The 115,343-nt window shown below is 66.0% G+C and carries 85 protein-coding genes, 5 tRNA genes, 1 other RNA gene and 1 riboswitch (1 of these 92 running past the window's edge); of the genes, 47 read left to right on the top strand and 44 right to left on the bottom strand.

Annotation, left to right across the window (positions count from 1 at the left end; genetic code table 11):
* The 3 genes in view from DL240_RS12030 to DL240_RS12020 are tightly spaced (at most 49 nt apart) and all read left to right on the top strand, a layout consistent with a single transcriptional unit that may run on beyond the window.
* Nucleotides 1-675, top strand: the 3' portion of a protein-coding gene (locus DL240_RS12030) for a serine/threonine-protein kinase (protein ID WP_158542516.1). 978 nt of this gene lie to the left of the window's left edge; only the last 675 of its 1,653 coding nucleotides appear in the window; its start codon lies off the left edge, out of view; its stop codon occupies nt 673-675.
* Nucleotides 676-724: 49 nt separating this feature from the next.
* Nucleotides 725-2,245, top strand: a complete 1,521-nt coding sequence (locus tag DL240_RS12025) for a serine/threonine-protein kinase (protein ID WP_111730145.1) — start codon at nt 725-727, stop codon at nt 2,243-2,245.
* 30 nt (nt 2,246-2,275) lie between these two features.
* Entirely contained in the window at nt 2,276-4,651 is a 2,376-nt protein-coding gene (locus DL240_RS12020) for a BamA/OMP85 family outer membrane protein (RefSeq protein WP_111730144.1), read from the top strand.
* A gap of 125 nt (nt 4,652-4,776) precedes the next feature.
* On the opposite strand, the gene DL240_RS12015 is transcribed toward DL240_RS12020, so the two are convergent.
* Nucleotides 4,777-4,965: a hypothetical protein gene (locus DL240_RS12015; RefSeq protein WP_111730143.1), complete on the bottom strand. Its 189-nt coding sequence runs from the start codon at nt 4,963-4,965 to the stop codon at nt 4,777-4,779.
* 99 nt (nt 4,966-5,064) lie between these two features.
* Nucleotides 5,065-6,168, bottom strand: a complete 1,104-nt coding sequence (locus tag DL240_RS12010; protein WP_233497067.1) for a PEGA domain-containing protein — start codon at nt 6,166-6,168, stop codon at nt 5,065-5,067.
* 365 nt (nt 6,169-6,533) lie between these two features.
* Between DL240_RS12010 and DL240_RS12005 the strand changes: the two genes are divergently transcribed.
* Nucleotides 6,534-6,893, top strand: coding sequence for a rhodanese-like domain-containing protein (locus DL240_RS12005; RefSeq protein ID WP_111730141.1), 360 nt, complete (start codon nt 6,534-6,536; stop codon nt 6,891-6,893).
* A 114-nt stretch (nt 6,894-7,007) separates the two neighbouring features.
* On the opposite strand, the gene DL240_RS12000 is transcribed toward DL240_RS12005, so the two are convergent.
* On the bottom strand, nt 7,008-7,622 hold the full coding sequence (locus DL240_RS12000; RefSeq protein WP_146618266.1) for a hypothetical protein: 615 nt from the start codon (nt 7,620-7,622) through the stop codon (nt 7,008-7,010).
* 353 nt (nt 7,623-7,975) lie between these two features.
* On the opposite strand from DL240_RS12000, the gene DL240_RS11995 reads away from it, so the two are divergent.
* Nucleotides 7,976-13,753 carry a tetratricopeptide repeat protein gene (locus DL240_RS11995; RefSeq protein WP_111730139.1) on the top strand — a complete coding sequence of 1,926 codons (5,778 nt, stop codon included), beginning with the start codon at nt 7,976-7,978 and terminating at the stop codon, nt 13,751-13,753.
* 150 nt (nt 13,754-13,903) lie between these two features.
* Here the strand turns inward: DL240_RS11995 and DL240_RS11990 are convergent, their stop codons facing one another.
* Nucleotides 13,904-14,656 carry a hypothetical protein gene (locus DL240_RS11990; RefSeq protein WP_111730138.1) on the bottom strand — a complete coding sequence of 251 codons (753 nt, stop codon included), beginning with the start codon at nt 14,654-14,656 and terminating at the stop codon, nt 13,904-13,906.
* Nucleotides 14,653-15,765, bottom strand: a complete 1,113-nt coding sequence (locus tag DL240_RS11985; protein WP_111730137.1) for an ATP phosphoribosyltransferase regulatory subunit — start codon at nt 15,763-15,765, stop codon at nt 14,653-14,655. The genes DL240_RS11990 and DL240_RS11985 overlap by 4 nt, the downstream gene beginning before the upstream one ends.
* Before the next feature lie 838 nt (nt 15,766-16,603).
* Here DL240_RS11985 and DL240_RS11975 point away from each other — a divergent pair.
* From DL240_RS11975 to DL240_RS11925, 13 genes are all read left to right on the top strand, one after another.
* A complete protein-coding gene (locus tag DL240_RS11975; protein WP_146618265.1) occupies nt 16,604-17,629 on the top strand; it encodes a hypothetical protein in 1,026 nt (341 codons plus the stop codon).
* Nucleotides 17,626-17,814, top strand: coding sequence for a hypothetical protein (locus tag DL240_RS11970; RefSeq protein WP_111730134.1), 189 nt, complete (start codon nt 17,626-17,628; stop codon nt 17,812-17,814). Before DL240_RS11975 ends, DL240_RS11970 begins: the two co-directional genes overlap by 4 nt.
* A gap of 380 nt (nt 17,815-18,194) precedes the next feature.
* The gene (locus DL240_RS19650) at nt 18,195-20,963 is read left to right on the top strand and encodes a hypothetical protein (protein ID WP_146618264.1); all 2,769 of its coding nucleotides are present in this window, start codon (nt 18,195-18,197) and stop codon (nt 20,961-20,963) included.
* A gap of 149 nt (nt 20,964-21,112) precedes the next feature.
* Nucleotides 21,113-21,481: a hypothetical protein gene (locus DL240_RS19645; RefSeq protein WP_146618263.1), complete on the top strand. Its 369-nt coding sequence runs from the start codon at nt 21,113-21,115 to the stop codon at nt 21,479-21,481.
* A 694-nt stretch (nt 21,482-22,175) separates the two neighbouring features.
* Nucleotides 22,176-22,913 (top strand): M90 family metallopeptidase, encoded by a 738-nt coding sequence (locus DL240_RS11965; RefSeq protein WP_111730133.1) that lies wholly within the window; start codon nt 22,176-22,178, stop codon nt 22,911-22,913.
* 118 nt (nt 22,914-23,031) lie between these two features.
* Complete coding sequence (locus tag DL240_RS11960; RefSeq protein ID WP_111730132.1) at nt 23,032-25,224, top strand: caspase family protein; 2,193 nt, start codon at nt 23,032-23,034, stop codon at nt 25,222-25,224.
* Nucleotides 25,225-26,051: 827 nt separating this feature from the next.
* Nucleotides 26,052-26,804 carry a ribonuclease HI gene (locus DL240_RS11955; protein ID WP_111730131.1) on the top strand — a complete coding sequence of 251 codons (753 nt, stop codon included), beginning with the start codon at nt 26,052-26,054 and terminating at the stop codon, nt 26,802-26,804.
* A gap of 58 nt (nt 26,805-26,862) precedes the next feature.
* Nucleotides 26,863-27,888 carry an AAA family ATPase gene (locus DL240_RS11950; RefSeq protein ID WP_111730393.1) on the top strand — a complete coding sequence of 342 codons (1,026 nt, stop codon included), beginning with the start codon at nt 26,863-26,865 and terminating at the stop codon, nt 27,886-27,888.
* Nucleotides 27,889-27,949: 61 nt separating this feature from the next.
* Nucleotides 27,950-28,825, top strand: a complete 876-nt coding sequence (locus tag DL240_RS11945) for a DUF58 domain-containing protein (protein ID WP_111730130.1) — start codon at nt 27,950-27,952, stop codon at nt 28,823-28,825.
* Nucleotides 28,822-29,943, top strand: a complete 1,122-nt coding sequence (locus DL240_RS11940; protein ID WP_111730129.1) for a hypothetical protein — start codon at nt 28,822-28,824, stop codon at nt 29,941-29,943. The genes DL240_RS11945 and DL240_RS11940 overlap by 4 nt, the downstream gene beginning before the upstream one ends.
* Nucleotides 29,940-31,013: a VWA domain-containing protein gene (locus DL240_RS11935; protein ID WP_111730128.1), complete on the top strand. Its 1,074-nt coding sequence runs from the start codon at nt 29,940-29,942 to the stop codon at nt 31,011-31,013. Before DL240_RS11940 ends, DL240_RS11935 begins: the two co-directional genes overlap by 4 nt.
* Before the next feature lie 12 nt (nt 31,014-31,025).
* Nucleotides 31,026-34,214: a VWA domain-containing protein gene (locus DL240_RS11930; RefSeq protein WP_111730127.1), complete on the top strand. Its 3,189-nt coding sequence runs from the start codon at nt 31,026-31,028 to the stop codon at nt 34,212-34,214.
* A complete protein-coding gene (locus tag DL240_RS11925; protein WP_111730126.1) occupies nt 34,214-36,790 on the top strand; it encodes a BatD family protein in 2,577 nt (858 codons plus the stop codon). Before DL240_RS11930 ends, DL240_RS11925 begins: the two co-directional genes overlap by 1 nt.
* A gap of 309 nt (nt 36,791-37,099) precedes the next feature.
* On the opposite strand, the gene DL240_RS11920 is transcribed toward DL240_RS11925, so the two are convergent.
* The 3 genes from DL240_RS11920 to DL240_RS11910 all read right to left on the bottom strand — a co-directional run bounded on the left by DL240_RS11920 (nt 37,100) and on the right by DL240_RS11910 (nt 40,541).
* Nucleotides 37,100-38,338: a flotillin family protein gene (locus DL240_RS11920; protein ID WP_111730125.1), complete on the bottom strand. Its 1,239-nt coding sequence runs from the start codon at nt 38,336-38,338 to the stop codon at nt 37,100-37,102.
* A 56-nt stretch (nt 38,339-38,394) separates the two neighbouring features.
* Nucleotides 38,395-39,816, bottom strand: coding sequence for a flotillin family protein (locus DL240_RS11915; RefSeq protein ID WP_158542514.1), 1,422 nt, complete (start codon nt 39,814-39,816; stop codon nt 38,395-38,397).
* 83 nt (nt 39,817-39,899) lie between these two features.
* Nucleotides 39,900-40,541 (bottom strand): hypothetical protein, encoded by a 642-nt coding sequence (locus tag DL240_RS11910; protein WP_111730123.1) that lies wholly within the window; start codon nt 40,539-40,541, stop codon nt 39,900-39,902.
* 271 nt (nt 40,542-40,812) lie between these two features.
* On the opposite strand from DL240_RS11910, the gene DL240_RS11905 reads away from it, so the two are divergent.
* The 8 genes from DL240_RS11905 to DL240_RS11870 all read left to right on the top strand — a co-directional run bounded on the left by DL240_RS11905 (nt 40,813) and on the right by DL240_RS11870 (nt 48,724).
* Nucleotides 40,813-41,205, top strand: coding sequence for a hypothetical protein (locus DL240_RS11905; protein ID WP_111730122.1), 393 nt, complete (start codon nt 40,813-40,815; stop codon nt 41,203-41,205).
* Between the two features lie 61 nt (nt 41,206-41,266).
* Nucleotides 41,267-42,955, top strand: a complete 1,689-nt coding sequence (locus DL240_RS11900; protein ID WP_111730121.1) for a ribonuclease J — start codon at nt 41,267-41,269, stop codon at nt 42,953-42,955.
* Nucleotides 42,956-42,976: 21 nt separating this feature from the next.
* A complete protein-coding gene (locus DL240_RS11895; RefSeq protein WP_111730120.1) occupies nt 42,977-44,971 on the top strand; it encodes a TrkH family potassium uptake protein in 1,995 nt (664 codons plus the stop codon).
* A 28-nt stretch (nt 44,972-44,999) separates the two neighbouring features.
* Nucleotides 45,000-45,665 (top strand): potassium channel family protein, encoded by a 666-nt coding sequence (locus DL240_RS11890; protein ID WP_111730119.1) that lies wholly within the window; start codon nt 45,000-45,002, stop codon nt 45,663-45,665.
* A gap of 3 nt (nt 45,666-45,668) precedes the next feature.
* The gene (locus tag DL240_RS11885; RefSeq protein WP_111730118.1) at nt 45,669-46,604 is read left to right on the top strand and encodes a HAMP domain-containing protein; all 936 of its coding nucleotides are present in this window, start codon (nt 45,669-45,671) and stop codon (nt 46,602-46,604) included.
* A gap of 63 nt (nt 46,605-46,667) precedes the next feature.
* Nucleotides 46,668-47,195: a sugar phosphate nucleotidyltransferase gene (locus DL240_RS11880; RefSeq protein ID WP_111730117.1), complete on the top strand. Its 528-nt coding sequence runs from the start codon at nt 46,668-46,670 to the stop codon at nt 47,193-47,195.
* The gene (locus DL240_RS11875; protein ID WP_347342266.1) at nt 47,141-47,758 is read left to right on the top strand and encodes a sugar phosphate nucleotidyltransferase; all 618 of its coding nucleotides are present in this window, start codon (nt 47,141-47,143) and stop codon (nt 47,756-47,758) included. Before DL240_RS11880 ends, DL240_RS11875 begins: the two co-directional genes overlap by 55 nt.
* Nucleotides 47,759-47,806: 48 nt before the next feature.
* Complete coding sequence (locus DL240_RS11870) at nt 47,807-48,724, top strand: cation diffusion facilitator family transporter (protein ID WP_111730115.1); 918 nt, start codon at nt 47,807-47,809, stop codon at nt 48,722-48,724.
* 28 nt (nt 48,725-48,752) lie between these two features.
* Here the strand turns inward: DL240_RS11870 and DL240_RS11865 are convergent, their stop codons facing one another.
* Nucleotides 48,753-50,756 carry a hypothetical protein gene (locus tag DL240_RS11865; RefSeq protein ID WP_111730114.1) on the bottom strand — a complete coding sequence of 668 codons (2,004 nt, stop codon included), beginning with the start codon at nt 50,754-50,756 and terminating at the stop codon, nt 48,753-48,755.
* 206 nt (nt 50,757-50,962) lie between these two features.
* On the opposite strand from DL240_RS11865, the gene DL240_RS11860 reads away from it, so the two are divergent.
* The 5 genes from DL240_RS11860 to DL240_RS11840 all read left to right on the top strand — a co-directional run bounded on the left by DL240_RS11860 (nt 50,963) and on the right by DL240_RS11840 (nt 55,491).
* Entirely contained in the window at nt 50,963-51,913 is a 951-nt protein-coding gene (locus tag DL240_RS11860; protein WP_111730113.1) for a DUF3108 domain-containing protein, read from the top strand.
* Complete coding sequence (locus DL240_RS11855) at nt 51,910-52,854, top strand: S66 peptidase family protein (protein ID WP_158542513.1); 945 nt, start codon at nt 51,910-51,912, stop codon at nt 52,852-52,854. The genes DL240_RS11860 and DL240_RS11855 overlap by 4 nt, the downstream gene beginning before the upstream one ends.
* A 10-nt stretch (nt 52,855-52,864) precedes the next feature.
* Nucleotides 52,865-54,025, top strand: a complete 1,161-nt coding sequence (locus DL240_RS11850) for a serine hydrolase domain-containing protein (RefSeq protein WP_111730111.1) — start codon at nt 52,865-52,867, stop codon at nt 54,023-54,025.
* Nucleotides 54,026-54,068: 43 nt separating this feature from the next.
* Nucleotides 54,069-54,863 carry an inositol monophosphatase family protein gene (locus DL240_RS11845; RefSeq protein ID WP_111730110.1) on the top strand — a complete coding sequence of 265 codons (795 nt, stop codon included), beginning with the start codon at nt 54,069-54,071 and terminating at the stop codon, nt 54,861-54,863.
* A gap of 127 nt (nt 54,864-54,990) precedes the next feature.
* Nucleotides 54,991-55,491 carry a double zinc ribbon and FHA domain-containing protein gene (locus tag DL240_RS11840; protein WP_111730109.1) on the top strand — a complete coding sequence of 167 codons (501 nt, stop codon included), beginning with the start codon at nt 54,991-54,993 and terminating at the stop codon, nt 55,489-55,491.
* Between the two features lie 78 nt (nt 55,492-55,569).
* Here the strand turns inward: DL240_RS11840 and DL240_RS11835 are convergent, their stop codons facing one another.
* From DL240_RS11835 to DL240_RS11825, 3 genes are all read right to left on the bottom strand, one after another.
* Nucleotides 55,570-56,592 carry a DUF6483 family protein gene (locus DL240_RS11835; protein WP_111730108.1) on the bottom strand — a complete coding sequence of 341 codons (1,023 nt, stop codon included), beginning with the start codon at nt 56,590-56,592 and terminating at the stop codon, nt 55,570-55,572.
* Between the two features lie 115 nt (nt 56,593-56,707).
* Entirely contained in the window at nt 56,708-57,499 is a 792-nt protein-coding gene (locus DL240_RS11830) for a tetratricopeptide repeat protein (RefSeq protein ID WP_158542512.1), read from the bottom strand.
* Between the two features lie 121 nt (nt 57,500-57,620).
* Nucleotides 57,621-58,409, bottom strand: coding sequence for an OmpA family protein (locus tag DL240_RS11825; protein ID WP_158542511.1), 789 nt, complete (start codon nt 58,407-58,409; stop codon nt 57,621-57,623).
* A gap of 802 nt (nt 58,410-59,211) precedes the next feature.
* Here DL240_RS11825 and DL240_RS11820 point away from each other — a divergent pair.
* Nucleotides 59,212-60,021, top strand: a complete 810-nt coding sequence (locus DL240_RS11820; protein ID WP_146618262.1) for an Ig-like domain-containing domain — start codon at nt 59,212-59,214, stop codon at nt 60,019-60,021.
* Nucleotides 60,022-60,046: 25 nt separating this feature from the next.
* Here DL240_RS11820 and DL240_RS11815 read toward each other — a convergent pair whose 3' ends face one another.
* Complete coding sequence (locus tag DL240_RS11815) at nt 60,047-61,018, bottom strand: DsbA family protein (RefSeq protein WP_158542510.1); 972 nt, start codon at nt 61,016-61,018, stop codon at nt 60,047-60,049.
* Between the two features lie 296 nt (nt 61,019-61,314).
* Between DL240_RS11815 and thrS the strand changes: the two genes are divergently transcribed.
* Complete coding sequence (gene thrS / locus DL240_RS11810) at nt 61,315-63,129, top strand: threonine--tRNA ligase (protein WP_111730103.1); 1,815 nt, start codon at nt 61,315-61,317, stop codon at nt 63,127-63,129.
* 144 nt (nt 63,130-63,273) lie between these two features.
* On the opposite strand, the gene DL240_RS11805 is transcribed toward thrS, so the two are convergent.
* The 9 genes from DL240_RS11805 to DL240_RS11765 all read right to left on the bottom strand — a co-directional run bounded on the left by DL240_RS11805 (nt 63,274) and on the right by DL240_RS11765 (nt 66,263).
* Nucleotides 63,274-63,954 (bottom strand): cell surface protein, encoded by a 681-nt coding sequence (locus DL240_RS11805; RefSeq protein ID WP_111730102.1) that lies wholly within the window; start codon nt 63,952-63,954, stop codon nt 63,274-63,276.
* Nucleotides 63,951-64,424, bottom strand: coding sequence for a hypothetical protein (locus tag DL240_RS11800; protein WP_111730101.1), 474 nt, complete (start codon nt 64,422-64,424; stop codon nt 63,951-63,953). Before DL240_RS11800 ends, DL240_RS11805 begins: the two co-directional genes overlap by 4 nt.
* 167 nt (nt 64,425-64,591) lie before the next feature.
* Nucleotides 64,592-64,798, bottom strand: a riboswitch (cobalamin riboswitch).
* Between the two features lie 97 nt (nt 64,799-64,895).
* An RNA gene (ffs, locus tag DL240_RS11795) (signal recognition particle sRNA small type) lies at nt 64,896-64,986 on the bottom strand.
* A 63-nt stretch (nt 64,987-65,049) separates the two neighbouring features.
* Nucleotides 65,050-65,137 (bottom strand) — tRNA-Ser (locus DL240_RS11790).
* Nucleotides 65,138-65,172: 35 nt separating this feature from the next.
* A tRNA-Ser gene (locus DL240_RS11785) sits at nt 65,173-65,259 on the bottom strand.
* 4 nt (nt 65,260-65,263) lie between these two features.
* The gene (tadA, locus tag DL240_RS11780; RefSeq protein ID WP_233497062.1) at nt 65,264-65,800 is read right to left on the bottom strand and encodes a tRNA adenosine(34) deaminase TadA; all 537 of its coding nucleotides are present in this window, start codon (nt 65,798-65,800) and stop codon (nt 65,264-65,266) included.
* A gap of 34 nt (nt 65,801-65,834) precedes the next feature.
* Nucleotides 65,835-65,908 (bottom strand) — tRNA-Arg (locus DL240_RS11775).
* A 125-nt stretch (nt 65,909-66,033) separates the two neighbouring features.
* Nucleotides 66,034-66,122: transfer RNA gene (locus tag DL240_RS11770), tRNA-Ser, on the bottom strand.
* 58 nt (nt 66,123-66,180) lie between these two features.
* Nucleotides 66,181-66,263 (bottom strand) — tRNA-Ser (locus tag DL240_RS11765).
* Nucleotides 66,264-66,874: 611 nt separating this feature from the next.
* Between DL240_RS11765 and DL240_RS11760 the strand changes: the two genes are divergently transcribed.
* From DL240_RS11760 to DL240_RS11750, 3 genes are read left to right on the top strand one after another with little or no spacing between them, the layout of a single operon-like run.
* A complete protein-coding gene (locus tag DL240_RS11760) occupies nt 66,875-68,356 on the top strand; it encodes a porin (protein ID WP_111730099.1) in 1,482 nt (493 codons plus the stop codon).
* A 28-nt stretch (nt 68,357-68,384) separates the two neighbouring features.
* Nucleotides 68,385-72,011 carry a CehA/McbA family metallohydrolase domain-containing protein gene (locus tag DL240_RS11755; protein WP_111730098.1) on the top strand — a complete coding sequence of 1,209 codons (3,627 nt, stop codon included), beginning with the start codon at nt 68,385-68,387 and terminating at the stop codon, nt 72,009-72,011.
* Nucleotides 72,001-72,636, top strand: coding sequence for a hypothetical protein (locus DL240_RS11750; protein ID WP_146618261.1), 636 nt, complete (start codon nt 72,001-72,003; stop codon nt 72,634-72,636). The genes DL240_RS11755 and DL240_RS11750 overlap by 11 nt, the downstream gene beginning before the upstream one ends.
* 389 nt (nt 72,637-73,025) lie before the next feature.
* Here DL240_RS11750 and DL240_RS11745 read toward each other — a convergent pair whose 3' ends face one another.
* Entirely contained in the window at nt 73,026-74,783 is a 1,758-nt protein-coding gene (locus DL240_RS11745) for a collagen-like domain-containing protein (protein WP_111730096.1), read from the bottom strand.
* A 180-nt stretch (nt 74,784-74,963) separates the two neighbouring features.
* Between DL240_RS11745 and dinB the strand changes: the two genes are divergently transcribed.
* Complete coding sequence (gene dinB, locus DL240_RS11740) at nt 74,964-76,019, top strand: DNA polymerase IV (protein WP_111730095.1); 1,056 nt, start codon at nt 74,964-74,966, stop codon at nt 76,017-76,019.
* Nucleotides 76,020-76,022: 3 nt separating this feature from the next.
* Here dinB and DL240_RS11735 read toward each other — a convergent pair whose 3' ends face one another.
* Both DL240_RS11735 and DL240_RS11730 read right to left on the bottom strand, forming a co-directional pair.
* Complete coding sequence (locus DL240_RS11735) at nt 76,023-76,901, bottom strand: PHP domain-containing protein (protein WP_158542509.1); 879 nt, start codon at nt 76,899-76,901, stop codon at nt 76,023-76,025.
* 135 nt (nt 76,902-77,036) lie between these two features.
* Nucleotides 77,037-78,518, bottom strand: a complete 1,482-nt coding sequence (locus DL240_RS11730) for a vWA domain-containing protein (protein WP_111730093.1) — start codon at nt 78,516-78,518, stop codon at nt 77,037-77,039.
* 223 nt (nt 78,519-78,741) lie between these two features.
* Here DL240_RS11730 and DL240_RS11725 point away from each other — a divergent pair, with 223 nt between their 5' ends.
* Nucleotides 78,742-79,752: a SurA N-terminal domain-containing protein gene (locus DL240_RS11725; RefSeq protein ID WP_111730092.1), complete on the top strand. Its 1,011-nt coding sequence runs from the start codon at nt 78,742-78,744 to the stop codon at nt 79,750-79,752.
* Nucleotides 79,749-80,837, top strand: a complete 1,089-nt coding sequence (locus tag DL240_RS11720) for a matrixin family metalloprotease (protein ID WP_111730091.1) — start codon at nt 79,749-79,751, stop codon at nt 80,835-80,837. Before DL240_RS11725 ends, DL240_RS11720 begins: the two co-directional genes overlap by 4 nt.
* On the opposite strand, the gene DL240_RS11715 is transcribed toward DL240_RS11720, so the two are convergent.
* Both DL240_RS11715 and DL240_RS11710 read right to left on the bottom strand, forming a co-directional pair.
* A complete protein-coding gene (locus DL240_RS11715) occupies nt 80,767-81,414 on the bottom strand; it encodes a hypothetical protein (protein ID WP_146618260.1) in 648 nt (215 codons plus the stop codon). The genes DL240_RS11720 and DL240_RS11715 overlap by 71 nt on opposite strands.
* 2 nt (nt 81,415-81,416) lie before the next feature.
* Nucleotides 81,417-81,920: a hypothetical protein gene (locus DL240_RS11710; RefSeq protein ID WP_111730089.1), complete on the bottom strand. Its 504-nt coding sequence runs from the start codon at nt 81,918-81,920 to the stop codon at nt 81,417-81,419.
* Nucleotides 81,921-82,155: 235 nt separating this feature from the next.
* Between DL240_RS11710 and DL240_RS11705 the strand changes: the two genes are divergently transcribed.
* The gene (locus tag DL240_RS11705; RefSeq protein ID WP_146618259.1) at nt 82,156-84,435 is read left to right on the top strand and encodes a mechanosensitive ion channel family protein; all 2,280 of its coding nucleotides are present in this window, start codon (nt 82,156-82,158) and stop codon (nt 84,433-84,435) included.
* A 10-nt stretch (nt 84,436-84,445) separates the two neighbouring features.
* Here the strand turns inward: DL240_RS11705 and trpA are convergent, their stop codons facing one another.
* From trpA to DL240_RS11675, 6 genes are all read right to left on the bottom strand, one after another.
* Complete coding sequence (gene trpA, locus DL240_RS11700) at nt 84,446-85,249, bottom strand: tryptophan synthase subunit alpha (RefSeq protein WP_111730087.1); 804 nt, start codon at nt 85,247-85,249, stop codon at nt 84,446-84,448.
* Nucleotides 85,249-86,442, bottom strand: a complete 1,194-nt coding sequence (locus DL240_RS11695; protein ID WP_111730086.1) for a pyridoxal-phosphate dependent enzyme — start codon at nt 86,440-86,442, stop codon at nt 85,249-85,251. Before DL240_RS11695 ends, trpA begins: the two co-directional genes overlap by 1 nt.
* Nucleotides 86,442-86,921 (bottom strand): SRPBCC family protein, encoded by a 480-nt coding sequence (locus DL240_RS11690; protein WP_111730085.1) that lies wholly within the window; start codon nt 86,919-86,921, stop codon nt 86,442-86,444. Before DL240_RS11690 ends, DL240_RS11695 begins: the two co-directional genes overlap by 1 nt.
* A gap of 63 nt (nt 86,922-86,984) precedes the next feature.
* Entirely contained in the window at nt 86,985-88,013 is a 1,029-nt protein-coding gene (locus tag DL240_RS11685) for a penicillin-insensitive murein endopeptidase (RefSeq protein WP_111730084.1), read from the bottom strand.
* A 212-nt stretch (nt 88,014-88,225) separates the two neighbouring features.
* Nucleotides 88,226-89,173, bottom strand: a complete 948-nt coding sequence (locus DL240_RS11680) for a hypothetical protein (protein WP_146618258.1) — start codon at nt 89,171-89,173, stop codon at nt 88,226-88,228.
* 8 nt (nt 89,174-89,181) lie between these two features.
* Nucleotides 89,182-90,675 carry a carboxypeptidase M32 gene (locus DL240_RS11675; protein ID WP_111730082.1) on the bottom strand — a complete coding sequence of 498 codons (1,494 nt, stop codon included), beginning with the start codon at nt 90,673-90,675 and terminating at the stop codon, nt 89,182-89,184.
* A gap of 461 nt (nt 90,676-91,136) precedes the next feature.
* On the opposite strand from DL240_RS11675, the gene DL240_RS11670 reads away from it, so the two are divergent.
* Nucleotides 91,137-92,036, top strand: coding sequence for an ABC transporter substrate-binding protein (locus tag DL240_RS11670; RefSeq protein ID WP_111730081.1), 900 nt, complete (start codon nt 91,137-91,139; stop codon nt 92,034-92,036).
* Nucleotide 92,037: 1 nt separating this feature from the next.
* On the opposite strand, the gene DL240_RS11665 is transcribed toward DL240_RS11670, so the two are convergent.
* The 6 genes from DL240_RS11665 to DL240_RS11640 all read right to left on the bottom strand — a co-directional run bounded on the left by DL240_RS11665 (nt 92,038) and on the right by DL240_RS11640 (nt 102,411).
* Nucleotides 92,038-93,012, bottom strand: coding sequence for an NAD(P)H-binding protein (locus DL240_RS11665; RefSeq protein WP_111730080.1), 975 nt, complete (start codon nt 93,010-93,012; stop codon nt 92,038-92,040).
* A 67-nt stretch (nt 93,013-93,079) separates the two neighbouring features.
* Nucleotides 93,080-93,625 (bottom strand): cupin domain-containing protein, encoded by a 546-nt coding sequence (locus DL240_RS11660; RefSeq protein WP_158542508.1) that lies wholly within the window; start codon nt 93,623-93,625, stop codon nt 93,080-93,082.
* A gap of 94 nt (nt 93,626-93,719) precedes the next feature.
* A complete protein-coding gene (locus DL240_RS20495; RefSeq protein WP_111730078.1) occupies nt 93,720-99,692 on the bottom strand; it encodes an alpha-2-macroglobulin family protein in 5,973 nt (1,990 codons plus the stop codon).
* Nucleotides 99,693-99,952: 260 nt separating this feature from the next.
* Complete coding sequence (gene hemW, locus DL240_RS11650; RefSeq protein WP_111730077.1) at nt 99,953-101,173, bottom strand: radical SAM family heme chaperone HemW; 1,221 nt, start codon at nt 101,171-101,173, stop codon at nt 99,953-99,955.
* A complete protein-coding gene (locus DL240_RS11645; RefSeq protein ID WP_111730076.1) occupies nt 101,170-101,685 on the bottom strand; it encodes a hypothetical protein in 516 nt (171 codons plus the stop codon). The genes hemW and DL240_RS11645 overlap by 4 nt, the downstream gene beginning before the upstream one ends.
* Before the next feature lie 189 nt (nt 101,686-101,874).
* Nucleotides 101,875-102,411, bottom strand: a complete 537-nt coding sequence (locus tag DL240_RS11640) for a low-density lipoprotein receptor class A repeat-containing protein (protein WP_111730075.1) — start codon at nt 102,409-102,411, stop codon at nt 101,875-101,877.
* 211 nt (nt 102,412-102,622) lie between these two features.
* On the opposite strand from DL240_RS11640, the gene nrfH reads away from it, so the two are divergent.
* The 4 genes from nrfH (at nt 102,623) to DL240_RS11620 (ending at nt 105,567) form a co-directional block, all read left to right on the top strand.
* Nucleotides 102,623-103,093, top strand: coding sequence for a cytochrome c nitrite reductase small subunit (nrfH, locus tag DL240_RS11635; protein WP_111730074.1), 471 nt, complete (start codon nt 102,623-102,625; stop codon nt 103,091-103,093).
* A gap of 57 nt (nt 103,094-103,150) precedes the next feature.
* Complete coding sequence (locus DL240_RS11630) at nt 103,151-104,641, top strand: ammonia-forming cytochrome c nitrite reductase subunit c552 (protein ID WP_111730073.1); 1,491 nt, start codon at nt 103,151-103,153, stop codon at nt 104,639-104,641.
* Between the two features lie 270 nt (nt 104,642-104,911).
* Nucleotides 104,912-105,235, top strand: coding sequence for a hypothetical protein (locus DL240_RS11625; RefSeq protein ID WP_111730072.1), 324 nt, complete (start codon nt 104,912-104,914; stop codon nt 105,233-105,235).
* Entirely contained in the window at nt 105,235-105,567 is a 333-nt protein-coding gene (locus DL240_RS11620) for a hypothetical protein (protein ID WP_111730071.1), read from the top strand. Before DL240_RS11625 ends, DL240_RS11620 begins: the two co-directional genes overlap by 1 nt.
* 100 nt (nt 105,568-105,667) lie before the next feature.
* Here DL240_RS11620 and DL240_RS11615 read toward each other — a convergent pair whose 3' ends face one another.
* Complete coding sequence (locus DL240_RS11615) at nt 105,668-105,952, bottom strand: hypothetical protein (RefSeq protein WP_111730070.1); 285 nt, start codon at nt 105,950-105,952, stop codon at nt 105,668-105,670.
* A 358-nt stretch (nt 105,953-106,310) separates the two neighbouring features.
* On the opposite strand from DL240_RS11615, the gene DL240_RS19990 reads away from it, so the two are divergent.
* Nucleotides 106,311-106,481: a hypothetical protein gene (locus tag DL240_RS19990; protein WP_158542507.1), complete on the top strand. Its 171-nt coding sequence runs from the start codon at nt 106,311-106,313 to the stop codon at nt 106,479-106,481.
* Nucleotides 106,482-106,534: 53 nt separating this feature from the next.
* Here the strand turns inward: DL240_RS19990 and DL240_RS11610 are convergent, their stop codons facing one another.
* The 3 genes from DL240_RS11610 to DL240_RS11600 all read right to left on the bottom strand — a co-directional run bounded on the left by DL240_RS11610 (nt 106,535) and on the right by DL240_RS11600 (nt 114,412).
* Nucleotides 106,535-108,193: a YncE family protein gene (locus DL240_RS11610; RefSeq protein WP_111730069.1), complete on the bottom strand. Its 1,659-nt coding sequence runs from the start codon at nt 108,191-108,193 to the stop codon at nt 106,535-106,537.
* Nucleotides 108,193-113,157 (bottom strand): cupredoxin domain-containing protein, encoded by a 4,965-nt coding sequence (locus tag DL240_RS19985; RefSeq protein WP_158542506.1) that lies wholly within the window; start codon nt 113,155-113,157, stop codon nt 108,193-108,195. Before DL240_RS19985 ends, DL240_RS11610 begins: the two co-directional genes overlap by 1 nt.
* A gap of 526 nt (nt 113,158-113,683) precedes the next feature.
* A complete protein-coding gene (locus tag DL240_RS11600; RefSeq protein ID WP_111730068.1) occupies nt 113,684-114,412 on the bottom strand; it encodes a suppressor of fused domain protein in 729 nt (242 codons plus the stop codon).
* 121 nt (nt 114,413-114,533) lie between these two features.
* Between DL240_RS11600 and DL240_RS20735 the strand changes: the two genes are divergently transcribed.
* Complete coding sequence (locus DL240_RS20735) at nt 114,534-114,659, top strand: hypothetical protein (protein ID WP_283808357.1); 126 nt, start codon at nt 114,534-114,536, stop codon at nt 114,657-114,659.
* A 128-nt stretch (nt 114,660-114,787) separates the two neighbouring features.
* Here the strand turns inward: DL240_RS20735 and DL240_RS11595 are convergent, their stop codons facing one another.
* Complete coding sequence (locus tag DL240_RS11595) at nt 114,788-115,126, bottom strand: cupin domain-containing protein (RefSeq protein ID WP_111730067.1); 339 nt, start codon at nt 115,124-115,126, stop codon at nt 114,788-114,790.
* Nucleotides 115,127-115,343: the final 217 nt, after the last annotated feature.

Genomic DNA, 115,343 nt, shown 5'->3' with positions numbered 1-115,343 from the left:
ACCGGCGGATTTACCGGCACCGGAAACTTCACCGGCGCAGCCGCCCCGATGGCCGCAGCCCCACCCCAGGCCCCGCCCGAAGCGCGGCGCTCCCACAAAGGTCTCATCGCCGCGGTGGTGCTGGCCCTGATCGTTGTGGCGCTGCTCGGCGCCCTGGTGCTGCGCAACCAGAGCGCCCAGGCGCCCGCCGAGCACCTCGCCACCCCCGAGCCCACACCCAGCGAAGTCGCGCCGGTCCCGATGCCGGATACGCCTCGCGAAGAAGCCCCCGAACCCACCATCGTCGCGGTCAACGACAGCGTCACCCTGCGCCTGCTTACCGACCCGCCCGGCGCCACGATCTTCGAAGGCGACGCCGAGCTCGGGACCACGCCCTACAATCTCTCGGTGGCTCCGGGCAGCGACGCTCTTGCCTACCGACTGAGCTTGCCGGGATACGAGTCCCTGGATGTACGCATTCCCATCGACCCGGCGCGTGGCGCGCGCCAGGAGATGAGCTTCGAGCTGCAAGCCGAAGAAGAGCGTCCCCGGCGACGTCCCGCCCGGCGCCCGCCCTCGCCGAAGCCGACTCCCATGGAGGAAGCCACCGCGGAAGACGACTCGCCAACCGAGCCTCGCCGGCCCTCCATCGAGCTGCTGGACGACGGGCCTCGCCCCAAGGTCAATCGCCTCTAGATTCGCCCCGGGCCCGGCACAGCGGGGAACGTCTCTTTAGCGAGCTCTCATGGAAAAGATCTGCCCGACATGTCAGCGCACCTATGCCCCCGATGTGGTTTACTGCCCACACGACGGCATGAAACTGCGCCAGGATCGCCCCGCCGGCGACGACCCCATGATCGGCCGGGTGCTCGACGGACGCTGGATCATCGAGAAACGCATCGGTACCGGCGGCATGGGCGCGGTCTACCTGGGGCATCAGCGCAGCGTCGACCGCCAGGTCGCCATCAAGACGCTCCGCGCCAACCTCAGCGACACCGATGCCTTCGTCGATCGTTTCTTCCGCGAAGCCCGGATCGCAACCACGATCAACCACCCCCATAGCGTGACCATCCTCGACTTCGGTCAGGATGAAGACGGCACGCTCTATCTGGCCATGGAATACCTGGTCGGCATCGCCCTCAGCGAGCGCATCGACCAACGGAACATGACCTACGAAGAAGTGTTGCGGGTCGGCGTCCAAATCGCCTCCGCGCTCTCCGCGGCTCACGACGCCAACATCGTCCACCGCGACTTAAAGCCCGACAACATCTTCCTGCTCGACATCCCCGGTGGGGGCACTTTCGTCAAAGTGCTCGACTTTGGCATCGCCAAGGTCCTCGACTCCGAAACGCAGGTCACCCGCACAGGCCAGGTCTTTGGCACGCCGCAGTACATGAGCCCCGAGCAATGCCAGGGGCATCAGGTCGACGGACGCGCCGACCTCTACAGCCTGGGCTGCATCATGTACGAGCTCGTCGGAGGCCGCCCTCCCTTCTCGGCCGAAACACCGATGGCCATTCTGATGGCCCACGTGGTCAACGAGGTCCCGCCCCTTCATCAACTCAGCGATGTACCCGGGCGCGTGGAGCAGGCCATCTCAAGCCTGCTGGCCAAAGACCCGGATAAACGCCCGACCAACGCGGCCGCAGCACGCGCGAACTTTGAAACTCTGCTGGCCGAGCTCGACCCGACTACCCTCGCCAGCATCCCCGGGAGCCCCGATGCCTCCTCTGAAGGCCTACTGACCGAGGAGCATGTTGCCACGGCCACGGACACCCATCCCCCGCTCAACCTCGCGTGGTCCGACTCCGTCGAAGACTTCGACGCCCTCGACCTTCCGACACGCTCCCGCACCCCGCTCTATCTGGGCGCCGCGCTGCTCGCGCTGCTGAGCGTGCTGGCCCTCGTCTTCCTCCGCCCGGAAGATACGAGCGCCCCCGCCGACCCCGCACCGACGCCGGAAGCAGCGACGCGCGAAGCGTCTGCCTCAGCGCCCTCTTCTGCCGAGATGGAAGCCCGGGTCCGCGAACTGGAAGCCACCGCCCGGGAACGGGCCGCCGACGACGCCCGCGCGCTCGCCAGACCGGTGCAAGAGCGCGCGCAGGCCATGGCCCACACCCTGGAGGTGGCCGCGCGCGCGCCGGCCCGGCCCCAGACTCGGCCACGCAAGACCACCTCGAAACGACCCAGGCCTGCCCCCGAACCAACGCCCTCTCCCGCCCCCGAAGTCGACGACGATCCCTTCAAAGGCTTCTTCTCCGAGTAAGCTTAAAGCTCGTCCTCCCGGTACCTCATTATGGCCCGAATTCAGCCTCTTCGCGTCGCGCTGCTCGGGGCGATCTGCTGGCTGAGCACCCTCGGCACAGGCTGCGCCACCGACTCCCAGGCCGAGTACATCGTCCCCGGTGCCACCCACCTGCGGGTCGAGCAGGTGGAGTTGCGCGGCGTCGAGGCCTTCTCCGAAGGCGATGTCAAAAGCGGACTGGCCACTCGCAAAGATCCGGGCTGGCGCGCCGCTCTTCCCTGGCTCCCGATCATCGGCGCGGATCGCAGTTACTACAATGAGTTCAGCTGGGATCGCGACCAGGAGCGCATCCTCAACTTCTACCGCAGCCGCGGCTACTTCTCCGCCCAGATCGTCTCCCGCTCCGAGGTGGAGAGCGCCGATGGGAACTCCATTCGCCTGCGCGCCACCATTGACGAGGGGGAGCCCACCCGCATCGCCAGCATTGAGGTCGAGGGGCTCGACCCGACCTCCAACCTGAGCGCCCGGGACCTGCTCAACGAGCTCCCCTTAAAGGAAGGTCAGGTGTTCACCGAAAAGGACTACCTGACCACCCGCGATGCGCTGGGGCGGCGGCTGCGCGAGGCGGGCTACGCCTATGCCACGGCCAGCGGCCGCGCCTTTGTCGATCCCGAGGACCACCGCGCCGACGTCTTTTTCTTTATCGACGCCGGGCCGATCACCCGCTTTGGTGAAGTGCATATCTTCGGGCTGGAAAACGTCGAGGAGCGCTTTGTCCGCCAGGCAATCACACTCAAGCCCGGGGAGCGCTACGATCCTCAGCGCCTCAACCAGACCCAGGAGGACATCTACGATCTGGGGGTCTTCGGCTTGGTCACGGTGCTGCCGGCCCACGAGGCCCGCGAGGTCACGCTTGAAGAGCAGGAGGAGCGCCAGCGCCTGGAAAACCTCCTCGAAGAGAGCGATATCCCCTCCGAAGCCGACCCCGAAGCCGATGTGCAAATCCCTCCACAACCGGGTCTGGACGCGCTGAACCCCGATACTCCGGACCAGCAGCCCCCGGACGATGAGGACACCGAAGAGGCTCTTGCCGGGCCTCTGGGCATCAGCTCGCTGCTGGAGAGCGCCCAGCTCGAAGCCGAACGCCGCAGCCGCCTGGATCCGGAGGTTCCGGTGGTCGTACGCCTCAAAGAGGCCAAGGAGTACAGCGTGCGGGTGGGTGCGGGTCTGGCCGTGGAGAGCACCCGTCAGGATGTGCGCGGATTGCTCAACTGGTCGGCGCGCAACTTCCTGGGCGGACTGCGCCGCCTGGATCACTTCAACGCCGCCGGCTACGCCTGGGCTCCCGGGCTCATCTCCAACGATGAACTGGTCAACCGCGGCGCGATCCTCTCCAGCGACCTGCGCTTCTCGCAGCCTCAGTTTCTGGAGCGCCTCACCAACCTGCGCCTGCGTGCCCAGATCGACCGCGACGTGCGCGAGGGCTTCTCCGTATGGAACCCGGCGCTACGCGTAAGTCTGGACCGCGCGGTGCCCTTCTTTCGCCGCCTACGCTTTGAGCTCTCTTACAACATCGCCTACTACAACTATTTCAACGTTGAGGAATCGCTGGTCGATGTCTCCACCACCACCCTGGGCTTGGACTTTCAGACAAAATTCGTCCTGGAATCGCTGGAGCAATCCCTGATTCTGGATCTGCGCAACGACGTGCTCGACCCGACCCGCGGCGCCCTGGTCTCACTGAACGTGCAGCAGGCCAACGACTTTATCTTCGGCGGGAAGTTCGACTTCGTGAAATCCGAGCTCTCGGCCGAGGGCTACATCCCGACCCCGCTGCTGGGTCGCTCGGTCCTGGCGCTGCGCAGCCGGCTGGGCACCATCTATGATGTCGGCGAGGAAACCGGCGTCCCCATCCAGAGCCGCCTCTACAGTGGGGGGGGCGATGGCATGCGTAGCTTCGGACGCCAACGCCTCTCCCTCTACACGCCCACTGGCGAGGCCGTGCCGGTGGGGGGCCTCACTCGCCTGGAGTTCTCGGTGGAGCCCCGAGTGCGCCTGGTTCCCAACCTCTTCTCCATCGGTGACGTCTGGGGCGCGATCTTTTTGGACAGCGCCACGATCATGCGCGGCCAGCTCTACCTCGACACCGCCGCCAACGATCAGGGCACGCTGCAGCTGGCCGATCTTCCCCCCTCGTTACTCTACGGCCTGGGCGCCGGCGTGTGGTGGAACACCCCGGTGGGACCGGTCCGCCTGGACTTCGCCTACACGCTCAGCGACACCACCGAAGATCCACGCTTTCGGCGCTGCACCGACCCCTCCGCCCAGGGCACCTCGGAGTGTGTCTTTGTGCCCGTGGATCAGGACGCCATTCAGGACCTCATCGAGGGGTACGGCTTCTACCTGAGCATCGGCCACTCCTTCTGAGGCGTGTGCGCCCGTCACGCCGGCGAGCCACGCATCCCTCCTCCCGCTGCGCCCCCTGTTGAGCATAAAAAAAGGCCGGGCATCGCCCGACCTTTAAATTCAGATGCATCACGCGCCGGCGCCCTTCAGGGCACGATCGTAATCTCGGCGGCGTTGATGTCCTGCTCCGAGACCCCGAACCCGCTCCAGGGAGTCAGCGAGAAAAAGGCCAGAATCATCAACACGGTGATGATCTCAACGGGGTTCTCATACCACCAGTCCCAGAACACCGGGGTCTTCTTACGGGAGATATGCTGAGGGGGGCGTTCAGACATCGTCATCTCGAGGTAGCTGCAGGTTGGGTCATTCCATACGTCACGCCGAAGAGGTATCACCGGCACGCGCAACGCGCAAGGCGGCGCGCCCCTCCCCCACTAGAAGCGCCCACCGAAGCTCACACCCAACACCCGATCCTGGCGAGCGCCGGCCTGCACATCGTACCCCGGGGCCATCGACGCCGGAGGCAGACGCGTCTTCCAGTCGCGGCCGAGCAGGTAGAACCCTCCCCCGGTCAACGCCACCATGCACAGGGCCCCCGGCCCCGCCGGAACCCGCTCCGTAAACATGCCCGCCGCACACGCGGCACTCCCCACAAACGAGACCACTGCCAGGGTGTTGGCCCACCAGGGCGGCGCGATGCTCACCCGATCCAGCTGCACCGGGCGATCCATCTGCGGCTCAGAACCGGGCATCGGGATCACATCGGCCGCCTGCTTCGCTTCCACACCTTCTTCGGGCGACGCCTCCTCCGAATCCTCTACGGAAGCCGCAGGCGTCTCTTCGGTCCCTACAAGCTCCGAGTCCAGGGATTCCGGCGCCACGCCCTCGACACTGGCCAGCGCCTCGCCGGCCGAACCTGCGGTGTCTTCACCCGTCTCCGGCCCCGCCTCCCCGATCGCAGCGCCCGGCCCCACCTGAAAGAGACGCTCCACCCGCTGTCCGGCCCCCACATCCACAACCACCTGCAGACGCTGACGGTCGGGAAACACCAGCGTCACCACATTCTCCCCGGCCCCCACCGGCATCGTCAGCGGCGCAGTCCCCTCGGCCTGCCCCATATACCCGTTGAGGTAGACGGTCGCCCCGGAAGGCACCGTCTCAATCGCCAGATACGCCTGAATATTCGTCTCCAGGTCCCGAAGCTGGTCGATCTTCGCGCGGACTCGCCCCTCAACCGGACTCTCTTCATCGAGCTCCAGATAGCGCAACAGCATCTGGCGGGCCCGGGCGTAGTTGCCCAGATTCTCGTAGCTCAGCCCGATCCGGTAGAGCAGACGCACATCCTCAAGCACGTCGTAGGCCTGGCGATACTTCAGCAACGCATCGTCAAACTCACCGGCATCGTAATGCCCGTTGGCTTCTCGCACCCGGTCGAGCGCGGCATCCTTGCCCTGGGCCCACAGAGGCGCACCGTAGAGCAAGGCCACAAGGGCCAACGCTGCCGCTATCCATCCTCGCGTGTTCGACGCGCTTATCATCACGAAACACTCCTCTTTTAAAACACCCCGACACACAAACACCACCGCGCCCATTCCATCCCCGCCACCCTTCAACAGGCGGCCACGCCCTCGGCGCGCCGCCCGTTTATACACCGGTTTGGCGCCTAAACCAGCCTCCCCGGCCCCCCCCTCAATCCCGGGGTCCACCCGGCAGGCATCCGCCCGGATGCGCGGTTGCTAAAGGGGGGCGGGCGACTATATTACACGCCAGCAGTGGTCCTGCCCTGCGGTCACGGTCCTCGCATGATGAGGTATCGTTGTCCCAAATCCGGCCGACTTCGCCAAGTCACCGCGGGCATCTGGAGGACTTAATCGGCGTAACTGGCCCAGAACAAAGGAACTTCATGGCACGGTTGATGTCTAGCACGGAGCTTCATCAGCGTATCGTCGAAGGCGAAGACTTCGTACTGATCGACATTCTCAACCCCGAGGACTTCCAGCGTGAGCACATCCCCGGTGCGATCAACATCCCGGTCGGAGAACTCAAGGAGCGCGCGCGCAAGGATCTGACCAAGAACCAGCGCATCGTCGTCTACGGTCACAACCACGACGCTGAGGCCTCCAATCGCGCCGCCAAAATCCTCGAAGAGCTCGGCTACCGCAAGGTTTCCGACTTCGACGGCGGCATTGACGCCTGGAAGAACGCCGGTTTCCTCACCGAGGGAAGCAAGGCCGAGATTATCGGGGAAGTCGCCCGCCTCTGAGCCCAGAGCTCGCACGCGCCAGCTTTCTACCTCGCTGGCGCGCCCACAAAAAAGCCTCGCCGAATTCTCGGCGAGGCTTTTTTTGTGGGCGCAACCCTCAGGTCGGGGAGGCGCTCAATCTTCGACGGTTGCTTCCACTCGGTAGAGGATCACATCCCCCTCGGAGTTGGCCACCAACGCCTGGTACTCGCTGCCCGGCGACTCTTCGGCCTTGGACCACTCCGCCGCCATCTCATCGGCCCCTTCCTGCGTGCGGAAGAGCGCCAGATGGGCCGTCTCCGCCTCACGATCAAAGCGCACCAGCGCCAGCATCGTCTCGTCCTGCACCTCGGAGGCCTGCAGATAAGGACCGCCTTCAATCGGCTCGAGCTCGTCCATATCGACGATCTCTTCCTTACCGTCGCTCAGACTCCGAACCACCAGGCCGTTGTCTTCGCTCTTGGCGACGATGACCACCTCTTTGGCCGCCGCGCCCTCCAGATTGACCCGGCCGCGCTTCTCTTCGTCGGCCGCCAACAGGTAGATGCGATGAGGCGCAATGCCACGAGAGTCGAGCAGCTTCTGGAGCCGATCGCGATCCGCGAGAAGCTCCAGGTACTTCTGCGCGTCGCGCACGTTCGTCGTCCGAAACTCCACCTCGCCCTCCTCATCAAGGATCTTGCAGTGCCGCGCACCACGCTCAATGGTCAGACCGTCATAGGCCATCAACTCGTCTTCATTCGACGTCACGATGTTTACCCTTTTGTTTCGAGATCTTTGAAGAAGTTCGGGACTCAAAACCCGCGAACGGGCCGTTATCATTAGCACAGAGCTGCCCCTTGTAAAGTTAAGGAGCGATCAATGTGGGTAGGCCTGGCCTGTCTTGCACCCGTCTCCGGCCTGTGAGACCACACCCTGTGGCGTGCGCAATACCTCCGCCCTATCCTTGCCTCGCTGCGATGCAGATGCGGTGGACCCTGGCTGCGGCCTCGAGAGCGCCACGACCACGGCATCGAGGCGCAGGCATCACTCTCGATCCAGCAAACGTAGCAATCACGCTGGCTCACGCCGTACTAACCCTCTGACCTGCTGAAGTAAACACTATGATGAAGCTCCTTGCCCGACGACGCTCGTACGCCCTGGGATGGCTGCTGGCCACCACGCTGCTGGCCGGATGTGCCCACGACCTCCAACGAGGACAAGACGCCCTGAACGCCGGCGACTTCCCCCGGGCCGAAGCGCTCGCCAGGCAGGAATTGGAACGCGAGCCCGACAGCCCAACGGCCTCCCTGCTTCTGGCCGAAGCGCTGGCGGGACGAGGCGACCACCAGGGCGCACTTCAGCCGGCGCTCCGAGCCGAAAACTCCGGCGAATTTGGCGAGCGAGCCGCCGCCCTGGTCGCCCGAATTTACGAAGCCCTAAACGATGCCTCGGAGGCCGCCCTGGCCTACCTGCGCGCTCGCCAGCATGCCCCCTCCGCGCTCGACGACGCGCAGATGGTCGCGCTCCTGGAGCGCGGGATCACCCATGCCGAGGTGCGGCGGCAGTACAACCTGTTGATACAGCTTCGCCCCGCCCTGCGCGCCCTGGCCCCGGAGCACCCGGCGGCCGACCGTGACAAAGAACGCACCGAAATCCTGTCTCGCAGCTACGACCTTACCCAGCGCGACAAGAGCGTCGAAGCCATCGAACTTCTGGAAGACGCCCTGGCCACCGATCCGAGCTTTGAACAGGCCGCCGGCGAGCTCGGCTCTTATTACGCAAGCCTCGATCTCAAGGAGCAGGCGCTGCGTATCTGGCACACCACGGCCGCCGAGTTCGACGAGCCCTCCCGACGACAGGAGATCTTGAGTCGCTTCGCCCAACGCGCCGTCGACGCGAACGCCCCCGGCGTGGCCGTCGAACTGCTAAACGAAGCCATCGCTCTGCTCACCGCCCCGGACGAGGAGCTGCCCCCCCTCTACCAGCGCCTGGCCAGCGCCCACCTCTCCCTCAACCAGCCCGATCGCGCTGAAGAAGCCCTGCGCGCCTCGCTCAACGCCCGAACCTCGCCACCCAACGCCGCCACCTACACCGAGCTCGCCAGACTGGCCATCAACGAGGGCGCGCCGGAGCTCGCGCTCACCCTCCTGCTGGAGGCCCCCGAGACCCTCGCGCCAGACTGGGCCTTTACCTCGACCCTGGGCAACCTCCTGGCCGCCCGGGCGCGCCTGGACGAGGTCGAGGCCCTGCTCAATCGCTTTGTCGAGGCCAACCCGCCGGCCCACCTCAGCCTGCGCCATGCCGCCGGCTGGGCTCATGAGCGCAACAACTTCGAGCTGGCGCGCTCCCTCTACGAGCGCGCGCTCCAGTATCCCCAGACCGATCCCATGGCCTACCGCGCACTCGGCCTGGTGCTCTTAGAACTCAAAGAGCGCGAGGCCATGCTCGAGGCCTTCTACGCCTACCTCAAAGCCGTGGATCACCGCGTGGAACCCACGCTGGAGATTGCCACGCAACTCCAGCACGAACGCTTCTTTGAAGAAGCCCGCGCCATCCTGCGGCGCCTCGGCGATCAACAACACCAGAACATCGTCGTCGCCCAGCATCTGGCCGGCCTCTACATGGCCTGGGGACGACCCTCCGATGCCGAGGCCGCCTTCGAAGCCTGGATCGACGCCCGCGGGAACCAGGACGCCGATATCCTCCTGGTAGCGACCCGTTTTGCCCGCTTCGGGGAGCCGGGCCGGGCCCTGCACTTCTACCAACGCTCGGCCCGTGGCGGAAACGCCCACTCCTGGCTCAACATCGCCTCCATCCACCTGGAACAGGCCCGCTACTCGGCGATGAGCCAGGCCCTCGACACCTACCTGGAGGCCATCGAACCCGAACTGCGCAGCAACGCCCTGCAACACGCCCTGGCCCACTACCGTCAGGCCGCCATGCCGGCCCGCATTGAGGCGACCCTGGTCGCGCTCGTCGACGCCCAGCCCAACGCCTGGCGCTTCGCCGAACAGCTCTCCGACCACTACTTTTTAACCGGCCGCGATCAGCAGGGGATCGACACCCTGGTCCTCTTCATCGAACGCGCCGAACAACCCCGGGCGGCCTTCGACAGAATCCTGCGCCTCTTGCTCGCCCGAGAGCGTGCCACCGCCGCACTCCCGCTGGCCCATCGCATCTTTGCGGGGCGCGATGATTTTGAGTCGAGCATGGCCCTGGGCGACGTCTACGACGCCGTGCAACGCGGCGCCTCCGAGCAGGACGCCGCCGCCTTCCGCCGCCGCGCGCTGAAGCACTACCGCCGCGCGCTGAAGCTCGCCGCCCCCTCCTCCGACTGGCGCTCGCTGGCTGAGCGCTGGCATCGCGCCCACTACTTCGAGGTCGCCGCCCCGGCCTTTGAACAGGCGCTTAAGGCCGGCGTCCGGCCCGCCGAGCTGATGTTCGCCTACGCCGAGGCCCTCCTGGAGCTGGGCCAACATCAACGCGCCGAAACCCTCCTCGAACAATTCCACCGCGACGCCTCTCGCAGCCTCAATCCGACCATCACCATCGCCGAACTCCTCGTTGAACATCAGCGCTACACCGCTGCCGAACCCTACCTCAACTACGCCTTCGCCTCGGCCAACGAGACCGCCCGCCGCCAGGCCTTCACGATGCTCGCCACGCTCTACCGCAGCCAGGATCGCCTCGATGAAATCGACGCGCTGATCGACTCCTACCTGGCCGGCGCTTCCAACACCCTGGTGGCCCGACAGATGGTCTTAAGCGTGCTGGAGAACGCCGGGATGTGGGACTCCGCCATCACCCAGCTCGAACGCATCGCCACCATGGGGCCCGGCGAACAGACCTACCTCATCGCCCTCAACCACTTCCGGGCCGGTCGCACCGATCAAGCCACCGAGCTCCTGACCGCCTGGGCCACCAAGAGCGCCCGCGCCGAAGCCTGGATCGCCGCCGCCGACTTTCTGGCCAACCACGGCCAGCTCGACCGCGCCATCCCCATGCTCAATCAGGGCATCGCGCGCCTGCCGGGTGAACGCTCCCTGCGCCTCTCCCGCGCCCGGCTCCATGCCCGCGCCGGCGCGGTCGATGCCGCCCTGGAAGATGCCGCCTTTTGCCGGGAAGATCCCGACACCTGCGATCCCGCACATCTCCGGGACCTGAGCCAGACTCTGGCCGCCGCCGGCTATGAAGGCCACGTCGAGGCCCTCCTCGGCGCCCACGCTCCCAGCGCCCAACACCTCAGCGCCCCGCCCATCGGTCGCGCGCACCCCGACCTCCTCACCGGCGATCCGGCGCGGGCACGAGCCTGGGTCGAGAAGGTCCAGACCCACGGGCTCCCCCTCTTCGAAGTCGTCAACCGCCTGGATCAAAGCGGCCACTACGCGCTCAGCAACGAGCTCATCACTACCGAGATGAGCGAGGGCGATCCCGCCACGGCCTCCGCCCTGCTCCTGAACCGACAGGTCTCCGCTACCCCGGGCGCCGCCCTCTCCGATCCGGCCCAGGCGCTGCGCCGGGTGGTCGATCCCCTGGAACGCTCCAACGAGCGCTTTATTGGACCGCTGGGCGATGCCTTCCTGCGCATGGGACGCACCTCGGAGGCCATGGCCTACCTGCGCGCCGCCGTCGACGCCGGCGACACCACCTACCGCGGGCAGCTCGCCCATACCCTGATCCTCAACCGCCAGGTCGAGGAGGGATTCCAACACCTTCTCCGCAGTGTCCTGGAAAGCCCTCAGCCCTCGGCCGCCATCGACAGCGCGGTGTTACGCCTGAACCTCACCCAACGCCCCGACCTGGTCGCACGCCTCCTCGACGACGTGGCCGCTCGCCACACCCACACCGCCGGGGCCTTCCCGCTGAAGATCCTTCACGACCTGGATAGCCACGGCGACATCGCAACCTCCCGGGCCGAGATCGACCGACATCTGGCCTGGCTCCAGGGGCTGCAGGGAGCCAACTTCGGTGGTCGCCAGGCCAGCGTCGTCACCGAAGACGCCATCCTGGGCGCGCTGGAGGCCATCGCCTCCCAGGGCTACGTGGACGACGCCCTGGCCCACCTTGACACGCTCCCCGATGCCCTCCAAAACGCCCCCCGCGCCAGTCGCCTGCGCCTGCGCGCCGCGCTCCTGCGCGGCGACACCCGGGGAGCCGATCAGGCCACCGACGCCTGGCTCGCCAGCTCCGACCACGACCAGGACGCCGCCCTGGCGCTGGCCCAAGACCTGCTCGCGTTCAGCGAACTGGAGCGCGCCAGCGCGCTGCTCAACGCCGCCCGGGAGCGCTCCCCGGGCAACCTCCGCATCTTCTCGGGCCAGCTCGCCATCCTGCGCGCACGGGGAGCCTCCGAGGACCAGGTCAGCCAGGCCACCGACGCCTTCCTCCAGGTCACCGCCGACCCCCAACTGGCCCGCCAGAACCTCATCGACACGCTGCATAACCTGGGCTACAGCGAGAGCGCTCACTCCCTGGCAATCCACGATGCCGACCTCACCCCGGTGGGGCACGCGCTGACCCGCGCCCTGAACTCGGCCATCTACCAGGGCGACGTGGACCAGGTCCGCGCGCTGATCGATCCCATTCTCAGAACCGACGACAACGCCGGCAAGTCCCTCCAGGACGCCCTATCCCGGGCGCTCTCGGCCCCCGAACCGGCCATCCCCCTGACGATCCTCGACGGCCTCCAGCGTCTGGCGCCGGCGGCGCTCAAGTGGAAGCTCGCCCGCATCGAGCTCCTCCTGCGCACCGGCGACATTGAGGAGGCCCGCACCCAGATACGGAACTACATCGACCAGACCGGCGCTCAACTCACCGCCATCGACGGACTCATCGTCCTGCTCGAAAACGAGTTCCTCGATGTGGAGCTGGCCAGGGTCGTTGCCCCGGCGCTCGAAGGACAGGCGCTCAGCCCCCTGCACCTGAGCAGCTTCGCGGCCGCTGAGCTGGCCCTGGGCTTTCCCGAGCGCGCCGACCACTGGCTGGAGCGCCTCGATCGCACGCCCAACGCCGCCGCGCTCCGCCTGACCATCGCCCGCAAACTCTACCGCCGCCGCCACTACCAGCCCGCGCTCCACGCGCTGGGCCCGGCCCTCCCCGATGAAGACGCCACCCGGCGCGCGGCCCGGCTCACCGCGCAACTTGGCCTGGGTCAGGCCAGCGCCGACGATCTCATCGACGCCATGGCCGACGGCCTCCCCTCGATCAGCGTCCTCTACGACGGGCTCGTCGCCGCCTTCGAAGGTAGCGACCCCGTGCATGCCGTTTCCCTGATGGCGACCTTAGTCGCCACGCCGGCGACCGCCCCGAATCTGGCCGCCCAAAACCTGCAGCTCGTCCTGCTGGCCGCCGTGCGCGCTTCCCCGGGACGGGGCCGATTCACCACCATCCGCTTCCTCGACGAGCACCTGCCCCACCTCCACCGCACCGCCCGCATCACCTGGTCCGACGTCACCGCCCAATTCGCCTCCGTCAACGAGGCCCACGCCCCGGACGCGGCCTACGACATCTACCGCGACGTCATCACCAGCTCGCTCGTCACCAGCCCCGAGCAGAGCCCCCTGCCGATCGCCATGAACAACCTGGCCTACCTCTACGCCACCACCAACAAGCACACCGACCAGGGCCTCGACCTGGTCAACCGCGCCATGGCCCTGGCTGGCGAGCGGAACGCCAGCTACATCGACACCCTGGGCTGGCTCCACTTCCGCCAGGGCGATCTGGACACCGCCGAGAAAGAGATCCGGCGAGCGCTGCGCGCCCTCCCCGGTGACACACAGGGGCTGGTGGAGATCAACGACCACCTGGCCGAGATCCTCCGCGCCCGCGGACGCTACCACGAGGCCACCTGGATCCAGCTCTACGCCGACCGCCTCCGCGAGCGCTCCCTCTTTGATTGAACACTTCGCACACGCATAAAAAAGGGGCACCCTTTAGGGGCGCCCCTTTTTTATGCCTTTTCTTCTCACGTTTTTTTCGCAAACACCGCGGCCGCCCAACCTCCTCGGGCAAAACCATTCACGCGCGCTCACCGCGGGGCGTACGCCGAGTTAGCCGGCGACCTCGCCACCGCCATCCTCATCCCACTCCAAAAAGGGGCCCGGGGCGTGCTCGTCTTCATCATCAAAGGGAATATCGACCAGGGGCTGCGGCCCCACCTTCTGGGCCTGGAGACAGGCCACCAGCGACTGAATCGCGATGCGCCGACGCGAGCCCAGCGCCCGGTTCACTACCAGCTTCAGCTGGCTGTAGCCCAGCACCTCCAACGCCCGAAAGTCGTGCTCATGCATCGGCGCCGGATCCACCAGACGATCGATGAAGGCATCGGCCAGCCCCAGCAGACACGCGGTGTAGGTATCGCTGACGTTGACCACCTCCACGCTCATCCCGCGATGCGCAAAGACCTCCCGCGCCAGCTGCGGATAGGGCGTGGCGATGCGCGCCTGGGGCCGCGAGGAGAGGCTCCCGAAACTCTCCCCCTTGGGCGCCGCCAGAATCAACGGGTATCGCCCAAAGGGGAAGGTGTAAGGGCGCCACACCTCGACCCCGGTCTCATTTAACAGGTCGGTGCTCATCACCCCCAGGTGGCTGATCGCGTGCTCGACGTAGGTGCCGACATCAGCCGGCGCCAGCGGAAACACCTCGAACTCAAACCCGCACCCCAGCGGATCGCCCACATGATGGAGCCCCGGCATATCCAGCTCGGGAAGCTGAAAGCCGCAGGCCCGAAACTGCGCCACAATCGCGTTGAGCTCCGCGCTCATCGGCAGCGCAAGCCTTAAGGTCTGTCGCTGTGTCATCATCGATCCTCCGAGCGGGCGATCACCCGCGTGGGCAGATTATTGCGACGCCGCTCCAGCACCTCTTCAAACCCCAGCACCGGGTCGCTCTCCCGGACGGCGACCACCTCATGGGAGCGCCGCTGACGCGCGCCCTGGGCGACCTTGGGGTGCAGCAGCTCCACCAGCGTCTCCAGCGAAAACGAGAACCCCACCGCCGGGGTCTCCGCCCCGAAACGCCCGATCAACGTATCGTAGCGCCCGCCCCGGGCCAGCCGCCGGCTGGCCCCCTCGCTCACCACGCTAAAGCCGATGCCCGTATAGTAGCCCGGGCCGTCGATTTCACCGAGGTCGATGCGCACCTTCTTGCCGTACCCCAACTCCGCCAGGGTACGCTCCACATCGCGCAGGTAGTGCACCCGGCGAATCAGCTCGATCTCGTTGGGCAGGGTCTTCTCGATCCAGTCCAGCTGTTGCAACCCGCCTTCCAGGCCGGCCAACACCGCGATCGAGTCGATGTAGGGTTTGCGCGTGCCCAGCCCCTCCAGAATCGTGCGCACCTCGTCGGGGTCGCGCGCCAGAATCGCCTCCTCCACATCCTCGCGGATCCGCCGGGGCGCCCCGGTCGCCTTGAGCAGGTGATGCGCCAGCTGATGGTCGGCCAGGTTGATATGGAAGCGCTTCAACCCCAGACGCTCCAGCACCTCGAGCACCACCAGGAGCACCTCCACATCGGCCACCACCCCGCCGCGCCCGATAAGCTCGGCGCCGAGTTGGTAACTCTCGACCTGCGCGCCACTTAAGCTGCGCTCAATGCGCACCACCTTATTGGCGTAGCTCACCCGCAGCGGCAGCGGCAGCCCCCGGAGCTGAAACGCAAAGGTCTTGGCCACCGCCGGGGTCACATCGGGCCGCAACACCATCAGGTTGCCGCCGCGGTCCACAAAGCGAAAGCTGCGCGCCACCTGATCCTCATCGAGCGCCCCCTGAAGCGCGTCAAAGCGCTCCAGCAAAGGGATCTGAATCTCCCGGTAGCCCCATCCCCCAAAAACCTGCATCGCCTGCGCGGTCAGCTGCCGTCGCAGACTCACAGAGCGGTCCAGCGCCGGGGTCGCAAACTGTATATCCAGCACGTCTGGCTCCCTTGGAGTTATCCTGCGTTCTCACATTGCCTCATTCGGCGCCCTTGTAGGGGCAGGCGGCCCGGGTGTCAATGCCCCGGGCGCCCGACGCACCTGCGCCCCGCCATCGCCCTTCCCGACACCGGCGCGCCACGCTCGCCACCACAACGCCCGCTCCCCTTAAGACCTTCCGCACCACGGCAGAATCCCCCGGTTTCGCCCCACCGCGCCCCGGCTCGGGTCTTAGCCGCCGCTCGGTACCCCGCCCCCCCCCAACCCTAACAAACGACCCTTTGATTCGCCCGACCGACACCTATCAGCGCGATGAAGAGACATTCTGACGCTCTCCCTCGAGAGTCGGCCCCTGCGAACAGATGTGTGCATCTCCCCTGACATGCCTAAATACGCGGAACCCGCACGGCACCACGTAAGATGACGGCCGGACTTTACTACAGCGGCACCGAGCCCCTCATGATCCCCCACATCTCCTAACCCCCGCATAAACACTCGCGCTCACAGCCTTCCTCTTTCTCCTCCCACGCGCACCTTGCACAACCTGCCTCGACTTGCTCGACTGGCCACGGACGACAGCGATGAGGCCCGAAGAGAAAGGCGAGCGCGATGGAAGCGACGACGAGGATGGCAGATCTGACGTTAAACGATGAACTTCAGGACGTGGATCTGGACGATAAACGGCGCAACGAGAGCTTTGTCAGAATCGCCGGACGACTGGCCGCGTAGCACGATAAATCGGTTCCTGATGCGATGGAAAATCACGCTGAGGTCGAAGCGTACTATCGCCTGATGAGCAACGATGCGGCCGAGCACCAAACCCTGCTTGAGCCGCACTTTGACAAGACTTCCCGTCGCAACGACGGCGACGCAAACCGTGCTGGTTGCGCACGATACCTTCGAGTTTGCGTACGCCATTCACGATGAGCCTTCCCGCGATAATTTGGCGCGCCTGCAGGCCAATCAGCAGGGCTTTCTCTGGCATGCCTCGCTGGCCGTTAGCGCCGACGGCACTCGCGCGCCGCTTGGACTTGTGGCCAGTCGACCCTACGTGCACGCCTCGCAGATTGAGGGCCAGGAGGCGCTTGATTTCTGGCGCGCGCAGAACGGTCTTCTGGACAACGAGCAGACCCGATGGCTTGACGCAGCCGAGGCTGCCGAGACCAGGCTTGAAAGCGTCGACGAGGTGATTCACGTCATGGATCGCGAGGGCGATGACTTCAATACGCTCTTTCCGATGGTGTTCTCTGGCGACGGTTTTGTGGTGCGTATGACCGGCGATCGTAGCGTCCCCACCGGCCCAAAACGCAGCGAGAAAGCGGCGCTTGACACGATTCTCGACGAGGTCGCGTGGTCGAAAACGACTCGCTCCGTAGAGCTCTCCGCCCGCCCCAAACGCAAGGCCAGCAAGTCGCACCGCGCTCGCCGTTTCCGCAGCGCTCGCCTCAAGATCCGCGCCCCCCCGATGGAACTTCGCCGCCCCGACAATCTTCCGGCGGCAAACTCTCCCGCGCGTTTTGGTGTCAACGTCGTCGAGGTCCGCGAGATTCGCACGCCAAAAAACGAAGATCCGGTGCGCTGGCTGCTTGTCACCGACCGCCCGATCGACACCGACGAGGACTGCTGGAAAATCGTCGACCGGCACCGCACCCAATGGCAGATTGCGGATCATTTTAAGGCACTTAAGACCGTCGCGACCTACTCCAAATTGCAGCATCGAAGCGCCCAGACACAGCTTGCCGCGTTGAGCGTCAAGACGATGGTCGCCTGGAATCTGCTTGTGATCTGCTACCTGGGTCGCAACCACGAAGACGTCGAAGCCAGCGGTTGGATCCCCCCCGCACAGCTCGCGATCTTGGAATGAAACGCCCCAAAATCATGAAGCGAAAAGCCACCGCCGGACGCATCATGGCAGCGGTCGCCTCGCTGGGCGGGCACATCAAAGACAATGGCCCTGCGGGCTGGCAGGTGCTGGGCCGCGGCTGGGCTCAACTGCTGGAGTTGGAGCAGAGTTTTTTGATTGCGAGGCAGCTGATGGAGGAGATGTGATCAATCATGAGACCGAGCCCCCCGCCGGACCGCCATCTGCACCGCCAGAGAAGGCACCGAGCCGCCCAGCGGGAACCTTCCATCGCGAACGGCGGTAACGCCCCTCTCTCAAAACATCCCAACATCTGAACGTGAACTCGGAGCGAAAGCCTACCATCGCCACGTCCCCCGAAAGCACTACGAATACCTCCATCAAGGCAACCACTATACCCCCACAAAAAAAACACCCTCACTTGACTTTTTTCGACGCGACACCAATACTGAAAACCACCCAATCCATAACCCCCAAGCAAAGGTGCATAACCGACCCTACCTTCACCCATTAAACGTCAATCCTTCATCACAACAATCCAAAACAAATTTAAACCACAAGGAACACCATGAAACCAAGGAATACATCAAAACACACCATTTCCATATTCGCGCTACTAACGACCACAATGGGATGCCTTGACCCACAAGAGAGCCCCCAGCCCTCCCCTGCACAGGCGATCCCATCAAAAACCCTAAGCCAAACGCTTAAATTCTCCGAAGACGAACTCCAGGTTCCGCTATCACCACCCTATATTGGCCAAATATATACCTGTGGAACGCTAGTCTCCGCGTCCGGCGTCGTGGACGGCGCCACCGCAGAACTTTATGTCAACGGGGCCCTCGTTGCTCAGGCCACCCCCGACCCAAGCAGTCATGTTACTTTCCAGACCCCGCCTCTACAAGAGGGCCAAAACCTGACAACCCGACAAGTCTTAAATGGACAAGCCAGCCCCACCTCGCCCCCTCGCCCTGTCCTGCCTCCCGCAACATCCCTGCCCAAGCCCATAGCCGCTTATGACATATGGAAGTGTGGCAAAAGAGTAACCGCCAAGGGAACACGGCAAAACTTACTCGTTCGAGCACATCAAAACGGCAACATCATTGCGCAGGGAGAAGCAACGGATCGCTGGCATGATAAAATGCCACTCAATGTCCCCCCCCTCGGCCCCAACGGTGATGCCGTTTCATTTGATCTCGTCTCCTGTCCTGGCACCCCCGATGAAGTTATCGGGCCCATGTCCACCAACGCCTACATTGCCCTAGCAGATGAGCCCGTGGCACCACCCACAACCGCACGGGCTTACCCGGCAGAAAACCGCTTCTACATAGAGGGGCTACATGTCGGCGCAACCTATGAATTCTTCAACACCATAACGGGCTCCCTCTTCACCCATTACGTAACAGGATTTGAAGAAGTAAACCTTTTCACTCCTCCATTTAACGCCACTGACACCTTCGAGGTAGCCAGCAGCCTCTGTGAAAAACCAGACGTATTTATCCCCGTCGAAATCGTCCCCGAAGACGTCACTGAAATCGAATTAAACCACACACGCCTGGCAGGACCGATCTGCCCAAGCACAAGAACTCTTAACGTCTACTCAACTGTAGCCACCGGCACGATTATCATCTTTCTAAACGGCAATCCAATACAGCAACAGGCGGTCGCCGGGCACAACACAACAGTCAACCTGCTCAACACTGTTGCTCTTTCCGATGGCGACATACTAGGCGTACGCCATGTCCTTATGAGCAACGGAGTTGTCCATCTTTTCGGAGAGCTCTCGACGACCGTGGTGGATTCCAGCGAAAGCAAACTGACCATACTTGGCGCCCAACATTATGAGGATCAGCTCACCGGAGAACCCATCATCGGATTCATTCGAAATGGCGAAAAAATGAACACCGGGCCGGAAATCGAGCTTGCGTGCTGCGCCGCCTGCGACTGTTCGGACTGCGCTGACGCGGGTTATCAGTGCCTAGTCAAGGGTGAACCAAGAAGCGCAGCCGCCGAAATTAGCCTGAACGGCAACACAGTAGCCACAATCGACCTGGTCGAAGAGGAGTTCGGGAAGTTTCGAGGACATTGGAACTGGCTTGAGGATCCCCCCTCGAACGTCCCCCCTGAAGATCTCTTTGCCAGCCATGAGTACAAAGTTACCGTGACCCAAAGCCCGTGTGGCAATAAGGGCTCACTTGAAGAATACTTCACCGTTTTGCTGGGCAAACCACATCACAGTAGCTATCCTCCTGAGTATATTGATTTGCAGGTCAGTGACAGGTTCGGAAACGCCGTAGGAGTCAAAAACGGCCAATCAGACGCCAACCTCACGGTCAGCGCAAGCACCAATCTCGACATCCAGGTGGTGGGTATTGACTCACTCAACGGCCTTAGGAAACTAGAGATCTTCAGCTCCAATGGAGGCTTGAGCGAAACTCTCGTTGAAGCACAACAGATTCCGCCTATCCCCTCGACATTGTCACTACGCCCTTACCTGTCGTGCCTCCCCTTTGGGGCTAGCACCGACATTTACGCTGTTGCAGAAAATTGGCACGGCGACACCCTAAGCACTCCAGTGATCACCGTTACCGGAGGTGCCCCTAACCACTACGCCCCATCCATCAGCAGCGTCACCCCCTCATCTCCAGATGTTGACGACGTGATCAGAATCAGGGGTGATCATCTAATCTACGAATCACAGCAGTGCCTTAGCTACACAACCCAAATCGTCTTCACATCTCCGGCTGCCCCGACAGAAACACTTTCCCTCGGCGACACCTATACCCCCCTCCAGACCTCGCCGCGAGAGATCAAAGAGATTCCCTTCCCCTCATCTTGGCAAAACATGAACCTCGAAGGGGAGGAGGTGTGTGTACAAGTGAAAGTCATTGGCAACACCACCAAAACATCAAACACGAAATGCTTCACAATCAAAGAACCATGCCAACCGTCTGGCGTTATCCCAGTGCGACTTGATAAAGTAACAGACCGCGGCAATGACATGCTCCTTTATCGAGGCAACTTCCTGAGGTCCTCGTTTATTGGATGCAACCCCTATAAACACGTAAAAGTTGTCGCCGTTGAAAACCCAGCAGGAATGAACTATGGGTGCCCCTTGGAAGTGGGCGCGTATCTTTATGAACCGTCTTTAAACACATATGTCTATCTGCCATTTTCCACCGGAATCCCGTCCGGCCAGACTCACCAGGGCATCTATGGCCCATTTTACCAGGGTGTCGATCATGCCTACTGGGAAGCCCGCGTCTACGCTGCCCAATGTACAGATTGGTATAAAATAGAGCGCGCCACATTGAACCTCCACTGGGTAGAAGAGTAACCCAAAAGGTCCATCTAAAGGGCTATCTAAACACAACCCTTCAGATGGACCATCTTGTGGCAAACAACCACCCGGGAAGCGTGCCAACCAATTCATTTCAATATGAGCAATTGACTCAACAACCAATCTCCAACAGCTCAGGAGCCCCCATGCTTTTTACCCGCCTCCAACCCCTCATATCTACCCTCGCCATCACCCTCCTCCTCACAACAACCTTAGCCTGCGGCAGCAACGATCCCGTCAAAGACAACACCGACGCCTCGCAAATCGACGCCGGTCCGGACGCCGAATCCGATACAGATGCTGACGAAGAATCCGATACCGAAGTCTATCGCACAGGAGAGGCATGCCCTTCCGCTTGCCACTTCACCCCAGGAGTGACGGGAGTGTGCGCTCCATGTGAAGAAGGATGGTGCATTGCAACCAATACCGATACCTATTGCACTCGTCTCTGCGAGAACAATGATGAATGCAGCGATGCTGAATGGAGTTGCATGGGTGCCGCTTGTGAGTTTTAAGACTTAAAACAACCAAGACACACGCAACCAAAAAATCATCTTAAATCATTTCACACAACACAAAAGGATCGCCTGATGTCGGCTGTCAGACGCTCCTTTTCCTTCAAGTCTTCCCCCCTCGCCTCCCTTCCGCTGACACCGCCCTTATCCAAGGCGTTTCCTGCGCATCCCCCCTCCCCGACGATCGGCGTTGAAACGCGACACCTCTCCCCCTCGGGTGGGGTCTCGTCGCAAACTGTATATCCAGCACGTCTGGCTCCCTTGGAGTTATCCTGCGTTCTCACATTGCCTCATTCGGCGCCCTTGTAGGGGCAGGCGGCCCGGGTGTCAATGCCCCGGGCGCCCGACGCACCTGCGCCCCGCCATCGCCCTTCCCGACACCGGCGCGCCACGCTCGCCACCACAACGCCCGCTCCCCTTAAGACCTTCCGCACCACGGCAGAATCCCCCGGTTCCGCCCCACCGCGCCCCGGCTCGGGTCCCCTCGTAGGCGCCTGCCCCCTCCCCTCACTCCTTCCCCCTCCCCCGACGCCGCCCCTTACATGCCCGTCCGAGGGGTTCGCGCCCCCAAAACTCGCCCCGTCCACGACAGCGCCTCTCGAAGTTTGTACCCTTCAACGCCCCCCGACCCACCGGGCCTGCCTCCCCCTCCCACGACTGCCATTCACCCCCAAAGCCAGCTTACGAGCCCCTCATGAATGCGATCTGGATGCGCCTTCCCTTCCTCCGCTCCCTGCTGCGACGACGCCTTTTAGCTCGCCCCTTCCCCGCGCACTGGCGCCCCGAGCTTTGCGCGCGACTCCCCTGGTACGACGCCCTCCCCGACGCCGAACGCCGCGCCTTTGAATACCACCTCAAACTCTTCGTCTGGGAAAAACACTGGGAGGGCGCGGCGGGCCTTGAGGTCACCGAGACCATGCAACTTATCGTCGCCGCCTCGGCCGCCCGCATCGCCCGCAAACTCCCCCTGGACGTTTACGACCGCCTCACCGAGATCGTCATCTACCCCTCCCACTACCGCCATCCCGATAACGACCACGCCATGATCTACGGCCAGGCCCACGGCTTTGGCACCGTCGTGCTCAGCTGGGACGCCGTGGAAGAAGGCATCGCCCAGCCCCACGACGCCCACGACACCGCCATCCACGAATTCGCCCATGTCCTCGATGTCGAAGACGGCCTCTTCGACGGCACCCCGCTTCTGGAGCGCGGCCGCGACTACCGCGCCTGGGTCCAGGTGATGGGCCGCCACTTCGCCCGCCTCCAGGACGACCCCACCCACGGCGTCCTCCGGGCCTACGGCGCCCAAAACGAAGCCGAGTTCTTCGCGGTGGCCACCGAAGCATTCTTCGAAACCCCCGCCAAACTCAAAGCGCGCGCCCCCGATCTCTACGAGGTGTTGCGCACCTACTTCAACGTCGATCCCGGCTAAAGCGCGGGTGAAAGCCTCCTCCCAGACGATCGGCGTTGGACCTGGAATATTCACACGCGGCGATCTACACACGTCACGAATCGCAAACCCCCGAACCTTCTCTTAGCGCGGACCATCTATGGCGTCTCTCCAACCCGGTCGTCGAACCCTACTTCTCACCACCCTCTTCGCCGCGATGCTCCTGCAGACGCCCCTGCCGGCCCGGGCGCAGACCGCGCCCCAGGGGCCCTACCCCGCGCTGAGCGCCCCGGCCTCGGTCGAGCGCTCCGGCACCCGCGATGCTGCCATCATCGTCGCGCTGCAGGACTATGTCTTTTTGCCCGACGTCCCCGGCGCGATCGACAACGCCAACGACTGGGAGCGCTTTTTCAGCGATGACTTAGGCGTCCCCCGCGTCCACACGCTCACCGACCGCCAGGCCACCCGCGAGCAGCTTTTGCGCTTCGCCGAACAGGCCGCCTCCGAGGTCGGTGAAGGCGGTACGCTCTGGTTTGTCTTCATCGGCCACGGCGCCCCGGGCTCGGCGACCGACGGGCTCCTGGTCGGCGTCGACGCCCAGCAAGACCCCGACAGCCTCCAGGCCCGCGGCCTCTCCCAGCAGGCGCTCCTCGATGTGCTCAACGCCGGCAACCAGGCCAACACCGTGATGGTCGTCGACGCCTGCTTCAGCGGGCGCGCCTCCAACGGTGACCCCCTGGCCCCGACCCAGCCGGTGATCCCGGTCAACGTGCGGCCGGCCTTGAGCAAATCCACGGTGATCCTCTCGGCGGCCGAGGCCACCGAATTTGCCGGGGCGCTCCCCGGCGCCTCCCGGCCGGCGTTTAGCTACCTGCTGCTCGGCGCGCTGCGCGGCTGGGCATCGTCCGAGACCCAGGTCAGCGCGCGCGACGCCTGGTCCTTTACCCGTCGCGCGCTGCGCGGCATCCCCGGGCGTTTTCAGCAGACCCCCTCGATCTTCGGAAACGAGGAGCTCGTGCTGGTGCGCGGCGCCTCCGAGCGCAATCCGGGCATCGAGCGCATCATGCGCACCGCCGCCACCCCGCGCCCCGAACCCTCGCCGGCCGCCCCCGCCGACAACTCGGCGCGCTACCAGAGCTTTGCGCTCAGCCCGGGATTTGACCCCGACCCGGCCATCGGCCGCGGCCTGGCCGGCGGCTCCCTCAGCGCCTCCTCTCTCGGACCGGTCGCCGGCGGCGAGTGCGTCGGCAAAGTCAATGCCCGCCCCGACCACACGCTAAAACTCAACGCAGACTTCGACTATGTGCGCATTCGCATCACCAGCGAAGTCGACACCTCGCTGGTCATCCGCCGCCCCGACGGCAGCCTGCTATGTGACGACGACACCCACGGCCTCAACCCCGAGGTCGCCGGGCCCTTGCCCGCCGGCGACTACCAGATCTTCATCGGTACCGTCGGCCAGGTCAGCGATCCCGTCTACCGCCTGGAGATCTCCGAGCGCCCGGCCAACGCCGCTCCCTCCCGCAACGTCGAGCCATCCCGAAACGTCGAGCCCCCGGAGCCGGCGGCCGAGATCGCATCCATGTCCCTCTCCCGGGGCTTCACCCCCTCCGAGGCCACCTTCAGCGGGGTCGCTGACCGTGACTCCGACGCAAGCAGAATCCCGGGCTGCATCGGCGAGGTCAACAGCCGTCCCGAACTCCTCCTCGTCCTCACCAGCCGCTTCTCCACCCTCCACCTGGGGGTGAACTCCCCGGCCGACACCTGGCTCATCGTCCGCCGCCCCGACGGCAGCTTCATCTGCGACGACGACGGCCGGGGCCTCAACCCCCGCATCAGTGGCGCCTTTCCCCCGGGCGTCTACCAGGTCTACGTCGGCTCACAGTACAGCAGCAGCCCCTCCTACGACTTCTACGCCTCCGAGAGCAGCACCGGCATCCCGTCCCCACAGGCCGCACCCTCGCCCGGGGCACACTACCAGAACTTCTCGCTCCGACCGGGCTTCTCGCCAGACCCCGCCATCGGCACGGGCGCAGCCGGCGGCAGGCGCGACGCCTCGATTATCGGCGGGACCGCCCACGGCCCCTGCACCGGAAGAATCGATACTCGCCCCGACCACCGCGTCACCCTGGAGAGGAGCTTCAACTACCTGAGATTTCGCGCCCGCTCGCACTCCGACACCTCGCTTGTGATCGTGGGCCCGGACGGCAGTTTCTACTGCAACGACGATAGCGACGGCCACGACCCGCTCATCGAGGGCGCATTCCCCGCCGGCGAGTATGGGGTGTTTATCGGCAGGGTCGGCTTCGGCACTGACGTCGATTATGCGTTGGAGATCTCGGAAATTCGCTAATACGCCATGAGCAGAAGGTGAAGCCGGCGGATGCCGAGATTGAGCGTGACGCGGGCAAGGCGCAAAACGCAGGCAATGCATGAGTATCGTCGGGCCTTTGCAACGTAGTTTGTGCGGCTCTCCATGCAGCAGACACGGCGTCAACGATCGCTCACGGCGCAATAAGCCCCGATGAGGCAAAGACTGCGCGATGGGTTCTTAAACACGAGAAGCGCCTGGCCATGAACGCCAGGCGCTTCTTTTTTTTGGTGTTGCTTGCCCGGAGCTCGGCCCTCACTCATCCCGACACAGCCCCGCCTGTCTCACAAAGGGCCATGGCGAGCCCTGACGCCCCCCACCCCACCCCAAAACCGGTCCCCCACCCCCTTTTTCGCCCCTCACCCCGACAACCTGTCACACCTCCACCGCTTTTCATGCAGGTCACCGTGACAGAATGGCACACCTCGACCGCCTCAGGGGGGAGGTCACCTCCCCCAAAACACACACGATGACCGATTTGGGGGGAGGTGATCGTGACAGAATGGCACACCCGGACCACTTTTCGGGGAGGTCACCGTGACAGACTGGCACACCTCGACCCTTTTCCGGGGAGGTCGATGCAGAGTCCGCGCACTCCCAGCCCCTCGTCCATCACCCTCAGCGCGCCGAAAGCCCCCTCTATCCCGGCGGTGGGCGAGCCTGGCCCCTGTTTCATCCTGTGCCGGCCTGTGCTAATTCCACCCTCCCCGTAGGCTCCGCCCCCCCCGAAACGCGCCCGGTTCAAGCCGGCGTGGGGGCCTTGCGAGCGCGGGCGCAACGCGAATTCCAAGCACAACCCCGAGGTATCTGTGGACTGGCAGCAGCGCTATTTCAAAGACAAGAAGGTCTGGGTCAAGGTCGATCATATTGGGAACCCGGTGATCGAAGAGGGGCGCGTCTCCATGCGCTACCAGAACAGCGATGAGGCCAAGGTCTACCGCGCCTACCCCCAGAACATCTCCGCCGATCCGGCCGCGGTGGTCGACGCCACCCGCGAGTTTGAGAAACAGACCTCCCGCGCCAAGAAGCCCGCCGCCAGGCCCTCGGGAACAAAATCGGCGCCGGTGGCCATTACATCGCTCGAATCGACCGCACACCGGGGCCCCAGACGAGAATCGACCGACCTTCCGGACGAGCTCGCCGCGCTCAACGAGCCTCCCCCCGGGGTGGTCGAGATGTACACCGATGGTGCCTGCTCCGGTAACCCCGGCCCCTGCGGCTACGGCGTGGTCATCCGCGACGGAGCGTCTTACCGGGAGATCGGGCAGTACCTGGGCGTGGGCACCAACAACATCGGCGAGTTGATGGGCATTAAGACCGCATTAGAAAGCGTTGAGGATCGCAGCCGCACGGTGCACATCCACACCGACAGCACCTACTGCATCGGCGTGCTCACCCAGGGCTGGAAGGCCAAGGCCAACCGCGAGTTGATTTTGGAGATTCGCGACCTGATGAAGAGCTTCTCGGACCTGCACTTCTTCAAAGTCAAAGGCCACTCGGACCACCCCCTCAACGATCGTGCCGATCTGATGGCCACGTCCTCGCTTCAAGACGCCGACTGAGCCCCTCCAGACGGTGCTCCCCGATCGCAATGGACCTGCAACGATGGATGATCCCCGCATGACTGACCCCAAAGAGACGCCCTCCGCCGCCCCGGCTTCCCCGACTCTGGACCTGGACGAAGAAGTGGCCCGGGCCAGCCAGTTTGTCTCCCGCATCCGCCGGGCGCTGGCCCCCATCGTCATCGGTCAGGCCTACATGGTCGACCGCCTGCTCATCGGCCTGCTCACCGGCGGCCACGTGCTCTTGGAAGGCGTCCCGGGCCTGGCCAAGACCCTCACCGTCAAAAGCCTGGCCGAGTGCATCCACAGCGACTTCGCCCGCATTCAGTTCACCCCGGATCTGCTGCCGGCCGACCTCATCGGCACCATGATCTTTGACCAGGCCACCCGCGACTTTGTGCCGCGCAAGGGCCCGGTCTTCACCAACATCCTGCTGGCTGACGAGATCAACCGCGCCCCGGCCAAGGTGCAATCCGCGCTGCTCGAAGCGATGCAGGAGCGCCAGGTCACCATCGGTGACTCCACCTACAAACTGGAGCGCCCCTTCCTGGTGCTGGCCACGCAAAACCCCATTGAGCAGGAAGGCACCTACCCGCTGCCCGAGGCTCAGGTCGACCGCTTCATGCTGATGATCAAGGTCGGTTACCCCTCGCGCAAAGAGGAGCGCCAGATCATGGATCTGGTCACCGACTCGGCCGAGATGCCCACCCCGCAGCCCGTGGTCACCCCGCAGGAGGTGTTGGCCGCCCAGGATCTGGTCCGCCGCATCTACATCGACGACAAGCTCAAGGACTACATCGTCGACATCATCTACGCCACGCGCACCCCGGATGAATACGGCCTGCGCTCGCTGAGCGATTTCATCGACTACGGCGCCAGCCCCCGGGCGACGATCTACCTCAACCTGGCCAGTCGCGCGCACGCCTTTTTGGAAGGCCGCAGCTACGTCACCCCCGAAGACATCAAGGCGGTGGCCTACGATGTGCTCCGCCACCGCGTCGTGCTCACCTACGAAGCCGAGGCCGAGGAGTACTCCTCGGAGCGGGTGCTCACCACCATTTTGGAGACCATCGACGTGCCCTGAGGCTTGCTGAGCGAGCCCGCGCGTTTCGCCCTCGAACCGACGTACAGCAGACACCACCCCCATGCTCCCCAGCGAATTATTCAAAGCGGTACGCCACCTGGAGATCGTCGCGCGACGCGCGGTCAACGATCACCTGGCCGGCCAGTATCACAGCGTCTTCAAAGGGCGCGGGATGGACTTCCTCGACGTGCGCGCCTATCAGCCCGGCGATGACATCCGCGTCATCGACTGGAACGTCAGCGCCCGCACCGATGAACTCCACGTCAAGCAGTTCACCGAGGAGCGCGAGCTCACCGTCTTTCTGGTCGTCGACGCCTCCGGCTCCCAGTCCTTTGGCACCCGTCATCGCCGCAAGCAGGAGACGGCGGCCGAGCTGGCCGCGCTCATCGCCTTTAGCGCCATCACCAACAACGATCGCGTGGGCCTGATCGTGTTCACCGACCAGGTCGAGGTCTTTCTCCCGCCCCGCAAAGGCAAAAAGCACGTCTTGCGGGTTATCAAAGAGATTTTGGAGCCCCGGCCCCCTCGCCAGAAGACCTCGATCAAGACCGCCCTGGAGTACCTCACCCGCATCAGCCGCAAGCGCTCCATCGCCTTTGTGATCAGCGACTTCCTCGACAGCGATTACGAGCGCAGCCTCAAGGTCGCCAACCGCCGCCACGAGCTCATCCCTCTGGTGGTGGTCGACCCCATGGAGCAGCGCATCCCCGAGATGGGCCTGGTGCACTTCGAAGACCCGGAGACCGGCCAGGTCCTCCCGGTCGACACCTCCTCCAAAGCGGTGCGCGAGGCCTTTGCCGCCCACATGGCCCGGGTACGCCGCGACCAGGAGCGCACCTTTCGAAAACTGCGCATCGACAGCGTGACCATCGACACCGATCAAAACCACATCGATCGTCTGGTGCGCTACTTCAAAGAGCGCGCGAGGAAAGCATGAGCAACCCCGGCCTGACACCCCCGAGGGGGCGCGCCCGCACCCGCTACGCCGGGCCCCTGTGCGCCCTGCTGCTGGCGGCGTCTCCCGCCGCGCTGGCCCAACCTGTGCCCGAGGCTCCGGCCGGGAATGTTGTGGCCGAGACCGAGGCCCCGGCGCCCCCGGCCACCGAAGACCTGGAGCTCGTCCACCACGAGCTCACCCTGCCCCCGGAGCTGAAAGTCGGCGAGGAGGTCGCGCTGCGGGTGGAAGTCCGTCACCGCCCGGATCTGCGGCTGACCGTGCGCCCCGACGCCGAGGGCTCGCGCTGGGAGCGCGTCTCCCTGGACTCCGAAACCCGCGATGAGGGCGGCTTCAAGATCACCACCTTCGACCTGGCATACGCCGTCTTTCGCCCCGGCCAGACGCGCTCTCCAGAGGTCGTGATCCGGGCCCTGGGCAGCGATGGCGAGCCTCAAGAGCTCCGAGTGCCCGGATCGCCGGTTCACGTCGCGCCGATCAGCGCCAATGACGCCGGGCTCCTCGGCGCGCGCGGTGCCCGCGCGCTGCTGATCTCCGACGCCACGCCCTACCTGGTGGGGGGCGCGGCGCTGGGCCTGGTCCTGATGGGAGCGGCCGGCGCGCTCTTGGCGCGCCGTCGGCGCCGCGCGCTGCTGCCGGAAACCCCGCGCCTGCCGGCTCCGGAGGAGGCCCTCCAGAAGCTCGAACACCTCGCCAGATCCAGCCTCCTGGACGATGGGGAGTTCATGGCCTACTACGTGCGCCTCTCCGAGACGATTCGCACCTACCTGGGCCGCCGCTGGGACTTCCCCGGCACCGAGCTGACCACCTCCGAGATCGTCGAGCGCCTCAGCCAGCGCGCCGAGCTCCCGGCCGACCTGGAGGCCGGCGACATCGCCCGCTGGTTGCGCGCCTGCGACCGCGTCAAATTCGCCGGCCACGTCCCGGCCGGCGCCGAGGCCCGACAGCATCTGCAGTCGGCCTTTCACCTGGTGGAGCGCACTCGTCAGGCGGTCGAGCCCCCGGTCGAGACACCGGCCGAGGCCCCCGCGCCGGCCCCGCAGGCCCCTGAGCCCTCCCAGAGCGCCCTATCCGATGACTCCGCCCCGGAGGACGCATGATCCACAGCGCCCCCCTTGTCGCCAGCGTGGGCTTTGCCCATCCCTGGGTGCTGGCCCTGCTCATCCTGGTCCCGATTCTGGGCATCTTTTTCATCGCGCCGCGCTTTCGGGCGCGCCGCCAGCCCTCCTTTCTCTTCTCGGCGACCGGGCGGCTGGCCGAACGCCCCCGCGGGCCCCGGGTCGTCCTCGATCCCCTGATCGATCTGGCCATGCTCGCCGCCCTGGCTGCGATGATCGTCGCCCTGGCCCGGCCCCAGACCTCCGAGCCCCTGCCCACCGCGGTGGAGGGCATCGACATCTTCGTGGCGCTGGACATGAGCGGCTCGATGCGCGCCATCGATCTCGACGTCTCCCAGGCCCGCGCCATCGAGGCCCGCGGACAACGCCCCCCCACCCGCTTTGAAGACGCCGTGCGCACCCTGCGAGAGTTCGTGGCCACCCGCCACCACGATCGCATCGGCGTGGTGCTCTTTGCCCAGGACGCCTTCCTGCAATTCCCGCTCACCCTGGATCACGAGCTCCTGGACGCCAGCCTGGCCGACCTGCAACTCGGCGACATCGACGACTCGGGCACCGCCATCGGCAACGCCCTGGGGCGCGCGGTGGCCGGCCTGGTCGACAGCCAGGCCGAGTCCAAACTCATCATCCTCATCACCGACGGCGACCGCCGCGGCGGCAACATCTCGCCACTGCAGGCCGCGGAGATGGCCGCGGAGATCGACGCGGTCGTCTACCCGATCCTCGTCGGCCGCGAAGGCAACGCCCTGATGGCCGCCGGGCGCGACATCTTCAGCGGGCGCACCGCCTATCAGAGCGCGGAGTTCCCCATCAATCCCGAGCTGATGACGCAGATCGCCGAGACCACCGGCGGTCAGTATTTTCGAGCCTTCGATGCGCGCTCGATGCGCGAGGATCTCCACGAGATCATCGACGCCTACGACCGCAGCGAGCTCGAAGACACCAAGAGCGTGCGCTACCAGGAGCACTTCCACCTCTGGGCGCTCCTCTCCCTGCTCCTGCTCAGTGTTCACTTCTTCGCGCGGCACACCCTGTGTCGGACCTTTCCCTGAACGGAGGCGCCGATGGTGTTCGCAAAGACCGATAACCTCTTCTGGCTTCTGATCCTGCTGCCCCTGGCCCTCTCCTGGGTCAGCTACGAGCTGTGGCGCCGCGGCGTGCTGCGCCGCCTGGGCGACCTGCCGCTGATCACGGCGATGACCGCCTCGTTTAACCCCACCCGCAAGTTCGCCGCGCGCCTCTGCCAGCTCGGCGCCATCGCGCTGCTGGCCATCGCCCTGGCCCAGCCCCAGTGGGGTATCAGCGAGGCCCCCTCCACCCGCGAGGGGCTCGACGTCGTCTTTGCCATGGACCTCTCCCGCAGCATGCTCGCTGAAGACGTGGCCCCCAACCGTCTGGAGGCCGCCAACCGCGAGATTCAGACCTTTATGACCCGTCTGGCCGGCGACCGCGTGGGCCTGGTGATCTTTACCTCCCTCTCCTTCCCCCAGGCCCCGCTGACCACGGATTACGCGGCCATCAACTTCTTTTTGCGTCGCGTCCACCCCGAACAGATCCCGGTGGGCGGCACCTCGTTGGGAGCCGCGCTGGTCGACGCCACCGAGCTACTCACCGGTCGCCACGACGAGGAAGGCGACGCCGAGGCGATGCAACGCGCGCCCAACCAGGTCATCGTGCTCATCACCGATGGCGAAGATCACGAGTCCAACCCGATGGCCGCCGCCGAACGCGCCCGCGAGCTGGGCATTCGCGTGGTCACCGTGGGCGTGGGCAGCCGCGAGGGCGCCCGCGTGCCGGTCTTTGGGAAGCATGGCGAGCGCCGTGGCTACCAGCGCGACCGCAATGGCGAGTACGTGGTCACCACCCTGGATGAGGAGACCCTGCGGCAGGTCGCGCAGACCACCGGCGGCATCTACATTCACTTCGATCGCCCCGGCGCGGTGGCCAACGCCCTGGTCGGCTACCTGGACCAGCTGGAGCGCACGCAGTTTGAAGACCGCCTGCGCGACCGCTACATCGACCGCTTTATGCTCTTTTTGATCCCGGCCTTTCTCCTGACGCTGCTCTCCATCGTGCTCGGCCAGCGGGTGCTCCCGGCCCCGGGCATCGACCCGCTGCGCCGTCGCCTGCGCCAGATCCTCCCCTTCACCCTGGTCCTGGTGCTTCTGGGCGCCGCCGGCTGCGAGCCCCCGCCGCGCCCCGACGCCACCATTGAGGAGGCCAACGCGCTGATCGACCAGGACAAGCACGCCGAGGCGCTCGAGCTCCTCGACAGCGTCGATGACCTCCACGGCCAGCGGCCCGAGTTTCATTACAACCGCGGCCGGGCCCTGCTGGGCATGGAGCGCTTCGACGAGGCCCGCGAGGCCTTTGCCCGCGCGCTCACCGTCGACGATCCGGAGTTTCGTGCGGCCATCCTCTACAACCTGGGGCTGAGCCTGGCCGGGCTACAAGACTGGCGCGAGGCCCACGACGCCTTCCGCCAGGGCCTGCGCCTCTACCAGAGCATTGAAGCGCCCGAAGACCCCGAACTCGGTGAGGCGCTGCGCCACAACCTGGAGGTCGCCCTGCGCGCGCTCTACCCGCCCTGCGCGACCTTTGAAGACGAGCTCGAGCCCAACAACACCCCCGAGCAGGCCCACACCATCGAAGAGCCCTCGCTCAGCGACCTCACGCTCTGCGGCAACGATCCGGATCTCTTTCAGATCACCGCCGTGCCGGGCACGCTGCTGGGCGCCACCCTCCAGGCCACCGAGTTGCGGGAGGAGCCCGACCCTGAGCGGGTCTTTCTGCCCGAGCCCGGCGCGCTGCGCCTGGTGATCTACGGCCCCAGGGGTCAGAGCGTGCTGGCCATCGACGAAGGCCTCGGCGATGACGACGACAGCCTGCGCGGGCAAAACGCGCGCGGCGAAGTCCGCCGCCATATCGACGAGGTCGTGCTCAGCGAAGCCCTCCTCGGCGCGGCGACCCCCACCCCGGTCTTCATCGCGGTGCAGGCCGACCCGGGCCTGGAGTTTTCCTACTCGCTCGATGTGCGCTTTGTGCCCCCCTGCGACGCCCTCCAGGAAGCCGGGGAGCCCAACAACGACGCCTCTCGAGCGACTATGCTGGAGGGCAACGAACACCAGGCCCACCTCTGCCCCGGCGACGAAGACTGGTTCACCCTGGAGGTCGGCGACGCCCAGACCCTCTTTATCGACGCGCAGGCCCACCCCGATCCGGAGTCCGAAGAGCCCCCGCAACTGGCCATGGAGCTGCGCGACGCGGCCTCCGGCGAGCTATTGGCCAGCGGGCTGCCTCAGGGGGGCTTTTTGAGCGCGGGGATCCCGGAACTTCAGGGCGTGGAACAAATCCACGTGCGTGTACTCGGCAGCGACCCCGCGCAGAAGGGCCCCTACGCGCTCAACGTCTATCCCTTTAAGGCCTGCCCCCAGGGCAACGACGCGTACTGGCCCAACAACGGCCCCGGCGAAGCGGCCAGCCCCGGCCAGGATCAACAGCAGATTCGCTACGCGCGCCTCTGCCCCGGGGAGTCGGACTTCTTCAAGGTGCCGGTCGGGGAGGAGGGCAAGGTCCAGTGGGCCCTCTCCACGCTGCCGCCCCGGGCCTGGACGCCCGAGGCCGACCTCAGCGCCGAGCTTCCCTACGGAGCATTCGCCGAGCAGCTCCTCTCCCACGTGGATCCGACACATGGCGAAGAGCTCCAGCAGGCCGAACCCGCTGAGAGCCCGGCCCCCCTCGATCCGAGGGCGCCCCGGGCGGAGACCCTTGATCAGGCGCTGCTCGTAGAAGAGCTCGACGGCGAACACGCGATCCTCAAGGTCTCCGGCGCCCCGGGCTTCTACCACCTCCAAAACCTGGACGCTCAGGGAGGCGGCGGCTCCGACTCCCAGGATCAGCAGGACCAAGAAGACCAGCAGGACCAAGAGGACCAAGAGGACCAGCAGGACCAGCAGGACCAAGAGGACCAGCAGGACCAAGAGGACCAAGAGGACAGCTCACAAAACGAAGACTCGCAGGACGACTCCAGCAACGAAGACGACGCCGAGCAAGAGGAGGCGCAGCCTTCGGAGCCCGAAGACAAGGGTCAGGAAGAGCCCCGCACCGCCGAGGCCGCCGAAGAAGCGCCCGGCGATCCGGATCGCGAAGAGCTCATGGAGATCCTGCGGGCCCTGGAGCAGAGCGACGACAACTTCCAGCTCAAGAAGTCGCTCGAAGACCTCCCCCCTCGCTTTATCGAGAAGGACTGGTAATGCGCCTTAACGTCACCTCATCGTTGCACACCGCCTGCGCGCTCCTGGGATGTCTGGCGGTGCTCTTCACCGCCGGGCCCGTGTCGGCCCAGCAGGACGTCGACATCTCGGTGAACGTTGACCCCCGCGTGGTCGCTCCCGGCCAACTCGTGGAGTACACGATCGACGTGCGGGTCGCGGGCAATTACGACATCCGCATCGAGCGCGACCCACGTTTTGGGGAGTTTCGGGTGGTCGGCGCCGGAAGCGCGCCCTCGATGGTCTTTCGCAACGGGCAGACCGAGCGCTCGCTGCGGCAGCGCTACCAGCTACGCGCGCCGGAGCGTCACGACATCCACACCATCGAACCGCCCCGGGTGCGCGTGGGGTCGCGCTCGTTGACCCCCAACCCGGTCAGCGTGCGGGTGACCGCCCCCGACCAGCTGCCTCAGGCGCCCGCCGGCGCCTCACACCACAAGGGGGTGGCCTTTCTTGACGTGGCCATCGAACCGGCCGGGCGCGATCCCTACCTCGGAGAGCAGATCACGCTGATCTACAAGCTCCACACCAGCGCCCGGGGACAGGGGCTGCGCGCGCGCCCCACCACCGACCCCTCGCTCGACGACTTCTGGGTCGAAGACTTAAGCAACCAGGTGGTCAAGCGCCGCGAGACGCGCACCATCCAGGGCCAACGCTGGAACGTGTTCCAGGTACGGGGCTACGCGCTCTTCCCATTAAAGAGCGGCGAGTTGACCATCGACGCGATGAACCTGCCTCTGGTGCGGGCCTCGCTCTTTGGGCGAGGGGAACAGATCGACGTGTCCTCCGAGGCCCTCACCCTCAACGTGCAAGAGCTCCCCGCAGGCGCTCCGGCGGGGTTTGCCGACGAAAACGTGGGCCAGTGGTCCCTGACCTCGAACCTCGACTCCACCAGCGCCCGCGTTGGCGGCACCCTGGATTACGTCCTGACCCTCGAAGGCCGCGGACGGGTCGGGCGACTCAAACTCCCGCAGCTCACCGACACCGAGGCCTTCCGGGTCGTGGCGGTGAACGATGAGCCGGAGCAGCTTCGCCAGGACACCGAGATTCACGGGCGCCGCCGGGTGCGCTACACGCTGATGCCCCTGAAAGAAGGCGAACTGACGATTCCGGGGATGGAAGTGCACTATTTCGACCCGGAAGACGCGACCTACAAAAGCGCCACGGTGGCGGCGCGTACGATCCACGTGGAACCCGGCCAGCTCCCGGACCCGGGCCCGGAAGACGAGCTCGTGGAGGTTCGACGGGGGGAGTCTGGCGAGTCGGGCTTTGAGCTACTGGACCTGGAGACCATCGCCACCGAGGGGGCGTTTGGACCGGGCCGCGCCCCGGGCAATCCCCTCCCCTTCTGGTTCTGGCTGGTTCCCCTGCTGGGGCTGGGCGCCCTGGGCGTCGAGGCGCCGCTTCGGCGTCGCCTCCGCGCGCGCCTGGGCCTCGGGCGCGCCCGACGTCAGCTCCGCGCCGAGCTCGACGCCACGCTCAAGCTCGCCGAAGACGCCACCGACGCCGAACGCGACGCGGCGCTGCTGCGCGCCCTGGGCCTGGTGCTGGAGCGCGGGCTTCAGGTGCAGGTCGGCGCGCTGACCCCGAGTGATGTGCGGCGCGCGCTTCAGGAACGCGGGCTGGCGCCCTCGCTCATCGACGAGAGCTGCGACCTGGTCCGGGAGCTGACCCGCGGGCGCTACGCGCCCGGCGCCGCCTCGCCAGAGCCCCGGGTGCCCCGGGCCCGCCAGGTGCTCGACCAGCTCTTTGAGGCCTCCGCACCACAGCGCCCCGCGCCGACCTCGCGGGCGGCCCTGCTTCTTTTGGCGGGCCTGGCCTCCCTGGGCGTCTGGACCAGCGAGCTCCCCTGCGCCCAGGCCCAGGAAGCCACCGACTCACAGGCCCAGGCGCTCTGGGAGGCCGGCGACTACGCCGAGGCCTCCCGCGCCTGGGCGCAGGCCGCCGAACGCACGCCGACCCCCGAAGCCTGGTACAACGCCGGCACCGCCGCGCTGCGCGCCGGCGACACCGGCCCGGCGCGCCTCTATCTGGAGCGCGCCGCGCTGACTCACGCGCATCACCCCGGCGTCAGCGCGAACCTCCAGACGACGGTGAACCTGGTCAGCCTGGAAGACCCCAACGCCGCGCGCTTTGGCGCGCAAAGCCCGGTGGTGGTCTGGACTCTGCGCGTGGGCCCCTGGCTGGCCGCGCTGGCGCTGTGGCTGGCGCTGGCGCTGGCGTTGCTCCGGCGCTTTGCCCGGCGCCCGGACGCCGCGGTGGTGCGAGCCGCCGGCCGCAGCGCGCTGGCGCTTGCCGCCCTGGTGGGGGCTCTGCACCTGGGGTTGGGCCAGCTCTCCGGACCGACGCGCCTGGCCGTGGCGCTGGAGAAGACCTCGCTGCACGTGGCGCCCTCCCCCCACGCCGCCCGTCATCCGGAGCACCCAGAGCTGGGGGCCGGCGCGGTGGTCGATCTGGCACGCCAACGCGAGGGATGGATCGAGGTGACCCTCCCCACCGGCGACACCGGCTGGGTGAAGGCCGGAGAGGTCGAAGCGGTTCAGACCGAGGCTCCCTGAACACCGCCTTCCCCTCGCCATGGCGTTCGCGAACCCCTCACGCCCCCCTCAACACCCTACCCGGTCACTTCGCGAACGCCTCACGACCCCCTCAACACCCTACCCGGTCACTTCGCGAACGCCTCACGACCCCCTCGACGCCCCGAAAGGGGTATACCCATCTCAAGAACCGGGCCCCAGCGGGGAGCGCACGCGCTCCAGCCCTCCGCTGGCCACAAAAAAAGCCGCTCCCCACACGGGGAGCGGCTTTTTTGTTCATGCGTTCCGACACGATGCGTGAGGCACACGAGGCGCCTCACGCCCGGCGCCTTACTTCGACTCCTGCATGGCCGCCAGCCCCTGCAACATGCGCGGCAGGTCCATGCCCAGCGTCTGCTTGATCTGCTCCGAGCCGCTGGCCGCCTTCATCGGCGCAGTCCCGTGACGATCGACGTCTTGGAGCTGAGAGTCGATGACCGTGATCTTGTCGATCTTGATCTCCTGAACCGTCGAGAGCATGGAGTCCAGGATCGTATCAAATTGCTGCAAGAGGAAGATCGGGCGCGCGGAATCACCGGCGCTCTTCCAGGTCTCGATGAGCTCGCGCAACGCGATGACGTTGGCCTTGCCGTCTTCGATAAACGAGGCGGCGTTGGCCTTGGCCTGAGCCTCCAGCTCGGACTTGCGAGCCTGGGCCGGCTGAATCAGGTCTGCCGCCAGCTGGCGCTTCACCTGCTCCAGGCGCGCGCGTTGCACATCGAGGTTGGCCCGGGCCTTGGCAACCATCGCCCCGACCTTGGCACGCTCCTCGGCCACCATCGCCTCGCCACGGGTCTGCGCGTCGATCACCCGACGCTCAGCCTCGGCCTTGGCGATCTCCATCTGCGCGTTGACCTTGGCCGTGGCCCGCTTCTGCTGGTTCTCCGCGTCGAGCACGCTGGCCTCCGCGCGGTTATGAGCCTCGGCGATGCGGCTATCCATCAACAGCGACGCCGACTGCTGACGACCGATCGAGTCGAGGTAACCCTGGTCGTCGCTGACATGCTGAATGTTCAGCGTGTCGAGCTCCAGACCGATGCGCGTCAGATCGTGTTCGGCCTCTTCAGAGAGCGACTGCGCAAACTTGATGCGGTCATCGTTAACCTCTTCCGGCGTCAGCGTCGCCAGCACCCCACGCAGGTTCCCCTCCAGGGTTTCCTTGGCGATCTGAATGATCTGCTGGCGCGTCATGCCCAGAAAACGCTCCACGGCGTTGTCGATCAGCGGCGAACGGCTCCCGACCTTGACGTTGGCCACGCCCTTCACGCTGAGCGGGATCCCGCCCTTGGAGTAGGCGTTGGTCACGTGCAGATCGATGACCATGTTGGTCACGTCGAGGCGATCGACGCGGTGGAAAAGCGGGTTCCGAATTTTGCGTCCGCTGTGGACGATGGTGTAGCCGGCGGCCGTCTTCTCACCGCTGAAGACCAGCACCTCGTTGGGCTGGCAGACCTCGATCAGATGGGTGGCCGCAATGACGGCGATCACCGCCAGGACGAAGACGACACCAAAAAGGGCGAAGATTCCCATGAGTTCTCCTTATGCGATGCCCCCGGCGGGGCAGCGGGTCGAGATGCGCGAAACGATCAGGCCTTTTCGGTCGGACCGTCGCGCTCTTCGCCAAGTTTCGGAATGGAATGCTGCGTGGTCGGACGCTTCGAAAAGAGATCGGCACCTTCGGAGAGGCGACGCCCCGACGAGGGCCGAGCAGCGGTCTGGCTCGGGGTCGCACTCGCCGCGTCGGTCATCCCACCGCCGCCGGTAAGCACAGCCTCGATATCGATGCCCACCGTCTCGCGCATCTCCTTGAAGAGACCGCTGACAATCCCGGGGAAGGAGCTGACGTAGTTGGGCAGCGCCTTGCCATTGCCACTGTCGATGAGCGCAACCTCCCGCACTTCGACCTGACGGGCGGCATCGGCCACACGCTTCATCACCGACTCCATCCGCTGGAGAATGAAGACATCCATGGCCGCATCGCCCGCATCGACCCAGACCCCGGTCATCATGCGCAGCACCTCGGCCATGGCGCGACCGCGCTCGGCGATCTCGGCGGCTTCACCGGCGGCGGTCAACTCCCGCGCCACCTTGTCGGCCTCGGCCGGGATGACGACGTCGGCCTGCAGGCGCAACTTCTCCAACTCGGTACGCACCTGCTGGAGCTCCTGCTCCGCCTCGGCCCGGGCGGTCATCGCCCGCGCGGTGGCTCGCTCCTCTTCCGAGCGGGCGCGCAGCTCCAGGTCGGCCTGCAGCTCGCGCAGGGCGTTTTGCACCCGCTGGATCTGAGCCTGAGCGTTGCGCCGGGCCACCTCACCGCGCCCCTGAGCCCCGGCTTCGGCCTCTTCGGCGCTCTTCACCGCGTTGGACTCGGCGACCTCGGCCACCTTCAAGATCTCGGCGATGCGCTTACGACCGATGGAATCGAGATAATCCCGATCGTCGGCGACGTTCTGGATCTTCAGCGTATCCAGGTGCAGCCCCAGCTTCTCCAGATCGGGCTCGGCCTCCCTGGCGAGCTGGTCGGCAAAAAGCAGACGGTTCTCGTTGACCTGCTCCGGGGTCAGCGTGGCCAGCACCCCGCGCAGGTTCCCCTCCAGCGTCTCCTGGGCCACCCGCATGATCTCACTGCGTCCTCGTCCCAGAAAACGCTCCACGGCGTTGTGGATCGAGGTGTCGCTGCTGTCGATCTTCACGTTGGCCACCGCCTGAAGGTTCAGCGGAATCCCGCCCCGGGAGTAGGCGCCGGTGATGCTGATATGCACCGGCATCACCGTCAGGTCGAGCCGATCCACCTTCTCAAAGAAGGGGTTAAAGAGGCGACGCCCTCCGGCCAGCACCTGGTAGCCCCGCACTGAACCATCGGCCAGGCGATAGTCCTTACCCGAGAAGATCAAGACCTCATTGGGGCGACAGACCCGCAAAAAGTAGCGGTAGGCCCAGATCAGCGCCGAGATCGCCACGAACCCGAAGATCCCGGCAAAGATCACGGTAACGACGATATTTTCCATAGCCTCCATCCCTCGTTGTTGAGCACCTCGCCAGACCCGCGCATCGGCGAGCCCGAAGCCCTCATGGTTGCCCGGAGCTTTAGTTAGCCCTGGCGCCTCTCTTCTAATGCGCTCATATCGACCACCCGCGCCACCCCATCTTCAATCCCCAGCACAAAACAGGATTCGTTCAGGTCGAGGACGAGGTCCTCGTCATCGGTGATGGCGATCACGTCCATACTGCGGCCGCTGATACTGACCCGAACCTTGCCCTTCTGCCCCTTTTTCACCGGCAGAAGCACGCGTCCGATCGTGCCGACAAAATCGCTATCGTTGGTCGCCCTCCCGCCTTCGCTCAACCCACCGAGGTAGAGCATATAGCTGACCGAGAGCCCGGTCCCCAGCCCGGCCAGAGTGGAAAGCCCCAGCGCCAGCCCTGCGCCGGCCATATCCAGCACCGTCAACAACGTGCCGGTCAGCCCGAAGAAGGCCATGGTGTAGGTATAAAACTTAAAGCTGCGCAGGGGTCGAAAGCGCCGCCCCTGGTGCGTCTCAAAGTCTTTCTCCACCTCGCCATCGAAATCCCCATCGCCGTCGGCGTCGAAATCGACCTCCCCATCGCCGTCCAGATCGAGGTCGGCCTCCCCGTCAGCCTCCAGATCCCCATCGCCTCCCAGACCGCTGAAGACGGTCATCGCAACAAAGAGGCCCCCGAAGACCAGACAGAAGACATAAAACGCGAGCATAACAGACCCGTTCTCTCGACAGACGAAGGCGTCGGATGAGCAACACTCGGCCGATCGCGTCAGCTTCGCTGCTCCATAAATCCCGATGGTGGGCACTCTTACCGCATGTGCGAAGCCTTTGATATCGCGCAATGCCCGCCCGATCAAGGCAACTCACGCCCGCACAGCCCGGGCAAAATCAACCGGATATCGCCTCCCTCCCTTTTCCTTCGGGGGAATACCTGCTAGGCTACGGGCTGTTAACGCTGACGAAAATGATGAGTTCTTGGGCATGACCGGGCCTCTCACTCACATCACACTCAAGTACTTCTTTAGCGCCATCGCGTTCACGATGGCGTTGCTGCTAACGCCACGCGCGCTGGTCGACAATGCCACCGGCGCGCACGTGGACGGGCAAGAGATCCCGGTGCAGCTACTTGAGCGACCCGAAGATTGCCTGTGGTGCACTCCGCCGCCGACCTACGATTCGTGTGAGAGCGACGATATCGCCTCCCAGCACTGGCTGAACCCCGACCAGGCCCCCCGGCGGATTTCGGCACACCCTGCCAGGATGATGACGCCCTTGAGCGTCCCGGCGCCTGAAGGCGCGCGTGGCAGCGAACACCTTTTCGAAGTGACCTTTTGGATTCACCCCCACCTATCACAACACAGTCAGGGCCCCTGACCTCGTCACGCGCCATGGGATGCGTGGCCCGGGCCGACGTACACCTGTACTTTGAGGATTCATGAGTGAACAACAACTGCTACCCGCCCCCCCCAGGAAAGACTACCTGCGCTACATCCCGCTGGGAGGCCTCGACGAGGTAGGGATGAACTGCTCGATCATCGAGTGCAACGGCTCGATGCTGATGATCGATTGCGGCATCACCTTCCCGGAAACCGGCGACTTCGGCGTCGACATCGTGCTGCCCGACTGGCGCTACGTGCTCGACAACCTGGACCGTCTCGATGGCATCCTGCTGACCCACGGTCACGAGGATCACATCGGGGGCGCCCCCTTCTTCCTGCAGGAAGTCGACGTGCCGGTTTACGGCGGTCGCCTCACCCTGGGGATGCTCAACCGCAAGCTCCAGTCGCACGGCCTGGGCAACCAGGTCGACCTGATCGAAGTGGAGCCCGGCGAGCAGCTCGAAATCGGCCCCTTCGTCGTCGAGTTTGTGCACATCAACCACTCGGTGCCCAACGCCATGTCCATCGCGTTGCACACCCCGCTGGGCACGGCCATCTTCACCGGGGACTGGAAGATCGACCAAACCCCGATGTACGAGCCCATGACCGACCTGCCCCGCTTCTCGGCGCTGGGCGATCAGGGCGTGCTCGCCCTCTTCGGCGACAGCACCAACTCGGAAGTTCCCGGCTTTACCCGCAGTGAACGCGCGGTGTTCCAGGGGTTTGCCGAGGTCTTCGACGAAGCCCCCGGCCGCATCATCGTCGCGCAGTTCTCCAGCAACCTCTACCGGGTGGCCGGTCTTTTGGAGCTGGCGCATCGAAACCGGCGCAAAGTCGTGCTCATGGGCACCAGCCTGGTCAAAAACTCCAACATCGCCCGCGACTTAGGCTTTCTCCCCTTCCCTCCCGAGGATGTCCTTATCAATCCGGAGGAGATGGAGAAGTACCCCGACAAGCGCCTGCTGATCATCTCCACCGGCAGCCAGGCCGAGCCCCGCTCCTCGCTGGCGCGCATGGCCTTTGGCGACCATCGCCATGTCGATGTGCAAAAGGGTGACACCATCGTCTTGAGTGCCCGACAGATCCCGGGCAACGAGTACGGCATCAACTCGATGGTCAACGCGCTCTACAAGCGCGGTGCCACCATCATCACCGCCGACGACAAGGTCATCCACGGCTCCGGGCACGCCAAGCAGGAAGAGCTCAAGCTGATGCTCAACCTCACCCGCCCCACCCACCTGATTCCGGTGCATGGCGAGTACCGCATGCGCATGGGACACGCCAATCTCGGCAAAGACGTGGGCATTGAGCACACTCACCTCATCGAAAACGGCGACTGCCTCCAGTTCACCGAGGCCGGCGTCGAAGTCATCGGGCGAGTGCACCACGGCCGCATGCTCGTCGACGGCCGCAACGTCGGTGATACCGAAGATTTCCAGCTGCGGGATCGGCGCAAGCTGGCCAGCGCCGGGATCGTGGTCGCCATGGGCATCGTCGATCGCGAGTCGGGCTCCCTCATCGCCCCGCCGGCGGTTCTGCAGCGGGGAGTGGTCGGAAGCGCCGAGAGCGATGACGTGCTCGAACAGGCCGCCCAGGCCGCCTGGAACGGCGTGCAGGAGCTCTCCCGCGCGGCCCGCGGTGATATCTCCGAGGTCAAGGAGGCCATTCGCACCCACATCCGTCGCTACATCAGCAAAGAGCTGGGACGGCGTCCGGTGGTGATTCCGGTGGTGCACGAGCTCTAATGGCGTTATAGAGCGCTCGCCATGCTGACTCGACCTTCCATGTCCCGCGCGCTTTTACGCGCGGGAGCCCCGTCCTTCGTGCTTGCCTGGGGCTCGACCTTTTTTGCCCCCCGACTCCTCTCGGAGATCGGGTCGATCTGGGTAGGGATCATCGCAGCCCTGGTGATCTGGATGCTCACCAGCGCACGACTCTGGCAACGCAGTTGGGCGCGCGCGCTCTCCCTGGGGACCACCTTCATCGGGCTCGCCCCGACACTGCTGGTCTCGGCCACCCGGCCGGGACCAGCTTTTTTGTGGGCGCTGGGCTTCCTTTTAGGGGGATACTGGCTCCTGTGGCTGCAAGAAAGCGAACCTCCGGATCGCGGACGCTGGGCGTCTACCGCCGTGGGGGCTTCCCTGGGCATGGTGGCGGTCTGGCTCAGCGAGGTCATCGCCGTAGCGCCCCCCACGCTGGGGATGTCGGTTGTAGGGGCCTCCATTCTCGCGGCCCTCGCGCTGATGGGCCATTGCCTCTGGCGTTGTGGTCAGGCCCCCCGCGAACTCGCCGGGCTGGGGGTGGTACTGGCATTGACCGGACCACTCCTACTCGCGGTGGGAGCCTCGGTCTCGCTCGCGATGAGCCTGTGGGCGCTCGTCGTCATCCTCCTCACCCTGCGCCTGTGGGCCCTCGATCGCCCGGTTACCGACCCCGAAGCCCACTGGTGGGAGCCGGTCGCCGCCAACCCGGCGCGCCTGCTGGCGGCCACCTTCCTGGCGACCTGCATGGTCGGCGGCCTCTTCCTCGCGATTCCCCAGGCCAGCACCCACTCCATCGATCTGATCGACGCGTTCTTCACCGCGGTCAGCGCCACCTGCGTGACCGGTCTGGTGGTGCTCGACACCGCCAGCGACTTCAGCACCGTGGGTCAACTCATCATCCTGGCCCTGATCCAGATCGGCGGGCTCGGCATCATGACCTTCTCCACGGCCGCCTTCCTGATCCTGGGCAAACGGCTGAGCATGCGCCACGAAGGCGCCATCGCTCAGCTCATCGGCGAGCGCGACCGCGGACAGATCACCGACGCCCTCAGGCTAATTCTGATCGTGACCTTCGCCAGCGAAGCCCTCGGGGCGCTGATCCTCAGCACACTCTGGTGGCTCGAAGGCCTCAGCCCCTCGCGAGCGCTCTGGGAAGGCATCTTCACCGCAATCTCGGCCTTCTGTAACGCCGGCTTTGCCCTGCGCTCCGACAGCCTGGTCAGCGCCCAGAACAACCCGGCCATCTTGATGACCGTCGGCGCCTTGATCGCCGTCGGCGGCCTGGGCCCGGCGGTCGTCGCCTCACTTCCCCGCTGGTGGCGAGGCCGCAGCACCTCGCTGCATGTGCGCATCGTCCTGACCACCTCCGTGCTCTTGTGGGGGCTGCCGGCCATCTTTTTCTTTTTCTCCGAAGCCGCCCACAGCTTCGAAAATCTGACGCTCTTCGACCGGATCTTTAACGCGCTCTTTCAGTCGATTACGCTGCGCACCGCCGGATTCAACTCCGTGGACTTTACGCTCCTGCATCCGGGCAGCGTCCTGATCATGATCATAGCGATGTTCATCGGCGGCTCTCCCGGGTCGACCGCCGGAGGCATCAAGACCACGACCCTGGCCCTGCTCTTCCTGGTGGTCAAAAGCGCCCTGGCCAACCAGTCCGAAGTCGAGGCCTTTGGCTACCGCATCCCCCAGCAGACGATCTTCCGCTCGGCAGCCATCGCCACCGTCGGGGCCATGGTAGGAGTGGTGATGACGCTGGCGCTGCTCATCACCCAGCACATGCCCTTTATGGTGGCAATCTTCGAGACCCTGAGCGCGCTGGGCACCGTCGGTCTGAGCATCGGCGGCACGGCAATGCTCGATAACGTGGGCAAAATCATCGTGATGCTGGCCATGTTCATCGGCCGTATCGGCCCCTTGACGCTTTTCCTCTTGCTGGCCTCCCGGCCTCCTCGCGCCGGATGGAATCGCCCCACGCGCGGGCTCCCGGTAGGCTAATCCGCCGCACTCACTCGGAACGCAGACCATGACTCAACAAGTACTCATCGTGGGGCTGGGCCAGTTTGGAATGGCGCTGGCTCGCTCGCTCTCCAGCCAGGGCGTCGACGTGCTGGCCGTCGACGCCAAAGAGGATCTCGTCCAACAAGCGGCCGGCTTCGCCGCCGAAGCCGCCTGCTTTAACGCCATGGACGAAGACGCCCTGGCCCGGGCCGCCCCGGAGCGCCGCGACATCTGCGTCTGCGCCATCGGCGACGAGTCCCGCGAAGGCGCCATCGTGGTCACCGCGCTCCTACGAAAAATGGGCGCGCAACGCGTGGTCGCCCGCGCGACCGACGAACTCCTGGAGCGCATCCTCCACCTGGTCGGCGCCCACGAGGTCGTCAACCCGGAGCGCGCCTTCGGGGAGCGCCTGGCCACACGCATGCTCTACAGCGGCGTGCTCGAAGAAGTCCCGCTGGGCGAAGATCTCGTGCTCACCGAGCTGCGCCCACCGCAGGCAATGCTCGGGCGCAACCTCAAAGAACTGCAGCTCCCCACCCGCGTGGGCGTCAACGTCGTGGCCATTCGACGCGTGGTCGAGGGACGAGGCACCGTCGAGCTGCCCGAACCCGACACCGTTCTTCAAACCGACGACATCCTGGTGGTCGTCTCGCGCAGCGACGCCGCCCGCCAGCTCGTCGACTGGGTCTGAGCCATGCGTGTACGTACCGAAATCACCTCCTTGTTGATCGCGCTGCTCACCCTGCAGATCATGACCTCGCTGGGGGCCATCGGGCTGCTCTCGCGCATGGCCCCGGCCATTGAGCAGATCATTGAGGAGAACTCGTACTCCATCATCGCCGTGGAGCAGATGCTGGTCATCCTGGGCGACGCACCGGTGAGCCAGGCCGAACGCGACCGCTTTGATGAGGCGTTGGCCCGCGCCAACACCAACATCACCGAACCCGAAGAAGCGCCGGCCCTCCAGACCATCGAAGCCCATTATCAGGCCGCGCTCATCGGCGACGTTCAAGCCCGCAGCGAGACCATCGCCGCGCTCAGCGAGCTGGCCAGCATCAACCACAGCTCCATGGCAGACATGGATGAACGCGCCAAACGCATGGGCATCTCCGGGGCCTGGGCGGCGATGATCCTGGGCGTCATCAGCGTCTTTCTGGGGCTGGTCTTCGCCCGCCGCCTCCTCCATCGCATTGTCGAGCCCGCGGAAGGCTTCCAGGCCACCGCGCGCGCATTCAACGCCGGCGACCTCCTGCGCCGCGTTCACCTGGACGCACCGCCCCCGGAGTTTGACGAGACGGCGCGCTGCCTCAACACCCTCCTCGATGCCCACCAGGCCCAGCGCCACGGCGGACAAATCGATGCCACCGGGGAGCACCTGAGCATGGCCGGCGCCGACCGCGAACGTCGCCTCGTACTGGCACTTCTCGACGACCTGGACCGCCCGGCGGCGCTCATCGGCCCCGACGACCGGATTCTGGCCACCAACGCCGCGGCCTTAGACCTCCCACACGAGCTACGCATCCAGCTGCGTCAGCTCGACTCCCTCCCCGAGGAAGAACGCCGCTGGAGCGCTCGCCACCTCAACGACGAGCTGGTCCTGGCCACGCTGATAAGCGAACCCGCTGCTTGATTTATCGAAGGCGATGGCTATCGTGGCCGCCGCGATTCCCCCCGGACGTATGTCAGGTCTACCATGATTCCAGTGATTCTAGCCGGCGGCTCCGGCACCCGCTTCTGGCCGCTTAGCCGCCGCGCCCGCCCCAAACAACTCATCGCGCTCTGGGGTGATAACCCCATGATCGCCGAGACCTATGAGCGTATCGCCGGCCTGGACGACCAGGGCCGAGCGCTCCTGGTACTCGGCCAGCACCACCTCGCTCTGACCACCGAGGCCCTGGCCGCCTACCAGAGCCCCGGGCTGGAGTACGTGGTCGAGCCCCGGGCGCGGAACACCGCGCCGGCCATCGCGCTGGCCGCCGCCCGCGCCGAAGCCATCGCCGGCGACGACCCGATCGCGATCTTTCCCTCCGATCATTTCATCGGCGGCACCAAAGCCTTTGAGGCCTGCCTGCGACTCGCCGATGAGCGCGCCCGTCAGGGGGCCATCGTCACCCTGGGGGTCCCCCCCACCCGCCCCGAAACNGCCCCGAAACCGGCTACGGCTACATTGAAAGTCAGGGCTCCATCGACACCGAGCCCGGTCAGGGCCCCGTCGCGCTGAAGGTGCGCCGCTTCGTAGAAAAACCCGACCTGGCCACCGCTCAGGAGTACGTGCGCTCGGGCCGCTTTGTCTGGAACTCCGGCATGTTTGTGCTGCGCCCCTCCACCCTGTGGGCCGAACTGGAGCGCCAGCAACCCGAACTTCTGCGAGCCTTTGAACCGGTACGACAAAACGGCGCTCGCGACCCCGAGATCATCGCACAGGCCTTCGATCAGGCCGCCTCCATCTCCATCGACTATGCCGTGATGGAAGGAGCCGCCCAGGTCGAGGTGATCCCGGCCCTCTTTCGCTGGTCCGACGTCGGCCACTGGGCCGCCCTCGACGAGGTCAGCCCCACCGACGCCCAGGGCAATGTGGTCCGCGCCGACGCCGTCCTCGATGAGGTCAAAGACTCCGTCGTCTTAAGCGCCGGCAGCCAGCGGGTGGTCGCCCTCAGTGGCGTCGAAGGCCTGGTCGTCGTCGACACCCCTGACGCGTTGCTGGTGCTGCCCCGCGCGCGCGCCCAACGCGTACGCGATATTGTCGACCACCTGCGCAACGCCGGCCGCGACGAACTTCTCTAAAAGGTTTACCCGCCCCCCACCCCCGCTCTCCTCCCCGGAGCGACGCTGATGGCCTCCCCAGATATCGACCGGCTCGCCAACCACCGCGCGGTTCGCCGCGTCTTGATTCTCACGCTGGGGGCCAACCTTGTGGTGGCGCTCGGCAAGCTCCTATGGGGCTACCACGCAAACATCGTCAGCCTGCAGGCCGACGGCTTCCACTCCTTCTTCGACGCCCTCTCCAACGTCATCGGCCTCATCGCGCTGGGCATGGCGGCCCTGCCTCCCGACCGCGAGCATCCCTACGGCCACCAGAAGCTCGAGGTGGCCGCCAGCATGGCCATCGGCATGATGATCCTCATCGGCCTGCTGGAGGTCGGGCGCGGCGTCTGGGCCGCGGCCACCGGCGAGGCCGAGCCTCAGGTGACGGCAGGCGCGTTTGGCGTGATTCTCATCGCGATTTTGACCAGCTTTGTCATCAGCTGGGCCGAGAAACGCGCGGCCAAACGCTACGACTCCATGATTTTGGCCAGCGACGCGGCCCACACCTTCTCCGACGCCCTGGCGGGCATCGCCGTGCTCATCGGCCTGATCCTCATCCAGGCCGGCGTCCCCTCCGGGGATATCTTCGCCGCGCTCACCGTGATGCTCTTCATCGGCATGACCGCCTATCGCGTGCTCCGCGACGGCATGGTCGTGCTGGTCGACGCGGCCCTCCTCGACGCCGATGCCATCCGCCAGGTGGTGGGCGATCACCCCGAAGTCCGCTCCTGCCACTACGTGCGCAGCCGCGGGATGCCCGGCGCCGTGCACCTGGATCTGCACGTCACCGTCGATCCGGACATGCGCATGGAAGAGGCCGGCGACGTCCTCCTGCAAATCAAGGACCGCCTGTACGAACGCTTCCCCGAGATCGAAGACGTCCTGGTGCAACTGGAGCCGCACCACCCGTTGCACTACGAAGACGTGCCCGAAAACCTGGTCTGACCTTCCGCCCCCCGGAAGGTCCGCAATCTCAGTCGGCGCCCTCGCCGGAGAGTTTAAGAAAGCGCCCGTCGAAGCGCTCCACGCGCCTGTCGCCGACCAGCCCGCGCAGGGCTGCCAGCGGCTCGGCCAGGCTCACTCGGGTGGGCTCCTCCTCGGTCACCAGACTCACCGGGCGCAACTCCGGCGCGCCCGGGCTCGGTGGCTCAAAATGCAGGTCTTCGTCGCCCAGAATCTCCACCAGCATCTGACGGCGATGCCCCGGGGGCCAGCCCGGCGGCGAATCCACCCGCAGCTGACGGGTATCCAGCTGCACCAGGTCTCCCCCTTCACTGCGACGGACTACCCCCAACGGAACCAGCAGCTCGTCGAGCACCTGCTCCAACCACTCCCGAAATTTCGGGCCGTGGTAAGCATCCATGAAGAAACTCGCGCGCTGGTAGGGCAGATACACCGTGGTGTTCTGGTGCTCCAGCACCATCCCCAGCTGGCTGAACATGGAGGCGGCCGCGGTGCACTGCATTAACTCGACCATCCCGTCGAGCGTGTACCAATGGTCGGCTGCCAGCAGGCTGAGCAGGTCGAGCCAGGTCACCTTGATGGCCAGCACGAAGGCAAACACCAGCCCGGCCTCAAAGAGCACCGCCTCGTCGCTCCCCTCTTCGGGGGCCCGCAACCAACCGCCACCGGTCTCCTGAGAGGGAACCCCGTGGCTCTGCATCCACGCCGGCACCATCTCGCCATGCTCCCGCAGCAGCCCGACGGCCCGCGCGCGCCACGCCTCATCCAGACCGATGGCCTCGGCCAGGAGCACGTCAGCCCGGGCTCCAGAGTAGCCCATCGACCACTCCAGCAGCAGCTCGCGGGCAAAACGGCGCCGGGGCGCATTGAGCATCGCCTCAAATTCCACGCCTTGCTCAAGCTGACCCTCGCGCACCTCAAAAATACGCGCTTCCCGGGCCAGACTCACCACCGCCAACCAGGGCACCTCACGCTCACTGAGCGCGTTGAGGCGCGAGCGGCTCTTTGCATCGAGCTGCCCCTCCTCATCCACGCTCAGGGGGCTCTCTTCCCGCTCCAGCGCCAGCCACTTCAGCACCGCCTGCAGCTCGGTCGCCGACTCCACCGAAGCCCGACGCGCCCCCTGCTCGCTCAGATCAAAGTAGGCCTGGGCCATCCAGTCGAGGAGCCAGCGCCTCCCCAACGTCCACAGCTCCCGCCAGAGCTCCTCGGGCACCGCGACCATCGGCACGCCAATGACCGGATCGTCGAAACGAAAGAGAATCCCCGCCTCCAACAGATGCTCGGCCACATCCTGCTGGTACTGACGGTCCTGCGAGCGCATCAGGGGCACCACCTTATCGTCGGGCGCCTGACCGAAAGTCGGGTCGATGTCGTAGCCGTAGATCTGCTGCCAGTAACACACCCCTCCCAGCTCCAGGACCATCATCGCATCACCGATCCAATCGGGGTTGGGCAACGCCTCGATCATGTCGTTGACGGTCTCGGGCTGCTCAAAGGCCTCGGCCAGGTCGATAACCCGCTCGGCCCGCGAGCCTGTGGGCTCCAGCCGGTACTTTGCCTCCAGCCTTGCCAGCGCGTCTTCCCCGGCCCGCCCCAGCAAGAGCAACAACGAGGGACGCTGGCCGTCGATCTCCGGCGCCAGGATCGCGGCGATCGCTCCGGGCACCACCGCATAGTACTCACCGCGCTCATCGCGACGGCTCTTAATCAGGCCCAGTCGCCCCAGCAGCTGACGGTGGCGCGAGGGCGCCCAGCCGATGCTCAGACCAATATCATGCTCCAGCACCAGCTCTTCGAGCAGGCGCAGGGCCATGGGGCTGGTCACCTCATCGAGCACCCGCTCCACGACGTTCTCCGGATCGGCCAACCAGGCCTGTGCGATGAACTCCGGCGCGTCGTGCTCCAGCCCGTAAAATTCAGCAATGCGCGCTCTCTGGCGCGGCGTAAACTCGTCGAGGTGGGCCTGAAGCCGCTCGCGGTGGGAGATGAAGTACTCTTCGGTGTCGCTCATCCGCTCTTCCCGTTGTGCCTGGGGTCGTTGCCCCTAGTCCAGGGCGAACCCACGCCCCTATCATGATGGTCGATGGTCGACAACCCGATGCCCTCAACGGCGGTACACACCCGGGGAGCCGTGATGAGCTTTGGGTGAAGAAATGAACCTGTGCTGCGTCAAAGTTCATGCGATAATGATGTTCCCCTTTTCCCAGGGATCCCCCTATGTTTGCCGCCACCTCTCGCCACTCTGCCCGACCGCTGATCGCGCTCATGCTGGCGCTGGTTGCCCTGAGTCTCACTCCGCTGGAGGCCCGGGCACAGCGTCCGACCAAACTGAGCGCAGTGGCCCAACCCGGCGGCGCCGAACTCACCCGCGCGCTGCCGGCAACGACCCCGGCCCCTCCGGAACCCCGCGCCCGGGACTTTCGCTGGGCCGAGGAAGAGCTCTTCTTCTCGGTACGCGTCAACGACGCCGAGGCCATGCGCGCCGGGCTGCGCACAGGCGAACTCCGGCGTAACAACGGCCGGGTCTACGTGCCCCTGAGTGGCACCGCGCAGTCGCGCGGCTTCTTCCACGCGGTCTACCCCCTCGACGACCGCGCCAACACCTACCTCGACCCGGTCAGCTTCCGCCCCTGGCGCACCGAGAAACGCTTTGAGGAACGGGGCCAGACGCGCGTCTACAACGTCGACTACCACCACCCCTCCTTCGAAGCCCGGGTGGAGCGACACCGCAACGAGCGCAAGAGTCGCCTGCGCACAGCGATCCCTGAGCGCACCCACGATATGCTCACCTGGCTCTATGAGCTCCGCAGCCAGCCTCAGCTCGAACCCGGCCAGCGCTTCAGCTTCTACATCTACGATGGCTGGCTGCTGAGCAGGCTCGATGTCGAGGTCGCCGCGCGCGAAGACATTCTCACCCCCCTGGGCTGGTTCCACACCTACCGGCTGGACTTCGTCCGGCACATCATGGACGCTGACCGCGGTGCCATCGACGCCGACCGCGGCGAACGCAGCGCCCCCCGCGTCGCCATGCGCGAGGAAGCCCGCCACAGTGGCAGCCTCTGGCTCAGCCGCGACGCCAACCTCATTCCGGTGCGCGTCACCATCAACACCCCGCTGGGCGCCGGCGAAGCCGTACTGATTCATTACAAGCCAGGACAGGGCGCTTGACGAGCACATCCCACGATTCTCTCCCGCTGATTCACCCCGCCCCCCTCCAGCGCGGGGACCAGGTCCATGTGGTCAGCCCGGCCGGCCCCGTGATCCCGGAGCTCCTGGAAGAAGGCATCGCCACCCTCCAGGCCTGGGGCCTTGACGTGGTGGTCGATCCCTCCGTCTACGCTCGCCGCCCCCCGGCCGACTACCTGGCCGGCGACGACGAGGCCCGCGCGCGGGCCTTCCTCAACGCCTGGCGCGCGCCACAGTGCCGGGCGATCTTCTGCTCTCGCGGAGGCTACGGCTCCCAGCGCATCCTCCCCCGGATCGCGCAACTCGATGTACGGGCGCAGCCTCGCCATCTGGTGGGGTTCAGCGACATCACCGCGCTTCACCTGCACCTGGCCGGCAACCTCCGCCTGCAGACCTGGCATGGACCGGTGCTCAAGAGTTTTGCGCTCCACCGCGACGAACCCCAAGGCTCTCTGGAGCACCTGCGCGCGCTCCTCTTTGGCGAACGCCCCGCGCCCTGGTCCCTCGAAGGGATGCGCACCGTGCACCCCGGCGTGGCGCGCGGCCCCCTGTTGGGCGGAAACCTCTGCGTCCTCGTTCACCAGCTCTCCAGCCCTTACTGCCCGCCCCTCGACGGGGCGGTGCTGGTGGTGGAAGACGTCGGCGAGGTCGATTACCGCGTCGACCGCATGTTGACCGCTCTGCGCATGTCGACCCGGGGCCAGAAGATCGCCGGCCTGGTGCTGGGCGACTTCGCCGACGCCGCCGGCGTCTATGTCGCCGATAGTCAGGTCGACGACTACCTGGCCGCGCTTGCCAGTGAGTTCGAATGCCCGGTGGTCGTGGGCGCCCCGGTGGGCCACCGCAGCCCCAACCTGGCGCTCCCCTTCGGCGCTCCGGCCGAACTCAACGCCACCGAAGGCCGCCTGACCATCCTGACCTGAAGGAGTACGTGTGACCCGCGCGTTCCCCCCCGCCCCCGAGCACCTCGACCAGGCGCTGCGCACTGCCGTAGCCCCCTCCCTGAGCGCCATTGGTCGCACCCATGCCTGTAGCGCCGCCCAGGCCGCGGTCGGACACCACGACTGCGTGCTCTTTCGCCGGGCGCTGGGCTGCACCTCCTTTGAGCCCGAGGGCCGCCCGGTCGAACTGGACACCCCCTTTGACATCGCCAGCGTCACCAAAGCACTCGTAGGCGCCACCCTCGCCATGCAGGCCATCGACCAGGGCCTGGCCGACTGGCACACCCCTCTGGGCGAACTCTACGCTCCCTGGCGTGACCACCCCGACCCACGCGCCGCTCAGGCCACGTTGCTGCACCTGCTCAACCACACCACCGGCCTGCCTGCCTGGCATAAATACTACCTGGAGTACCCGCTGGCCCCCTCCCCGGAGCGCGCCCGAGACACCCGCCACGCGGTGCTCACCCGCATCTGTCGCACGCCCCTGACCGATGTCCCCGGCCACACCTACGCCTACTCCGACCTGGGTTACATTCTGCTGGCCGCCGTGCTGGAAACGATCTTCGAGGCGCCCCTGGCTCGCCTGGCCCGCCAGCGCATCTTTGCCCCGCTGGCGCTCACGCACACCGACTACGTCGACCGAACCGCCGGAGATGCCCCCATCACCGAGGCTGTCGCCACCGAACGTTGCGAGCTCCGCGGCGGCCTGGTCCTCGGCAGCGTTCACGACGAGAACACCGACATCCTCGGCGGCGTCTCCTGCCACGCCGGCGTCTTCTCCACCGCCGACGATCTGCTGCGCTTTGGCCAACATCTACTCGCCATCGACCAGGGCCAAGCCCCCGAGCACGCACTGGTCAGCCGCCCCACCCTGCACGCAGCCTGGTCCCCAGACGCCGCCATGGCCGGCGGCCACCACCGCGGCGGCTGGGACACCCCCAGCGGCGAGCGCTCCAGCGCCGGACGCGGTTTCGCCCCCGAACACACCGTGGGCCACCTGGGGTTTACCGGCACCTCGATCTGGATCGAGCGTCACCGCGGGATCGTCAGCGTGCTGCTGACCAATCGGGTCTACCCCACCCGCGACAACGCCCTTATTAAAGAGGCCCGCATCGCCTTTCAGGAGGCAGTCATCGCGCCGGCCATCGCCTGATTCATCGCCCCTCGCCGGGTCACCTCACCTCAGGAGTGTCACCATGAGCTTTCATCAAGAGCTTCGCGTCGCCGAGTCCATCGCCCGCCAGGCCGGCCTCCATGTGCTGCGCGAACGCGCCCGCCACATGGAAGTCTCCATCAAAGCCCCCAACGATCTGGTCACCAATGTCGACCGCAGCAGCGAGCAGCTCATCACGGCCGCGATTCGCGAGCACTTCCCCGGCGACGCCATCCTCGGCGAAGAATACGGCGTCACCCCGGGTGAAGACGCCTCGCAGAATACCGGTTCTCGTCGCTGGCTGATCGATCCCATCGACGGCACCGCCAACTTCGCCATGGGCATCCCCCTCTACTGCGTCTCGATCGCCCTGCAGGTCGATGGCCAGACCGTCGTTGGCGTGATCTACGAACCCAACCGCGACGAACTCTTCAGCGCGCGCCGGGGCATGCCCGCCCTGCTCAACGGAGAGCCCATCGACGTCAGCTCCTGTGATCGGGTCGCCAACGCCGTCCTCGTCACCGGATTCCCCTCGGGCCGTGGCGAGGTCTTTGAGCGAGCCATCGAACAGTTCGTGCACCTGACCCGCTCCAGCCGAGGAGTCCGCCGCCTGGGCTCAGCGGCCATCGATCTGGCCTACGTGGCCTGCGGACGCATCGACGCCTTCTGGGAGTACGGACTCAGCCCCTGGGATACCGGTGCCGGCTACCTGCTGGTGGAATGCGCCGGCGGCAAGATCACCGACATTGAGGGCGCCCCCTATCACGTCGATGGCCCGAGCATCCTGGCATCCAACGGCGCGCTCCACCACGAGCTTCAAAACGCCCTCCGCGTCTGAGAAGCGCGCCGGCGCTTTTGTTCGCTCTCCCCCTGTGGCACAACCAGATCTGGCACGACGCATCATCTGCGCGTGCCTCACCATCTTATCGTAGTCGTTTCCATTGCTTTCGACGCGGTTAGCTCTCATGACGTGCCCGGTTTGCGCCCGCCAGATCCCCTCCGACGCCCGCTTCTGCGCCTACTGCGGTAGCTCGGTGCAAAAATGCGAGCCCTGCCAGCGCTTCTACCCCAGCGACGCCCTCTTCTGTGGCCTCTGCGGAGGCGCCCTCAAGGTCGCTCACCGCCCCACCTTTGAGCCCCCGGTGGAGAGCGGTGAGTCGGTGTTGGGCTACCTCTATGAGCTCAACACAAACCCGCAACAATTTGCCCTGAACGAAGGCGACAACACCATCGGCGCCGGCGGCAACAACGACATCGTGATCCGCCGCCCGGCGATCTCCTGGAACCACGCCATTGTGATCTGCCGCAACGGCCGGGTGATACTTCAGGACTCCGCCAGCACCAACGGCACCTACATCAATGGCAAACGGGTGCGCGCGCCCCTGGCCCTGGCCCACGGCGATCTCCTGCGCCTGGGGAGCGAGGAGTTCAAGGTCTGGCTCAAACCGGTGTTTCGCCCGGCCTGAACTGCTCTGCAACGTCCACAAAAAAAGGCACCCCGCAACGAGGGTGCCTTTTGTATGTCAGAGCCTGCCTGGCGCTTCTCAGCGACGGCCGCGCTGCTGAGCCTGTTGCAGAGCCCGATCAACGGCTTCCATACCGCCGAGCTTTTCAATCCGCGCGCTCAGCTCTTCAAAGCTCTCTTCAACCTCATCGCGCGGAAGGTTCCCCTCTTCCAGGCGCGCATCGGCCTGCTTGCGGCAGGTCTCGTAGAAGACGACCCCACGCTTGAGAATCTGCGCGTCGTTGCCCGCCACATCCAACGCCTTCCAGAGGCAATCCTCGGCGTCGGCAAACCGCCCCAGACGCTCGTAGTAGCTGATCAGGTTGATCTGGCTGATGATGTACACCGGCAGCACCGGCTGTCCCAGCGCTTCGAACGCCTTCTCCGACAGCTCCTCGGCGCTCCGTCCCCAGCGCAACGCATGCTCGTAGCGCTCCATATCAAAGAGAATCACGCTGAGCTGCTGGCAGCCCTGGGCGAGCTGGGCCTGGAAGTTGGCCTGCCCGGCCTCGGCCAGCGTCTGGGAGAGCTCGTAGGCGCGCTCCATGGCGGCGTCGGCCTCGTCAAAGCGCTCCTCTCGGGCGTAGATCACGGCCATGTTCTGGTTCGCGCCCAGCTCCAGCGCATCGACACCGGCCTCCTCGCGCTCGCGAAGCACCCCGATCAGCTCGATGGCCTTTTGGCCGGCTTCCAGCGCCTCGGCCGCGCGCCCCATGGCGATGAAGATGCTCGAGAGGTTCAGATGCGTCGCCGCGCTGTTGGCCTCAAAATGCTCGCCACGCTCAATGAGCGCGGTGCAGATCTCGGCGGCCTTGCCGTGATAACCCAGCGACTCCTCCAGCATGTTGAGACGCTGGTGGGCCACGCCGAGCTCGTTGCTCACGCGCGCGCGCAACTTGAGCACCTCATCGCTCTCATCCTCGGCCATGTCCAGGATCACGTTGGCCTCGCGCAGCGCCTGCGCGCCGGCGGCGTTTTGGTTCTGGCGCAGCGCCTGGCTGCCCACATTGACCAGATCTTGCACAGCCTTGAGCTGCGCGTCCAACCAGCGGGTATCTTCCATCTAGCTCTTCCTTGTTGAGTCGCTACGGAGTTGAAATCAGGTGCGCCCTGAACTCATTCGAGGGCGCTCAAAGTGGGGCATCAAGACGTCTTCGTCAATGCTGCCGGCGCTCGCCTCAGGGGCAGTTGCCGCTTTCCGCACGTTCCAGCCCCTTCCTGGCCTCGGCCACCGCCCGCGAACCGGGGTACTCGCTGACCACCGTCTCGAAGAAGACCTCGGCATTGGGGCACTGCCCCATCTCCAGAAAAGACTGACCGATGCGCAGGTTGGCCATGGCCTGGCGCGCGGTGGGCGGGTTGTCCTCCAGCACCTTCTGATACTGCCCGATGGCGCTGACCCACTGACGCTCGGCAAAATACACCTCGCCCAGCGCGAAGCGCACCTCATTGGCCCGCGCATCGTCACCATGACGCTCCAAAAAGCGCTCATACGCCCGGCGCGCCTGCAGATAATCCTTCTCCGCCTGGCGAGCGTCACCGTACTGGCGCAGCTCATCGGGAGCTTCCGGCAGCCGGCGAGCCTCCCCGGACTCAAAGCGCATATCCACATCCCGGCGGAAGAGCTCCAGGCTCTGCTCCATGCGCATAAAGCGGAAGTCGAGCTCTTCGACCGTCCCGCGCAGGGCATTGAGGTCCTCGCGGGTGGCCTGCACCTCCACGCCCAGATCGGCGCTGTTGCGTTGCAACAGCTCGCGGGCCTCGCTCAAAACCTCCCGCAGCGCCGCCACATCTTCGCGCGCGCTGGCCACCATCGCCGTCAACTCTTCGCGCTCATTGGCCGACTTGGCGATGATCGCCCGCTGTTCCGCGCGCAACCCCTCAATATCTTCTTGCATCGTCTTGCCCTGCCAGATCGGCAGGCACCCGCTGGTCATCAGCGCCAGAGAGACCACAACTGGCTTCCACATAGGCGAACCTTCGGCGTTCAAAAGTACTCTCAGAGGACAAAAGGCCCGCTGCACCATGGCAGCGGGCCCCTTACCTTAACGATTCAATCCGGCTCGACAAGCCGAGGATCGATTCACCGGCTCAGCGCACATCGAACTCAGCGCGGCGGTTGGCACGATGGCAGCTCTCCGGGCCACCTTCCTGGCACACGCGCACCAGGCGAGAGTCACCGTAAGCAACCGTGGTCACACTGGAGCCGGAGACGCCCAGCGAGGTCAGGTAGCTGCGCACCGAACGGGCCCGGCGCTCGCTCAGCGCGATGTTGTACTCGGTGGTGCCGCGCTCATCGGCATGACCGGCGATCTGCACCGAAACGCCGCGCTCCTGGATGCAGGCCGCGTTGTTCTGAAGCACGTTGCGCGCGTCGTCGTCCAGGGTGGAGCTGTCGTAAGTGAAGTACACCGTGTCGATCTGGCAGGCCTGCTCCGGAGCTTCTTCGCAGACGCCACGGCGGCAGCGCTGACCTTCACCGCAATCGCCATCTTCAGAGCACTCGGGCTCGGCCACGCAGGAGCCACCCTCACAGATGGTGCCTTCGCCGCACTCATCGTTGCTCATGCACTCCGGACCACAGCGGTTCTCGCGGCAGACCTGGTTGCCCGGGCAGTCGCCGGTGCCCACGCAGTAGCCCGGAATTTCTTCGCAGACGCCCGCGCGGCATTCCATACTGGCGTCGCCACAGTCTTCGCTGGTGCGGCACTGCTGGCAGAGGCCGTTGACGCAGTAAAGCCGACTCTCGGCCTGCCCGGCCTCGCTGTCAGCGCAATGCGCATCGGTTTCACAGTTGGGGAAGTCGGGGCGGCACGCCACCGAGGTCAGCGCCATCAGAGCGGCGACGGAAAACAGTGCAAAAACGCGTCTCAACGACATAGCGACAGACTCCTTCATTTACGGCTTCGACAACCGACATAGACGATATTTGGGATGCGCGACCTTAACGACACATACTCGCGCCCGTACAACGCGCATCCGGACCTGCTTCGAACGCGCGACTCGCCAGGGCGACTCGGCGCATTCCGATCGTTCTGACCCCTTCAAGGGTACTCAACTGCCGCAATATACGTAGTTTACGCCCAGAACAAAGCAATATTTCGCTAAGACTTGCATCATCCCATTCACATTCCCCCGGGCCTCCGCCACCAACCTAAACGACTCATCGCCTCGCTCGAAGCGCTCTCCTTCGCAACGATACGCTCCCCACGCCTGCGCTCTCCTCCCCCCATCCACATCCCCTCGATCGGTCCCCTGATCACGCGTTTTTCAAATCAAACCTCTCGATCGCATCGCCTGCTATCGCGTTTTTCTCAACCCAATACGCGATCGCATCGCCTGCTATCGCGTTTTTCTCGACCCAATACGCGATCGCATCGCCTGCTATCGCGTTTTTCTCAACCCAATACGCGCTCGCATCGCCTGCTATCGCGTTTTTCTCAACCCAATACGCGCTTGCATCGCCTGCTATCGCGTTTTTCTCAACCCAATACGCGCTCGCATCGCCTGTTATCGCGTCGTTCCAGATCTAAATCGCGCTCGCATCGCCTGTTATCGCGTCGCTACCCCGGGCCCCGACCGCCGACGAGCGCCTGGACTTGATCTTAAGACCGGGCCTCGCCAGTCTGCTCCCCGACCCGCGGCAACCCCCTTCCCTTTAACCCTTCCCCCCCGAGACGACGTGCCTTCTCGCTCGCCACACCCCCGCTTCCGGCTTTACGGTGCGACTCTGCTGGCCATAGCGGTGTGCGGCACGTCTTCGCTGCTGGCCTGCGGCCCGCTGGACCCCGAGCCACCGAGCGATGCCGAAGGAAACCCCCTCCCCCTGCCGCCCCCCGGCGAAGACTGGCTGCGTGTGGTGGAGGTGTCCCCCTCCCCGGCGATCGCCACCGAGGCGACCATCGAGGTGCGATTCAGTGAGTACCTCGATCCCGACACCCTGAACTCCTACGCCACGTTGAGCCTGCGCTCCGGGGGCATCGTGGCCGGCGGACGCCTCACCTACCGCATGAGCCGCAAGGCCCTGCTCTACCACCCGCGGGCTCCGCTGGAGGCCGAGCTTCGCTACACCCTGCAGACCTCCCCGGCGCTCCGCAGCGTGGTGGGTTCTCCGCTGGCTCCCGAGACGCCGGCCCCGATCTTCTTCACCGACGAGACGCTCCCGGCCGCCGAGCCCCCCACCCGCGAGTCGGTGCGCTGGGAGGACATCGCCCCGATCCTGGAGCGCTCCTGCGCGAGCTGCCACGCCGATCAAGCCTGGCAGCTCCCACAGCTCTCCCGAGACGCGCTGCGCCAGACCCGCTCTTCGCAGGTCGATCTTCCCCTGGTAATGCCTTTTGAACCGGCAAGATCCTATTTGATGCACAAGATCCTGGCCGACTATCCCCGGCGTCGCTTCACTGTACAGCCCCCGCCCTACAGCGACGCGCCCCCCTTAGCCCCCGATGAGATCGAACTCATCGAAGACTGGATCGCCGGCGGCGCGCGCTAGCGCGCGCCGCCCGACGCGCTCACACTTACTCGGCAGCCTCGGCCTCCGCCTTGACCGCGGCCACGATGGCCTGCGGCGTCAGCTGCCCCTTGTAGCGCTTACCGTTGATGAAGAGGCTCGGCGTGCCCTGCACACCGGCGGCCATGCCTTCCTGACGGTCGCGCTGAGCCTGCATCCCGAGCTCAGGCGACTTCAGGTCGGCCTGGAAGCGATCGTAGTTCAGCCCCAGCTGGCGCACATAACCCTCTAGACGCTGCGGGTTGAAATCGCGCTGGTTGGCAAAGATCAGGTCGTGCATCTGCCAGAAACGTCCCTGCTTATGCGCGGCCAGGGTCGCCCGGGCTCCCAGGTCAGAGAGCGGACTGCCCAGCGGGAACTGCTTGAAGTAAATCGCCACCTCGTCGCCCAGCTGCTCATGCACCACCGAGAGCACACCGGCGGCCGTACGGCAATGCGGGCACTGGAAGTCGGCAAACTCCACGATCACCACCTCGGCCTCGGCCGAGCCTTTGACCGGCGCGTCTTCGAGCATAAAGGTGTGAACCTTCTCCTCGCTGGCCTGACGCTCGGCCACGCGCTCCAGCGCGCGCTCCCCGGCACCTTCGGCCAGCGCCCCGACCATTGTGCTGACGGCCGCCCGGGCCTCTTCGCACTGGGTCTCCTCGCTCTGCATGCACTCATCCAGGCTCACCGTGGCATCGGGGCAGGGGCAGAGCTCTTCGCCGGCCATCTCCGCGAGCTTGACGCGCTGGGACGCTCCGAGAGCCGAGAGATCGACCCCGGGGTAGCTGGCCTGCTCACCGGCCGCCTCGCCGGCTTCGGCGCCGGCCTTCTCACCGGCTTTCTCCGCGCCCTTCGCCTCGGCAGGGGCCTCAGCCTGGGCAGCCTCCTGGGGCGCCTCCGACTTCGAATCACATCCCAGAAGCGATCCCACCAGCGCCAGCACCATCAGGGCGACCACTGACTTCTTTTTCCATCGCGTTGTCTGCTTACTCACTTCATCTCCAGGGGTTCTCAGTATGTTTGAATGATTCGCCAGCCGGATTATGGGAATCGCGAACCCGGGGCGATAGTTCGCAACACTCGATTCTGCCGCGCTATTCAACGGGATCGATATACTCAGCGTCAAGCGACACCTCGTCGCACCGGGATCGCCCGCGCTGCCTTTGCACTGAGCGGCCTTTCGAGCTAAGTCACTTGCCGACGTCGCGCGCGCACGCGCGGCACTTTCATCACTACCTAGAGCCGGTCGAACTCGACCCCCAGACTGCCCAGAACCCCAGGGAGAGACGCATGGCGGAAGCATCCAACGACAAACGAGCCGACAAGCTGTACCGAGTCCGCCACTCCACCGCCCACCTGATGGCCGCAGCGATTTTGGAGATGTTCCCCGATGCGCGCCTGGCCATTGGCCCGCCCATCAAGGACGGCTTCTACTACGACTTTGAGCTCCCCCGCGCCCTCTCCCCCGACGATTTCGAGGAGATCGAGGAGCGCATGACCAAACTCGTCAAGGCCAACGTCCCCTTCAAATACGAAGAGTGGGACAAAGACAAAGCCCGCGAGTTTTTTAAAGATCAGCCCTACAAGCTCGAACTCATCGAGGGCATCGAAGGCGACACCGTCTCCACCTACGAGAGCGGTCCCCTCATCGATCTCTGCGCCGGCCCCCACGTGCGCTACTCCAAGCAGTGCAAGAACTTCAAACTCCTGAAGGTCGCCGGCGCCTACTGGCGCGGCGACGAAAACCAGCCGATGCTCCAGCGCGTCTACGGCACCGCCTTCCCCACCCGCGATGAGCTCGACCAGTACCTGCTCATGCTGGAGGAGGCCAAGCGCCGCGACCACCGCAAACTGGCCCGCGAGCTGGAACTCTTCGACTTCAACCGCCTCTCCCCGGGCTCGATCTTCTGGCGCCCCAAAGGCTGGACCTCCTACCGGGAGCTCCAGAACTACTTCCGCGAGATCGAGGCCGAGCAGGGCTACGAGGAGATCTGCAACCCGCTGATCTACCACGAAGATCTCTTCGCGCAGTCCGGCCACCTGGACCACTACCAGGACACCATGTTCAAGCTGGAGGCTCACGGTCAGAACTACTGCCTCAAGCCGATGAACTGCCCGGACACCATGCTCTACTTCAAGAGCAAGAAGCGCTCCTACCGCGAGCTCCCGCTGCGGGTGGCCGAGTTCGGACACCTCCACCGCAACGAGCTCCCCGGCGCGCTGGGCGGCGCCACCCGCGTGCGCCAGTTCTGCCAGGACGACGCCCACATCTTCACCACCGAGGAGCACATCACCCAGGAGATCTCCATGCTCCTGGAACTCGTCGAGCGCACCTACGGCATGTTCAACATGGAGTACGACGTCGAGATCTCCACGCGTCCCGACGACTTCATGGGCGAGGTCGAGCTCTGGGATCGCGCCGAAGGCGCGCTCAAAGAGGCGCTGGAGGCGGCCGGAAAGCCCTTCACCATCAACGAGGGCGACGGCGCCTTCTACGGGCCGAAGATCGACTTCCAGGTGCGCGACTGCCTGGGCCGCTCCTGGCAATGCGCCACCATCCAGCTCGACTTCCAGCTGCCCCGACGCTTTGAGCTCACCTACACCGCCAGCGACAACTCCGAGCGCACCCCGATCGTCATCCACCGCGCCATCGCCGGCAGCCTGGAGCGCTTCTTCGCCATCCTGCTCGAGCACCTGGCCGGAGCCTTCCCCACCTGGCTGGCGCCGGTACAGGCGGTGATCGTGCCGATCACCGACGAGCAGAACGACTTCGCCTGGGAGGTCGCCAGAGACCTCAAGCGCTCGGGCATCCGCGTGGAAGTCGACGATCGCAGCGAGAAGATGGGCTTTAAGATTCGCGAGGCCGAGACCCAGAAGGTCCCCTACATGCTGGTCATCGGCGGACGCGAGGCCGAGGCCGGCACGGTCGCCCTGCGCACCTACCGTGACGGGCGCCGCGGCACCCTGCCCCTGGCCGAGGTCAAAGCCGAGATCCTCGAGCACATCGCCGAGCGCACCCTGGATGTCGACGCCCAGGTCAGCGGCCTGGCCGCCATCGTCGAAGATGCCCCCAGCGGCGAAGACATGGCCGAGCGCGGCTACTAAGCAAGCGCGCTCGCCAGGCGAGTTCAGAACGATCGAAGCTGCATAAAAAAGCCGCGCTCCCCAAAAGGGGAGCGCGGCTTTTTTATGCCCTCAAGCAGCGAGCGGCAACGCGGCGCGTGCACGCTCGCTGATCGGCGGGCTTAGTTACTCGACGTGCAGAATCCCCACCGCATCCAGATCAAAGCCCTGGCTCGGCGAAGCTCCCACGCCCCAGAGATCGCGAATGCGCACGAAGCGAGCTCGGCTCAGGCCGACCTCGGCCAGATCAAAGGCGTCGCCGCCGGTGATCGCCACCGAGAGTTCAGGATGCTCCAGCGCCTCGTAGGCCAGCGTGGGCCTCCAGCCGGCGCAACCAACGTAGGGCGGCGCGTCATCCGGCGAGGCCACACACTCAAAGGTATGCCAGGCCTCCCCGTCTTCGCTGACCGCGATCTCCCCGAGTTCCGCAAACACCTGGTCCGGATCGCCATCGGCGTAAAAGGGGTTCTCAAACACCACGAAATCCGCCCCTTCGCCATCCACAATGACCCGGTCGCCAAAGCCCAGCACGATCTCTCCACCGGCGCCCAGACTCAGCACATCCAGCGAGGCCGAGGTCGTGCCCTTTCCCTGCGGCGGACCAAGCACCACGTCGGGGAGGTTCCCCTCGCCAAAACCTGCCCCTTCCCCCGGCGTAAAACTCACCACCTCCGAGGCGTAGGGCAGCCCCGCCCACCAGGGGCCCGGTTCGGCTGTGTCATCGACCTCCCCGCAGCCCAGCGCCCCCCCCGGGGCGGCGGCAAGCAGCGTCACCACTGCCAGGCGCTTCCAGCGTGCGGCGATCATTTGCGGGTCATCTTCGTCCAGGCGAACCCACCGCAGCCGCCGTTCTCCGGATCGCTGGCGTCGGCATCGGCGCTGCGATCGATCGCGCGGGCGTCTTCCACCGTCTCCAGATCAAAGGCGACCATGCAGTAGTAGAAGCTGTCGTCGACCACCGGCGTCCACACCACCACGTTGTAGCGGTCCGCCCCAAACTCCGCGTCGGAGGTGTTCTGGGTAATGGCGAAATCCGCCTCGTTATCATACTCGGTCAACAGCATCATCCCCCAGGTCTCTTCGGTGATGGTCTCGTCGTAGCCGAAGTTCGTGGCCCACTCCCCGGCCACCTCAATGCCCTGGTCCTGGTTGTCATTCTGCTCGCACTCGGCCCCTTCACACTCCACCGGCGCGTCGGTCTCACCACAGGCCGCCAGACACAGGCCACCGGCCAGCATCAGCGCCATCAAACCCACCCGATTTTTCAGCGTCGTCATCTCAATCTCCTTACCTGTCCGGGCGGAGATCGAGGGGCGGCAGCGGGACAACCCCGCACACGAGCGGCAAACACACCTGGCAGGTTCATCCTGCGGCCGCACGCATGAGCCGGCGCACTCGCGCCCGGGCTGCTGCGTTCCTCTCGCCACCGACCCGAAGCGATTGGGGGTACACCGTCGACGCAGCAATATCCTGGCTCTCGGATCACCTTCGCCCGTCCCCTTCCCGACGTTTGAAACACGCCAGTGGGTTACGACAGGTTCATCACCGATGACAGTTGCGGGGGCAGCGCTGGACTTTCACCAACTTCCTGCCGCGTCAATCCTGCCCGCGTGCTAGCACCGCCCGGGCATCCGGGTCAACGCAGATTGAACGCACCGGGCCCGAGCAAAAAAAAGCCCCGCAACGCTTAATGAAGCGTCGCGGGGCTCATGTTCATCACTCCACGTCGGGGTGGAGTTCTCTTCGACCCTCAAGCGGCCAGCGCACACTCTGTACCTGGTCCGCTGCTTCCTCCCGGACCTGACGGGGTGCCAGGCCAGCAGTCGCACTGGCCGCTCAGGGGTCGAACATCCCCACCCTAAGGGGGGATGGGGTGAGCCGTCAACAGCCCACCTCGAAGAGCGGAGAGAGAGGGATTCGAACCCTCGATACGCTATAAACGTATACACGCTTTCCAAGCGTGCGCCTTCAACCACTCGGCCACCTCTCCAACAGATCCATTTTCATGGTCTGATACTACAAAAACGGAGGGGGTGGGATTCGAACCCACGGTACCCGTGAAGGTACACTTGATTTCGAATCAAGCGCCTTCGACCACTCGGCCACCCCTCCGCACTTAAGATGCATCCTCGTTGGAGGAGTCATCCTGACTTGCTGACGCTTTACGCTTCTCACGAATACTGCGGAAAAATTCGCTTAAAACCCGTCCACTTGCTGCCGAAAGGACACCTTCTTTCACCTCGATACTATGATTTAATCGAGGATCTTCTCCCATGGCAAAAAGCGAACGCATCGCGCCGGCTTTTGGATCTCGTGCACCAAAAACAACCCGCCCTACTCGCGCGTTTACCAACATACCCGCGCACATGGGACAGGGTTCCAGGGTCACGTAGACCGTACATTCCTGGAGTCTCCAGCTACCCAACACTTGCGCCGCGCGTCGAACCGCAATCAGTTCGGCGTGGGCTGTCGGGTCTTGCCAGGTTTCTCGCCGGTTAAACCCGCGAGCGATGATTTCACCCTCGTATACGACCACAGCTCCGACAGGGACTTCGCCCTCTGCCTTAGCTTTTTCGGCCTCTTCGAGAGCCTGCATCATAAAGATGTTGTCGATGTTTTTTCGAGACACTTTTAAACCTGACTCCAAAAACAAAGAAACGCTCTTAATTCATTAAGAGCGTTTCTAGCGCACCTGGAAGGGTTCGAACCTCCAACCTATGGTTCCGTAGACCATTGCTCTATCCAGTTGAGCTACAGGTGCGTGCTATGTGCTTGCTGCGTTGTTTGCCGTTCTCCCGTCCGGCGTGCCATTTTATTAGCACCGCCGTTTTGGTTTTGCAAGCACTTTTTCGACTTTTTTTTCAGTTTCTTTTTTCAGTCGAAAAGCGGAGAGGGAGGGATTCGAACCCTCGATACGGTTTAAGCCATATACTCCCTTAGCAGGGGAGCGCCTTCAGCCACTCGGCCACCTCTCCGTACACGTTCTTATTCACTTTTCAAACACCATCCTGCAAGCAGGAATTTACTTTTGAGCGGAGGAGGTGGGATTCGAACCCACGAAGCTTGCGCTTGCCGGTTTTCAAGACCGGTGCCTTCAACCGCTCGGCCACTCCTCCAGGAGCCGCCTCCCTGTTCGACTTCGCCGCGCCAGGGAATCGGGAGAATACTCGGCACGAAGTTTCCGTCAAGACACTTTTCCTAAAAAAGTTCATTTTTCACGCACTCCCCTCGCTCCAATTCGGGTTTCGCCTTAATTTATGCGGAGATCGTCAATCCGCCCTCTTCGCCCTCTCCCGTCGCACCACCGGATCTCGGCCCTCCTATCCGGGATCCGCGCGCTCTCCCCCCCCCGCAAGGCGCCCCTCAATAACCGGCCCTATATAAGGAGGGGGTTGCTGCCCTCCCCTTTGGCCTGCTGAGTACCGGCCGCGCAAGCATCCCCGCCTCCCGGGCCCCGCGCGCTCTCCGCCCCCGCAAGGCGCCCCTCAATAACCGGCTCTATATAAGGCGGGAACTCCGGCCATGCTCCTCGCCACCTTTTGCGATCGCCCGCCCCACCCGGGCTGTGGACGCTCCCGGCCAGCGTGGTGTACACCTTACCCGCTAGCTCTTACGACGCCGGGAGCCGAGGCTCACGGCGGACGATACGCTGGGCGGCACCTGGCCGCGCCAGCACGTTCACAGATGACGTAGTGGTGTTTTTCCTGCCCGAAAAGAGGCCCTGATCATGGTGCGTATGAAGTCCAGGGCGACGGTCGCCGTCGTCGCGCTCTCCCTCCTCGTTGCAACCGATGTATGGGCCCAGGAGCCCGAGAGCCCTCAAGAGGTTGATCTCGATGGCACCAGCCTCCCTGCGTTACTCGAGGGTGATCCCGAGGCCCGTGACAACGACGAGCCCGCCGCCCCCACGCCCACCCAGGCCGTGGAGCAGGCCCAGCAGGTCGCCGAAGAGACGAGCCGCCAGAACGTGGCCCCCGACGAGCGTGCCCAGCCCCGACCGCAACCCACCAACGTCGCCGGCACCGAAGAGGTGACGCTTGACGACGCCGAGGTCGAAGCGGAGCTCCGCCCCGACGAGCCCGTGGGCGCCGTGGCCCTGGCGCCGGCGCGTCCGACTCCCGGTTCGGTGGTGATCGCCGGCAACGGCGGGCTCACCGGCCCCTGGCGCCTGACCCTGGGGGGCTACCTGCGCAGCGGCTACACCGCGATCGCCGATGATCCCAACGTCGAGCTCATCGGCCGCAATGATGGCTTCACCATCGCCGACGCCCGCCTGACCACCACCGGTGAGATGGACAACGGCCTGGGCTTTGTCTTCCAGTTCGATGCCGGCAGCCGACTGCTGCGCACCGGGCAAGACTCCCCGGTCGAGGCGCTGGCGCTGCGCATGACCGACGTCTACGCCTTTTATGCCCCTTATGATCTGCTGGAGATCAACATCGGGCAGTTCAAGGCCCCCTTCGACGTCGAAGACCTGATCTCCACCGGCGACCTCCTCTTTGTGAACCGCTCCGTCGTCAACCGCGGCGTGCAGAACGTGGAGGGCTACAACGTCGACGGGCTCTCCGCCGGCCGTCAGGTCGGGATCCAGGTACGCGGCGACCACTTCTTTGGTCAGGAAGACCACCAGGGCCCGGGCTTTAGCTACGCGCTGGCCGCCACCAACGGCAACGGCCCCAACGCCTCGCTTAACGCCAACGACCGCCTGGCCTACTTCGGGCGCCTGATGCTCCACTGGGGCGATTCGGTCGCCCTGGGCGGCGCGCTCTTCTACAACGATGACACCGCCGGCGATCCGCCCAACCGCGTCGACCGGGTCCACCGCGGGTTTACGGCCGACCTTCAGGTCAACCTCTACGGCGCCACGCTCCTGGCCAACGTGCTGGCCACCTCCGTGGGCTCTCCCGACCTCCCCGATAGCCCCGAAGTCAGCGCCCTGGGCTACACCCTCCAGCTCGCCTACGAAGAGCCCTTCTTCGGATTGCAGCCGGCCTACCGCTTCTCCAGCTACGACCCCTCCAGCAACTACGGCGACGTGCCCAGCGTGCTCTTCGAAAACGACCGCCTCACCTACCACACCCTCGGCCTCGGCTATAACGCCCGCACCTACCCGGTACGGGCCATGGCCAACTACACCCTGACCGTCGAGCAGGACGCCCGCGCGCTCGACAACAACCGCCTCGACCTGCTGCTTCAGCTGAGCTGGTAAGCGTCCCTCTTACGATCGGTGAGCGACCATGTTGTGCCCTTCCCCTCTCGTTCGACGCCCTTCTCCCGAGCGCACCCGGCGCCTTTGGGCGCTGCTCTTCACCGCCTTGTTAGCCGGCGGTCTCCTCCCCGGCTGCGACGAAGATGACGGTCCGGCCCCCTACGCCAGCGCCCAGCGCATCTCCCACCGCACCGAGCTCATCGGCGGGCCCACCGCCCTGGGGGAGGAAGGTGACTGGCTGCTGGAGAACGATCAGGTCCGCCTGATCATCCAGGATCTCACCTTTAACCGCGGCTCCGGGATCTTTGGCGGCTCGCTGATCGACGCCGACTTAAAGCGCCCCGAAGCCCAGGGCGATCCCCTCGGCGGCAGCGGACGCGATGCCTTCGGGGAGCTCTTCCCGGCCTTCTTCCTGGAGGTGGTCAACCCCGAGGAGATCGTCGTCGTAAATGACGGCTCCAACGGAGAGGCGGCGATCTTAGAGGTGCGCGGGCGCGGCGGGGAGTTCGTCACGATGCTGCGCTTCTTCAACCAGGCGATGGTCAACGCCTATGAGGCCGATCTGGGCGACGCCATTCGCGGCACCATCCCCACCTCGGACGGGGTGCCCCTGGTCGGGTTCACCACCCGCTACATCCTGGAGCCGGGCGCGCGCCACGTTAAAGTGGAGGCCGAGCTGGTGAACAATGCACAGGCCTCGCTCACCTTCCCCAACCGCGACATCGTCAACGCGCTCGGCACCTTCTTGCCCGACATCAACTTCAACGGCTTCACCGTGCCCACGGGCATGGTGCTGGGGATGGGCGCGCTCAACAGCATCTTTTTGCCCGGCATGGGCTACGATCTGCGCTTCGGGCTCGAAGAGGTCTACAGCCGCCCCATCGATCTGCCGGCCTTCCCCGGCCACATCACCGATCTGGTGGCCACGGCCAGCGCGCGCGGGGTGAGCTACGGGTTTGCAGCCGCCGCCGATCCCGACTCCAACTTCATCTACAACAAGCGCGAGGCCTACGGCGAGCACGTCAACCCCTACGACATGCTCTTCCTCTTCTATGCCTCGGGCTTCGGCGGGGTCTTCACCAACGAGATCCCCACCCGCCTGGCCCCCTCGTACTGCGATCCCCAGCGCCCGGCCGCCCAGGTCTGTGCCGAGATCGAAGCCAACTGCCAGAGCGGCGACTGCCAGGAGCTGGGTCAGCAATGCCTGCAGCGCTACGACGCCTGCCTGGAGGCCCGCGACCAGTACCCGGATCGCTTTAAGTTCACCAACTACTTCATCCTGGGCGATGGCGACGTGGCCAGCCTGCGCGATGAGCTCTACCAGATCCGCGGGGAGGAGACCCGAGCGGTGGAAGGCCGCCTCTTCGACGAGCACAGCGGCCAGCCCCTGGGCGAAGACGCCCAGGTCTTCATCTACCGGGGCATCGAAGGCGCCACCGACCTGCAGCAGGCCTGCGTCGAGAGCGAAGAGGCTCGCCCGCACATCTTCAACCAGGCCTTCACCAACACCCGGGGCTACTTCCAGCTGGAGCTGCCGGTGGGCACCTACTGCCTGCGGGCCCGGGGCCACGGAGAAACCTCGGGCTTTATCCCCTTTGAGGTCGGCTCCGAACCGGTGAACCTGCGCGTGGAGACGCCCGGGGCCGGCCGGGTGGAGGTCTCGGTGATCGACGCCACCGGCGGTCCGATCCCGGCCAAGCTCACCCTGGTTGGCGAGTACGAGCCGGTGGCCGGCCAGACCACCCGCGACTTCCTCTTTGATCTGGAGGTCGGCGAGCCCTGGCGAACCAGTGAGTTTGCCGAGTACGAGGAGGGCGATAGCGCGCCGCGGCGCTTCATCGAGGCCATCGCCTTTGCCGGCGCCGACGGCCGGGTGGCGCTCGACGTGCGCCCGGGCAACTACACCGCCTACATCTCCCGCGGCACGGAATACTCCCTCTTTAGCCAGCCCATCGAGATCCGGGCCGGCTCCGTCGCCCGGGTACAGGCCTCGATCGAGCAGCAGATGAAGGTCGAGGGCTACCTCAACGGCGACTTCCACATGCACGCCCAGGGCTCCATCGACAGCGGCCTGGACTACAACGAGCGCGTCTTAAGCGTGGCCGCCGAAGGGGTCGATGTGGTCGTGGCCACCGACCACAACTACATCTCGGACTACATGCCCTACATCTACCGCAACAACCTCCAGCCCTGGCTGCGCTCGATCGTCGGCCTGGAGCTGACCACCTTTGAAGCCGGGCACTTCAACGCCTTCCCGCTGCGCCAGGACATCACCTCGATGAACCGCGGCTCCATGGCCTGGCAGGACGTGCCTCCCCAGCAGATCTTCGACGCGCTGCGCGAGCTGGGCTCGCTGGGCCCGGATCGCACCATCGTGCAGGTGAACCACCCCCGCGACTCGCTCCTGGGCTACTTCAACCAGCACTACATCAACGCCTTTAGCGGGGTGCCCGAGCTGCCGGTGAACACGGCCGAGGGCACCGATAAGATCGTGGCCACCGTCTCCAGCCCCAACGGCCCGGCCTTTGTGCGCAAAAACGACGAGGGCAGCTACGAGTCGACCTTCTCCGACGATTTTGACGCCATCGAGATCTACAACGGCAAGCGCGTGCACCTCTTGCGCCACTACCGCATGCCGGTCGACAAGGCCGAGCTGCCCCCGGAGGTGCTTGCGCAGCTCACCGAAGAGCAGCTGGCGGCGCTCCCGGATCAGGCCGGCGTGATCCTCTGCGACGGCGACGAGGTGGCCTACCCCGGCGGGCTCGACGACTGGTTCAACTTCCTCAACACCCGGCGCCCCGACGGCACCTACCGCCGCTACACGGCCACCGGCAACTCCGACAGCCACTCGGCGGCCTCGGCCGGCGATCCCGAGCCCGGCTACCCCCGCAACTACTTCTACGTGGGCCATAACGACGCCCGCGCCATGACCCCCGACCAGCTCGTCGACGCCCTGCAGAACAACAACAACGTGGTCACCAACGGGCCCTTCGTGTCGATGTCGCTCGCGGGCCAGCCCCTGGGAAGCACCGTGATCAACACCACGGGCACCGTCCGCCTGGATCTGGAGGCAATGGCCGCCGACTGGGTGGGGGTGGAGCGCTTTGAGATCTACGCCAATGGCGAGGTCGTCTACGAGGGGACCATCACGCTGGAGGAGGGGCGCTGGAGCGACTCCATCGATCTGGAGATCGAGGGCGACACCTGGTTTGTGATGCTGGCTCAGGGCGACTCCAACCTCTTCCCGGTGGTGCAGCCCGAGGAGATCCCGCCGGTCAACTTTGAGGCGGCCCTGGGCTCGCTGGCCGGCTCCTTCGGGTTTGGCGGGGCGGTCGAAGGGCTGAGCCCCAAAGAAACTGGCGAGGTCCGCCCGCTGGCCTTCACCAACCCGATCTGGGTCGTCGACGATCGCGCGGGCCAGGGACGCACCACCTTTGAGCCCCCGGGACAAGGCCACGGCCGATGCGTGGAGGGCTCGTTTAACGACGACCCGAGCGCTCGCCGCCCGGCCGGCTGGGTGCCCTTTGGAGAGCGCCGCCTCGACGCCAAGAGCGTGCCCCTGCACCTGCATGAGCACAACACCCCTCTGGATCGCACCCAGGGCGACCTGCGCGACGTGCGCCTGATCTTTGAGCACTGGGGCCATGGACACTAAGCATCGCACACCTTATTTGCCGGGCCGGGTGCTGGCCGCGCTCCTCACGCTCTGCACGCTGCTGGCCGGCACCCCGGCCGCCGCGCACGAGATCGGCGCGGAGCGCCAGGTCTTCGTCCAGGTCTTTGAGGAGCATCTGGACATCGCGGTCTTTTACCTGGAGGCCCCGGGCGCACGCAGCGGGCTGCTTTTAAGCCGCTTCGACGTCAACGGCGACGGCAAGCTCCAGGGCCCCGAGGCCGATCTGGCCGGCCGGGAGCTGATCGGGCGCATGCTCGGCGGCCTGCAGTTTGAGGTCCCTGGCGAGCGCCCCCGCGCCACCGCTCCCGAGATCAAGGTCGAGGTGCGCCAGGGGCGCGTGGCCGCTGCGGCGATGGTGAGCTACGCGCTCCCCGCGCTCCAGGCCGAGGCCACGCGCACCGTGATCGTGCGCGCGCTGTCCGGCGACGTGCTGGAGAGTGAGGTACGCCTCCTGGCGGGCGGGGCTCTCCTGCCGGCCGACGCCGCCTCCAGCCCCGGCCAACTCCCCTCGGCGCTGCGGCGCGGCGAAGAGATCCAGGCGCGCTTTGTGGCCACCGCGGATGCGCTGCCCGGAGACGACGATTCGGAGGCGCCGGCGGAGTAACCCCCTCCCCGGCCAGACACCCTCTGACCTCGGAGCTCCGCTAAGCCTCCGAAGCCAGACCCCCTCTGACCTCGGAGCTCCGCTAAGCCTCCAGAGCCAGAGGCCCTCTGGCCTCGGAGCTCCGCTAAGCCTCCGAAGCCAGACCACTCCTGGCTCAAGGGGGTGTCCCACCCTCTCTCCTACCAGAAACCTCCCGGCCCGTGGGGGGGCTGAACACCCTCTCCCGCCAGAAACCTCCCGGTTTTCAGGCCTGGCGACCTCTCGAAAACCCTTTCCCCCCAAACCCGACCCCCTCCCAGAACGAAAAAACCTGATCAAAAAAAACCCGGCGATCGCTCGCCGGGTTTTTCAATCACACTCGGGCCTTCATAAGGCCGGTGCCACGCGGATTAGAGCGCGGTGCCGGAGAAGGTGAGGTTGATCATGCGCATGTTCCCGCCGCTGGTGCTCGGGTTGTAGGGGTAGAAGCGGTAGGCCACCGGCCCGGCCTGACCGGCCGCCGGGGGCAGCACGAAGGTCGCGTCAAAGTTGCTGTTGCGCACGGTGATCTCAAAGGGCGCGGCCATAAACTCCAGACTGCCGTCGGCGTACTCCGCGGCGATCTGCAGGTGGGTCGGGCCCGAGTTGGAGACCTTGAAGGTGCCGCTCACGCTGATGTCGCTAAAGCCGCTGAAGTCGGCCTGGTAGCGGAAGTAGGTATCGACCAGCGGGGTCACGCCGTCGGTGTCGAAGAAGTCCGTTCCCACCGGGAAGTTATCGCAGGCCCACTCGGCTCCGCTGCCGAAGAAGCTGCAGGTCGCCTCGGCGCCCTCTTCGTAGAACGCCGCGCTACCGGTGCCTTCGCTGGCCGAGAGCGAGGAGCCCACAAAATCCCAGCCCGCGATCGCCTGCGTCTCACCGCCGGTCTGGCCGGTCACCGTCAACGTACCGGCGTCGGCCGGGGTGAAGGTGCCGATCACGCCGTTCACGCCGCAGTAGGTCCAGGCGTCGCCGGCCTCGAGCGCCACGCGCCAGACAAAGCCGTAGTCGCCGGCGGCGATGGTGGCGCCGAACTCACCAAGGAGCTCGCCAGTGGCGTCGGAGATGCCTTCGGCGAAGGTCCAGGTGCTCGGGTCGGTCGAGGCGTCGCCATAGCCCAGCTCGGCCACGAAGGTCGCCGGCACATCGGTGCCCACACCATCGACTTCCACGCTGACCAGGCCGTCGGCGTCAGCCGCGGTGCCCTCAGGCGTGGCCACCGTGTCGGTGACGATCATGCACTCGCTGATGGTCACCACCGGGTCGGGATCGGGGTTGGTCGTCCCACCGCCTTCGCCATCGACACCGTTGCAGACCGTGGCGGTCTCCACCGCGCCGGCGGCGTCGGTGATGGTGAGCAGGTACCCACCGGCTTCGCACTGGGCGCCGGGCGCGATCGGCGCCACTTCGACGGTGGGGCTGGCGCCGTCGGGGCCAGCGGGGCCTTCGGGACCGGCTTCGCCGTTGCAGACCTCAAAGGGAGCGGCGTCGCCGATGGTCACGCTCACGCCACCGGTGGCGCAGTTCACCGCGGGAGCCACCGAGATTTCCGGGGTGAGGGCTTCGCCGTCCATACCATCCGCACCGGCGACGCCGTTGCAGATCACGGTGCCCTCAAGCGGGTTGCCGTTGCCGTCTTCCACCACCACTTCGGAGCCACCGGCTTCACAGACATCGCCCGGCTCAATGGGGTTGATCACCAGCACCGAGCTGGCGCCGTCGGCACCGTCGACACCGTTGCAGACCACCGCGCTGTCGAGCACGTTGCCCTCGGCGTCTTCCACCACCACTTCGGAGCCACCGGCTTCGCAGACCTCGCCCGGCTCAATGGGGTTGATCACCACCACGGGGGAGTCGCCATCAGCCCCCTGCTCGCCAGCTTCGCCTTGCTCACCGGCTTCACCCTGCTCGCCAGCTTCGCCCTGCGCACCGGCCACGCCATTGCAGACCACGGCGCTTTCTTCACCATCGATCAATACCGCGAAGCCGCCGGCCTCGCAGACCTCGCCGGCTTCGATCGGCGAGATGGTAAGCTCCGGAGCGGGCTCAGTCTGAACGTCGGAGCCGCCACATGCTGCCAGAGTCAGAGCCAGAGCCGCGATGAGGGACTTACGATTGACGTACTGCATGTACGACCTCCCGGTGGGATGTTCCGAAATGAAAAAAAAAAGAGGGGGGGATGGACGGGTTGTCCGGGCTCGTGCTTAAGAAGGGGCCGATGATTTGTCAAAGGATCACCAGGAATATGTCGAAGTGTTTCCTGGTCGTCACAAAGCCCCGACCTCCTCTCCCCCGCGCTATGTGGTGCGATGCGTAAGATCATCCACGTCGATATGGACTGCTTTTTTGCAGCCATCGAGATGCGCGACGACCCGATCCTGCGCGGACGCCCGATCGCCGTGGGGGGCGATCCGGGACGGCGCGGGGTGATCGCCACGGCCAACTATCAGGCCCGCACCTTCGGGGTGCGCTCGGCGATGGCCTCGGCCTATGCGGTGCGCCTGTGTCCGCAGCTGATCATTCTGCCCTCGCGCATGAACGTCTACCGCGAAGAGAGCCAGAAGATCCGCGCCATCTTTGAGCGCTACACCGAGATCATCGAGCCCCTCTCGCTCGACGAGGCCTTTCTGGATCTGACCCACTCCGAGCACCACCGGGGCAGCGCCACGCTGAGCGCGCGGGCCATCCGCGAGGCGATCTTCAAAGAGACCGGGCTCACGGCCTCGGCCGGGATCTCCATCAATAAGTTTCTGGCCAAGGTCGCCAGCGAGATCGAGAAGCCCGACGGTCAGTACGTGGTGGCGCCCCATCAGGTGGCGGGGTTTATGCGCGAGCTTCCGGTGAAGGCCATCCCCGGGGTGGGCAAGGTCACCGCGCGCAGCATTCACGACATGGGGGTAAAGACCTGCGGCGACTTGCAGCGCGTGGAGCTCAGCGAGCTGGTGCGCCGCTTTGGCAAACGGGGCAAGCGCCTCTACGAGCTGGCCCGGGGCATCGATGAGCGCCCGGTGCGCACCGAGCGCATCGCGCGCAGCGTGAGCGTGGAGACGACCTACGCCAGCGACCTCCCGGACTTAAACGCCTGCACCGCTCGCCTGCCCGCGCTGGTCGAGAGCCTGCACCGACGCCTGGGGCGCAAGGAGCGCCCCCCGATCCGGGCGCTCTTTGTGAAGGTTAAGTTTGAGGATTTTCACCAGACGACGGTGGAGCGCGCCGAGCTCACCGAGCCCACGGTAAAGGCCTATGCCCGGCTCTTGGCCGAGGCCCTCCAGCGCTCCGAGCAGGCGGTGCGCCTCTTAGGGGTGGGGGTGCGTCTGGACCATGAGCATGACCTGCTACCGCAGCAGCTGGAGCTCTTCTTTTAGCGCTCAGGCCCAGCCGCGGGCGCCGGCCCAGGCCGTCTGCGCCAGGCGATCAAAGAAGGCATCGCGCCACAGGGGGCTAAAATTCACGCGCCCCAGACGCTCCAGGTCGGTGGGGTGTGAGCCGTGCCAGTCGTTGCTGGCCGTCATGTTCAGCTCGTGCTTCTGGGCCAGCATCACCAGGCGACGCTCGGTGGCCAGATCGTGGGAGGGGTGGCGGACCTCCAGGGCATGGAGCCCCATCTCCCGCCAGCGATCCAGATGCTCGACCATGGTGGTGTAGCGGCCGGGGTGGGCGAGCACGACCATGCCGCCGGCGCCGCGAATGAGGTCGATGGCGTCGTCGACCGAGAGGTAGGCCATGGGCACATAGCCGGGACCATCGGTATGCAGCCAGCGATCGAAGGCCTCCTGCGGCGTCTCCACGTAGCCGCGGGCGTGGAGCGCGCGGGCCAGATGCGGGCGGCCCATATTGCCGTGTTGCGACTGGAGCCGCACATCCTCAAAGCTCACCTCCAGCCCCAGGCCGCGGACCCGCTCCACCATCTCGGCCATGCGCTCATCGCGCGCCCGCTCCATACGCTCGCCATAGCTGGCCAGCGCCGCCTCTTCGGGGTCAAAGCCGTAGCCCAGCACGTGAATCGAGCGATCCTGGGACTGCGCGCTGATCTCGATGCCGCTGATCAAGCTCACCCCGGAGCCGGCGCAGGCCCGGGCCGCCGGGAGCACCCCGGCGGTGGTGTCGTGATCGGTGAGTGCCCAGTGGCGCACCCGATGCTCGACCATCAACGCGACCATCTCCTCCACGCCGTAGGTGCCGTCGCTGACGGTGGAGTGGCTATGGATCTCCAGGGGGCCATCGGCCGGCCAGCTTGCGATGCTCATCATCCCTCTGCGGGTTTTAAGGGTGGGTTGCCCCGGCACAGGCGTCCGGGGCCGGGAGAGGCCTTCAATCTGGGGGCCCGGGGCCGGGCGGTCAAGCCCGGCTCCGGGAGGATGTGCGCCGGCCCGGGGGGCGACTTACCAGGCGCCCGGGGTGGCCTCGCCACGCTTGAGCTCCAGATCGCGCTGGCTGCGTTCAAAGCGCAGCGCCTTGCCGGCGGCCGAGCTCGGCGCGGCGCTCCCCATGCGGGCCTTGAGCGCGTCGACCTCGGCCGCCATCGGGGCCATCTCCTCTTTGGCGAGCCCGTAGTCGGCGCTGGCCCGGCGCATCCGACGGCGCTCGTTTTCGAGGTGGCGAGTAGCCCCCTCTTGATCACCGCGGGCGTAGGCCTCGGTAGCCTCCGAGAGGGCCCGGGTGGCCAGGGCCTCCTGGACGCGGGCCATCACCTCGGGGCGCAGGCTGGCGACCATCTCCACATCGTCGTGGGTGGTACCGGCCGTAGCCACCATCCCGTGCTCCACGGGGCGATCGGTGATGCGGTCGTGGTAGTTCAGGATGACGCGCACGCGGGCCTGTCCATCCAGGGGCAGCCCGCGGGTTTTGAGGCGCAGCATCACCCGACGACGGGTCTCGGCGCGCAGGTCTCCCAGGTGCAGGGTCAGCGCTCCGGCGCTCGGGTCGGCCGGCATGCCGAAGACCTCCTCGATGTGCACCCCCGGCGAGGGCAGGAGCGTGAGCGTGACGCCGGTGGCCACCGTGGCGGCCAGGGCATCGAGCTCGGCGCTAAACGCCGGCTCCACGTCGGCAGTGCCGGCGATGTAGCGGTAGTTGCCGGCGCCCTCTTCGGCCAGCGAAGCCATCAACGACGCGTCGTAGCTGGTGCCAAAGCCCAGGGCCGTCACCGTAATGCCCTCGGCGCGCGCCTGGCGAGCCAGCGCCAGAAGCTCCTCGGTGGCGGTGATGCCGGTGGTGGGCAGACCGTCGGTCATCACGATCATGCGATCGACCGAATCCGATTGGCGCGCGCCCCGCAGCGCCCCGGACGCCGCCTCTATGCCGCCGCTCAGGTGGGTGGCACCGCCGGAATCAATGCCCTCGATCGCCGCGATCACCCGGGCGCGGGTCGCGCCCTCGATCGCGGTGGGGACCACCACCACCTCGGGGGCCCCGCCAAAGGCGATCACGCTGACGCGATCGCCCTCCTCCAGCCGCTCCACAAAGCTGGCCGCGGCCTGGCGCGCCTTCGCCATGGGCTCGCCAGCCATCGAGCCGGAGCGATCCAGGACCAGCGCCACATTCAGGCGCGGACGCACCTCGGCCTGGCCATCCCAGGCATCTACCCGCAGGTCCAGATAGGTCTCGGACTCCCGCTCGGCGAGTACTTTTTTATGGGCGAACTCGGCCCTGAGGGTCAGCGCCAAGATGCCATGGTCGGGCTTCTCCGCGGTGGGCGCCGGCTCCAGGGCTTCCACGGCCTCGGTAACCACGGCGTCGAGAACCTCCGTCATCGCCGGCGCCCCCGGAGCCGCAGGAGGATCTTCATCGGCGGCCACATGCAGCCCCACCCCCAGCCCCACCACCATCGCCGCCATCATCCAGCCTACCTGTCGCGTGATCATGCCCTCTCCTTTGCCCGGGCAGCCCCTGCGGGCCGCGAATCCTGTTGAACGCTCCCGACTACCAACGCAGCGAGGACGTAATGGATCTAAAAAGAGCGCATTTTTTTGAGTCCCCCGGAATCCGTGGGCATCCGGGGCGGGAATGGGCAGGCGCCGGGGCCGCATTCTAGCTTTGAGTCGCCTCAAAGTTGCGACCTGTCACAAGTCCCTGTAAGACGCTGCTATGAACCACCTCTTCCATATCCTCGCCGGCAAGGTCTTGATGGTCGCGCTGAGCGTGCCCCTCTGGGGCTGTGATCCCGGCGAAGCGCCGGTCGAGACCAGCGAGCCTCCCACGTCGGTCCCGGGGGTGTCGTCCGGGGCCGCTCCGGCGCCGGAGGCCCGGGTGATCGCCCGGGTCAACCAGAAGGCGATCACCGAGGACGAGGTCGAGCGCCGCCTCGACCGCATCGATCAGCTCTACCACCACGCTCGCCGCCCCTTTACCGAGCAGATTCGCCACCAGAAGCGTCAGGAGGTGCTCGATCGCCTGATCGACCACGAGCTCCTGCGCCAGCACCTCTCCGAGACCGAGGTCAGCATTGCTCCCAAGGCGGTGGACCTGGAGGTGGAGCGCCGGGTCGAGGAGCATTTCGGCTCGACCACCGCCTTTAAGCGCTACCTGCAAGCCGAAGGGCTCTCGATGGGGGAGTTCCGCCGGGAGGTCCACGACGAGATGGTCCTGGAGCGCTCGCTGCTCGACGAGCTCGGCGCACAGGCGGTCGACGAGGCTCAGCTGCGCGAGATCTATCAGCGGGTGGCCGCCGGCCGCCCGGCCGGTGCGCGGGTGAAGGTCCGCCGGGTGTCCCTGCCGGTGGGGGCGCGCTCCCTGGCCACCACGATCACACGCGGGGGCTGCGCGCCGCAGGCCCTGCCGGCTCAGGCCGACTGGCGCGATCTGGGCTGGCGCCAGCGCCACCAGCTCCCGGCAGCGGCCAGCCACCTCTTCTTTGATGCGGCCGACGCTCCCGGCGGCCGCCCCAGCAGCGTGGTGCTCTCCAGCGCCGATGGCACCCGGGTGGACGTCTACTGCGTTCAGGAGCGTCGCCCGGCCGGCGTGCGCGCCTTTGACGAGGTGGTGCCCCTGCTGCGCGAGCGGGCCAGCCGGGCGCTTCTGGAGGCCCGCCGGCGCGAGCTTCTCCATGAACTGCGCGAGCAGGCCGAGGTCGAGGTCCTGGCGGAATCGCCCCGATGATCGCGACGCGCCGGCTCAGCGGCGCGCTCTGCGCCCTCCTGCTCTTAAGCCTGGCTGCTCCCGCCCGCGCCGAACTCTACCCGAGCGCCGAGCTCGCCGGCGGCCTGCACCTTCCGGCCCCGCCGAGCGACCCGCGCCCGCGGGCCGAGTTCAACGGTTTTGCCCCGGCGCCCGAGCACTTTCCGCTACGTGTGGTGCTTTCCGGCCCGGTGCCCGAAGCGCTGACCCGCGCGCAGGTCCTGGATGCGCTCTCGGCGGCCGCCCGCACCTGGAATCAGGTCCCCTGCGCGTTTGCCTCCTTTGAGGTCGACCGCTCCGAGGCGCCCGGGCCCGAGGCGCCCCCGGCCGTCCAGGTCGCTTTTGCTCCCGGCAGCGGCCCCAACGCCGGGCGCATCGCCTGGACGACCTACCCCCTGCGCCCCGACGAACGCGCCGCGGTCATGCTCAGCACCACCGCCGTGACCTGGCGCACCACGCCCGACCCCTTTCAACTCCATGCCCTGTCCGAGCGCCCCGCAGTCGATCTGCAGGCCGCCCTAACCCATGAGCTCGGCCACGTACTCGGGCTCTCGCATACCCGGGCCTACAAGAGCGCGACGATGGCGGCTAGCTACCTGCGCGACGGGAGCCAGCGCCGCTTGAGTGCCGACGACAAACTGGGCCTCTGCGAGCTCTTTGCCACCCCGGGCTCCGAATGCAGCCGGGAGGAGGACTGCCCCGAGCGCGCGGCGTGCGTCGCCGGGGTCTGCGACAAGCGCCGCGGGCAGGTAGGCGACTACTGTGCCTGGGATCTGATGCACTGCCCGGATGAGTGCCATATCGACAGCGAACCCACGGGCACCGGCTACTGCACCAGCCCCTGTGAGCAGGAGCAGGAGCAGGCGTGCCCGCCCCAGTTCTTATGCCGGCAGCCCGAGGGCTATCTGGCGCCCTTCTGTCGTTTTGAGCCGGCTGCAGCCGACGCCCCCGCCGGGTGTGCCCAGGCCCCGGGAAGCCCCGCGGTGGGATGGCCGATCACTCTGGCGGGTCTGCTGTGGGCGCGTCGGCGTCGGCGTCTGGGGCGCCCTGCCACACCATCTCGCTGATCACCTCGTCGAAGACCTCCTGGTAGGCCTCCAGGCGATCTTCGGAGCAAAAGAGCGAGAACACCCACATCCGATCGCCCTCGTGATGGGCCCAGGTCATCAGGCGAAATGACTCGCCATCATACTCCAGGCCGTAGGTCACGCGATCTCCGACCCGCGGGCCATAGGCGTAGTCGCGCTCGGCCACCTCCACCCGGAAGCCCTCTTCCTGAATCTGGTTCTGAAAGCTCAGGGCGTAGCGATCGGCCCGCCCCACCAGGATCTGATCGCTGAGACGCACCTCAATCTGGGCCTGGCGATCGGCGGCGGCCCGAAAGGTGGCCACTGCGCCGGGCCCCGAAGGCACGATCACCCACCCGCTGGGCCGGCGGACCCGGGCCCCGATCGCCTCGACATCCACCGCCTCGGCACGCGCCCGTTGATGGTGCTGCCCCTTGGCCGTGGGGCGTCCCCGGGCGCCCGGATCCTGGCCGACCGCCTCGTTGGGCAGCGCGCCCAGCGCCAGCACCAGGCACAGAGCGAGACAGGCCCGCGCGCTCCACGGAGCGGCGGGCCTGCCAGGAGCTTGAAGGCTCACGTTCACTCGGCGGCCTCAAAGCTCATCGAGGTGACCGTGGCATCAAAGTCGGCGCGCAGCTTCTCGGACTCGCTCTCGGGCATGTAGCCGATGACCAGCCAGGCGGTGCCTTCGCGGATGAAATCAAAGACCACCACATTCACCGTCTGCCCGGAGTGGGTGTAGGAGTAGGTGCTCAACCGGCCCTGCTGCTCACCGATGGAGCTGTCGGCGGCGCTGACTTCTTCGAAGTTCGACTCGGTCAGGGTCTTGTGGAAGGTGCTGAAGAAGACGTCGGCCACGTCCTTACTCATCAGCTTAGTCCCGATGACCTGAATCTGGCTGTTGGAGTCCGGATGCTTGAAGTTGGCCACGGCTTTATCGTCGCTGGCGTTGACTTCCCAGGCGCTCGGCGGCGTGATCGTGACACCAAACTCCTCATTCTCTACCACCGTCTCTTGCGCGACAGCGATCGACGAGAGAGACAGCGCCAGCAGAAGCACGGCGAAAAAACGAGCGATGTTCATGGGGTATCTCCTCAAATTGGGTATCGCGACACGTCGCGCGAAGGTCTGTGGACGACTCGGAGTTATAACAGCAGGGTCTGAGCGAGGCAACCACGCGACCGCATTCGCCGCGCCGGCCACCGGCCGCGGCCGGTGAGCGCGGGTGACTTCGCCTCGGGGTAGACGTACATTAGTCGGCGCGCCGGCAAAACCCCTTACGTAGCGCTGATCTTCCCGGGCAGTGGCAGTGGCATTTATGGCTGAATCTCTTCTCTCAAAATGTGGCATGCTTCTCAGCATCCTGGCCGCGCTGATGGTCATCACCCTCGGGGGGCTCGGCCAGTCCGCAGCCCAACCGATCGACCTGCCCTTTACCGGCCCCTCCTCCTCCACGCAACAAAACGAGTCCACTCCGCAGAAGGACTCGGCGTCGCAAAACGACTCGGCGTCAAGCGAGGGAAGCGATACAGGCGACACACCGGCCCCCGAGGTTCCCTCGGTCCAGGTCGAACCGGTGGAGCCCGGGCTGGCTCACGCCCAAGAGCAGCTTGAGGAAAACTACGCCGACTTCCTCGTGCGCGAGCCCTTGCACTTCGATTTAAGCCTTGTCGACAACCTGCTCAGCGACGCCCGGATCGTCTGGAACGAAGCGCGCGTGATGCGCGCGGATCTCAGTCGCATCGACCCCTGGAGGCTCGTCGACTGGGCGGTCCCCATCCTGATCGCGCTGATCTTCGGGGTGCTCTTCATCCTCTTTGATCGTCAGGCCCTGCGGATGGCCCAGCGCACGCAGCTCTTCATCCACGCCGACCTCTCCCCCTGGGTGACCAGCGTGCTGCGCAGCGCCGTTTTGCTGCTGGGGCGAGTGCTGGCGCTGGCGCTGTTGATCGCCCTGAGCTACTTCCCGATTCAGGCCACCTTTTCCAGCGCCCCCTGGACCCTGGTGCTCACCGACGCGCTGTGGTGGCTGCTGGCCTACCGCGCCGCACACGCCCTGATCGTGACCAGCCTGCGCCTGAGTCCGGTCGATCCCGGCGCCACCGCCCATTATCTGCGGCTGGAGCGTTTTGCCCTGATCACCCTGCGCATCTCCCTGGGATACATCCTGGTCCTGGTGGCACTGCGCAACTTCGGGTACCGACCCGACGCCATCGGCTTTGTGGCCTTTGCCTTCCGCCTGACGCTGGCGCTGGCTCCGATCTACCTCTTCTTTGCCCGGGATGCGGTGCTGGCGCTCTTGCCCGACCACACCAGCTCGCCACTCTACGGGATCGTGCGCCGGGGCATCTCGGCCAACTACTACGGGATGCTCGCGGTCACCATCGCCCTGCTCCTCTTTAACGCCGCGGGCTTTGTGCACGCCGCGACCTTCATTCTGGCCCGCGGCTACACGCTGATCGTCCTGGTAACCCTCTCCTTCTCGGCCGCCGAGCGCCTGCGAGCCTTCGTCGCCCAGAAGAGCGAAGAAGCCCAGGAAGCCTCCGACCAGGGCGATGAGGAGGCCAGCGCCTCGCCACTCTACAAGGCCGTGGAGCAGTGGACCCTGGCCGTGGGCGGGCTCCTGGTGGTCGTCTTCGCCCTGCGCCTGCTCGCCCTCTACGAGCCGGTGGTCACGCTGCTGAAGATCCCCCTTCTGTCGGTGGGCAACGTCGCCATCTCGATTCACAGCCTGCTCACCGTGGGGCTGATCGTGGCGGCCACGATCCTCTCCATCCGCCTCTTTAAGGCGGTGCTCAACGCCAAGATCTATCCGGCTTTCAACGTCGATGTGGGGGTGGCCTACGCGGTCAACACCCTGATCAACTACGCGCTGATCGTCGTGGCCTTCGTCATGAGCATGATGGCCCTGGGCGTGCAACCCTCGGCGGTGATGGTGGTGCTGGCCAGCCTGGGCGTGGGCATCGGCTTTGGCCTGCAAAACCTGACCGAGAACCTGATCAGCGGGTTTATCCTGCTCTTTGGCCGCGCGGTAAAGAAAGGCGACTTCATCTCGGTGAACGACGTCTACGGCCGCGTCGAAGCGGTGGGGGCCCGCAGCGTCGTGGTGCGCACGCCGGATAACTACGACATGCTCATCCCGAGCAAAGACATCGTCAGTGGACGCATCATCAACTGGACCTTCCACGACTCCATCGTGCGGGTGCACATCCCCATCGGCGTCGCCTACGCCTCGGACCCGCGTCAGGTGGAGGAGCTCCTTCTCAAAGCCGCCGCCCGCGACTCAAACATCCTGGAGCACCCGGCCCCCGACGTCTGGCTGGTGGGCTTTGGGGATAACAGCATCGACTTTGAGCTGCTGGTGCACTTCGATTGCCGCACGATCACCGAGCGTAAACTGCGCGGAAAGTTCAACTTCGTCTTATGGGAAGTGCTCCACGAGGCGGGCATCGAGATCCCCTTCCCCCAGCGCGACGTGCACCTGCGCAGCGTCGACTTTCTCCCCGAGATCAATCGTCAGCTGGGCTTTGCTCGCCACCCCTCCGAAGCTGCAGACGCGCCTCGCAATCAGACCCGGGATGGCAGCGACGCCGACTGACCCCGCTCGCTCAGCTCGTGGCCGAGGCCTCATCCACCCGGGCCCGAAGCTCACCGATATGGCGGCGGAGCCGCTCTTTGACGTCGGGGCCTCGCCCCTCCAGCAGCCAGGCCACCGAGCTGCCGATCAGCACGCCGTCGGCCGCGCGCACCACCTCCTGGGCTTCCTCCCCGGTGGTCACACCCATCGAGGCGAAGATCGGCAGCCGGGTATACTCCCCGAAGAGGCGCAGGCGTTCCTCAAACGCCTCGCCCTCCAATGAGAGTTCGCCGCCGCTGTGGCCGGTCCAGATGATCAAGCCCTGCGCCCGGCGCGCGATCTCGCGAAAACGCTCCAGCGAGGTCGTCGCCGAGACTCCCCGGACCAGCGCCAGCCCGGTCGACGCGCTGAGTTCCTCCACCTCGGTCGCCTCCTCCATCGGCAGATCGTAGATCCAGAGCGCGTCGGCTCCGGCCTTATGAAGCTGCTCAAAGGTCTCGGCCATGGGAGCCGCCATCAGGCGGTTGAGGTAGGTCGAGATCACCAGCGCCACCGAGGGATAGGACTGACGAAACTCCCGGGCCACCTCGGCGATATCAGCCCACCCCAGCTGCTCATGCACCGCCCGGGCCATCGCCCGCTGGAGCACCGCGCCGTGGTAGGCCGGCTCGCTAAAGGGCACGATGAGCTCGACCACATCCACCCCGGCCTCGGCCAGGATGCCCATGTAGTCCAGGGTCGCGTCGATATGAGGGTCGCCGGTGACCAGCGCGACCATCAGGAGCGGGCGCCGCTGCGCGGCGCGCTCTTCCAGAAGTCCGAGGCGATCGCCCATCAGAGTCCTCCCGCCGAGGCCCGCGCCAGCCGCGAGAGGTCGCGGGTGCCGTCGCCGCTCACCCCTACCACCACGTGCGCATCGTCGTTGAGCGTGGGGGCCAGCCGCAACGCGTACGCCAGGGCGTACCCGGTCTCCAGGCTCGCCAGCACCCCTTCGGCTCGCGCCAGGGTGCGCACCGCCGCGTAGGCCTCGGCGTCGGCGAGCTCCACATACTGGACCTGACCGGTGCGCATCCAGCGTGCGTGCTGCGGGCCCACCACCGGCATCGCCAGCCCGGCGGCGTCAGTTAGCGGCGTAAGCACCTGCCCCTGATCGTCTTGTAGCACGTAGGATCGGGTGCCCAGATGCACGCCGGGGCGGCCCCGCACCAGGCTGGCAGCTCCCCGCCCCGGGGTGCCATCCCCGCCGGATTGCACGCCCACCAGCTGAGCGCCCGGCGAGTGCGAGCCCTGGTCCAGAAAAGCCCCGAACATGCCACAGGCAAACCCGCCACTCCCGACCGGGGCGATCACGTAATCGGCGCTCGCTCCGCGCTCTCGGAGCTGACGCGCGCACTCATTGCCGATGATCTCCGCCCCCAGCTCCAGCATCCGCGGGTAAGGATCGGGGCTGGCCAGCGAGCTCGACGCGTAAAACGCATCTTGTGGAGCGCGCGCCACATAGCGCAGCGCCTCTGCCATCGCCCCGCGACGCCCGCGCGTCGGTCCATCGACCGGCTCCAGCGCCAGCCCCATCTCTTCCATGCTGCGCACGGCGATGGGCTCGGCCTCCATGTCGTCGCGCGTCATGAACACGCGCACCTTCAGCCCCAGCGCCAGCCCCATCTGGCCCAGCGCCACGCCGAAATCGCCCGTGGCCGTCTCCCCCACCAACTCCCGACGATTCATCCGCACCGCCACCAGCGCCTGTGTCAGCGCGGTGAGCGTGCAAAAGGACCCGCCGGGCAACAGATCCTCGCGTTTTAACCAGAGCTGGGCTCCGCCCAGCTCTCGCGAGAGCTCTCCCAGGTGGCACAGAGGTGTGGGCCGCCCCAGACGCTGCTCGGCCCAGCCATGCAAGCGCCCCGAAAACCCCGGGTCGGCCACCGCCTCCTCAAAGGCGTGGGCCACCTCGGCCAGCGGCGACCAGAGCGCCTCGGCCACAAAACGTCCCCCAAATGCTCCAAAGGCTCCGCACGCCGGCGAGGGCATCAGCTCTCACCGCTGCGGTGCTTGCCGGCGTTGAGGTAGGTGCGGACCCCGTCTAAGAAGCTGTCCACACCGCGCACGATCTCGCGCGCCACGATGGGGCGAAAGACCTTCGCTCCCAGCCGCGGGATGGGCAGATCGCTGGCCAGGGTCTCGTCGTAGGTCACCTCGGTGCGCCCCGGCCCCAGCTCGCGCAGACGCACCTGACCGGTGGTCTTCATCGTCCCGCCGGGCAGACTCTCCCAGCGCACCACATCCCCCTCGCGCCAGTAGCGCACGGTGTAGTCGCCCTGAAAGGAGATCCCCTTGGCCCCCATCGCTTTAAGAATCCAGCGGTAGGTCGTCTCGTCCACCACCTCAAAACGCTCCAGATCCCCCATGCACTCTTTGATCTGGGCCGGGGTCGCAAAAAAGGTCGCGATCTCCTCCAGCGGAGCATCCACGATCACCGTCTTTGTCGCCGTTCCTTCAATCCAGGCCATACATCCACCTCGGTTTAGCTCACCATCAAATCCACATCACCACGGGCGCATCCGCCCCCGGTCTCAATGACAATTGCGATCTTGGGGCCCGCAGGTAAAGCGGATATGCACATGGTTGAGGTGCCCGCGCGAGTGGCGGATGATCCCGGCCGAGACGTTGCGTCCCCGCGGATACTGCAGCAGCGGCTCCAACTCCTCCGGGGTGTACCCGATGGAGAGGGCGTACTCGTAGAGCGGCTTCTGAAGGCGGTAGTCGACAAACATGTACTCCACCTGTCCGCTATCGATCAGGACCTTGTACATGTGCCAGTTCTTGACCGCGTCAAAGGTCTCCACCGACATGTTTCGAAAGTCCGGCAGCGCCACATTGCCGCGGTGGTAGTAGGTCAGGTCCACGTCGCGGCCGCTCTGGTGGGAGCGGTGCGGGCGCAGGCGCCCACCGTTGCGCACGCTCAGGCTCCCCACGATCAGGTCGGGCGCGTCGGGCCAGCGCGCCTGCACATCGGCGCCGGCGGCCTGCAGCAGCTGCACCACCCGGCGCGTGCCGTAGGAGCGCGCCACGTTGCGAACCCGCATCCCGGGAGTCGTCTGCATGGCCACGCCGTTGTACAGGCGGCCACCATTGGCGCGCCCATAAGAGACCGACTTCCCATCGGCGCCCGGGATATGCAGGCGAACCTGCTGCCCCAGCTGCAGACGGCGCGGATTAAGCCGTCGGTTCCAGCGCTGGACCTGGCGAATGGTCACGCCGTAGCGACGCGCGATCCCCTCGAAGGTATCGCCGCGACGAATCACATGGATCACCGGCAGGGGCTCCGAGGAGCCGCGCACCTCTTCGCTGCTTTTGACGACCAGGGTCGTCTCCGGCTCGATGTGCACGCTCTCCAGGTCGTTCCACTCCAGCAACTGATCGATGCCCACCTGGTAATGCATCGCGATCGTCCCCAGGGTCTCACCATCATTGACCTGGTGGTAACTGAACTCATCACTCTCGGCGTTCACATCATTGGCCGCCGACGCGCTCTGGGCCATGCCCAGCAAAAGCGCAACCAACAGCACCACAAATTCAAGACGCTTGTGTGTTTGACCCATCGTTTCAGGCTCCTGGAAATCTGAGAAACATCGCTCACCGGGGGAGCTTTGCAGCAGGCAAAATCGACCCTCCCGGTTATGCCAGAGCCCTACCAAAGTCAAGCCTGGCCGGCAGAGTACCGCGCAGCCCGATCGCCCACCTCAGCGTTCCCCTTCCCCCTTGTTTTGCAGAGACTTAAGACCCACGAAACGTGCACACCCCCACCCGGAGCTCAAGCCCCCTCGATGTGCTCCTCAAACACGCGGTAGCCCTGGTCGAGCTGCGCCAGCAGCCAGCTTTCCACCGCCCGATCGAGCGCCTCCTCACTGGCGAAGTAGCGATCGTGGGTCTCTTCTGGCGAGGGGTCCACAAACACGTGGTGGCGCTTGCGCACCACGGCGCTGCGCGCCTGGCGGACCTGACGAAGGCGCAGATGCGCGCGCTCCACCACCAGCTTGAGCCGACCGCCCCCGGGCTCCCGCAGCTCCCGAACCTCCACCGGAGCGCGCCGGCGCCCGTGCACCCGGTACACCTGATGGGCCGCCTGATCGAGGGTCAAAAAGTCGTCGATCTGCCGCATGAGCTCGCGCTCCGGCCCCACCGCCTGCGCCTCCTCCAGCCGGGGACAGGGCTCAAACTCGGGCCGGGTGCCCCCCAGCGCCTCGGCCACTTGCAGCGCCGCCGCTTTGGAGAGCCACATCGCCGCGGCCCGGGCGATCGCCCGGTGGTTTTCCTCCACGTCATGACTGAAGATGATCGGGTAGCTCACCTCTCCGGGCTCCACCACCAGCGCCTCGATCAGCGCGGACGTCGGCGAGGCATCCTGGCGAAACGCGACCTCCTCGCCGACCTCGCTCCAGGCCTCGCGCGCCGGGTTCCAGGCCCAGCGCTGCGCTTCACCCGTCTCCAGACGCGCACGCCAGACCTTGCCCATCGACGCCCACACCTCCTCCCAGTCCTGGCGCTGGAGGCGCTGCACAAAGCGGGCATCGCTGCCCTCGATCGTGACGAGCTCACCGGCCAGACGCTCGGCGCTGGGGTAGTGCTCGCAGAGCGCGTCGATGCGCCGGCGCAACTCGGCGTTCTTAGTGTCCAGGCGTTCGGCCCACCCCTCGATCGCTTCAAAAAAGCGCTGCGGCACATCCGGCCGCAGCGCCTGGTCCTGCTTCACCGCACTCATCAAGATGCTCATCCCTCGGGCAGGTAACGCCGACGCAAGTGCTCCTTGAAGTAGCGCGGGTTGAGCGCTTCACCGGTGGCCTCGGTCAAGAGCGCCTCGGTTGAGAGCAGGGAGCCCTTCGCATGAATCTGCTCGCCCATCCACCCCATCAGCCCGCCGAACTCCCCGCGCGCAAGCTGCCCGTCCAGATCGTCGAGCGCGCGATCCGCCGCCGCAAAGAGCTGCGCGGCGGTCATCGCTCCCAGCGTGTAGGTGGGGAAGTAGCCCAGGGTGCCGTCCATCCAGTGGATGTCCTGCATGCAGCCGTCCCGGTCGTCGGGAGGCTCAATCCCCAGCAGCTCCTTCATCCCGGCGCGCCAGGCCTCGGGAAGGTCGACCACCTCCAGCTCTCCGGCCAGCATCGCCTTCTCCAGACGGTAGCGCAGAATCACGTGCGCCGGATAGGTGACCTCATCGGCGTCGACGCGAATCAGGCTGCGCTCCACCCGCGTCATCACCCGGTAGAGGTTCTCCACCTCCCAGGCGTCGCCCGTGCCGGCGAAGGCGTCGCGGTACATCGGCGCCACGAAGCTCGCAAACGCCCGGCTGCGGCAGGCCTGCATCTCCACCAGCAGCGACTGACTCTCGTGCACGCTCATCCCGCGCGCCGCTCCCACCGGCTGGTAGCGCCACTCGGCCGGCAGCCCCCGCTCATAGAGCGCGTGCCCGGTCTCATGGAGCACTCCCATCATCCCCTTCAGAAAGCCGTCGGGGGCATAAAAGGTCGTGAGACGCACGTCGTCGGGAACCCCGCCACAAAAGGGGTGGTGGCTGGTGTCGAGACGGCCATGCTCAAAATCAAAACCCAGCGTCTCCATCAGCCGCCGCGCGACCTTCTCCTGACGCTCCACCGAAAAGTCCCCGACGGGCATCACCGGCTCCGGCTGCTCGGCCTGATGCGCGAGCACCGCCTCCAGAAACTCCGGCAAAAATCCCGCCAGATCATCAAAGATGGCGTCGATCGTCTCCGACGACCCGCCCGGCTCGTACTGGTCGAGCAGCGCGTCGTAGGGCTTCAGCCCCAGGGCCTCGCCCTTAATGCGGGCCGTCTCGCGGACCAGCTCCAGGGTCTCGGCCAGGTGCGGCGCCAGGCGGGCAAAGTCGTTGTCGGCCCGCGCCGAACGCCAGACCATCTCGGTCTGTGCGCCCTTGCGGCTGAGCCGGCTGACCAGATCCGAGGGCACCGCGGTGGCGTGGGTGTACTGGCGGAACATCTCCTCGCGGTTGGCGATCTGCCACGCGCTCAGGCCGGCTTCATCGCGGGCCTTCTCAAAGAGTTCGCCCAGCTTCGGGTCGGTCTGCAGCTCATGATGAATCACCCGCAAGGTGGCGATCTGCTCGCTGCGGGCCTCGGCGCCCCCGGCCGGCATCATCGTGGCCATATCCCAGTAGAGCATGCCGATGGCATCTCCGAGCCGACCGGCCTTCCCAAAATGCTCTTCCAACTCTGCGTACGCGCTCATCTCTCAGTCCTGGTGTCGCGGGTTGCGCCTGCGTCGCCAGCGGCGCCGGGCTTCTCCCGGCGTTCGGCGGCGTCCAATCGCGGCAAACCTACCCACGTCCCGGTCACGCTTTCAAGTTTCAAGTCCCCCCTTTCCGCTTTTTGCCGCGTTCCCTAAAGCTCTCCAATCCCCGGGAGCCCCTGGCCCACCCATCAGAGCGCGTCCCCTCTCGCTGCCCCGGATGCGCGCCTCAGCCCCCTTACCTCCCCCCCTCACGATGCAAGTACTGGCACTCGGCACTCTTACCTTCCCTTCTCACTCCCCGGGACCCGCGACTCAGATCCCTTACCTGCCATCTGGCCAGCCCAATCCCCTACTCAGACCTCCTGACCCTGCACACCTTGCCCCCGAGCCTCGGATCTGCGATCGCTGCAGGCGTCTTCCCGAAACGCTCCCTCTTACTCAAACGCGCGAGGTCTACGATGCAAACGCTGCGACTCGGACTGGAATGGTTCCTCAACCCCGACCACCTGCCCTTTCTTATTGGCCAGCGCAAAGGCTGGTTTAAGGACGCCGGCATTGACCTGGAGCTGATCGAGCCGGCCGAGCATCTGGATGCCGTCGACGCGATCGCCCGTGGCGAGATGGAGGTCGCGATCACCGAGCCCCTGCACCTGGTCGAAGACCGGGCCAAAGGCGACGCCGTGGTCGGGTTTGCCCGCTTTCTGCACACCAACGGCGGCGTGATGTACCTGGCCGACTCCGGCATCGAGCGCCCCCGTGACATGGCGGGCAAGCGCATCCAGTACCCGGGCGCCCCCGGCCCGGGCGGGCCGGCGATCGTGGGCACCATGGTGCGCGCCGATGGCGGTGAGTGCAGCGCCGAGGATTTTGAGCGGGTCAACAACAGCTTCTACCACACCGACGCCCTGCTGGAGCGCAAGGCCGATGTGGCCACGCTGGCGTTTTATAACTTTGAGGTGGTGGAGGCCCGGCACCGCGGCGCCGACGCCCACTTCTTCGCGCTCAAAGACTGGGGCGTGCCCGACTTCTGCCAGCTGATCCTGATCACCAGCCCGGCCCTGCTCGATGAGAAGCGCGAGGTCTTCCAGGCACTGCTCCGGGTGCTGGGCCGCGGCATCGACTTCATTCACCAGCACCCGGCCGAGGCCCGCGCCATTTACAACGACGCCACCGAGAACTCCCTCAACGATGCTCTGGGCCAGGCGATCTTCGAGGCTACGGTGCCCTGCTTCACCTTCGATTTCTCGATGAGCGATGACTACTACGCGCAGCTCGAGGGCTGGATGGCCGAGAACGCGCTGATCGAAGAGCGCCCGGGCAGGTCCAGCTACTGGACCAACGCCCTGGCGCTGACCTGAGCTAGACCCCCGGGTGAGGGTCGCGATACAGACGCCGGATGGCCTTCTCGTAGGGGTTACCCGGCGCCTCGTCACCGGCCAGCGCCCGGGCGATGGCCTCGTCGAGCGAGACTCGCCGCTCCACCCCGGCCAGCTCCCAGAAATGATCGTCGCGGGCCAGCAGATCGCCCTTGAGCCCTTCAACCAGCTCGCGCGCTAGCTGGGTGTTGGTGCCGGTGACCAGACGCAGCCAGTAGGTCGAAAGGTGGGGGGTTAACAGGGGCACGTTGACCATCACCGGGTCGTTGCCCACGGCCTCGGCCACCCGGCGGACGCACTCCTGAAAGGTCACCACCTCGGGGCCCGGGATGTCAAAACTCGCGCTGCCCGCCTGCTCCAGGGTAAGCGCGGCGAGCAAGGCCTGAACCACGTCTTCGATAGCTACGGGCTCGGTGCGGTTTCGCAGCCAGCGCGGGCAGAGCATCACCGGCAGGCGCACCGAGATATCGCGCAAAAGCTGCCAGCTGGCGCTTCCCGACCCGATGATCATCGAGGCTCGCAGCTCAATGGTGGACACGTCCCCGCTTCGCAAAATCGCTCCGGTCACCAGACGGCTGCGTAAATGCCGCGAGGGCTCTTTGCGCGGCTTGACCCCGCCCAGATACACCATCCGTTGCACGCCGGCGTGGGTGGCAGCCTCCAGAAAGTTCATGGCCGCCGCGGTCTCCCGGGCCTCGTAGTCATCGGCGTCGCTCATGCGGTGAATCAGGTAGAAGGCTCCGTCGCAATCCTCCATCGCCCGGCGCACCGAGTGGCGATCTTCGACATCCATGCCCACCCACTGGCGCCCGGGCATGCGCTCGCGGGCGCGCTCCGGAGAGCGGGTGGCACAGACCACCTCTAAGCCCGCGTCGGTCAACACCGGGTAGAGCGCCCGCCCCACAAACCCGGTAGCGCCGGTCAATAACACACGTCGGATCGTGCCCGCTTCGCCCATAAGCCTGCCTCCCGCACAGAGGTTGGTTTCCCATCACAGAAGTGTGGGCCAACGATGCGCACCGGGCTCAGGGCATCAAGCTCACGTCCCCGGGTTCGGCCGGGTCCAGCCCGGACTGGCGGGTGCGCACCCGCGGGCGCCTTCGCCGCGGCGGCCAGGATTCGCCATCGTCGCGCAGACGCCACTCTTCAAAGCGTGCCGCTTCGTCGGCCGGGGCAAAGACCTGCACCGCCACCAGACGCTCAGCCCCGTTGGTCACGCGAATCTCGGCGCCGGCCGGCACAAACACGGCCATCTCGGGCCCGATGATGTAGCTCTGGCCGTTGATCACCGCCACGCCGCTGCCCTCCAAAATGTAGAGGTACTCCTCGGCCTCGGTGGTGCGCGCCTCGGTCTGCGCGTTGGGTGCCAGAACCCAGCGCCCCATGTAGGCCTGCGCTCCCTGGAGCAAAGGGGCCACGCGCACCTGCCCCTCATCGCCCACCCGCTCCGGGGCGCGGCGAGCGTTGATGACCTGGGCCTGCTCACCGCGGGTCTGGGCGATCACGGCGCTGGCCGCGCTGACCACCAGCGCGCCAATGAGCACGGCAACGATCTGGCGAGTTCTATCCATGGCGTCTCCCATCATTGCAGGGCCTCTACGCGATCAGGCCCGGGAACACTCCCGGGCCTGATCACCTTCATGACACATGCACAACGCGCGGAGCTTACTCCGCCGGCTCCGCCATCACGCGGACCCGCTCCGTGGCCGAGCGCCCGAAGGTCTCGGGATGATACATCTCCTCGGCCCGGGCCGGCGGCGCCACAAAGGAGCCCGGGGTGGTTGCGCGCGCCACGTAGTTAAAGGTGTGAACGCCCGGATTCACCAGGGAGGCAAACGCCTCCACGCGCTCATCGCGGGTGTTCTGGTGCTCGTACCAGCGCCAGCTCCACCACCAGAAGCCGGGGCGAGTGGCGCTGCCACCCTCCAGACCGGGCTCCACCTGACTGACGGCCAGGTTGGTGTTGATGGCTTCCAGCCCCGCCGGAAGCCAGTCCACCAGGGCCACGTGGTAACGTCTGGCCGGCAGACTCATCGTCAAGGTCACCCGCACCCGCGCGCCGGCGCGAATCTCCCAGGCGCCGTCTTCGGCCCGGCGCACATCGTCAGGATGGTCGATGGCCTCATACACCCGTTCGACCTCCATGCCCTCCGAGCTCGCCGGCAGGTCCAGATTGCGCGGCGCATACCGCACACCCAGGCGGTAGTACATCCGCCCCTGTCCCTGACGCTCAATGACCACGGGCAGCACCTCGGCCTCCTGCTCCTGCAGGTAGCTCATGGGCACCCGGGCGTTGTAGCACACGCCAGTGCGCCCCTCGAAGCGATGCTCGGCAAAGTGCGCCTCACCAACCCAGGCCCGGGCCACAAACTCGGGACGGGTCGCCTCAAAGGTGTCGAAGTAGCGGCGCATCGCCAGGATCACAAACACGTTCTCCTGGGTGTTGCTCCAGCGCCCGCGCGTGCGATGGGCCAGCAGCCCGCGCATCACCTTCTCCACCAGCGGATGTTGGGGATTGACCTGCATCAGCCCGTCGAGCACCACCGCGTCGGTACGCCGCCCGGAGTAGAGCACCCGGTAGGCGCCGGCTGCATAGGTGTCCTGGAACTCAGCGGTGGCCGCGCTCTCCTGCGCGTTGTTGGTCAAGCGCTGCACAAAGCGCGCCTCCCACTGCGTGCCGCGAGCCATGGGCAAGAGCCAGCCCATCGCCTCCAGGGGCAGCTCCTCCAGCCCGTAGCGGGTTACCACCGCGTCGAGCTCCCGATCGCCAGCCACGCCCATCTTCGCCAGCACGCTGGTGGCGTAGGCCTGAACCGTCGCCCGCACCCGCGGGGCATCCTCACTCATATGGCGGTCGATCTGCTGCAGGTAGGCGCGGGCCCGCTGCAGCGCGTAGTCGGGCACCTCCAGACCGGCCTGCTTCGCCATCCACAGCGCGTGGGTGGCATGCACCGAGACAAAGGGCCAGGAGGTGGTGCTGCCCTTCCAAAACCCGAACCCACCATCACCACGCTGAGCCAACAGAATCGCGTCGACCCACTCCTGCTGCGCGGCCTTGAGCTCTTCCGGCGAGGGGAGCCCCTCGGCGTCAAAGGCCTCCAACACGTCGTAGAGGGCCAACACCGACAGCAGCCGGCTGGCCAGCTGCTCGCTGCACGCGTAGCGGTAGGTCGTCAGGTAGATGAAGGCGTCGGTCAGCGCCTGCAGCTGCGTCGACGACGCCGAGAACTCCAGCCCGCCGTACTGCGCGAACGCCTCTTGAGGCACCTGCACCTGCTCCCCGACCACATCCTCCTCGGCCAGCGATCCGTAGGTCGCAAAAGCCTCGGCGGTGGCCGGCGTGAGCACCGGGAGGGTCACCAGCTCGGCGTCGGCAAAGCTGCCACTGACCGCGGCCACCTGCACCCGCGCCTCGCCAGCCGAGGTCGCCTCGGCCCGCCAGCGCACTTCCACGCGTTGGCCGGCGGGCACCTCCACGCGGCGTCCCGGCGACTCCAACCACTTAAGCGCCCCGACCGCCCGCAGCGCCAGATCGACGGTGCGCGCCTGGTCGGTCTGGTTGTGCAACACCACCGGGAACTCAAAGCGGTCGCCCACGTTGAGGAAGCGCGGCGCCGAGGGTCGCACCATCAGCGGCAAGCGCGCCACCACCTGCGACTCCCCGCGACCAAAGCGGCGCTCGCCATCCACGGCCACCGCCATCAGACGATAGCGGGTCAGGCTATCGGGAAGCTCCCGCTCCACCCGCACGCGCCCGTTTTCATCGGTGACCAGCTCCCCGTCAAAGAAAGCCAGCGCATCAAAGACCTCGCGCACCGCGATGGGTGTCGACGCCGGGCTGGCCTGGTCCCCGGCCGGCGCGGCGGCCATCGCCTTGCGCGCCATCCGCATCTCGCCACCGCCCCTCATGCCCATATTGGCGCCCATCGGTGCGCCCTCGGCCAGGTTGTCCAGCATCGCCGCTTCGGCCTCTTCGACCGGCTGGCCTTCATCGCGCTGCGGCGGCTTCACCAACCAGCGCCGGGTGCGGTGATCGTACACCCCGGCGCCCTGCTGGGCGTAAAACACGCTGAGGGGATCGCGGAGCTCGTAGTTGGAGAGCGCCAGCACGGCCTCATCCACCGCAAAGAGCAGCACGTTGGTGTCGGCCACCGCCTTGCCCTGATGATCGGTAACGACGACATCGACACCGAGCACACTGCCCGGCTCCACCGCGGGCGCCGTAGGCTCAATCGCCAGCGTGAGCCGACGCTCCACCGGCTCCACCTGGAGCGCCAGCTCGCCACGGGCAAAAGCATCCGGCGCGGCGCTGGCCGCCGCCCCCACGCTCTGCACCACCAGATGCACCCCCGGGGTCATCGCGTCGTCGATCGGCACCCGGATCACCGGGTCCTCTTCGGTCAGCCGCACCTGTTGGGTCTGGTAGCGCCCGTTACGACGCAACGCCACCTGGGCATCCATCGGGTAGAATGGGGCGCTGACCATCACCTCGGCCACCTCCCCGGGGCGGTAGCTCTCCTGACCCGGGATCAGCACGAGCTGCTGCTCCTCCACCCGCTCTACTCCGCGGGTATCGCGCCCGGCCACCCACACGCCGAGCTGGGACACCGAGCTTCGTCCGGCCTCATCCTGCACGGTGGCCACCGCCCGGTAGGCCCCGGCGGCCAGCTTCTTAAACACGCAGCGCTCATCGCCCGCGGCCCCACGCGTCGCACAGCGCGCCACCTCCTGAGCCGTCTCCACATCGAAGCTCCAGGGGTTGGATGCCAGATAGAGCACCACCTCCACCGGGCGTCCCTCCACCGGCTGGCCGTCCAGCGCGACCACCCGGGTGAGCATCTCCCAGTCGTCGCCGCGCTTCACAAAGTTCTGCTCGCTCTTCAGCCCCACGTAGACCTGGGCCGGGTGCAGCAGCGCGCGCGCTGAGGCCTCCCAGCTCTGGCGGTTCACATCAGTGACCGAGACCACCGCGTTCACCGAGCGGGCAAAGCCCTGCTCGGCGTTCCAGACCACGGTGGCACGGGCCCGGCCTTGCGCGTCGGTCTGACCCGTCATCGCCTCTCGCCGCCCCTCCCCACGCCCCATCCCGGGGTATCCGCGGTAAAAGCCCCAGTAGGGCCGCCAGTCGCCAAAGCTCCAGCCCTCGTGGCCCGGGGGTGCATAGTCAGCCGGCTGGTCCATCATCACCCACCGCACCGGCGCGCCGCCCAACCCACCGCCGGCGTAATAGGCGGCCTCCACCTCAAAGCTGAGTTCCTCCCCGGCGATATGGGGCTCTCCCAGCGCGCGAGCGCTGACCTCGTACTCCGGACGACGAAACTCCTGGATCTGAAATCCGTGCGAGGTGGCCACCCGGCTTCCCGAGCTCAGCTCCACGCGCCCCCAGCCCAGATTGGCGCCCTCGGGCACCTCAAAGCGCAGCTCGAACCCGCCAAAGCGGTCGACCGACACCCGTCCGCTTTTGATCTCATTGCCCCGCGGCTCACGCGCCACAAAGGACAGCGAATTGAGCGACTCCACCCGCTTGAGTTCACCGTGCGGGCCCGGCTCACGGGCGCGCACCCAGCCACGGATCGTGACCTCTTCGCCCGGCTTGTACATGCCGCGGTCGTCGATCACAAACCAGTGCACCTGCTCGGTCTCCGGCTGCGAAATCGTCGGCCACTGCGGGCGCCCCCAGGGGCTGACATGCCCGCCGGGAAGCATCATCACCTGATCCTCACCACGGCGCACCACCAGCGGCTTCTGAGCATCGGCCCCGGTGGGCACCGCCGCACTAAACGTTTCGTTCACCGGGCCCGGAACCAGCGCCCGATCCCCGATGAAGACTTCCAGCCCGTCGAGCGCCTTGCCGGTGCGCATCGAGGTGACGCGCCCCTCCAGCGTGCGCCGATCGCTGCTCAGGTCCAGGCTCAGGTCAGTGACCTGCACCCAGTAGTTCCAGCGCGGCTTGCGGTTGTGCCCACTCGTCCAGGGCCAGGGCGACGGCTCATCGATCACCACCACCACATGCCCCTGCCCCGAAGCATTGAGCGCTGCGGCCAGCTCCACGCCCACCTGATGGCGCTCGCCAGCATCATCGCCCTCCAGGCTCATCATCTGCTCATGAACCAGGCGCCCCGGCGGACGGTGCGTCTCCTCCTGACTCAGCTGGCGAAACCCCTCCCAGTCCCCGGGGCTCACCTGATAGACCCGCGCCCGCAACGAACTCAGTCCGCCCACCATGATCGGCAGCTCCGCGCCACGATCCGCCGGCAACACCACCATCGCCCCGGCCGGACCCGCCACAAAGGGCCGATAGGGACCGATCGCCACGCTCCCGCTACGCTCCCCTTTAAGCGGCTGACCGAAACGATCCTGCAGCTCCTCGCTCACCACGACCTGATAGGTCGTGTTCGGCAAAAAGTCCCCCTGCAAGGTCGCATTCGTACCGTGGGCGTGCACCTGCAGGTTCGCCACCGGCGGCATCACCGCAATCGCCTCGCCGAGCTCGGCATTCTCCGAGATCGGGTTGGTAAACGCCACCCGCAGGGAGTTCTGGGGCAAGCAGGGCGACTCCCCGTAGCAATCCACGTTCTGCAGCCGGAAGGGGCCCCGCACGTTAAAGGTTTGCTCGGCGCCCTCCTGCCCGAGGATCGGCCCTTCCACCGCCGGAATCGGCGCCGCGACCTTCACCTCCACCTTCGCCGAGTCCGGGTAAGGCGTCACCGGCACCAGCGTGACCACGCGCCCCTGGGCACCGGCCTCCACCAGCGCCGGGCTCACCTTCGCCCGCAGCGCCTGCGCGTCTTCGCCGCGCACCTCCTCCATGGCCACCTCGGCCCGGTCGGCGCGCACCGAGATCTGCGTAATCACCTCCGGCTTCACCGGCTGATTAAACACCACATGCACCGGCGCATCCGCGCTCTGGACCTGGTGCGCCACCGGATACACCTGGCTCACCTTCGCCGGCGCCGTCTCAAACCCAAAGCGCACCGCCTGGGCCAGCGCCGAGCCATCGATCGAGGTAGCCTCCCTGGCCACCTCCACCTCATAGGCCGTGGCCCGCGGCCAGGCCTCGCTCACCTCGTACACCGCGGTGCGCGTCCCCAGCCAGCGCCAGCGCCCCTGGGGCGCTGGCGAAAGGCTGATCGGAGGCGCGGGCGCCTGGCCCACCTGCCCCACCGCGACCATCGGGCGGCTAAAGCTCACCGAGAGCTGAATCGGCCCCTCCACCGCCCCCTGCGGGCGGTAGGCCTGCACCTCAAGCGTACCGGCCCGCGGCGCCTCAGCCGACACCCGGGTCAGATCCGGCGGCCACCCCTCCTTGACCTCCTCACCGGGCACGGCCGGGGGCATCGTGTCGCTGCGCCGACGAAACTCCACCTTGTCGTCGGTCCGGGCCTCCAGCGGCTCCATCCGATCGAGCAATGCCGCGATCGCCTCCTCCGACAGCTCCTCTCCGCGCACCGCCTTGACCATCTCAACCCCCTGATCCTCGCCAAGCATGCCATTGGGCACCCCAAGCGTCTGGGCGTCAGCCAGCTGCCCTTCCACCGGCCCATCGCCGGTGGTGGTCTTGGAGCTACAGCCCGCCAGCAGCATCGCCGCCAGCACCGTCGCCATCGCTACCCGGGTTTTATCTCGTCGCTCTCGCATCACGTCTCATCTCCATCCACAGCGTCCATGTCACCCCCTACCGGGGGCTCGGCTCCTGTGTAGTACGCAGGGGCCACGCGTTTCGATCTATTTTTCTAAATCTTTTTTAAAGCGCACCGCGCACAGGCCCGCCCGCCGCCCCCTGCGCGCTCACCACGCCCTGAGCAGAAGCGAAAGCCCCCCGGCTCGCTCCATCGCCCCCCCTCGGTCACGCGCGTACTCAGGCAAGAAGGCGCGCATCCGCGTTGACTCAAAGTGTCCTACTCCGAGAGGCCCTCAGAAGGCTCGGGGCTCCCGGCCTCAAAAAGGCGTTCGGCCACCGTATCCCCCAGGTCCAGCCCCCGCAGCGTGGGGCGCCACAGCCCCTGCACCTCTTCCATCAACCCCAGCCCGGCCAGCTCCCGGAGCGTCTCCCACACCCGAACCTCATCCCGGGGAGAGAGCACCGCGGCGTAGCTCTCCAGAAGCGCCCCCACATCCAGCCCCAGGCGGCTGCGCGCCCCTAAAAAAAGATGCTCCACAAACGACTCGCGCGGGCTTAAGCGCTCCTCACTCTGTGGCGCCCCCGGGTCGCCCTGCTCCATGTACGCCCGGTACCGCCGCGTATTGGAGCGCCGCCGCGAGCGCCCATCCGCCGCCACCGCCAGCCCGTGCGCTCCCACGCCCAGCCCCACGTAGGGGCGGCGCAACCAGTAACCGCTGTTATGGCGACTCTCCGCCCCGGCACGCGCGTAGTTGGACACCTCGTAGCGCCACAGCCCCACCTCCCGGGCCCGCTCCCCCAGACGCTCCAGCATCGTCGCGCTCAGATCCTCCTCGGGAAGCTTTAGGCGACCGCGCTTTTGGCGGATCCAGAACGCCGTGCCCGGCTCCACCGTCAGGTTGTAGGCGCTCACATGGCTTAACCCCCGCTCCTCCACCAGGCGCTGCATCTCCCCAAGGTCCTCCTCCCACTCCGACAGCGTCTGCCCGGGACCGCCAAACATCAGGTCGATCGAGACGCGCTCCATCACCGCCAGCGCCCGCTCCACCCCGGCCAGCGCCCGGGCGCGGTCGTGATTGCGACGCAGCGCCTTTAAGTGACGGTCATTAAAACTCTGGCACCCCACGCTCAGCCGCTCGATCCCCAGCGCGCGCCAGGCCTCCAGATTTGGCGCACTCAGCTGGTTGGGGTTGGCCTCCAGCGTGATCTCCACCCCGGGATCCACCACCACCGCCTCCCGCACCGCCGCCAGCAACTCGGCCAACGCCTCGACATGCAAGAGCGAGGGCGTCCCCCCGCCAAAGTAAATCGTGACCGCCCGATGCCCCTCAAACTCCCGGGCCCGGGCGGCGATCTCGGCCTTGACCCGATCCACATAGGCCTGATGCGGGATCTCGCGCTGCACCGACACCGCAAAATCGCAGTAGGGGCAGAGCGTCTCGCAGAAGGGGATGTGCACATACACCCCCAGCTCCCGGGTCGACTCCCCGGCCCTCACGACGCGGGCTTCTGGGTTAAGTCCAGATCGATGCGCCCCTGCTCCGTACGGATCTGCACGAGCTTCGGGCTGTACGACTCCGGCGGCGACACCGCCGGCGGCTCTCCCTCAGCCAGCTGCTCCCAGTCCTGACGTCCCCAGGGCCGCGGCATCCGATAAAAGTAGCGCAGGTCGGCCGCCCCCAGCGTCAGACGCTCGCCACCCTCCACCTTATCGGCCGTGTAGAGGTACTTGCGATCAAAGACCACCCGCACCCGGGTCCAGTCTTTGCTCCCCTCATTCTCAATGTAGTACTGCCGACGATCCAGCTGGCTGGTCAGCACTTCATCCCCAAAACTCGCCCCGAGTTCATTGGAGTCGTCCGGCCCGCTCATCGCCCAGCCCACGCTGGCGATCACCAGGACCAAAAAGCCCACCACCACCCCGATCTTCTCGACCTGGTAGCGCGTCCCCGACTCAAAGAGCCCCTTGAGCTGACGCTGAAGACTGTCCACGACATCGTTCGGATTCATCGCCGCTCTCCACAGGCGAACAGGTTGACCTACGCCGACTTTATACCCCGGGACGCCACGACTGCACAGCCCCCACGCGCCTGCCCTCCATGCGCACGTCACGTGCGCGCCCACGACCTCGCCAGAGCCCAAAAAGCCTCCCCGAAGGGAGGCTTCTTTTACACCGACTCCCCACCAAAAGGCGCGCGCTCAATCGTCATCATCGTCATCCGACGACGTGTAGCGTCGCTCGTAAAAGTCCGGATCGTCGCACGCCAGATAGGCCATAAATGGCACGCAGCTCAGCCCCTCATCGCTGCCATCAGCACAATCCTCCACCCCGTCACAGAGCTGCCGATGGCTCAGCTGGCGGCCCTCGTCACAGCTGCGCACCTCCAGACAGGCGTCGAGGCAGGCGTTGAGCACCGCGCCGCCAATCTCACAAAAGGAGCGCCCTACCTCCTCACACGCCGCCTCCAGCACACAATCGAGCTGGCAGCGTTGCGACGACGCCTCAAACCCCTCCTCGCTGCAGTCGGGAGCCTCGTCCACGCTCTGCCAGAAACGCCCGAGCCGGCAGCTGTTGAGCTTCTCCTGAAGCGCCCCGCACTGGCTGCCCGCCTCATAGCCCCGATCCACCCCGCTATGCTCCGCGTCCACCCTCTCCAGCGTCTCGACCACCTGCCCGCACCCCAGTGACGCCCCGAACGCCGCCATCACCATCGCACTCCACACCGCCGCCTTCATAACTCTCCTTACATCTCGGCCCCTCTCCCGGGACTCCGCACCACCCACGCCTTGCACACACACACACGATAACGTTTCCATGCCCGACGCTCCCCTTCGGGTCAACTTCTGCTCCCCCCAGTGAGCGTCTTGACGCCCTGCCAACCATCACCCACCATCGGGGCACTTCGTCACATCGCCGTCCCCGCCGCCTTCTTTCACCGTGGCCCCTATGAACGCCATCCCCACCCGTGCCTTCGGCATCGCTCTGGCCATCGGCGTGGGCGTGCTGGTGGGCGTCGGCCTCTTCACCTTCCTCTACGCCGACGGCCACGCCTACCTCCAGGACGACCCGCAGGTCTGCGCCAACTGCCACATCATGCAGCCGCACTACGACGCCTGGGTCGCATCCAGCCACCACCAGGTCGCCACCTGCAATGACTGCCACACCCCCGAGGCGCTGATCCCGAAATACGTCTCCAAGGCCGACAACGGCTTTCGCCACGCCTGGGCCTTTACCCTGAACAACGTCGCCGAACCCATCGCGATCATCCCCCGCAACCAGCGCGTGCTTCAGGACCAGTGCCTGCGCTGCCACGGCGACCTCGTCCACCCGATCCTCGACGAGGACTCGGGCCCCCGGTGCGTAAACTGCCACTTCAGCGTCGGCCACGCCGACCACCCGCGCCCCCAACGCTTCTAACCCCCTGACCGCCCCTCTTTCCCCCGCCTCCCCACGTCTGACCTGCTGGAGTAGCCGATGAGCCCGGACGCGCCCCAACCCCCGCCACGCCAAACCCCACACCTGCGCGGCTACATCCTGGCCGTGATCCTGACCGCCGGGGTCACCGTCCTGATCGTCGCGCTCCTGATCAGCATCTTTGAGCGCCGCGCCGAGAGCCAAACCCCGGTCCTGCGCGTCGTGAAGGTCGATGAAACCACCGTCGACCCCAAAATCTGGGCGCAGAACTGGCCCCACCAGTACGACTCCTACCGCCGCACCGTTGACCACGGCCGCACCCGCTACGGCGGCTCCGACGCCATCCCCATCCAGAAGCTCGACAAAAACCCCTGGCTCAAAAAAATGTGGTCCGGCTACGCCTTCGCCATCGACTACCGCGAGGCCCGCGGCCACGCCTACATGCTCCTCGATCAGCAGACCACTCGCCGCGTCACCGACGTGCCCCAGCCCGGGGCCTGCCTGCACTGCCACGCCTCGGTGATCCCGGCCTACCGCTTCGCCGGCCAGGGCGACGTGTGGGCGGGGTTTCTGAAGGTGAGCGCGATGCCCTACGAGCAGGCCCGCGACCTCACCGATGACACCGGCCAAAAGCTCATCGAACACCCGGTGGCCTGCCTGGACTGCCACGACCCCGACACCATGAGCCTGCGCGTGAGCCGCCCGGCCTTTGAAGCCGGCATCGCCGCCCTGATGAAGCACGAGCGCGGCATCGAAAACTACGACGTCAACCGCGACGCATCCCGCCAGGAGATGCGCTCATTTGTCTGCGGACAATGCCACGTGGAGTACTACTTCGACCCCGACGACAAGCACGTAATCTACCCCTGGACCCGGGGCTTAAGCGTCGACCAGGAAGAAGCCCACTACGACGCCATCGCCTTCAAAGACTGGACCCACGGCTACACCGGCGCCCCGATGCTCAAAGCCCAGCACCCCGAGTTTGAGCTCTACAACGCCGGCCCCCACGCCGCCGCCAACGTGGCCTGCGCCGACTGCCACATGCCCTACGAACGCACCGGCGCCATGAAGGTCAGCAACCACCACGTGCAAAGCCCCCTGCTCAACATGGCGGCGAGCTGCATGACCTGCCACGGCGGCTCCGAAGCCGATTTACGCGCCCGCGTGCACACCATCCAAGACACCACCCAGGCCCTCATCGATCGCACCGCCGTGGCGCTCGTCGCCATGATGGACGACATCGCCCTGGCCCGCGCCCTGGGCGCCTCGGCCACCGACCTGGAGCGCGCCTACGCCCTGCACCGCCGCGCCCAGTTCCGCCTGGACTGGATCTACTCCGAAAACTCCCGCGGCTTTCACGCCCCCCAGGAGGCCGCCCGCGTGCTGGCCGACGCCATCGACTACGCACGTCAGGGCCAGCTGGAGGCCCGCACCCAACTTCAAGCGCTGCGCGCCCGCGCCCCCGACGACGCGACCTCTCCCGACGCCCCTCCCCTCGCCCCGATTCAGGGCGTCACCCCCGCTCAAGAGGCCCCCGCCGACACCTACTAAAGGGCCAGCCCCCCAAAAGCCCCCGCTGCCCCCGGCAGCGGGGGCTTTTTTGCCTCTCCTCTATCCGCCCACGCCGACCGCTCGCCGCACTCTTAAGCCTCGCCCATCCCGACATCTCGCAGCCCCCAACGCCGCAACTCGCCAGAACCAAAGGAATTGCCACAGAAAGGCGACACACAAATATGCTTTACCTACAGTCTCAACACACCCGAGTTCTGCCTTCTTGCCGTCATAACATCCCCATCAACGATGCCTTTCAGGAGCTCATTCATGCTGCGCATAAAAGTCGCCCTGGCCCTGCTCACCCTGGCCGCCCTCTTAAGCCTCGCGCTGCCCCTGGCCGCCCTCTCATGCTACTGGCCCGACGCCTATGAGGCCTGGGAGCTGGAGCTGGTCAGCGTGAGCGTCGACGGAGAAAGCGCCCCCCTGCCCGCTCGCTACGATGACATTACCCTCACCCTGAACAGCGAATACGAGGGCGTCACCTTCAATTACGTCTCCGGCAACCCCGACATCGACCGGCAGGCGCTCTACCGCTCGGAGCCCATGCCCGAAGCCTACCTGCCCTTTGTGGCCGACCAGGGAGAACGATGATGAGAGCACACATTCAAGGGAGACTCCTCATCGCCTTCTGCGCCCTGGCCATCTGCCAGGCGGCCTGCATCCCAAAGGCGCCCAGCTGCGCCGAGGCAGATCCGGAAGAGCTGCATCTCATAGAAATGATTCTCGGCGACTACGCCCTCCAGGCCGACTATCAGGCCGCCGGCGTACCGCTAAAAACCTTTCTCAACGCCGACGAAGACCACCCCCTGCACCTGCGCATCGTCGACGAGACCCTGGTCGAGCTCGCCTTCATGCGCGAAGGGAAGGTCGTGGTCGAGACCTACGCCGTCAAAGAGCGTCGCAAGGCATTGACCAACGACTAAGCGCTACCTGCTGCATGACAGACGATTGCCCGGCCTTCGAGACCGCGGAGGCCTGCAAAAGCGCCTGCATCCCGGCCGACTAGCACCGAGGGGCCGCACATCAGGGAAGCGGGCCATCCTCAAAGAGATAGGCGCGAAGCCCTTTTAAGAAGTCCACATAGGCCTGGTCATCCTCGAATTCATCGTCGGTCAGGGCCTCATACACACTTCGAGACACCCCCTTTCCGGCGATGGTTTCATCCAACTCCCGCCGAAAGGTATCCAGAAACACGTCATTACTACGCCCTGAGCAGATGTTGATGTCGATGGCTGCGAAGCCGAGCGCGACACGGGCAAAGGCGCAAAACGTAGGCGATGCCTTAGCATCGTCGAGGCTTTGCGACACAGCCCGAGGTGCTCTCGGCGCAGCAGACGCGACATCAATGATAGCTCACGGCGTAATACCCGGCTGTATGAGGTTGGCCTTCAGGGCAGCGAGGTCAAAGGCGTTCACGTTGGCATAATTCTGCAAACGTCGTTTCAGGATATCGAACCATTCAAAGGACACATTGCTCGTCATAACATACCTACTTTACGGGTTTCGTAGACACAGGGGCCGGCAGCGTAACACCGCCATCGGCGAGGCGCTCGAAAAAGGTCTTGAGCCCCATCGCTGAACACGGGCGCCCTCCGGGCATCGGTCAAATCGGTCAAATCGGTCAACGGGTTCGGCATCACCGCTGCCCCAACCTTCGGAGAGCATCATGTTCAACACGCGCTTCCCCACGAAGCTCATCGCCATGGTTGCCCTGGGCGCGTCGCTGGCCTGCTCCGACGACCTTCCCCCGGCCCAGACCAGCACCGATGCCGGAAACGCTGACACCTCTCTCGACCACAGCGACACCGACTCCGCGCCAGACATCGCCGAGCCTTAGCCACGGGGTTGGCGCGAGATGGACGCACAGCTGCCCTGCATGCTCCCGAGGCCTCAGAAGCAAAACGCCCCGATTCCGCCGCCCAGGTCCAGTCGGAGCGCCCGGGGGCTGGCCAGATCCAGCGCCGCGGCAGTGCTGTACACCCCCGGGGCCTCCTCCTTGAGCGAACGATCCAGGAGCATCAGCGCCCGCGGCGTTCCCACACGGTTGTCGATCCGCCCCAGCAGCCCGCGTTGCCCCTCCCCCAGCACCACAATCGCCCGCTGCGCGGGGGAGGCCACAAAGAGCGACCTCCCCGCCGGGCCCCTAACGCCGCTCAGACCGGCCGCACGCTCCCCGCGACCACCGCGCCGAGCCCCCGGCAAACCCGCCAGCGACACCCACTGCAGGCTCGGCTCGCCAACTGCCAGAGCGTCCAGCGCAACCATCCCCAGCTGCGCGCCAGCCGCGCTCTCGATGTAGGCAAAGTTTTTGGTAAACACGACCTTCTCCGGCGCCTCGATTCCCCGAAACGCCCCTGGCGAGGTGGCCCGCGCAAGGTCGATCACGCTCACCTGCTTGAGGCCCGGCTGCATCGCAAAGGCCCAACGCCCCCCGGGCGCCACATCCAGCCTCGCGACGCCGGCCGCCAGCGGCACCCGCGCCTCGGCGCCTCGCTGCACATCAAAAAGACGCACCTCCCCATCGCGCCGCGCCACCACCAGGTAGTCGCCGCCGCGCACCAACGACACAACCCCTTTGCCCACGGCCACCGCCCCCACTCGCCGGCGCGACACGCCGTCGATCGCCACCAGCTCATCCAGAGACTCCCCGGCCACCCACACCCGGTGGCCGCCATGCGAAAACACCACCTGATGCGGCCCCGGCCCCACCTCCACCTCCTCCACCACCCGGTCATCGTAGGTGTCGATCACACGCAGCGCCGACGCCTCGGCCCCGGCGCCCCCCACCCACAGATGCCGGCCATCGGGTGACACCGCCAACGCCCCCGGCGCCTGATCGAGCGCCAGGGTCGACGCCACCCCAAAACCCTGTGTCTCCACCACCAGCACCTGCTTTAACTCGGGAATCGACAGGTAGAGCGAGCGCCCGTCGGGATGCAACGCCCAGTCGGCCACCTCCCCCGGAAGCCTCAGCAGCGCCTCCAGCCGGGTCTGTTTGAGCGCGATCTGCGGGTTGACCACGCTCAACGTGTGGTCGTCGTTGAGCAGCATCACGCGCAACCCGTTGAGATCGACCTCCGCGCGATCCGCAAGCCCCCCGCCCTTCAGCTCCTGCACCCGGGCGCCACAGGCTGCCCCCTTCAGCGGGCCATCCTCCCCCGGCCCATCCAGCCAGGCCCGGGGCGTTAACCCCCGCACCGGCTCCCCGCCCTCAGCGTCGGTGATGACCAGGCGAGCGATCGGCCCGCGCTCGGCGGCATCAAGCGTCAAGGAGATATGCATCCCCTCATGCTCCCAGACCTCGGGAGCATGGCCGCGCTCCAGTTCCAACGCCGGCGTCATCACCCCGGCCACCAACGCCGAGAACCTGGTGGGGGCCTCCCGGGAAGGGGCCTCCCGGGAAGGCGGCGCCTCCCCGGAAGAGCCGGCGGCCGCCACCTCCATGCCTGCCTGACTCGCCAGCAGCGCGCCTCCGGCGGCCACCCCCAGGGCGGTGGCCAGTGCGCCGGCGGCGACTGCCGTCGCCGCCCATCGATGCCATGCCCCCATCAGCGCTCCTCCGGGGTATCGTCCGCCGACGCAGACTCCGCCGGCGCATCCTCCGAGGCCACATCCAGCCCCGGCCCACTCCCCACCCGCATCAGCCCCCAGGTGCCGCCATAAAAATGGATGCTCGCCTGATCAAAGAGCAAAAAGTCCCCACGTACCTTAAAGGGGCCCCCGGCTCCGTGCAGCGGTATCAGGTTGGAGGCCTTACCGGCCGCCAGCCCCCCGTCGCTCCCGGTGTAGAAGGTCGACTCATTGGCGCCGAGCACCTGCGAGAACGAGCCGGTCTGGGCGGTGGCCACCGGCCAGGTGGCTCCCAGTAACCCGATCGCGTGCTGACGCGGATGCCCCGAGGGCAGCAGCACCCGCACCCGCAGGTTGTCGCCGGGCTCGGCCCGGAAGACCGGCGTGGCCGGATCGCCGTGCACCGCCGAGCTCAAGAGGTCGTACTGCTGCAGATCATTGAGCGCGTTCTCACCGTAATCCGGGGGCACCCCCAGACGCGCCCACAGCGGCTCGGTGCGGTAGTTAAAGCCCTTATGCCCGGACTCCTCGGCGTCATCGGCGCCCACATTATTGCGCAGCACCGTCGGCTCCAGCGGATCGCCCCCCTGAAAGACCGGGTTCCCCGAATGCAGGGCGATCTCGTCCTGGAGCACCATCACAAACTCGCGGAAGGTACGCTGATGCCCCCGGCTATCCACATAACTCACCGTGGCCTGGGCGTCGGTGTCCGCATCGCTCTCCCAGCTGGCGCCCAGCGGCTCCACGATCAACGCCCCCATCGCCCCGTGCACCCCGTGGTTCACCACGTCGGCCATGCTGCGCAGATTGATCGCCCCGAACTCAATCGGCGTCGATACAATCCCCTTGCGGCCCTGCGACCACACCCCGGCGTACCAGTCAAACTGACGCTCCTCCCCGGGCGGCACCGTCTGCTCGCGGTTGAGGCCCACGTTGGCCCCGCCGCCGCGATGGACGTCATGGGTCACAAACTGCGGCTGCAAGGACACGTGGTTGGAGGTGCGAATCTGGTTCGTATTGAACTTATCCACAATGGGCGGGTTGAAGTTGAAGTGCAGCGACGAGGGCGGCATCTCCTCGGGAAGCTCGTTGACCAGCCGCACCTTGATGCACTCCCCCGCCGCCGCCCGCAGCACCAGGGGCTCCGGCGCCCGACGCCCCGCCCGCAGATCCTCCAGATGCTCCTCCTTCACAAAGAGAATCGCGTCGGGGTCATAGAGATCGTAGGTCGCGTTGTAGGTGAGCCGGTCATCGGGCAGGTTCCCCCGGGCCAGAATCGCGTGCACCGTATAGCGCCGCTTCGGCGCTCCCGGCGGGCAGACCCGCGGGCGACGCCCGGGCCAGCTCCGCGCATTCGTCTCCGGCAGAGGCAGAAGGTCGGGCTGCGCGTCGCGGAACACCCTTAAGAGCCCCCACATCCCGCTCCACAGGTCATCGGTCGGGAAGCTCCCGTAGAGGTAATCGCTCACCTCCTCATAGGAGGCGGCCATCGGCCCCAGGTCGGCGGTGAAGTTCTCCGAAAGCCCGATCTGCTGGGCGGCCACATACCCGCTGTCCGGATGGTCCGGCTCGCGCAACCACTTCTGGCCAAACACCCCGAAGACGTGCTGCTCCTCATGGGCGGCCTGCACCAGACGCAGCTTCACCCGGTCCCCGCTGTACGCCCGCAAAAGCGGCGTGGCCGGATCCCCGTGAATCACCGAGCTGAAGGCCTGCGCCATATCCCCCTCTTCCCCGGCCTTCTGCTGCCAGCCCTCAGGCCCCTGCTCCCCCACGCGCAGGGGCAGCGGCTCCTGACGGTAGTTGATCAGCATCGTGCCCGGATCGCTGGCCGAGATCGCCTCCGGCCGGGGCTCATCCTCATGGCCAATCGCCCAGGGCAGGTCTTCTTCCTTTTGAATCGGCGGGTTCACCGGCCGATCCCCATCGTAGAGGAGCGCAAAGTCCGCCAGCGCCAGCGCAAACTCCCGAAAGCTATCCTCGGCGTTGGCCGTCAGAATGTCCGCCCGATAGCTCGTCGGCCCCCCGTCGACCCGCGTCCCGTACAGCTCGCCAGTCTGCGGATCGCGCCAGCGCGAACCGGCCGGCTCCGCCACCAACATCCCGTACATCCCATGCTGCTGCCAGCTCGCCGCCGACATATGATCGTGAAAGAAGGACGCACCCACCGTGCGGTCGTTGCCCTCATCGTCGAGCACCGGGTCCACCCAGTAGACCTGCTGCACCGTCTGCGCCCCCATCACCCCCAGGCGCGGGTGCGGCGTCAGCTCCAGCTCCACCCGATCGCCAGACGCATCCAGGCCATCGCCCCCGACAAAGGCGCCGCCGGCGGCGTTGATCGCCGCCACCATCATCGCCACCTCTTCCGGGGAGTGGCTGCCGTTCTCGTAGTTAAAGCCGTTCATGCCCCCGTCCGATCCCATATCGAATTTCACCTGGTGCATGTGCAGCCCCACCATGTCCGCCGAGGTGAACATCTGGAAATCATCCTCTTCCAGATGCGCCGGCATCAGGTTGGTAAGCTCGACCTCCAGGCAATCCCCGGAGTTCGCGCGAATCACCAGCGGCTCGGTCGGCCGCTCCCCCGAGAGCGTGGCCTCAATGTCCTCCTCCAGCACGTAGATCCGCCCCTGCGGGTCGCGCCAGCCGGCCTTGTTGGTCACGATCTCCGTCTCGATCGCCGCCATCCGGTAACGCCGCACCGGCGCATCCGCCGGACAGGGGTTGGCAAAGGGAGCCCCCTTTCGCCGCGGCTTGCCGTTCACAAACCACTGCCCTGGCTGACCGTCGGGCAGATACGCCGGGTAAGCCCTGGCCTCAAATCCGTAAGGCGTCGTCGCACTTACCGCCCCCGGAAAGCCCCCCTCGTGGTAGAGCATCGCGTCCTGCTCCCCGGGCAGCCCCTCATCGGGCAGGAGCTTGACGTGAGCCTCCTGAATCTTCACGTCAAAGGGGCCGCGCTCCCCGTACACCACGCCCCCCTCCGGCGCGCCCATCACCAGATGGCGCCCCAGCCCCCCGTCCTCCACATGGACCAGCGGGTTGAGCGGCGCGCGCTTGCCGCCCACCGCCGCGATGTAGAAGGGGTAGCCCGGCATCGCCGGGCGATCCTGCAGCTTGCCGTCCACATACACCTGGGTCGTCTCATAGGTCGGCAGCGGCGGAATCGCCCGCGTCGGCAGCGGCACCAGCGCCGGGGTCGGCGTGCCGCAATGAATCTCCCCGTCGGGCAGGTAGCGATCGATGCTCCCGTCCTCAAACACATCATGATTGCGCCATAGCCCCCACATCCCCCCGGCAAAATGCGGGTAGAGGTGGCAGTGGAAGATGTTGTCGCCCGGCGAGAGGTTGCGGTTCCCCGAGCCCCCGTGGGCGATGTCGTAGGTGAAGGCGTCCCCGGGACCGAGCGTCTGGGAATCGGTGTAGGCCGACTGATCGTCATCCGGTGAGCGCAGCCACTGGTTGCCGTGGAGGTGGAATACATGGGTCTCCCGGGGCCCGGCATGCAGGTTGCGGATGCGCACCGGGTCGCGCACGTAGCTGTGGTAGACGTTCGACGGATCGTCGGGCCAGAGCGCCTCCACCGCCGTGCCCTCCTCATCGAGGCGCACGTTCATCGCCGGGTCGCCGTTGGGCCAGGAGGCCATGAAGAACTCCTCAAACTTGCAGTTGATGCACTCCGTATTCGGCCCGATCCCCTTGCGATTCCCCAGCACCATCGCGCCGGCCCCGGCGATCCCGTAGTTGATCGCCGCGTGGTCGGCCAGCCCCTTGAGCGTGGGGTTGTGGTCCAGCTCCTCAAAGGCCTGCACCACCTTGGCCTCATCATGAAAGATGATCGTGAACTCCCGATACGCGCGCTCCCCGCGGTACACCGGGCTGTGTCGCGTGGGCTCAAACCCGGCGATGATCGCCGTCAGGTCCGAATGCACGATCTCCAGGTTGGCGTTGAGCATCGAGAGCACCGGCACCCCCTGATGCTCGGCGTTGTAGTCGATCTGGGGGGTGTCATCGGGGTTTAAGAGCATCGCGTCATCGACCATGCGCGCCGCCCGCAACATCTCCTCATGGGTGATCTGGGAGCGGAACCAGCGCGCTCCCTGCGGCTGCACGTTCACCGCCCCAAAGAGCCCCAGCGCAGTGGTCGCCCCCAGCCCCTGGCCGCCGGTGACCGCCCCCATGCTGCGCATCAGGTACGTCCCCTCCTTCTCGGCATAGAGGCGGTAGTTCGCCTGCTCCCCCGGCGCCACCAGACGCGTGGCGTTAAAGCCCACATGCGCCCCGTTGTCCTCAATCCCCAGGTACTGCATCCCGTTGACCTGCACCGACACCGCGCGCGTCGCCGGCGTATCCGACTGGTCGCACTCCCCGGGCCCCCGGTCGCTGCGAAAAAACGCCGGATTCCCCTCGATCGGCGCGCGGCACTGCTCCGGGTTGAGCCAGTTCTCAAACTGAATATCGAGGCAATCCCCCTCGTTGGCCCGCAACACCAGCGGCCGCGGCCGCTTCCCATCCCTTAAGCGCGCGTTGCCCGGCCCGGGCGTATCCCCCTCCAGCGCCACCACATCGCGGCGCAGCGCGTACATCATCCCAAAGGGGTTGTAGCTGCCGTAGCGGTTGTAGACATAGATCTGATCGATGGCGACCACATCCGCCTTGATCACCCGCTCACAGCTTACCGGCTCTTCCTCCGGCTCCGGCAACGCCGGCCCCCCGGGGCGCCCCTCACCCCCGGGGCGCCGGGCTCCCGGCCCCTCTATCACCCGGGGCCCCTCCTCCGATATCCCCGCAGCGTTGTTGTCCTCGTCGTCATTCCAGTCCACACACCCACTTCCCACCAGCCCGGCAAGTGCCACGGCCAGCAGGCAGAGCCCCCATGAGCCTGGTGTCTGACGAGTAAAAGAACGCCCTACGCACGCGGCCGCGTAGCCAAATCTCTCCATCGTTCATCCCCCCCGGATGTCTGACAATCCATTGGCGAGCTCGCAGGCGCGGGCTCGCTCGCACAAAACACCTTCACAGCTTCACAGCGTCGAAGAGCATTCGGCCGCACACAACCTCCCCCACATCCCCCCCAGGGCCCCCACACGCAGCGCCGCCCGGCAACCCCGCACGGCATGGCGAGGCGTACGACGTCGCGAACACAAGGCAGCTGCTAAGGGATGGGACCCCGAGCATGACGCGAGCCAGGCCACACCACCGTGGCGAGGCTTGCGACAACGTTGAGGCATGACAACGCGGCACGCGCTGCGCTCGATCCAGCTAAACCCGACAGCCACGATCGCACACAGCGCACAAAGGCAGGACGGATTGCAACGCCGCAGCTCACGGCCTACGGCCCTTTAAACGTGGCGTCCCCCCGGCGGGTTTCAATCCACAATTCACAGAATTCGCAGCATGTACCACCGAAGGATACGACCCCGCGCGCCCTTTACAGGCCCCCCCAACGCCCCCCGGGCGCCCCAACGCTCACCCCAACACCGGCCGACGAATGTTAAGCGGCCCGTAAATCTCGGGATACACCTCTTCCAGGCGCTCCAGCACCGCATCCAACCCGAGTTTCAGCTTCATCTCCATCTCGGCGTCGGTCACCGGCACGACCTGAAAGAGACGGATCGGCGGCTCCCCGGCCATCCGAAACGCCTCGGGGAAGAGGATCGGCGGAATCACCAGCGCCCCGCTAAAGGGCTGCTCCGGCGCGTAGGGCTCCGCCGGATGACCGTTGGGAACGGAGTGCCCCCAGCCCAGCCAGGTATCCATATCGCCGGGCAGGCGCGCCAGCGACTTCAGCAGACGAACCGGCCAGTAGTGGCGCTCATCCTCAAAGCCCTCCTCGCTCAAATCCCAGTCGGGCGGCAGCACCATCATCAGCTCCGCCAGACGCCACTCCTCGGGCGACTCCAGCCCCGGGGGCAGCGTCATCGGCCGCGCGCTCATCCCCGAGGTCACCAGCGTCACGAAAGGACGCTCCTCGGTGGGCTCGACCACATGAATATCGATGTGCACCCCGAACGAGACGAGCTCGTGCCACACGACCCCGATCTCCCCCAGATGCTCCTCGATATGCGCGCAGATCCGCTCATCATCGGCATAGGCCACGTCATACCCACTGGAGGGTTGCGGCGAGTCGTGCCGCAGGATCGCGCTGCCCCCGGGGGACATCTCGTTATGGGCGTCGCCCCTCTCTTCATCCTTCATTTCAGCCTCCCTACCCGCATCATCGTAAACTCGCCGCAACCCCCTGGCCGCGGCACTTGTCTCCTACACCCTCGGGGCACAAAAAGGCAGCGCCTTCGAGGGTGAAGGGGCGAGGGGGGAGGTGCGGGACGCTGCGGGCGCCAGCGCCACCATCAACGGCGACGTCGAAGACCTAAACTCCTTCATCGACAACGCCGGGGGCGGACGTGATGCTCCCCTGATGCTCGGCGTCAACGCGCGGCGCTGAGCGCACCCTGCTGAGCCCGGCGCTCCACAAAAAAAACCGCCCCCCTCGCCGGGGTGCGGTTTTTTCGTTCAGGGCCTGGAAAGGGGCTGCCGCGCCCCGGGCCGGACAGCCCATTCCCCCGCCTACCTTCAGGAGAGATGGGCCTCCGAGGGCGGGCTGGTCGCCTCGATGGCGGTGAATGCCTCCAGAATCTCGTAGCAATGGCTGGTGTTCGAGGGCACCAGCCACGAGTCGCCCGGCTCAAGCAGCACCGAATCCCCCTCAAAATGCAGCCGGGCGCGCCCTTCAATCACATACCCCACCGTCTCGTAGCCGTGGCTGTGCATGACGCTCTCTTTATCCGCCGGGGTCTCCTCGATCCAGATGCGCATGGCCAGGTGCTCTCCCCGCGCCAGCACACGCATATAATCGCCCTGGCCCCGCGGGGCGTCGTTCACGTTGATCGTTTCGGGTCTGAAGTTCTCCATAGGTCTGCTCCTTCGACGTAAAACCTGAGCGCCACCCAGGTGGTCGACGCTGCTCCCAAACCTAAGCAACCCCCGCGCCCCGCATAACCCCACCCCCGCCCTGCGGAGCGCGGGCGCGGGCAGAAGGGCGTGGGGTCGAGGGTGTGGCGAGGGTGATACCCGGCACCATCCACTCCATGAACCGCCATCACGGCGTCATAGCTCGACACCACAGGCC

It is taken from the genome of Lujinxingia litoralis (assembly GCF_003260125.1).
Taxonomy (GTDB): domain Bacteria; phylum Myxococcota_A; class Bradymonadia; order Bradymonadales; family Bradymonadaceae; genus Lujinxingia; species Lujinxingia litoralis.
The sequence above is the reverse complement of the archived record's forward strand: the minus strand, read 5'-3'. Positions and strand labels throughout refer to the sequence as shown.

Excerpts from the sequence above, each read along its gene's own strand:
- DL240_RS19990 (WP_158542507.1), top strand. The coding sequence starts at position 106,311 with ATGTTCAACACGCGCTTCCCCACGAAGCTCATCGCCATGGTTGCCCTG.
- DL240_RS11630 (WP_111730073.1), top strand. The coding sequence starts at position 103,151 with ATGAGCCCGGACGCGCCCCAACCCCCGCCACGCCAAACCCCACACCTG.
- thrS (WP_111730103.1), top strand. The coding sequence starts at position 61,315 with ATGGCGGAAGCATCCAACGACAAACGAGCCGACAAGCTGTACCGAGTC.
- DL240_RS11860 (WP_111730113.1), top strand. The coding sequence starts at position 50,963 with ATGTTTGCCGCCACCTCTCGCCACTCTGCCCGACCGCTGATCGCGCTC.
- DL240_RS11680 (WP_146618258.1), bottom strand. The coding sequence starts at position 89,173 with ATGAGTGCGGTGAAGCAGGACCAGGCGCTGCGGCCGGATGTGCCGCAG.
- DL240_RS11835 (WP_111730108.1), bottom strand. The coding sequence starts at position 56,592 with ATGGAAGATACCCGCTGGTTGGACGCGCAGCTCAAGGCTGTGCAAGAT.
- DL240_RS11660 (WP_158542508.1), bottom strand. The coding sequence starts at position 93,625 with ATGGATAGAACTCGCCAGATCGTTGCCGTGCTCATTGGCGCGCTGGTG.
- DL240_RS11990 (WP_111730138.1), bottom strand. The coding sequence starts at position 14,656 with ATGATGACACAGCGACAGACCTTAAGGCTTGCGCTGCCGATGAGCGCG.
- DL240_RS11625 (WP_111730072.1), top strand. The coding sequence starts at position 104,912 with ATGCTGCGCATAAAAGTCGCCCTGGCCCTGCTCACCCTGGCCGCCCTC.
- DL240_RS11755 (WP_111730098.1), top strand. The coding sequence starts at position 68,385 with ATGTTGTGCCCTTCCCCTCTCGTTCGACGCCCTTCTCCCGAGCGCACC.
- trpA (WP_111730087.1), bottom strand. The coding sequence starts at position 85,249 with ATGGGCGATCGCCTCGGACTTCTGGAAGAGCGCGCCGCGCAGCGGCGC.
- dinB (WP_111730095.1), top strand. The coding sequence starts at position 74,964 with ATGCGTAAGATCATCCACGTCGATATGGACTGCTTTTTTGCAGCCATC.
- DL240_RS11595 (WP_111730067.1), bottom strand. The coding sequence starts at position 115,126 with ATGGAGAACTTCAGACCCGAAACGATCAACGTGAACGACGCCCCGCGG.
- DL240_RS11760 (WP_111730099.1), top strand. The coding sequence starts at position 66,875 with ATGGTGCGTATGAAGTCCAGGGCGACGGTCGCCGTCGTCGCGCTCTCC.
- DL240_RS19645 (WP_146618263.1), top strand. The coding sequence starts at position 21,113 with ATGCTTTTTACCCGCCTCCAACCCCTCATATCTACCCTCGCCATCACC.
- DL240_RS11920 (WP_111730125.1), bottom strand. The coding sequence starts at position 38,338 with ATGGGAATCTTCGCCCTTTTTGGTGTCGTCTTCGTCCTGGCGGTGATC.
- DL240_RS11620 (WP_111730071.1), top strand. The coding sequence starts at position 105,235 with ATGAGAGCACACATTCAAGGGAGACTCCTCATCGCCTTCTGCGCCCTG.
- DL240_RS11830 (WP_158542512.1), bottom strand. The coding sequence starts at position 57,499 with ATGTGGAAGCCAGTTGTGGTCTCTCTGGCGCTGATGACCAGCGGGTGC.
- DL240_RS11960 (WP_111730132.1), top strand. The coding sequence starts at position 23,032 with ATGGCGTCTCTCCAACCCGGTCGTCGAACCCTACTTCTCACCACCCTC.
- DL240_RS11910 (WP_111730123.1), bottom strand. The coding sequence starts at position 40,541 with ATGCTCGCGTTTTATGTCTTCTGTCTGGTCTTCGGGGGCCTCTTTGTT.
- DL240_RS11995 (WP_111730139.1), top strand. The coding sequence starts at position 7,976 with ATGATGAAGCTCCTTGCCCGACGACGCTCGTACGCCCTGGGATGGCTG.
- DL240_RS11950 (WP_111730393.1), top strand. The coding sequence starts at position 26,863 with ATGACTGACCCCAAAGAGACGCCCTCCGCCGCCCCGGCTTCCCCGACT.
- DL240_RS11685 (WP_111730084.1), bottom strand. The coding sequence starts at position 88,013 with ATGGGTCAAACACACAAGCGTCTTGAATTTGTGGTGCTGTTGGTTGCG.
- DL240_RS12015 (WP_111730143.1), bottom strand. The coding sequence starts at position 4,965 with ATGTCTGAACGCCCCCCTCAGCATATCTCCCGTAAGAAGACCCCGGTG.
- DL240_RS11825 (WP_158542511.1), bottom strand. The coding sequence starts at position 58,409 with ATGTCGTTGAGACGCGTTTTTGCACTGTTTTCCGTCGCCGCTCTGATG.
- DL240_RS11935 (WP_111730128.1), top strand. The coding sequence starts at position 29,940 with ATGATCCACAGCGCCCCCCTTGTCGCCAGCGTGGGCTTTGCCCATCCC.
- DL240_RS11940 (WP_111730129.1), top strand. The coding sequence starts at position 28,822 with ATGAGCAACCCCGGCCTGACACCCCCGAGGGGGCGCGCCCGCACCCGC.
- DL240_RS11720 (WP_111730091.1), top strand. The coding sequence starts at position 79,749 with ATGATCGCGACGCGCCGGCTCAGCGGCGCGCTCTGCGCCCTCCTGCTC.
- DL240_RS11750 (WP_146618261.1), top strand. The coding sequence starts at position 72,001 with ATGGACACTAAGCATCGCACACCTTATTTGCCGGGCCGGGTGCTGGCC.
- DL240_RS11870 (WP_111730115.1), top strand. The coding sequence starts at position 47,807 with ATGGCCTCCCCAGATATCGACCGGCTCGCCAACCACCGCGCGGTTCGC.
- DL240_RS11695 (WP_111730086.1), bottom strand. The coding sequence starts at position 86,442 with ATGCCCTCGCCGGCGTGCGGAGCCTTTGGAGCATTTGGGGGACGTTTT.
- DL240_RS11610 (WP_111730069.1), bottom strand. The coding sequence starts at position 108,193 with ATGGGGGCATGGCATCGATGGGCGGCGACGGCAGTCGCCGCCGGCGCA.
- DL240_RS12005 (WP_111730141.1), top strand. The coding sequence starts at position 6,534 with ATGGCACGGTTGATGTCTAGCACGGAGCTTCATCAGCGTATCGTCGAA.
- DL240_RS19985 (WP_158542506.1), bottom strand. The coding sequence starts at position 113,157 with ATGGAGAGATTTGGCTACGCGGCCGCGTGCGTAGGGCGTTCTTTTACT.
- DL240_RS11925 (WP_111730126.1), top strand. The coding sequence starts at position 34,214 with ATGCGCCTTAACGTCACCTCATCGTTGCACACCGCCTGCGCGCTCCTG.
- DL240_RS11600 (WP_111730068.1), bottom strand. The coding sequence starts at position 114,412 with ATGAAGGATGAAGAGAGGGGCGACGCCCATAACGAGATGTCCCCCGGG.
- DL240_RS11930 (WP_111730127.1), top strand. The coding sequence starts at position 31,026 with ATGGTGTTCGCAAAGACCGATAACCTCTTCTGGCTTCTGATCCTGCTG.
- DL240_RS11800 (WP_111730101.1), bottom strand. The coding sequence starts at position 64,424 with ATGACGACGCTGAAAAATCGGGTGGGTTTGATGGCGCTGATGCTGGCC.
- DL240_RS11675 (WP_111730082.1), bottom strand. The coding sequence starts at position 90,675 with ATGAGCGCGTACGCAGAGTTGGAAGAGCATTTTGGGAAGGCCGGTCGG.
- DL240_RS11865 (WP_111730114.1), bottom strand. The coding sequence starts at position 50,756 with ATGAGCGACACCGAAGAGTACTTCATCTCCCACCGCGAGCGGCTTCAG.
- DL240_RS11890 (WP_111730119.1), top strand. The coding sequence starts at position 45,000 with ATGACTCAACAAGTACTCATCGTGGGGCTGGGCCAGTTTGGAATGGCG.
- DL240_RS11735 (WP_158542509.1), bottom strand. The coding sequence starts at position 76,901 with ATGAGCATCGCAAGCTGGCCGGCCGATGGCCCCCTGGAGATCCATAGC.
- DL240_RS11645 (WP_111730076.1), bottom strand. The coding sequence starts at position 101,685 with ATGAATCCGAACGATGTCGTGGACAGTCTTCAGCGTCAGCTCAAGGGG.
- nrfH (WP_111730074.1), top strand. The coding sequence starts at position 102,623 with ATGAACGCCATCCCCACCCGTGCCTTCGGCATCGCTCTGGCCATCGGC.
- DL240_RS11900 (WP_111730121.1), top strand. The coding sequence starts at position 41,267 with ATGAGTGAACAACAACTGCTACCCGCCCCCCCCAGGAAAGACTACCTG.
- DL240_RS11690 (WP_111730085.1), bottom strand. The coding sequence starts at position 86,921 with ATGGCCTGGATTGAAGGAACGGCGACAAAGACGGTGATCGTGGATGCT.
- DL240_RS19650 (WP_146618264.1), top strand. The coding sequence starts at position 18,195 with ATGAAACCAAGGAATACATCAAAACACACCATTTCCATATTCGCGCTA.
- DL240_RS11895 (WP_111730120.1), top strand. The coding sequence starts at position 42,977 with ATGCTGACTCGACCTTCCATGTCCCGCGCGCTTTTACGCGCGGGAGCC.
- DL240_RS11725 (WP_111730092.1), top strand. The coding sequence starts at position 78,742 with ATGAACCACCTCTTCCATATCCTCGCCGGCAAGGTCTTGATGGTCGCG.
- DL240_RS11915 (WP_158542514.1), bottom strand. The coding sequence starts at position 39,816 with ATGGAAAATATCGTCGTTACCGTGATCTTTGCCGGGATCTTCGGGTTC.
- DL240_RS11665 (WP_111730080.1), bottom strand. The coding sequence starts at position 93,012 with ATGGGCGAAGCGGGCACGATCCGACGTGTGTTATTGACCGGCGCTACC.
- DL240_RS11905 (WP_111730122.1), top strand. The coding sequence starts at position 40,813 with ATGACCGGGCCTCTCACTCACATCACACTCAAGTACTTCTTTAGCGCC.
- DL240_RS11805 (WP_111730102.1), bottom strand. The coding sequence starts at position 63,954 with ATGATCGCCGCACGCTGGAAGCGCCTGGCAGTGGTGACGCTGCTTGCC.
- DL240_RS11970 (WP_111730134.1), top strand. The coding sequence starts at position 17,626 with ATGAAACGCCCCAAAATCATGAAGCGAAAAGCCACCGCCGGACGCATC.
- DL240_RS11845 (WP_111730110.1), top strand. The coding sequence starts at position 54,069 with ATGAGCTTTCATCAAGAGCTTCGCGTCGCCGAGTCCATCGCCCGCCAG.
- DL240_RS11730 (WP_111730093.1), bottom strand. The coding sequence starts at position 78,518 with ATGATCACGCGACAGGTAGGCTGGATGATGGCGGCGATGGTGGTGGGG.
- DL240_RS11945 (WP_111730130.1), top strand. The coding sequence starts at position 27,950 with ATGCTCCCCAGCGAATTATTCAAAGCGGTACGCCACCTGGAGATCGTC.
- DL240_RS12010 (WP_233497067.1), bottom strand. The coding sequence starts at position 6,168 with ATGATAAGCGCGTCGAACACGCGAGGATGGATAGCGGCAGCGTTGGCC.
- DL240_RS12025 (WP_111730145.1), top strand. The coding sequence starts at position 725 with ATGGAAAAGATCTGCCCGACATGTCAGCGCACCTATGCCCCCGATGTG.
- DL240_RS11705 (WP_146618259.1), top strand. The coding sequence starts at position 82,156 with ATGGCTGAATCTCTTCTCTCAAAATGTGGCATGCTTCTCAGCATCCTG.
- DL240_RS11885 (WP_111730118.1), top strand. The coding sequence starts at position 45,669 with ATGCGTGTACGTACCGAAATCACCTCCTTGTTGATCGCGCTGCTCACC.
- DL240_RS11840 (WP_111730109.1), top strand. The coding sequence starts at position 54,991 with ATGACGTGCCCGGTTTGCGCCCGCCAGATCCCCTCCGACGCCCGCTTC.
- DL240_RS12020 (WP_111730144.1), top strand. The coding sequence starts at position 2,276 with ATGGCCCGAATTCAGCCTCTTCGCGTCGCGCTGCTCGGGGCGATCTGC.
- DL240_RS11640 (WP_111730075.1), bottom strand. The coding sequence starts at position 102,411 with ATGAAGGCGGCGGTGTGGAGTGCGATGGTGATGGCGGCGTTCGGGGCG.
- DL240_RS11965 (WP_111730133.1), top strand. The coding sequence starts at position 22,176 with ATGAATGCGATCTGGATGCGCCTTCCCTTCCTCCGCTCCCTGCTGCGA.
- DL240_RS11710 (WP_111730089.1), bottom strand. The coding sequence starts at position 81,920 with ATGAACATCGCTCGTTTTTTCGCCGTGCTTCTGCTGGCGCTGTCTCTC.
- DL240_RS20495 (WP_111730078.1), bottom strand. The coding sequence starts at position 99,692 with ATGCGAGAGCGACGAGATAAAACCCGGGTAGCGATGGCGACGGTGCTG.
- DL240_RS11670 (WP_111730081.1), top strand. The coding sequence starts at position 91,137 with ATGCAAACGCTGCGACTCGGACTGGAATGGTTCCTCAACCCCGACCAC.
- DL240_RS11745 (WP_111730096.1), bottom strand. The coding sequence starts at position 74,783 with ATGCAGTACGTCAATCGTAAGTCCCTCATCGCGGCTCTGGCTCTGACT.